The following is a 101145-nucleotide window of genomic DNA, read 5'->3' on the forward strand; positions in this document are numbered from 1 at the left end:
TAGGATATATTCTATATTTAAATCCTTTTAACATAGATAAATTCACCTTCTTTCTATAAGTTAATTATACCATTTAAACGCAGTGGTATCACAACTTAGTATGTGTAATTAACTTATATTTTATACAATGATACTTAACGCCACTAACTCATGACTGAAGTCACGAGAGTGCGTGGCGAAATCTTCAAATAAGGTACTTATGGTATATGGAAATAGCAACGTAAAGAAAAAGTTTATGGATACTGATGTGGAAAAAGATCAAAATAATAGAATTATCTTCAATGAAATATATCCTTTTGAAGAATATAAAATTGGTAAGGCCATTGTCATACCATTACTTGCTGATCATAAACCTGATGAAAAGTGCTTTATTTATATTATAAAACTGAATGGAAGGACATTACTATACAGACACGATTCCGGATATTTTCCAGAGCAAACCTGGGATTTCTTGAAATCGGTCCATATAGATGCTGCCATAATTGATTGTACTGACGGGCCTGGTAGAGGAGGATTTTTATGGAAATAAAAATTATGAAACGTTTTAGCCTTATACTACTAAGTACTTTTATGGCTACACTTGTTGGCTGTACTCCAAAAGTAACTGTAACCCCAACTAATACTGACGCAAGTCAAAATAAGGTAGTATTGAGAGTTTATGCTCAATATTCAATGGACGATGAAAAACAACCATTTGATTATGCCAAAGAACAAATGAAAACCATAATGCCGAATGTAGAATTGGACCTGGAAATAATGGCGCAAGATGACAATCAAAAGATTAAAACTTATGCTGCAACAAAAAATCTACCAGATATATTTGTTGCCACAACTGATATTATTGAATCATTTAAAAAGTCTGATAATATTCTTAAACTAGATAATTATGTAAAAGAACTTGGAATAGAAGAACAATTTTTACCTTCATCAGTACCTCTTTTAAAGGATTCAAATGGTAACACTTGGGCAATACCAGATGCAGGACAATTTGCGGCATTGTTATATTACAACAAGGATGTATTTACTAAAAATGGTGTTAAGGTTCCAACTAATTATGCAGAATTTCTAAGTGCAGTTAAAAAATTCAAGGCGAATAAGGTAGTTCCGCTAGCATTATTTGCTAAGGAAAAATGGCCAGGAGTGCAATTATTTGACATGCTTGCATCAAGGGAAGAAGCAAAAGGAATAACTAAATTAGATTTAGGAGAAGGGAAAGCTTCCGACCCAGCATTTAAAAATGCAGCTACAAAATTATTGGAACTTGTTAATGCGGGACTTTTACCTAAAGGAGCATTTAATTTAAATTCTGATGATGCGGGAGCACAATTTAAACAGGGAAAAGCTGCAATGTATTTAAGTGGTGCATGGTCAATGAGTGATCTTGGCACTGCAATGGGGGACAATGTAGGAATACTTTATTACCCTTTAGCAGACGAAAGTAATGCAAGTTCTGTAAAATGGAATATGAGTGGAGGAGGATATAATTCAGGCCTGGCAGTATAGCCATATTCAAAGAATAAAGATATTGCAGCAAAATATGTATGTCAATTTGCTTTGAAATTTGCTGAGGGGAGAATTATAAAGAGGGTTGATCCTAATCCAATATTAAAGAATACCCCAAAACCAGAAAATGGTTATAATGCAATTCAACAGCAATATGTAACCGATTCAGCTAATTTTAAAACAATGACTTGTTATGGCTGGGGACTTACAAATGCAAAATTTAAAGCTGGCATTGAGGATGAAGTAAATACTCTTCTTGTAGGTGATTACACCGTAGAGGAATTTATGAAAAATCTTGATAAGGTGATAGATGTAGCAAAATAAAAAATATTAAATTAATTTAATATACTTTTACACAGAATTTTTAGGTTATATATCAATAAACAGACTATTTGATTATCAAAGAAATTATAATTTGATTAGATAGTCTGTTCTATAATTATTTGCATAATAATTTATAAAAATTTATATAAAAGGATGATTTGGATGAGAAATGTATCTCAGAAGAGAGCAGCAATTCTGGTATTCACTTTGCCTACATTAATATTGTTTACGGTTATTGTAAGTATTCCAATATGTAATACTTTATATAGGAGCTTCTTTAACTGGGATGGACTAAGTAAACCTATTTTTAACAGTATAGCTAATTACAAACAACTATTTGGTGATAATTTATTTCGGATATCATTAAAAAATGGGGTTATATATTCAACGGTACTTGCAGTGTATCAGATAGGCATTAGTTCTTTACTCGCAGTATTACTATCATTAAAAAAAATCAAGGGCAGAAAAATTTTTAGAACATCACTTTTTATTCCAGTTGTACTTTCTGTAACTGTAGTATGTCAACTATGGATTTCTATATACAATGGACAATATGGACTTCTAAACAAAATATTTGAAGTTCTAGGGACGCAATATAGACAAGATTGGTTAAGTGGCAAGAATTCAGCAATAATAGCAATTGCATTTGCAAATTCTTGGCAGTACATGGGATATTATCTTGTTTTGATATATGCAGCGATGCAGTCCATACCAGAACATTATTATGAAGCAGCAGAAATAGATGGTGCAGGTACACTAACTAAATATTTCAAGATAACTTTACCATTACTTACCGAGAACTATAAGCTCTGTCTAACTTTAACAATAACTGGTGGACTTAAAGCCTTTTCAACTATGTATATAATGAGTGCAGGCGGTCCAGTAACAGCTACTTATACATTGACCTATCTGATGTACAGATCTGCTTTTAGGGTAAATGAATTTGGATATGCCTGCGCATCTGCTTCAGTGCTTGTTATTCAGTGTTTGCTTGCAACCATTATAATTAACAAACTTATGTCAAAAGATGTAATCTACTATTAAGGGGGGACTATTTTGAAAACAACATTTGGAAAGAAAATTATAAGTACATTTATATATGCTTTTTTAGCTATCTATACAGCTATTTCTATATATCCCCTTGTATGGATGGTATTTTATTCATTTAAAAATAACGATGAGATATTTGTAAAAAATCCTTTTGGGTTTCCAACTACACTGAGAGTTGAAAATTATATAAATGCTTGGAATAATTATAATATCCCTTCATATTTTTTAAATAGTATGATAGTAGCATCTGCCACAGTAGTTTTTACTATAACTTTGTCCCTAATGTTCTCGTATGCTACAGCTAGAATGCAGTGGAGGTTTTCAAATGTTGCCAGAATATATGTTATGGGTAGAATGTTCATACCTGTTCAAATTATACTTGTTCCCTTGGTAGTATTGATGCAGAAATTCGGACTTTCAAATTCACTATGGTCTCTAATTATCCCATATACGGCTTTTGAATTAGGGTTTTCTTCTGTGGTATTTTATGGCTTTTTCAGAAATATACCTTTTGAACTTGAAGAAGCTGCGGCTATAGATGGAGCAAATATATATACTACGTTCTTTAGAATAATTTTACCAATTGTAAGGCCTGCTATTTCAACTATGGTGACCTTTATATTCCTATTTTCATGGAATGAGTTTACGATGGCACTTATTTTGATTAGTAAAGAATCCTTAAAAACATTGCCACTTGGTCTTATAACCTTTCAGGGTCAATTTTCTACTGACTGGGGTGGAATGGGAGCGGCCATGGTAATCGCTAGTATTCCAACAATCATTATTTATTTGCTGTTTAATCAAGAAGTTGAAAAAGCATTGACGGTAGGGTCATCAGTAAAATAATGAGCTATAACATTCATAGTAAATTACATACTAGTAAAAGTATTTTTTTCGACTTATTTTAAAACTTATAATAGCACCTTACACCAGTTTAATGTTATTATAATAGAAATGTATAGATTTTCGCAAAGGAGCGAATGTATGGCTAATATATTTCATATTTTAACATATTTATTTATTTTTTTCGTGTTGTGGATTTTAATTGAAGCTCAAGTTTATAGAGTTAGAAGTGTTAACATTGTTAATAGCAAGATACCAATAAGTTTTAAGCATTTTAAAATTGTTTTTATATCAGATATTCACTATGGAAAAATTTTTAGAGCCAAAAGGCTAATAAATGTAGTCAATAGAATTAATAAACTAGAGGCAGATATTATAATAATAGGTGGAGATTATTTAGACATATCGGTGAAAAGTAAGAGGGATGTAAGTGCTTATTTAGACAGTGAATTTGATATCTTAAGAAAAATTAAAGCTAAGGTAGGTATTTATACTATTCTTGGGAATCATGATTATTATAACAGGAAAGATTCACTATTAAATGAAATTAATAGGAGTTCATTTAAGCTACTCCGAAATACAAAACAACTTATTAATATTGGCGAAGATAGTATACAACTAATAGGAATAGATGATTTATTTGAAGGAAATCCAAAAGTTAGTATGCTTACGACAAATAGCAATAAGTTTACTATTGCTATTTGCCACAATCCTGATTTTTTTGGGGATTATAAAAACCTGATTAATTATGACTTAGGGCTATCAGGTCATACTCATGGCGGCCAAATAAACTTTTTTGGATTATATGCACCATATACATCTTCTAAATATGGTCAAAAGTATTTAAAGAAGATAGTTCATGAGAAAAATAGAGATATTGTATTAACACGTGGGATAGGTAATGGAATGTTACCAATAAGATTTTTTGCTATGCCAGAAATTTTAGAAATCAATTTAGAATGAGTATCTGCCATAGACATAAAACAAAACAAATTATTCAATATGGATTTTTTATAGATAGATTCATATGATAAAAAAGACTAACTGAAATATTCTTTAAATTTTCAGTTAGTCTAAAAGGGAGTAAAAATGCAAAATTTTATTTTTTCAGTAAACGTAGTTTTACCACTTATAATAATGATGAGTTTGGGGTGGGTATTAAAATATCTTAAGGTTTGTGATGAAAACTTTTTTAAAACAGCAAATAAATTAACTTTTAAGCTTTTTTTACCTTTGATGTTGTTTAATAATATTTATTCTGGTGATATAAAAAGCAGTTTTAATATAAGACTAATTGTTTTTGTAGTAGCTTCAATTCTAATAACTGTTATTTTAATGACTTTAATTGTTCCGAGGCTTGAAAAGCAAAATTCAAATAGAGGAGTGCTAATTCAGGCACTTTTCAGAAGTAACTATATATTATTTGGTGTGCCGGTTTGTATGAATTTATTTGGACAAGCCGATATCGGAATAACTTCAATGCTTGCTGTTTTTGTGGTACCATTATATAATTTTTTATCCGTTGTAGTTCTGTTCATATATGCAAATAAAGGTAATAGTGAGAATATGGAAATAAAAAAGACAGCTATGGATATAGTTAAAAATCCTTTAATTCTTGCATGTGTTATAGGAATAGCAACGGCTTCTATAGGAATAAAGCTTCCAAATGTTCTTGAAAAAACTATTACAGATATTTCAAAAATAGCAACTCCTTTTGCACTCATTATATTAGGCGGTGATTTTGGAATAAAAGATGCTGTAAAAAATATTAAATATATTGTTTGGGTTTCTGTTTTTAAGTTAATTGTTATACCCGGAATTATAATTTTATCGGCTATTTTAATTGGGTTTAGACAGGTTGAACTTGGAGTTTTGCTTTCCATATTTGCATCACCTATAGCAATAGCAAGTTATATCATGGCACAAAATGTGAAATCAAATGATGAGTTAGCAGGGCAGTTGGTTGCGACTACTACAATTTTGTCCTCTTTCACAATTTTCTTTTTTATTCTTATTCTAAAAAACTTTAGCTTCATTTAGTTATTTTTGCTATCAAAACTCCTTGCAGCTATTTAACATGCTTGTTGTGTTAATATAATAATAACAGTAGCAATACTATAAGATGCCATTTGCCATTCACTTGGCAAGTGGCATCTTATTAATTATGTAAGCTCAATAATTGCTATTTATCCATTGTAAGAGTGAATTAAAAAATGCTTATAGAAGTTAGATTCGGAAAACTCTTTAGGACTAAAAGGTATATAAATATAGTCAATAGAGTTAATAAATTAGAGGTAGTTGTGTATAATTGGATTATTAATAATTACATTAAAATTGATTAAAGGAAAAGTATGTTTTGTGTCGAATTACTTTATTTAATAATAGAATGTAGAGAATGTAGAGATAGAAATGGTTTGTAAGCGAGTTTATACTCTATAAAAGGAGAGTTAAATATGACAAAAAAAATAGCAATTATTTTAAACTGTATTATTGTAGTAGAAACTATTAGTATGTTTTTTTTAATACACTATTGGGAATCTTATTTTTGTTCTTATGGGTAATAGCTAATTTGCTTGATAAAATAGTTTCTTCTGTGAATGTTCAAAGTGACGAAGTTGATAAGGCATTGCAAGTCAGCCAAAAGGCTAATTTACAAGTTGAAAACTGCAATAAAGCATCTAAGTCAATTAATAATCAAACGCTCCAGATAAAAACATCAGTAGACAATGTTGTGAAAATATCTGATGGATTAGGGAAAAAATCCGATGGAATAAATAACATAGTTGACGCAATATTAGAAATTGCTGATCAAACTAATTTACTTGCACTTAATGCCTCAATAGAAGCAGCTAGAGTGGAAATACCTAACATGTCCTAGACTTAAAACAAAAGGTATTATTCAATATGGCTTTTTAATAGATAGATTCATATAATAAAAATTATTTAGAGCCTAATAATATAATCAATCTTAATGGTTCGAAAGCTACTGAAACCATAAACTTATTTGATTTTTATGGTTTCAGTAGCTATTAAAAGAAACACCATTCATTTGGTGTTTCTTTTGACATTACAACCATTTTTTCTTCTTAAAAAATAAGATTTGGAATAGTGAACTAAAAATCATTATAAATAGAACAATGAAATAACTATATTTAGCACGTAGTTCTGGCATATTTACAAAATTCATACCATAAATTCCTGTTATAATTGTGAGTGGCATCATAATTGTAGAGACTATAGTTAGAAACTTCATTACACTGTTCATGGAATTAGACAATTGTGAGGAATAAAGTTCTAAACAAGATGTAATCATTTCATGGTCAGATTCAATTAAATCATATATGCGAAGTATATGGTCATACGTATCAGAAAAATATAATCTGTGGTTTTCTGTTATAATATCATCATGCCTTAAAAGAGTATTTAATACTTCTCGCAAAGGAGAAACAACCCTTCGAAGCTTAATAACACTTTTTTTTACTTTCATAATATTATTAAGTGTATTTTGAACAGGGTTGTTCATGGTTTCTTCTTCTAAACTGTTAATTTTTTCTTCAACTTTGTCTGTTATAGTAAATAATTGGTCTATGGCTCCATCAAGAATATGATACAATACAAAATCACTTCCATTAGAAACAATATCTAACCCATTGTCTATATCATTTATAATTTTTTTTAATGATTTATTTTCACCATAATGTATTGTTATAATATAATTTGAGCTAAGGAATACATATATGTTATTATAAGAAACTGTATTATTTGGATGACTATCTGAGGTGGCAATATTTAAAAAATGATAATCCTTATAGTCACTTATCTTACTCCTCTTACTCCTTCGAATACAGTCATCTATAGAAAGATGATGAAAATTAAATTTATCTTTTAAAAACACAAAATCATTATCAGTTGGATTACTAATATTAAGCCAAAATATTCCATCATCACGGGTTGTTTTATTCACAAAAGCCTTTTCTATGTCTTCAAATTTATGTACTTCACTATTAATATAAGTAATCAATAAAATCGCTCCCCTTGTTAAAATAACCACACTACTACATTGCCATTAATTTAAAATATATTTTGCCTAATTCTATTATACTGTTTTTATTTTGGAAAATCTATTTTATAATATTCAAAAATACTATCAGTATAAATAAATTCCCACATAAGGAGTAGTGGAGAAAACTTTATATAGGGTGTTTTTGCCTATCCCCCCGAAAAGGTATATTAGTGTGAAATAGTAGGATATTTTTCTATCCAATGTTAGACTGTGCGTAAACTTCTGTTTTTGGTCTTCAGTAATTCCAAATAACGTACTTTCGGATACAGCTTAGAAAGGAAATTATGTATTAATACAAAGGTAGGGGCATATGCCCATACCTTTGCTAAGTTCATCAAATATATTTACAATCTGTTTTTAACGGTTGAGACGTGCACTATTTTAACTACTATAATTAAATTAATTCTATTTTAATAATTTTATTTTTAATAAGGATAGACATATTCATTTGTGGGTTTATTAGTAATCTGTATACTTTCGGCTATAATTACAGGAGTTTTTTCACCATTATAATCTAATATTTTTATTTCTCCTTTAACAATTATCCATGTATCCTGTTTTAACTCCTTAGCTTTATCATAATGGCACAATAATCCCACTGGTTGCAAATCCGCCGCGCAACATGACATTAGAAGTCTAGCAGGAACAAACTCATTTTCCTTAAAGCCATCAGTTTTAAATACAAATCCAGTTAATGTAATTTTTTTGCCTTCATATTTTGCCATATTATATGATATTTCTTGAGTCCAACCTATAAAATTATTATCGTTAACTAGGATTGTATCATCCTGCATTTTTAAATCTTCACCTGGTTTATTAGTATTTGTATTGGAGGCAATAGTATTATTATTAATATTATTTTGATCTTCTATTATATTATCTTTTATACTACTGACTTGGTTTGTAGCTGTAGTTTTTTTAGCATTTCCTAGTGACATTGAAGTTGAAGCAACTGATGTTGTTGGTACCATGAAAGCCATAAATAGAGGAATAATAAAAAATAAATAGGGCTTTAGATATACTTTTCTCTTCGGCTTAAATAGGTCACGTACAATAAATATAGAAAGTGCAATCATTGCTACGATTCCAAATTTTATATATGGAATAATCCTAGGATTAACATAAAGTAATACTTTTCCCGTTTTTATTATGTGATAAAAGAAAAATGCAAATCCAAGTAATATTATTAGCTTTAATAATACTTCTATGTTTATTCTTTTAAGTCGTATTGATTGCATAATTTATACCCCCATTAGAATAGTGTTGTGAACACAAGTAATATCTCAAATGAAATTACAAAGATAAGTATTACAAGTTTGATAACAAACCTCTTTTGAAAACTTCCTAAAAGCATAAGCAGGTTCTTTATATCTATCATAGGACCAAGTACTAAAAAACCCATTACTGATCCCATAGAGAATTGATTAGTAAAAGATCGTGCTATAAAGGCATCGGAAGTTGAGCATACTGAAAGTATAAATGCAAACAACATCATTATTAAAAGCGAAATTATACTTCCTCTACCTAAGTTGGAAAAGACATCTTTTGGAATTATAGTCTGCATTAAACTAGATAAAAATGAACCAATAATAAGAAATTTTCCTACCGTAAAAAATTCGGTTGTTGCATGTCTAAACACCGCATCTATATTTCTGCCAAATCCTTTTTTATTATCATAGTTATCACCGCATAAACCACAATCACAGGCAATCTCATTAACATTACTTAAGAGCATAATATCTTTTTCTGGGGAAAAAACAAATACAATTCCAACAAAAAGTGCTACTAATATTCCTATACAAAATCTGTAAATCGCTATAGATGGTTGTCCTGGAAATGCATATAGCGTAGACGCAATTACAATAGGATTTACGATAGGGGCTGCCAGCATGAATGTTACAGCAGCGGGTAATGGAACACCCTTTTTAATAAGTCTCGCAGCTACTGGTACAATGGCACAATCGCATACTGGAAAAAAAGCTCCTGCAAATATTGCAACAATAAATTGTAAAATTCTATTTTTAGGAAAAATCCGTATTATTTTTTCACTTGTTACAAAAACTTGGATTACAGATGATACAAATACACCGAATAATATAAACGGAAAAGCCTGAATAAGAATACTTAGAAATACTGAACTAAAGTGTTCTATCCAAGGAAAAAAAACAGCTGGCATTTCAAAACCTATTACAGAACATACTAAATATGTCACGGCTGAAAGGAAAACTGCCATGAGAATTAAAATCTCATTATTAATTATTTTGGGTTTGTTTTGTATAAGAATTTCTCTACTAATTTTAGCAGACCTATTTATTCTTTTTAAAGTTCGTTTAATACTATTTAATTTTCCTATATCAAAACCAGCTGTATTTTTTAGTATTATAAAATCACTATTTGAAATCTGAGTTATTAATATTTCACCCATATTATTCATAAAAATATCAAAGGTTGTGGCATCAATAAGATGGACTATTTCATTTATAAAACACTTTCTACTTACACTAAAATAATCAAAAATATTTAATAAGTTATCAATTTTTTCTATGCCGTTAGCTTCTATAATAATTTTATTAGGTTGATACTTTTTTATTATTTCATTTAAATATTTTTCATCTAAAGAATTTTGGTTACTAACATTTTCAATAAATAAATTATTGTTTTTAAAGATATCATAATCAATCTCTGATTGCCCTTTTTCACATTGTATAATAACTATTATGTTTTTTCTAAAAACCTCAGTTCTAATCTTGTTATTTATAAATTTAGTTTTACCTGACCCTATAAAACCAGTTACTATATCTACTTTAATTTTCATTATTTATAACCCCATCTATACAACTATATTAAACAAACTACAAAGTGCACTCTTATTTAAGCTTTTGCCTATTATACAAAATCTACCTGTGTAATCAGGGTTAATGTTTTTAACTTCAGATTCACCAGGTACATAATCAAATTGCAACCATAAATTATTATCACTTTGTACAATTCCTTTTCCTCTTAAAATAATTCCATAGATTCTCTCGTTTTCTATATTTGCTAGGATTTTTTCTAATTCAGTTTTTTTGTATACATTAGTAGTTTCTTGGCCCCATACTTCAAAAACCTCATCTGCATTATGATTGTGGTGGTGACGTGTTTCAGATTTATAGACATTAGGATAGGAATTACCCTTAATAGAGAAGTTTTTTGCGCTTTTAATCTGTTTTTCAAGTGACACTGAGTCACTACCTTGTGCAACAGCAATTATAGTATCGGAATTTATGTTTTCTAGAGGCGTTGTAATTATATTGGATTTATTATTTAGTTTGCGTATGGAATTAACAATAGAATCTAGTTTGTTTTTATTAGATTTTTCCGTCCTACTTAAAATAATAGTTTTAGCATTTTTTATTTGATTTTCATAAAATTCACCGAAGTTAGTTATATAAATCTGATATTTTAATACATCTACAATGGTTATAACCATATTAATTGTTATTAAATTCTTTAATTTAAGTGAATCACATACTTTGATTATATCGGATAATTTACCAACTCCAGATGGTTCTATAACTATTCTATCAGGACTATACTTTGCTATAATCTCTTCAATTGCGCTCCCAAATTCGCCTACAAGGCTGCAACATATACATCCTGAGTTGATTTCTTTTACCACAACATTTGATGGCTTAAGTAAACTTCCATCAATACCAATTACACCAAATTCATTTTCTATTATAACTATATTTTCATTATGTAACTTTTCTTCAAGTAGCTTTTTTATTAAAGTGGTTTTTCCAGCACCTAAAAATCCTGAAATTATATCAACTTTTGTTTTCATTTCTTACGCCTCCAATTTATGTTTTTTATGTAGAAATTAATAGCAAAATTACACCAATCAATTTTTAATCAACAGAATATTTTATTTATAAAACTATTTGCGAATCACTTGCATTTACAATTCGTTCCTATTATATTATCTAATAAAATATTATGCAACTTATTTTTATTTAGTTTAACTATATTCTTTTTTAAAGGTTTAGTACTAATACTTTTGAAAATAAATTTTTACTAATTATTAATACCTCCTACTACGATTTTAGTTATATAAAAGTATGTATACGTCAAACGTATTATTAATCTTCCTAGTTTATTAAAGAGTGAATCTTTTGGTGTTTATTCAAAGGCACTTTTTATTAAAAGGGATCTACACTTTTTTATTAATATGACTAATGCTAGTAAAATAACTGAAATTAATGCAGTTATACCTCCAGGAGCACAATTCATATAATAAGATATAAACAGGGACAGTAATATATCAATTACACTAAATAACACTGAATATAAAAAAGTTGCTTTAAACCCTTTTTCCAGTTGCATTGCAGTAGCAACCGGTAAAGCAATCATTGAGCTTAAAACAAGTACCCCAACAATTCTCATCGAAACAGATATTGTAGCTGCAACTAATATAGAAAATATATAGTTTATTAACTTAACATTTACTCCAGCAATCTTTGCTGCTTCTTCATCAAAGACAATAATAACAAGTTTATTATATAAAAATATTAATGTGGTAATTGAAATGATGCTTAATATAAGTACTGCATATAAATCTTCTCTTGTAACAGTAAGCACACTTCCAAATATAAATGAGTTTACATTTGCATGTAATTTGCCAGAGCTCATAATAGTAATTGCAATTCCGACACTTAAGGACAAAACTATAGCAAGAATTAGCTCAGCATATTTCTTAAAGTAATCTCTTAAAAATTCAATGAAAATTCCACATATTGAAGTAAACAAAAACGAACTTATTATGGGGTTGCCATTATATAAAAGACCAATTGCAACTCCTGCGAGAGAAGCGTGGGACAATGTATCTCCAATCATTGAATATCGCCTTAGTACTAAGAACAAACCGATGCAAGGACAAAGTATAGAAATGAGCATAGAAATCACAAAAGCATTTTGCATAAAACTATATTGAAAAATAAGAATCATCTCCTTTATTTGGTTTTAAATATTCTTCTATATATTTATCAGGAGTACACAAATGACCATTTCCACCTGATAAATGATAGATAAGAGAAGAGTTCATCATAGCTGCATTAAGGTTATGTTCAATAGCAATAACAGTTACTTTATTGGTTCTATTTAAGTCCTTTATTAGTTTATAAATGTCCTTTTGGCTATTTACATCAATTCCTGTGGAGGGTTCATCTAAAATTAACAGACTAGGGCTGCCTAGTAATGCTCTTGCTATAAATATTTTTTGAAGTTGACCTCCTGACAATGTTCCTATAAGTGAATCTTTAAAATCAAGCATATTAATTCTCTCTAAATTTTTATAGACTAAATTCTTATCCTTCATTTTTAGTACCTTTCTGTAGCAATTGAGCATTTCATATACGGTAATGGGAAATTGAGAATTTAAGAAATTAGATTTTTGTGGAACGTAGCCAATGTTTTTATTCGAATTTAATATAGTACCATTAGTGGGAGTCAGAAAATGTAATATTAATTTTACAAGAGTGCTTTTACCACAGCCATTATCACCTAATATAGATAGGTAATCACCATCATTAATTGTTAGACTAATATCATTAAGTATGAATGGCTTCGACTTAGTATAAGAAAAAAATAGTTTGTTAATCTGAATCATAATTATCCTCCGATCAATATAAAAAACTTGTGCCACTTTACAAAATATGAAATATTAATTCCATGAAAATATGTAAATTATATTGTTGACAAAATTTATCTTTATACGTATATTATATATGTAAATGCAAATGATTTGCAACAAGTTATTTTAAGGAGTGATAAAAATGTTAAAAAAATTGACAATCTTCATCTTATTTAGTTTTACGTTACTGACCTTTACAGCATGTGGTAGCAAAAACTCAGAAACTAATACTGTACCTTCTCAAGGCAAAACAAAAGTTGTAGTCACATTTAATGCAATGAGAGAAATTGCTTCTGCTGTTGGAAAAGATAAGGTTAATATATTAACTATAATACCTGAGGGTACTGAACCACATGATTTTGAACCAAAGGCAAAGGACCTTGAAAATTTAAATGATGCTAAAATATTTATGTACAATGGTTTGGGAATGGAGGCTTGGGTAGATAAGGTTTTACAATCCATAGACAATAAAACTTTAATTTCGGTAGATTCTTCAAAAGGTTCGAATGCAATAAAAAATATAGATTCTGATGAAATAGAAGAACATGGTCAATATGACCCACATTTATGGCTAAGTTTAAAAGGTGCAAAAAATCAAGCTAAAAATGTAAAAGATGCTTTGATGAAAGCTGATTCTTCTAATAAGGATTATTATGAAAAAAATTACAATGACTTTGCTTTACAACTTGATACACTTTATGATGAGTATAATAAGAAGTTCCTAGCTGTAAGCAATAAGAGCTTTGTCACTGGCCATGCTGCTTTTGCATACCTTTGCAGAGATTATGGTTTAACACAAAACAGTGTAGAAGATGTTTTTGCTGCAGGAGAGCCAAGTGCTAAAAAATTAAAAGAATTGACCAATTTCTGTAACAAAAATAATATTAAGACGATATTTGTTGAGGATATGGTAAGCCCTAAGGTTTCAAATGCTCTAGCTAAAGAAGTGGGTGCTAAAGTTGAAACAATACATACAATAGAGAGCAAGGAAGATAATAAGGATTATGTAGAGTGTATGAGAGAAAATTTGGAAATGATATATAATAGTTTAAAATAAAAGCATCTATATAGTAGATAGTTTACATCTATCTACTATATAGATGCTTTATAATTTCATTATCAAGGTGTTATAAAGTGTGAAATTAACCGCGGTAAACAAATAAAGCATTTTTACTTGCTTGGCAAAAAATTAATGCCGCTATTAGACATTTCCAAAGAAAGCATAAAATACTATGACTCATTGATAGATTACTATTCGGTCTATAAGCTTAAGCAACTTAATGAATGGATAGGTTTCGTTTATTTATTATGTTTTGTCCTGCATCGCTATCAACGTATGCATGATAATCTTATAAGCACTCTTATTTATAACGTAAGACATTACATAGATGAATCTAAATCCAAAGCAAAAGAGCAAGTATATGATTCTTACTCAGAAAACAATCAAAATATAAAAAAAAGTGGGTCAAGTGCTTAAAATATTTACTGATGATAGTATTGATATTGATACTCCTTTCAAGGATGTTCAGGCTACAGCATTTACTATTTTAGAACGACAAAAGATTATAGATATAGCTAATCATATTTCCACAAATGCTAAATTCGATGAAAATGCTTTTCAATGGGATAACATTGGAAAGTTGGCATCTCAATTTAAAAGGCATTTGAGATCTATACTTTTAATGGTGGATTTTATAGCTCCTTTAACTCATGATCCGTTAATGGATGCAGTAAATTTTTTGAAGGTAGCTTTTATTAAAAATAAATCCCTTGGGCAATATCCGTCTGACGATTTACCAAATCAATTTATACCTGATAGTATAAAGCGCTACATGTATAAAGAAGACGTCAATGGCCAAAAAATTCTCTTAGTGGATCACTATGAATTTTTAGTTTATCGCCTCTTGCGAAATGGTTTGAAATCTGCTGATATTTTTTGTCGTGACAGTATCAATTTCCAGAGTTTTGAGGATGATCTTATAGATGATATTCAATGGCAACAGAAAGAAAAGTTAATAACTGATACTGGCTTGACTGTTCTTAACCAGCCTATACATAGTCATTTGGTAGAACTTGAGCATCAACTTGAAACTAGAATTACGGAGGTCAACCAACGTATTTTATTAGGAAATAATGAGCATTTTCAAATTAAAAACCGTGGAAACCATAGCCGTTGGATATCATATAAACCTCTATGATCGCTATGAATTTAATACAAAATCGAAGTCTATTGACATGGATGCAATTATTTTTGAATTGACTAAATTTAAAATAGTACCAAATGAGTGATTTGCTTATTCCACTTTTTTACTAGGGGTAGTAAAAAAATACTTACTTGTAGTCTATCCTCCGATATAAAAGTACACTAACATACCTTTTCTGGGGGGTAGGCAAAAACGCCCATATAGAAAACAAAAAAAAGAAGGTATTAGCCTTCAAAAAATTCGGAAAATAGTTAAGTATTATTTAGGTTTACCGTTTTTCCATTCACCATCATAATATACAGATCCATCGGAATTATATGCAGTACCCATTCCACATGGACCATTATCTTTAAATTTACCTATATATTTACCTCCGCTATTAAAATAAAAAGTACCTATACCATAAGGTTTATGATTTTTAAATTCACCTACATATCTACTGCCGTCAGAATAATATTTTGTAACCACATCATCCATTATAAAGACCCCTTCTTTTCTAGTTATTAAAAACTATTTGTTAACCATCCTAACCAATCATAATCATATGAACTCTCTATACATTATAACATAATTTACTAATATTGTATATTATATTTTAAAAAGTAATAAATTAGAATATAAAATCATAATTTAATTGTGTAATGAAAATATATGGAGGTGTTTGAATGGAATTAAAACTTAGTTATTCAACAAAAAAGAAAAGTGACAAGGTATGTGAATTGAAACAAAAGGTGGCTAAAAAATATGCTTCATTGATCTTACTTTCTGGAATATCTTGTTTACTAGGGGTTTATGCGCTTTTGTACAACACGAGGTACATATCTTATGCAACGGCTGTTTTTGAAAATAGAAATTTACAGAGTGCTATAAAAACATTTGATTTAATTATACTTGTAGGTTTCGCAGCTACATTATTTATTCTTTATATATCATTGGATATATTAAAAAAAGATAAAAAAAATTATGATGAACATAGAAAAGATTTAATTAAAACCATTAATAGTGAATTTTGCACTTGTGTAGATTTTTGTAATTGTAAAGAGGAGTATATTAAGTTCATGGAAGAAAAAGGCATAGATTTGATTTTTTTATAAACAGTAAAGAATAACCGATTTTATTATTCATAATATGGGACTACATACAAGAATACCTTATTAAGTGTATAATGTGTATATATCAGTATAATTTTGGTAAGATAACAATATAGATTGCTGAAAATTACTGAATCAATTAGGAGGTATATACGTATGTTAAAACAAACATTAAAAGAAGATATTATTAAATATATGAAGAATAGGGATAAGATAAGACTTACTGCACTTAGGACTTTGATGGCAGATGTTAAAAACAAAGAAATGGATTTGAAAAAAGAACTTACAGATGATGAGTTAATTGGTATTATTGAAAAAACAATTAAACAATTAAATGAGACCCTTAGTTATGCAAAGCAAGCGAGCAAAGAAGAAATTATATCTGAAACAGAAATTGCTATCGAAATGTTCGCAGTTTATATGCCAAAGCAATTTACTGACGAGGAAGCAAAGGCAATTATCATTGAAGTTATTGCAGAAAACGCATTTAACGGAAATAGTGACATGGGAAAGACAATGAAGGCTGTTATTCCTAAGTTAAAAGGAAAGTATGATAGCAGAAAGATAAATCCACTTGTGAAGGAATTGCTGGCATAAGAGAAAATTGGTGGCAACCACTTGCCATGTGGTTTAGTATTTAGTTTAGAAATATAGAGTTAGGGGATCGATATTGATCTGCTGGCTCTATTTTTTTCGGGTAAATATACTAAAAAACTATAGATATGTTGAAATATGTCGAATTCTACATATAAACTACATAATAATACGTTACAATTACAAGTGATTCATATAAATACTTCTTATGGAGTTACTTATAGTTTTGATAGGGAGGAATTGCCATGGATAAGAAACATGAATATTATGACGTTGTTATAATAGGAGCAGGTGCTTCTGGCTTAACTTCATCAATATATTGTGGAAGAGCTAAGCTAAAAACACTTTTAATAGAAAAATCATTGGTAGGGGGGCTAGCCACATATACCAATGAAATTGCAAACTATCCAGGCTTTGCAGAAGGAATTACAGGAATTGACCTAATGAATTTATTTCATAAACAAGCTAAAAATTTCGGAGTAAATTTTAAACTAACAGATGTGAAAACTGTTCAACTGGAGGATAAGGACAAAGTTGTAGAAACCTTTAGAGTAATTTATCATGCAAAATCTGTAATAATTGCTACTGGTGGAAAACCAAGAGTAACAAATGCAACAAATGAAGAAAAATTTTTATTTGATAAGGGTATATCATTTTGTGCTACTTGCGATGCTGTTTATTACATTGATAAAACAGTTATGGTTATTGGAAGTGGGGATGCAGCCATTGAGGAAGGAATGTTCTTAACTAAATTTGCTAAAAAAGTTATAGTTGCTATAAGATACCATGAAGGGACTATGAAAGCAAGTAAAACAGTACAGGAGCAAGCTATTAAAAACCCTAAAATAGAATTTATATGGGATTCTGTTGTAGATTCTTTTCAAGGAGGAGAAAGATTAAATACAGTAATACTTAAAAATACTAAAACCGAGGACCTCATTGAAATACCAGTAGATGGCTGCTTCTTATTTATTGGGTACATCCCTAACACTAAAATTTTCAAAGGGAAAATAAACCTAACACCACAGGGGTATATTAGCACTACTGAAAATATGGAAACAAATATTGAAGGCGTGTTTGCAGTTGGAGATGTAAGAGATAAGGTACTTAGGCAAGTTGCAACTGCAGTTGGAGATGGAGCAGTTGGAGGTATCGGAGCTGATAAGTATATTACTAAATCTAAAGTATTTGAAAAAAATTAGGAGGTGGAAATATGGGAGAAATTAAAACAACAATAACAAGAAAGATAAGAAAAAAAAGAGTGAATCAAATTCCTTTTGGAGTTATTTTGTTTATTGCAATTGTAGGAATGGGTTTTTTTATTGCTAGTGGTGCTCCAAAATCAGCACTTATGTGGGGATTTGGTGTGGCATTAGGGTTTACACTTCAAAGATCTAGGTTTTGCTTTACTGCATCTTTAAGAGATCCAGTTTTAACAGGTAGTACATCTCTTACAAAAGCAGTGGTTATTGCAATAGCAACAGCTAGTGTTGGATTTGCAACACTGCAATTTGCAGCTGCATCAAAAGGAGCCCAAATACCAGGTAACATTTCACCAGCTGGAATGCACACTGTGGTGGGAGCTACAATGTTTGGTATAGGAATGGTTATTGCAGGAGGCTGCGCTTCTGGAACTCTAATGAGAGTAGGAGAAGGCTTCACAATGCAAATGCTTGCCCTAGTGTTTTTTATCATTGGATCACTATGGGGAGCAAAAGATTTTGGATGGTGGTCAAAATCTTTTGTGCCTGCTAAGGGAGTATTTTTACCAGATGTTTTAGGATGGCCAATGGCACTACTATTTCAATTTGGATTGCTTTTAGCTATATTTGTATTTGCAGATTGGTTTGGAAATAAAAAATCAAATAGATGAAACATAATTTTAGGAGGAATGTAAAATGTCAGAAGTAAATTTAAATTGTTTAGGAGAAGTTTGCCCTATACCTTTAATAAAGGCTCAAAAAAAGCTTGCTATCATGAAAGTTGGAGATGTTTTAATAGTTGAAATAGATCATAGCTGTGCTATGAAAAATATACCGGAATGGGCAAGAAAAGAAGGGCATAATGTTGATATTGAGGAGATAGATGATGGACAATGGGAAGTATACATAGAAAAAAATTAGTAGTTATATTTACATAATACTAGGGAGTAATTTATAATATAGAGAGGAAGGTGAATTCATGGATATAAAGAATAATGTTTATTATAGAATATTTTTAAAAGATCCTTGGCCTTACACTGTTGGGGCGGTTATTCTAGGACTATTGAATATTGCAATGCTATCAGCTGTTGGTAAAGCATGGGGAGTAACCTCTCCATTTGCAACCTGGGCCGGCTGGATTTATCAGTCAATAGGTGGGCACCCAGAAAAATGGTTCTACTTTCAACAAAAGAGTAATGCAGCATCATTAAGTGGAGGCTTTATTAATGATCTACATTCTGTATCTAATATTGGTATTGTTATTGGGGCTTTCTTAGCTACATTGCTTGCATCTGAATTTAAAATTAAAAAACTAAAATCATGGAAGCAAGTAGTTGCTGGAGTTTTAGGTGGACTACTTATGGGATATGGAGCGAGAATAGCCTTTGGATGTAATATTGGAGCACTATTTAGTGGAGTTGCCTCAATGTCCTTGCATGGTTGGATATACTGGGTATTTATATTTGTTGGAGCATGGATTGGAAGCAAATTATTGGTTAAATATTTCATCTAAAAGAATCAATTGAGATATTATAGAGGAAACATGACAGGCCTTACTATTGTAATTACAAAATTCATTGTTATAGCTATTCTATTCTCTATCCAAATCAGTGCTACATAAAGATTACGAAAAGATGTAGAAATGAAAAATGATGAAATTGAAAACTCTAAAGAACATAAAAAAGAAAGCTATTTGCTTTCTTTTTTTCCCGTTTTACACCTTTTTGAAATCTTCTCATCATATAATTTTTTCGCTTCTTCAAAAACTTCATTATCTATTGTATATTTACAAGTTCGCTCTAGTACTTCCAGCAAAATTTCTTCGGGTAAACACGTAAGCAGCATATTCCGCCTCCTGTTAATTTAAGTCTTAGAAATTTATATAAATTAAATTGCTCTTTTTAATGTTGGCTTATGTTCCTTTATTGGATCTGATGGTATTATGTATGGTATTTTCCAGTTTTTTATTCCATTAGTGTATTTTTCTGAGTAGTTATATTGAGGTGATTTGTACATCTTTTTTCGGTTATAAATTACTTGTTCTCCAAACATTAGCTTTACCTCATTTAGAGAATGACAATTTATGTTAATTTGTTCAAAATGAAATTCAGCTACTATTTTCAAGAATCTTTCTACTTCATTTTGAAAAACTTTAGCATAAAAAGCATTTTCATTATTACCGTCGCTAATTATTATTGGGTTTAGCTGACCTTCATTAAGGGTAGCTTTCAATTTATATATGCTTCTTCTGTTCCTCCCTATGAAATAGCCATAATTAATATAACTTGGGTCCTCATCTTCTGGAAAAATTACGTTATAAAGCAATTGTTCTTTTTTCATTTTAATCCTCACCTTTCTAATAAATTATTAGATTAATAAAACTAAAACTGTCAAAGTCACTTATATATAAAATATTCATCGAAAATGTATCCGTTTCAATTATTCTAGCAGACCATTGTAAAGTATATGTTATGATTTCGGTTAGAATTAGTTAATAATAAGTATTTTAAATGTTATAACTGGATTATGAGAAAATAGTTTTGGATTTATTGAATTTTCAGGTATTTATGATATACTAGGAGTGCTATCTTTTTGAGATATAACAGATAGGTATATTTATTATAATGGAGGAATTATTATGAAAATTAATGAACTACCAAAGTATTTTAAAGAAATAGATAATGAACTGTGGTTTGAGGAAGTTGAAGTTGAAAAGAAAAATTTAAAAATTACTTATAAAGTTAATAAATGTTTTTCTTATTCTAAGTCTCCATACCAGGAGGTAGCGCTGATTGATTCTGCGGCATTTGGACCTTGTCTTGTGCTTGATGGGATAATGCAGACTACATCTGCAGACGGTTTTATATATAATGAAATGATTACTCATATTCCAGTACTCACTCATAAAAGTCCAAAAGATGTGTTGGTAATTGGCGGAGGAGACTGTGGAGCGGTAAGAGAATTATCAAAATACAAGGACCTTGAAATAATTGATATGGTGGAACTTGACGAAGTGGTTACAAAAGAATGCATAAAATTTCTTCCCGAAATAAGTGGAGGCTCTGATTTTGATGAAAGAATCAATTTTAAATTCGGCGATGGTGTTGAATATGTAAAAACTACTGATATTAAATATGATATAATTATGGTGGATTCTCCGGACCCAGAGGGTCCTGCTAAGGATTTGTTTGGAGAAGAATTTTATAAAAATGTGAAAAAGACATTAAAAACTGACGGAGTAATGGTATGTCAAAGTGAATCACCAATGATACATCGTAATATAATTGAGAATACAAGAAGAATATTAAAGAATAATTTTAAAATTGTAAAAACCTATATAGCCTTTGTTCCAACATATCCAGGTGGATTATGGAGTTTTACAATGGCTTCAGATGTTTATGATCCTAGCGATATGGACGTAAATAGATTGCCTGCTGAAACTCGTTATTTAACAAAGAAGATTGCTAAATCATGCTTTGATCTTCCTAATTTTATAAGTGATTTAAAATAGTAGCTAATAGGCAGCAATAAAATATAAATATAGAAAATTGATATTTTTTGAAAGTTATGGTATATTGTTAGTGGAACATTGTTGATGCAAAATTAATGCATCTTACAAAATGGTGTTTTGTATTTGGAGGATAATTAATGAAAATCGGAACAGTAAAATGGTTTAACGCAGAAAAAGGATTTGGATTTATTGAAGTTGAAGGTGAAAAAGATATTTTTGTTCACGTATCTGCAATCCAAGATGCAAGAAAAAGTTTTGACGAAGGTCAAAAAGTTCAATTTGAAACAGAAGAAGGACCTAAGGGACTTCAAGCAATTGAAGTTTCAGCAATATAAATAATTAATATTTATACTACAAAAAGCCACCTTATAAGGTGGCTTTTTGTAGTTGGCAGGATTAATTATTTTCTTTATTCTTTATATGCTGTTTTTTCATGTAAAAAACACTTAAATGATTAGTTTAGAAACACGTTATTGAGGTATAATAATAAGATTAAATAAAAAAATAATTAGTTAATTATTGACTAGGGGGTATTAAAATTGGATAAATTAAGTCTTCAACGTAAAGAAATAGAAGAAGTTTATGGTAAAATAAGTCCTTTTGAACTTAAAGATAAATTAATCAATCTTGCTGAGGAATCAAAGAAAAATGGTACACACGCACTTTTGGACGCAGGCAGAGGAAATCCTAACTGGATTGCAGCATCTCCAAGAGAAGCCTTTTTCACCTTTGGTCAATTCGCGGTGGAGGAAAGTCGTAGTGCTTGGAGTCAAGGTGACTTAGCTGGAATGCCAAAGAAAGAAGGAATTACAGAGCATTTTATAAATTTCACAAAAAAACATAAAGACTCCCCAGGAATTGAGCTTCTTATTAAAATGATTAATTATGGCATAACAGAAAAGCAATTTGATTCTGATGAATGGATTTATGAATTAGTAGATGGAATTATTGGTGATAATTATCCAAAACCTGATAGAATGTTAGAACATGTTGAAAGTGTAGTCAATGATTATCTCATTCAGGAGTTGTGTTACAATGGGACATTTCCAGGGAAGTTTAAGACATTTGCGGTTGAAGGTGCAACGGCAGCAATGTGCTATATTTTTGATACATTGATTGCAAACAATATATTGTTAAAGGGAGATAAGATTGCACTTATGGCACCAATTTTTACACCTTATCTTGAAATACCTCATTTACCTCGTTATAATTTTGAAGTTGTTGAAGTCTTGGCTGACGAAACAACTGAGGATGGTAGACATACATGGCAATATTCTTCGAGTGAAATTGAGAAAATAAGTGATTCAAATATAAAGGCATTATTTATAGTTAATCCAAGTAATCCAGGTTCTGTTGCAATGAAATCAGAAACTGTTAAACAATTAAAAAATATTGTTGAGAATAACAATCCAGATTTAATGATTATATCAGATGATGTTTATGGTACATTTGTAGACAATTTTCGTTCATTAATGACAGATCTCCCATATAATACAATTGGAGTATATTCTTATTCAAAATATTTTGGGGTAACAGGGTGGCGTCTTGGAACTGTTTCACTCTATGAAGATAATGTATTTGATAAATTATTAAGGCAGCAAGACGAGGATAAAAAGGAAAGAGCAAGAAGAAGGTACGGTGGAATTTCTACTAATCCTGATAGTATTCCATTTATGGATAGAATAGTGGCAGATAGCCGTCAGGTAGCACTTAATCATACTGCAGGGTTATCTACACCACAACAAGTACAAATGGCATTTTTTTCGCTATTTGCTATTACCGATAAAGAAAATAGATATAAACAGTTAACAAAGGATATTTGTCGTAACCGCAAAAGACTTTTGTTCGAAGGATTGGGATTAGATTTGCAGTTAGAGCCCTTGGATGCTTCTTATTATACTCAATTTGATTTACTGGAGTGGGCAGGCAAAAATTATAATAAGGAATTTGTCATATATTTACGACAAAATTATAAACCAGTAGACATTCTCATACGTCTAGCGGAGAAATCATCCATAGTGTTATTAGGTAGTAGTGGATTCCATGGGCCGGAGTGGGCTATCAGAATATCACTTGCAAATCTTAATGATGAATCTTATTCTAAAATTGGAAAAGTTCTTCATAAAGTATTAGAAGATTATGCAAAAGAATGGAATGATTCTAAAAAGAAATAAATAAAGTTGATGAATAAAAAATTGGTTTAAAAAAATACTATGTGTAGGTACAAAAGGTAAAAATTTAAATTTTAAAAAAAAGCAGAGATTACTTTCTGCTTATTTTTTTGCTATGTTGTATCTTATTAATAAATTTTTTCTATAATTACTTCATAACTACCCTCTGGAGCCAAAACAGTACATGTTTCTCCCAGGGACTTTTTATATATTGCCATGCCCAGTGGAGATTCAATACTTATATTCATTATTTCTGGGTTGGTCTCTACTGTAGATACTAGGCATACTTTCTCAATATCATCTGTATCAAGGAATTTAATATCAGCTTGACCACCAAGACCTAGATGGTCATCATTACTATAGTCATCTACTACTGTAGCGCTACGAAGTAATTCTTGAATCTTAATTATTCTATCATTATTAGTTGCTTCGTCATCTTTAGCCGCATCATATTCTGCATTTTCACTTAAATCGCCATGGCCTTTTGCCTCTTTGATTGCTGCTGTTATTTCTTTTCTTTTTTCCCCTGTGCGTAGTTCCAATTCTTCTTCTAGTTTTACTACTCCGCTAGGTGTTAATATTGTACTTTTCATAATTTGTCACTCCTAACAATTTTTATGTATGTGATGATGCTATCTACATTTAAATAAATTAATATATTAAATTTAGTTTAAGATAGTCAACTCAATAAAGAATTATTATATCATATTTTTAGTGATTTTAGTTTTATAGGTGAACTAAATATATAAAAATTTATGATATACTAGAAAACAGATGATTTAATTTTTTGACATGGAGGAAATTTTTATATGAATCAAACAAAAGAATTAGGAACAGAAAGTATTGGAAAACTACTTTTAAAGTTTTCTATACCTGCTATAACGGGTATGATAGTGAGTGCATTATACAACATTGTAGATCGAATATACATAGGTCACATAAAGGGAGTAGGATCTTTTGCTCTTTCAGGACTTGCTATCACCTTTCCTATATCAGTTATTATAATGGCTTTTGGAATGCTTGTGGGTATAGGCGCTAGTGCAGTAATATCAATAAAACTAGGAGAAAAAGACAAAAATACTGCAGATGATATTTTAGGAAATGCACTAATACTTATAACAATAATATCCTTAGTAATTGGAATACTTGGAGTTTTGTTTTTAAACAAACTTTTAATCTTATTCGGGGCAAGTAAAAGTAGTATACCCTATGCAAAAGCATATATACAAATTATACTTATGGGATCCGTTTTTCAAAATATAGGCTTTGGTATCAACAATATTATTAGAGCTGAAGGTAATCCCAAAATGGCAATGCTTACAATGGTATTTGGTGCAGTTATTAATATTATATTAGATCCAATATTAATATTTGGTTTTAATATGGGAATTGAAGGTGCTGCAATAGCAACTGTAATTTCCCAAGCCTTTAATACGTTATGGGTATTAAAATACTTTACTTTTAAGAATAGTGGAAGTATTCTTAAGCTAAATAAGGCGAATTTAAAGCTAAACAAGCATATTATAAAGCAAATTTTTGCTATTGGGATGGCACCTTTTTCTATGCAAATTGCGTCAAGCCTTGTAATTATTTTATATAATAAAGGGCTTTACTCTTATGGTGGGGATCTTGCAATAGCTGCTATGGGAATACTAAACAGCATATCAATGCTTGTCTTTATGCCTATATTTGGTATAAGTCAAGGAATTCAGCCTATAATAGGATATAATTATGGGGCTAAATTGTACCCTAGAGTTTTAAAAGTTCTAAAGCTTGCTATAACGTTAGGTACGTGCATTGTTACAATTGGATTTATTGCAGTTCAACTATTTGCGAAACCGCTTATTTCTGTGTTTGTAGGTAATAATCCTGCACTAATAAATTTGGGCGCCCGTGGACTTAGAATTGATTTGATTTTTTTACCTATTTTAGGCTTTCAAATTTTAGGAGCAAGCTATTTTCAAGCAATAAATGAGGCGAAAATTTCAATGATTTTAAGTATATTGAGACAAGTAATAGTATTAATTCCACTTATTCTTATTCTTCCATTATTTTTTAAATTGGATGGATTATGGCTTTCACAACCATGTGCAGATATTATTGCATCGGCACTTACTGCATTTTTTCTTTATAAAAGTATAGAAGGACTTAAAGAAAAAAGTATAGGCAATAAAGAAATTGAAGAAAAATTATCAAAGCAGTAAGTTAAAAGGTAATGGTAATGGTCCATGAATTTTCAAAATATGGTATAATGTGCAAAGACGAGGGGGCAATACTATGGATCATGTTTATGAACAACTAGTAACAACATATAAAACAGGAGCTTATAAAACAATAAATGCAGCAACATTTATATTTGCAATAATAGGGCTATTAGCTTTTAGCATAAATTTAATTTTTGCTATAGTGCTATTGTGTTTTGCAATAGGGAGTTTCTTCTTCAAGAAAAAATTATTTGTAGAGTATGAGTATCAATTTATATATGGTGAAATCAAAATAGATAAGATAATAGAATTGAAAAAAAGAAGTACAGTAGTTACTTTTAATATAAAAGAGGTTGGACTTCTAGCATGGGAGGGTAGTGATGCTTTAAAAGATTATTCTAACAAGCCTAGTGCTATAGTGAATGCCTATCCTAATACTTCAAAGGAAAGAATTTTTGTTGCAATGGTAACAGAAGGAAACAATAAAATGCAATTAAAGTTTGTGCCAGATGAAGAGTTTTTGAATCGTTGCTTTAAAATTAATCCAAGAGCAATAAAAAGAGTATAAATAAAGCCTTTGCATTACTTTATAAAGTTGCAAAGGCTTTAAAAAATTATTTTAATATCATTCGTTGGTCTCCACCGTATTCAATGCCGCAACACAAACCATCCTCACAAAATATGTCCTTAGAAGTTGTTTTATCTATAAGAGTAACCTTTACTGAGGCTTTTAAATTTTCATCCACTAGTGGAACCATTTTATCATCTCTAGGTCCCATACAGAGCATGAAATCTTTTTTATCGGTTTTTGTTTCAATTATTAATTTATATTTTTTATTTTCACTAGTGATTATAACATCCACATCATTTTGTATAATGTCTAAGGTGCTTCTATTTATTGTTGTAAATTTATAAAATTTATCCTCTACATATAATCCAATTAAAAAGCCTCTAAAGCTTGTTATCATAAAAGGAATATGGCCTATAGAGCAACTAATGGAGGCTTTTCTATTTTTGAAACTATTGCACTGTACCCAAGTCCAAGAATAAGGAAAAGCAGAGCCCCAATTTTTTTCTACATAACCTTTTCCACCAGTAAAATCTATATCTTCACCATTAATACATAGGCAGCCTTTAAGATCCATGTCCATAACTGAAACTTGACTATAACATTGCATTGAAGGTATAAAATTGTAGTATCCCATGCTTCCAGGATTTATTACAGAGTCTGGCCATTTTAGAAGATTTTCAAAGGAAATACAACCATTTATTTTATCAAGGTTATCATTTATATTTAAAGAAATTTCCTTTAAAGAAAAATTGTTATTTGCAATATTTATATTAAACTCATTGTTACTTTTAGAGTGAAATTCATCTTTGGAAAATTTTTTATAGCTATAACTCACTTTATTACCTTGTAATATTTGAATAAAAGAGTGGGAGTTTTCAACGGATTTACCAAGGTAAATTCCAGGTATTAAAGATAGTACATTAGTCATATTTTTATCTACTAATTTGAAGTACCAGCCTTCGAAAAAATTACTTTTTTTATTATTTCCATGAAAAACATCTGGGTTTATTATATTTTTTAACATTGGTTGCTCCTTAGAAAGTATGATTTTTTCTATTTTAAGCTGATTTTGTATTTTAATAGTAATAACCGTATAAAACAATTCAGTTTATTGTAACACATTTTAACTATTGTTATTCTACATGCTAATAATAATTATCTCTTTGAGGCATTTTAACTTATTTAAGAAGGAGCAAAATAAAAGCTTTATTATGAATATTATCTAATAATAAAATAAATTGTTATTAGCTTGAAGTGTTTTTATATTTACAATCGTTATATTAAGTGTAAGGACAAAGGGGGGGGATGGTTATCCAAAAGGATCAGTTTGCAGACTATATAAAACAATATGAACGTTTAATCATTACTATTTGTCTATCCTTTACAAAAAATTACTTTGATGCAGAAGATTTGGCACAACAAACCTTTTTGTCTGCCTATACTAATTTTAATAAATTTGATGGGGTGAATTTTAAAGCTTGGCTTACTAAAATTGCTGCAAATAAATGTAAAGATTTTCTTAAAAGCCCTGCAAGAGCAATTCATTGCCTATCAAATGAAGATTTTGAAGGAGTAGTAGACACGGGAGACTTACCTGAGGATACACTTTTAAAAAAACATAGTAGGGAAAAGATATATAGTTTATGTGAGAAACTAAAGGAGCCTTATAGGGCGGTGGCCATAAACTATTTTTGTGAAGATATTAAGCTTTCCGATATGGCAAAAGATACAGGTCAAAGTTTGAAAACATTGCAAACTCATCTGTATAGATCCAAAAAACTGTTAAAAGTTTTGTGGAAGGAGGAGTTAATGTGAGTACTACATTATTTAAAGAATATGGTCACTTAACTAAAACATCACTAAAAGCACTTAAAGAGGGTTCACTAAATGACAATGAACTAATTTTATTATCAGAACATATTTGCAATTGTGAAGGTTGTGCGGATGCACTAGCTAATAGTTTCAATGATAATGAGCTTGTAGAGGCGCCACTAGGGTTTGAGCAGGAGGTATTCTACAAAGTGAAAAAGAAAAAAGAAAATAATACTCAGTTTGTGTTTTATTCTCTTCGGGTAGTAATGGCAGCAAGTGTAGCATTAATGATTGTTTTTTCAAATGGATTAAATTTTCTAGCTAATACAGAAACCAAAACATTAAAAGTAAACCCAATGAGTTTGAGTACTATTAACACAATTAATGAAAGTCTTAATGATTTCTCTCAAAAAATAATTAATTTGGAGGTTTTTAATAATGAAAAAGGAAAAAAGTAAGTTTTTAACCTTTTGTTTTTCAATGTTACCTGGTGCAGGTCACATGTATATGGGCTTTATGAAGATGGGTCTATCATTTATGGCAGCATTCTTCTTTTTAATATTTCTTTCTAGTTGGCTGTCTATAGGCCCACTGCTATTTGTTTTACCACTAATCTGGTTTTATTCGTTTTTCGATTGTATAAACAAACGTTATTCAACGGATGAAGAATTTTTGCTCTTAGAGGATGATTATTTATTTTCACTTGATGAATTAGGAAACATAGATTGGGGTATATTAAAAAAACACAGGTTGGTTTCAGGAATAATACTAGTACTCCTTGGTGTCTACTTAATATGGATTAACACTATAAACAGTTTAACGGGATATATTTCTGACGAAGTATATAACGCGATTCATAATATAACAAGAATGGCTCCTCAAATAATCATAGGTGTTGTAATAATTGTTATAGGTACAAAGCTTATTATAGGTAAAAAAAGAGAGTGTGATATGAATGATTAAGGGACGCAGGGTGGGGACATTTACCACAGGAATAGTTTTAGTTATATTTGGCATAATGTTTTTATTACGATTAATAAATCCAAATATTAATTATTTACTTATAGCATCCATGTGGCCACTGGTTTTAATTATACTGGGTATTGAAATTATTGTAGCCTATATAATAAACAAGGAAGAGATAATGAAATATGATTTCAGCGCAATATTCCTTATAATAATGGTATCATTCTTTGCAATGGGAATGGGGTGTATGGAGTATGTAATTACTCATATGTCGCAGTTTAGAACAGTATTTTAAATTGTGAAACCTGTGAACTCTAAAATATTTTCCGAGATAACAAAAATGTCAGATATGTTTTAATAACATATCTGGCATTTTTCAGATATAAGTTCATTGTATGTAAACTTTATATCTATATAAAATAATTATTCTGTAAGTGGGAACCAACCTGGTGTATTTATAATTGCATTCCAAAGTGGTTCTGGTATATCTAAAGATTTTCCACGAGATTTACTTAATGTAGTACGTATTTCCGAAAAATTCTCGTTTTGAACTTTGTATGCCCAATCAGGTTCCATTATTATTTCTCTACCAAGGGCTACAAATGCTGCACCACTATCAAGTACCTTTATAGCATCGCCGGGTGTATGGATAGACCCAACACCAATGAAAGGGACTCTACCATGGATTTGGTCAAGTATCTTGCAAATTATAGGGCTCGTGCTGTTGGTATCTCGCATTGAACTTTGCCAGAAATCCATTATGGAAGCATGCAAGTAACTTAGTCCTTGATTTGCTAATGCATCTATAAATAAAAGTGTATCATCTAAAGTTATCCCTGGATTTTCTGTTTCCTCTGGAGAAAATCTATAGCCAATTATAAATGAAGCTCCAGCCTCTTCTTTTACAACTTTTTTGACTTCGGCTATAACAGCCAATGGGAAATTCATTCGTTTTTCTACGTTTCCTCCCCAAAAATCACTCCTACGATTTGAGTGAGGAGAAACAAATTGTTGTAATAAATATGTGTTAGCACCATGAATTTCCACACCATCAAAACCTGCAGCTATTGCAAGTTTTGCTGTTTTACCAAAGGCTTTAATAATATCTTGAATTTCTAATTCTGTCATTTCTCTAGGTGTCATTGCACCGGGTCTTTCTGGTGCTACAGCACTGGCACTAATAGTTTGTCCACCTGGTATTTCAGCAGGAATAGCCATTCTACCACCATGGAACATTTGTAGAATGGCTATGGCGCCTTCTCCCTTTATAGTCTGAGCTAATTTTTTTAGACTTGGTAAAAAGCTAGTATCATAGGCGGCAAATTGGCCTGGAAAGCCTTTGCCAGATTCACTTACATAGGTTGTTGCAGTAATAACCATACCTACACCCTTTGATCTTGCTTTATAATAACTTAATTCTGACTCAGATACAGTTCCGTCGCTATTACCTGAAAAAGTGGTCATAGGAGCCATAACTATGGGATTTTTTACATTTATTGATGAACCTAAGGTTCTAGACTTAAGTAGTTTTTCTATTTTCAATTTAATCTCTCCCTTTCAAATAAATCTTATTATAATTTCCTTTATTTACATAATACTATATTTGCATACCGTTGTAAACAATAATTATTATTGTTAAATATTTATTAACATACATGATTTATTTATTATTTCATATTTAAAACTTGACAATGTACAAGGTATGGATTTATCTCATTTAAAGGCTGAAAAATTAGAAAGGGCATCTGATAAAGGAGTTTATGGCATTAACATCCAAGATAATAATATACTTACTGATTTTGGAGTGAAAACTGATAATATGATTTTATGTATTCCTTGTAATACAAAGCAAATGGACAAGGCTATTTTAGCTGCTAAATGGATTATTGATAATAAATAAAAAAAAGGCTATTACAAAACTAATTGCAGTAGCCTTTTGTTTGTTTATTTTCTAATACCATAACCTCCATATATAGTTTTAGTATCTACTAGGGAAATTACTGCATTAATATTGGTGTTAGTTATTAATTTTAACACTTTAGATTTTCTTTTTCTTTTAACATGCAATATAAGCATTTTTTTAGCTTCCTTTAAACCTTCAGCATCCATAATAGTAACACCTATATTTTCTGCTCTTAAGGTTCTAGCCAATGTTGGACCATCTTTAACTGATACTATTATATTTAAAGTAATTAGTCCCAGTGCTAGTTTATCTTCTAAAATGCAACCAATATAATTTCCGCAAGAAAATCCTAATGCATATGCAACTATTTTAAATGGCTCTTCACTTATTCCAATAAGTACTGTAGTTATTAAATACAACCATATAAGTACTTCGAAAAAGCCAATAATAGAACCGAAAAACTTTTCACCTCTAGTTATGAGTACTGTCCTAACAGTTGCAAGAGAAACCTCAATTATTTTAGCAAAAAAAATTAGAAAATATATAAACATATGCATCATTCCCCCATGAAAATATTCGTAATTTGCACCTACTCTAGTATAGTATATATTATGATACATTTAAAGCGTTTTAGCATGATATATCTATGAAAGTGAATATATATTTTTATTTTTTTATATTGGTAAAAAGTAAAAAAAGGAATTATCTAAAATATGCCGAAATTATGTATAGAAGTAAGAAATTTGCATAATAAAATTATATGAGGGGGAGATTTGATGATTGAAAATTCGATTAAAGTATTAGTATGTGATGATTCTATGTTAATTAGGAAAAAGCTAAAAGAAGTACTAAAAAGTTGTGGTTGTAATGATATTTTAGAAGCTGTTAATGGGCAAGAGGCAATAGACATATACAAAGAGAGTAATCCGAGCTTGGTATTTATGGATATCATTATGCCTATTAAAAATGGAATACAGGCAGTTAAAGAAATATTAGAATTTGATAAAAATGCAAAAGTAGTAATGGCTTCTTCAGCAGGTACAAAAGAACATATAAAAGAGGCAATAAAAGTAGGCGCCTTTGAATTTGTACAAAAACCTTGGGAAGCTGAACAAATTAATAAGATTCTTCTTAATTTAAAATAGATAAGGAGCGTGAAGCTATGTTTAGTCAATATTTTGGTCAATATTTATTAAGTGAAAAATATCTAACAGTGTTGCAATTGAAGAAAGCACTAGAATATCAACATTCAGTTAGACTAAAACTGGGAGTTTTAGCTATAAATGCGGGATATATGAATGCGCAGCAAGCCAGTGAAGTACATCAAATGCAAGCAAAGGTTGATAAACGATTTGGTGAGATAGCTGTAGATCTAGGATATATAAAAGAGGAGCAAGTAGATGAATTGTTATGTTCTCAAAGCTTTGGTCATCTCTTACTGGCACAAGCCTTAATAGATAAAAACTATATGTCTCTTGAAAGGTTTGAAGGAGCACTTTATGAGTATAAGAAAAAGTATAATATCTCTAAGCAGCAATTTGATGCACTACAAAGAGATGATGTAGACGAAATAATAAATGTTTATGTAAACTTAGAAGAGGATAAATATGGAGATGAAATAAAACAATATATTTCTTTGTTTATGCGAAATATAATTCGATTTATTGATTCAGAAGTTTATACAAATAAAATTATTAAAGTTGAAGAATGCAAAACAAAATGGGTAGTAAGTCAAAGAATAAAAAATTTGATTAATTTACAAACTTATATTAACGCAGAAGAGGAAGTGTTTGTAAAAATTGCTTCTAGATATGCGGAGGAAGAATTAACAAGTGTGGATGAAATGGCTAAAGATTCAGTGGGTGAATTTTTAAATTTAAACAATGGATTGTATCTTGTAGCCATGTCTAATATGGGAATTCAATTAGATATGGAGCCTCAGTCAGTGTCTTTTGAAAAGACAATTTCTTCTACATATATGCTTCAAATAGAATTACCATTTGGTAAAATGGAGCTTATCATATCTCATTTATAGAATAGACCATTAAAATTGTTATTTTCTGCGCAAAATGTTATAATGAATATATGAGCGAAAATATTGAAAAATAAAAGTTGTAATTTATAAATAAGTGTTTAAAAATTTACGAATGGGGTGATGTCTGTGTTAGCTTATAATGGTGAAATTTCTACATGCGAAAAACATCTAATAACAACTAACATAGGACTAGCTAAATCTATTTCCGTGACAACTAATAAGAAGTTAAATTCTAAAAGATAAAAACACCTAGAAGGCAATATATGCTTTCTAGGTGTTTTATTTTTAGAATTTGATAGGTGTGGGATTTATAAATACAACTATTTAGTGTACTAACCTAAACTAAAAAAAATATTTACAAATAAAGGAGAATTCAATTATGAACAAAAGTGAAATTATAATTAAAGGGTTACCTGTAAAAACAACTAAGTTAGGCAATGGTGATATTAATTTACTATTTAAAATAGGAACTTATGATAATATGGAGTCAATTTATAGGGTAATTGTAAAAAAAGATTATTGGAGAGATGCAGTAGTAGGTATGAAGGATGTAAATTACTTTGTGATCAAAGGGGAATTAAAAGCATGTGTAAATAGCAAAGGAACACCTTTTATTTCAGTGGAAGCAGCATCAATTAAATTATTCCATTTGTTAAAAGATGAGAATGGACAAATAGATTTAAATGCTGATATGCCAACAGGAACTGATGAAATAATGGATATTGCAAAGCTAGTAAATGAAAATGAAGATTTGTCGATAAAACGTTCAAAGAACAAAGCTATAAATTATATGAAAAATAATAATAAATTTAGCACACCTATAGTTGTTAAAAAAGGTAGCCTTATAATAGTGTCAGGATATGACCAATATGCTGCAGCACAAGAACTTGGAATAAATAATGTGCCAGTTTCTTATGAAGAAAATTAATAAGGAGCACTATGATTTCAATATAATGGTGTGAGGTATTTATAATCAAACTTTATAGAAATAGTTAACAAAGGAGAAGCACGAGCTCCTCCTTTACTAAATATTTATTCTATATAAGTTAAGAGATATTCAGAGAAAACAAGCAAGTATAATGTTAATTGAGATAATCAATAGAAAACTTAAATATTATGGAATGGAAATATTGAAAATTAACACTCAAAAGGTTAAAGCATCCCAATATAGTCATTTCACAGGCGAATATAATAAAAAAGAATTAAAAGATAGATGGAATAATCTATTCAAATTCAAAGGGATTGTTATTCTGCTTTCCTTATTATGAATGTGGAAAATGATTTAGAATTAATTAATAGGGAGTTATGCAATAAAACTTATGATAATTTTAAGACATTGCATGATTTTGAGATTAATAGATTAAAAGAAATGAAAATAAGTGGAATTAATTTAATATCAAGTATTGGGATTTAAGTAAGTAAATACGGTTTTGAAGTGAGCCGTTATGCTATCGTTAATGGGTACGGAGGTATCTTTGGTAGTAAAATTCTTAGGGGAAATAATTAGTGCTAGCGTGTTGTAGGTATAAGCATTTAGAAATAATGTAAGTCTTTTAGTGAGAGCATTAAAGAAAGTTATTTAGTACTTAAGAACCCCATGCATTTATGCGTGGGAGTTTCAGAACTAGTAAGGTAAATATGTTTGAATATAGTAAGCAAAAAGGCTATAATATATTGAGCACAAAATATTGTTTATTTTATAAATTTTTATAAATGTTTGGAGGTAACAAATGATTTGCAACAGCTGTAAAAATGAATTTACAAATATTGATGGATTAAAATTTTGCCCCTATTGCGGATGGGAAATTCAAGACAACATTGATTTGGAAGCTGAACAGATTCCTGATAAAATTAATAATGAACAAAGGGAAAATATAGTTGATGCTGGCACAGTGGGAAAAAAGAGTGATACTTTAGCCATGCCTGCAATAACAGAAGAAGATATAAACAAGTTTAACAAAGGTAAGTTTTTTAGTTCTCTAAAAAAACCTTTTGTGAACATTAAAGGAAGCAGGGAAAAATTTTTTACTTCTTTTAAAAAACCAGTTATGAATCTGAAAGTACTTATACCTATAATAGCATTGTTAGTTGTTATTGCAGGAGGGGTGTTTGCATACTCATTACTTATTGTTAAGCCTGTAGATGAAGTTAGAATAAAAGCAGACTTGATAGGTAAAGTAATAACTCTTCCTAAAGGGACAAGCATAAAAATAAGTGAAGATTACATGAAAAGTTTTACTATAAGCAGCAGGAATACGGATAAGCATAAGGATGAGATAAAAGTAGCATTAACATTGAATAATGGCGCTATTGAGGCGAAGACCTTAGTTTCAATAGTATATACATCTGAAGGTAATAATCAATGGAAAGTTAGTGATGAAATTGGGCTTGAGGGGGTCACTGCGATAAAACCAGTAGTTGGGATGGATGAAAAGAAGTTTCTTACTGGATTAAAGAAATTGAATATAAATATTTCAGATACACCAGTAACCTTAGGCGGACAAGATGTTAAAAAGCTTGGTATTAGTTCGAGAACACCGGACTTAAAAAATGGGAAAGAAGAAATCATAGTTCAAGCTTCCATAGATAGCGGACTTCTTGCTGCCAATGGTAAAATAAAGTGTAAGCTTGTTTTTGAAAATGAAATTTGGACCCTTGCGAGTATTGTAGAAAATAGCAATGAAGATTTTAAATTAATAATATCACCAACTTTTTCTAATGAAAAAGTTATTGAACCTATAAAAAAACGAGGATTTGAAGAAACACTATCTTATTCAGGTTTTTTCGGAGGCAAAGGATTTACCGTAAAGGATAGCTTTACCAATAGTATTGTGGTATCCGGAAAAGAGTTTGATGCGCAAACGGGAACATTAAATGTTACTGCTAAGAGAGAAAATGCAGCCGGAGAATTAAACTTAGGATTATCGACTTATTATACTTTTTCAATATCTTTAAGTAAGATATCCTTAATAGATGGCTCAAAAACTACCATTGATAGTGGAAAAATAAATAATGTGCCTGATTCAGTGATAAAATCCACTATATCTAACGGCGAAATAGAAGGAAGCAATTTGCTTTTTTGGTGGTCCAATAATCATAAAATAACACCTGAAGAGTTGAATACCTATAAGACTAAGGAGACGTTATCTAAGAAAGGTTTTGAAAATATAAAATATGTTTATGGAAGTATTACTTATCTAGATGTTAAAAAGGATAAGAAGGACAAAACAGACAAAGTAGACAAAACAGTTTCTTTTGTAGCAGTATATTTCCTTGTTTATGACGATGCTAAGGGATATAATTGGAAATTAGATAAATTAGTTGGTGAAGATTCACCAAATTACAAGGACTACAGTAAGATATCGGAAAATCAATAAAACTTAGGGTTTCTTATATAATAAATGCCGGCTAAGGTTAATCTCAGCCGGCATTTATTATATGTTTTAGTAATTAACATTTGCTTAATAAAGAGATAAAAGGAGATTTATATGAAGAATTCACAAACATTAAAAACAGATTTAGACAGGATTGAAGGAAAAAGCTATAGGCTTTACAAAGATTTAGAGGGGCAATATGATTTTGGAACTCATACACTTAGCATAGATCATGTCCAAGGTGATCCGTTTGCATCACCATCAAGAATTAGAGTAATAATAAATCAAAATATTGCAAAATTCCCAAAGAAAATTTTTGATAATAAGAACAAAAATATTGCTGTAGCAGATTACTTAACAAGAGAATTTTATTCTAATATAAATAAGTGTGCTGAAAGAGGCTCTGGATCTGGGAAGAGTGGACTCATAGCTATAAGTAAATGTCCACAGGAAATATTAAAAAGAACTTCAATAATTATAAATGAAGATAAAATAGAAGCAAGGTTTTATGTGGGGTTTCCAGCTAGAGGAAGAAGTGTTTTATCAAAGGAGCTTGAGAAAATTTTATATAAAATCATACCTGGCATCATAGAGAAAACTTTACTATATAAAAATATTAATAGTCACAAATTAATGAGCAGAGTAAAGGTTGTAGAAGACCAGGAGAGTATAAGAAGTGAATTATCTAATAGAGGACTAGTTGCATTTGTAGCTAATGGGTCAATACTTCCTAGAGAAAGTGGTGTATCTTCAAAAGTATTAATAGAGGGCAAGGTATTTGTTTCACCAAAGGAATTAGAAGTGGAGTTTAATACTGAGAGTCACGGCACAATCTGTGGTATGGGAATAAAAAAAGGTATAACACTTATAGTTGGTGGAGGATATCATGGTAAATCTACATTATTAAAAGCGCTAGAGCTTGGAGTTTATAATCATATTGAAGGTGATGGTAGGGAGTTTGTTATAACAGATGAATCTGCTTTGAAAGTAAGAGCAGAAGACAGTAGATGTATAACTAAAACAGATATATCGCTATTTATAAGTAATATGCCGGGTGGAAAGGATACTGTAGAGTTCTCTACAGAAAACGCAAGTGGGAGTACATCACAGGCGGCGAGTATCATTGAGGGAATAGAAAGTGGAGCTAAGGTGTTTTTAATAGATGAAGATACATCCGCCACTAATTTTATGATGAGGGACGATTTAATGCAAAAATTAGTTTGCACAGAAAAAGAGCCAATCACACCCTTTATTGAAATAGCGAAGTCGCTATATGAGCAAAAGAGTATTTCAACAATAATAGTAGTAGGAAGCTGTGGAGATTTTTTTGATATAGCAGATTCTGTAATACAAATGGATAATTATATGGCTGTGGATGTGACAGAAAAAGCTAAAAAGCTAAGCCTTGGTCATATTATAAAAAGAATAATGGATAGAAACGTAAAAATAGATATTGCTTTTAATAGGCGAGTTAAGGCTGGGACTATTGCTCTTGGGGAAAAAGGAATTAAAATTAAAACTATAGGAATAGACACTATAAATATAAACAAAGAGGATATAAATTTGAGAGGTGTGGAGCAAATAGTTGATAATGAACAATTAAATGCTATCGGATCAATTATGAAATGGGCAGAGAGTAATATTATGAATAAGGATCTAGGTTTTGAGACTATGGTGGATAATATAATTTGTGAAATAGACAAAAATGGGTTGATATCTTTGGATAAATCAAAAGGTGGGAGTGGGAGTTTAGCTATGCCAAGAAAGCAAGAAATAATGGCAGCTTACAATAGATACAGAAACTTAAAAATATAATATTCATGTAGCTAAGTGTTTTTTTTGAAGAGGTATTAAATAAAGAATAAATAGTTAAACTAATGTTATGTATAGGATCAGGATGAAATAAGTATTACCCATGATTAGGAAATAAGAAATAATAGCGCCCTATGTTAGGTACAGAAATTTTAAAATACAATTATCTAAGGAGTATAGATAAGAGAGGTGAAATCTAATATGGCATTATTTAACAGCAAAAACAGAGATGATGACGGTAAGAATCTTTATACTAATTCAATAGCCCAGGCTCAGCTTCCAAAAGACGAGCTACCTGATAAAATTTCCGACCCTGGAGTGATTCGTCAACTGATTCATGATGAACTATTTATGGACGGAAATGCTCGTCAAAACCTAGCAACTTTTTGCACTACATACATTGAAAATGAAGTTCGTAGTCTTATAGATTTGTCAATTAATAAAAATATGATAGATAAGGATGAATACCCACAAACTGCTGAAATTGAACATAGATGTGTGAATATATTGGCAAATCTTTGGCATTCACCTGGAAAATTAGATACCATTGGGTGTTCCACAGTTGGATCTAGTGAAGCGGGCATGCTTGGCCGGCCTAGCACTTAAATGGAAGTGGCGAAAACGTCGCGAAGCTGAGGGTAAACCTACCAATAATCCTAACATCGTATGTGGTCCTGTACAAATATGTTGGCATAAATTTGCACGTTATTTTGATGTTGAAATAAGAGAAGTCCCACTAATGCCAGGCGAGCTCGGTATGAAACCGAACCAACTAGTGCAGTACTGCGATGAGAACACAATTGGAGTAGTAGCAACTTTAGGTAGCACATTTACCTGTATCTATGAACCAGTGCAGGAGCTGGCTAAAGCCTTAGATGCAATTGAGAAAGAAACAAGTTATGATATTCCAATTCATGTAGATGGCGCTAGCGGAGCATTCATTGCACTATTTATACAGAAAAATGTTAAATGGGACTTTTGTATTTCTAGGGTCAAATCTATTAATGCCTCCGGTCATAAATTTGGAATGTAACCACTTGGTGTTGGTTGGATTATTTGGAGAACTTTGGATGATTTGCCTGAGAAATTAATCTTTAATGTAGATTATTTAGGAGGACAAATGACAACATTTGCACTGGATTTTTCACGACCAGCGGGTCAAATTATATCTCAGTATTACAAGTTTTTGCAATTAGGTAATGAGGGCTACACTGCAATTAACAATGCTTGTGCCGACACTGCGCAGTATTTGGGGGAAGAGCTTGGAAAAATAGACTTATTTGATATATTATATGATGGGCATGGTGGTATACCAGCAGTTTGTTACTCCCTAAAGGATGAAGCTGGAGCAGGGTTTTCACTTTATGAACTTTCTGATTGGTTAAGAATGCATGGTTGGCAAATTGCATCCTATCCACTCCCAAGCAATCGCCAGAATTTAACCGTACAACGTATATTAATTCGTCATGTTGTTAGTCGTGATATGATATTTTTATTCCTTCGTGATTTAAAAAAGGAATTGGAGTATTTAAAGAAGAACCCATTATTAGTTCATTCTAATGAAGTTAGTTTTCATCAATAAATAAAAACTCCAAGCTCTTAGGTTACTTCTAAGAGCTTGGAGTTTTCTAATTTTTGAAATTTATTTCAATAGCAAGTAAAGTAAATATAAATTTGAGGTGAAATGATATGGATAAATATACAAGAGAAGAATTTATATGGTAATTATTGGTTTTGTACTATAAAATTAATAATCTCCTCTTCCAGTTTTATCAATTTTAACCTTCACATTAACTTCTATTTTTGAATCACATACTATAGAATTCCAATCTACCCCCGTTTGTCTACCATTTTTAGCTGCTGCAACTTGACCTAGATCTAAACAATCAATTTTATATTGGCTTCTCATTTTCGTTATAAAACTATCACATTCTTTTTTAACCTTTTGAGCCATATCTCTGTTAAATTCATCATTTTTTTCAGAACTACTTCGTAAATTTTTATAAAGTGTATTTTCTATTATATCGCCATCTAAATCAATATTTATAGTAAAATTATATTTATCCCCTTTTTTAGTGCAAGAAATTTTTCTCTTAGAAGTAGCATAATAGTTAATATAATCTTTTGCATTCTTTTGTATTGTAAGGATGCCTCTAACATTATTCTCTTTTATTATATTAAATGTTTTAAGCTCATCTGTATTAATTTTTGTAATCATTTTATCTTTTTTAAATAGTGCCATTCCAGTAATTTCAATTCCTTTATCTACTATTTCAATGTAAGGCAGTGTAATGTTACGTCCCTCACTATCAACAGCAAAAAACACATCTATTATTTTATAATTATCCGAAAAAAAGTTATAGTATTTGGAGTTCTTAATTAATCCCGCTATAAAATCTCCAGAGCTTGGATATCCTTTTATATTCATGTTGAGTATGTCTGCTGCCTTATCTTTAGATACTACCATATATGCAGTGTCATTTAAATATGGATTTCGAAATAAAATATCTATCATATTCCTAATACCAAATACTGCGGCCTCTTCACTCTCAACAACTAATTTTTCAGAACCTAATATGCTTTCTTTATCATCAATTAATTGCCTAACCTGCCTAGTTTGGCCAAGATTTGCGGCAGTGGACTTTATTACATCACTTTCTATTTTTTCTTGAGGCCCAAATAAATACACTGAGAATAATGTAGTATAATTTACAATATCGCTCTTTATATCAATGTCTTGGCCTATTGCAGAAATAATATTCAATTGTTCAATTGGTTGCTGCTGTCTTAACCCGGAGGAGAAAAAAATAGCAATTGCACTACATATTAAAATTGGGATTACATATTTTTTTTTGTTATTCTTCATTTTAATTGTCCTTTTTTAACATAAATTATTAGCGTTATTATTGTCACATAAGCTACATTGAATAATACATATTTAGGAGTTATAAAGTTTAGAAAACTTGTTGCTGTTGAAAGATTACTATATTTCAGGGATAAATAAAATATTAACGGATAAATAATATAAACAATTTTTTTTATTTCGGTTTTTTTAAAAAAGTCCTTTAAAATGAAAGCTGTTGCAAAGTAGTTATTAGCTATTGTTTTGCAAATAATAAGAGCCCATATAACAACAAACACAAACTTAAAATTGCTAATAGTAGGTATTCTTACGGTTTTAGCTACCATATTTACAGACCATAACATCTTGGGAATAATATCTATTCCCACATAATAAATCGTAATAAATGTAATCCAAGCATAAATTATTGCTGTTATTAGAACTCCTTTTATTGATGCTTTCATAACTTTTGTCTTGTCAGTTATAAATGGATAGATTAAAAATATAATTTCAATTCCTCCAAAAGCAAAAGCCGAGTATTGGCTTGCCTTTACTATATTTAAAACTCCACTACCTAGTATTGGAAATATATTTAAATAGTTTCCTTGGAACAACGCAGCACATAAAATTATAGATAAAAGAATAGTAAGTATAAACATTAACTGATTGACTCTTGCTAAAATCTTTAATCCTTTTGTTGCCGTATATGCAGCCAACGCTAGTATGACTATTAATATTTTTTGTAAACTTAAAAAACTCACTATTAAAGTCCACTTTATTAGACTAACTTGAAAAGCTATGGATGTAGTAAATAATACAAAATACAATAAAAAAATAATATTTAAAATATTTCCAATAAATTTTCCAAAACATATCTTGCTTAAGACTAAGATGTTTTTTTTGGGATGTATTTTGCATAAAATTGAAGCAATAATAACCATGTATAATGGGTATACGGCTCCAATAAATGCCGATATCCACGCATCCTGTTTTGCGACAACTACTAGATCATTAGGTAATGATAATATTCCAACACCAATCATAGATCCAATAAGCAGAAAAGTAAACTCACCTGGAGATATATCATTACTTCCTACTTTTTTCATTTTTATTTCCTCCAAACTTATTTCTGAAATCAGTTTGTCTTACTGGATTATTATTGGGTATAGACTCAGGCCTCTTATTCATTTTCCATAATGGAGCTCTAATAAACATATCTTTTAAATCATCATATTTGTCTAGTGGAAAATATGGAACTCCAAAGCTATCTAATGAAAGAAGATGTACAAATAGAAAATATAAACCTGCAATTAATCCTAATGCTCCTAAATAGTTAACTAAAAATAATAAGGGAAACCCTAGTAACCTTATTGTAATTGACATATCATAGCTTGGTACGATAAAAGTTCCAATAGTTGCAACTCCTACTATTACTAATGTGGTTGGACTAACTATTCTTGCCTGCAAAGCAGCATCGCCTATTATAAAACCTCCAACTACACTTAATGTTTGAGCAATTTTAGTAGGAAGGCGTAATCCCCCTTCTCTTAAAATTTCTATAACAACTTGCATAGATAATATTTCAAGAAATGGCGATACCCCTATATTTAGTCTTGATTGAACTATAGGAATTATAAATCGAATTGGAATTAGTTCCGAATTATACATAATTAAAGTTAAATAAATAGATGGTAATATGACAACAATAAAAGTTGCAAAGATACGAATGAATCTATTAAAATTACTTACAATTGTTCTTTGATAATAATCTTCTGCTGCTTGAAAAAATTCTATAAACAAAGATGGAACAGTAAGCACAAAGGGTGTACCATCAACAATTATAGCAATTTTACCTTCTAAAAGATTTGATTGCACAACATCTGGTCTTTGAGTTGCATATGCTTGAGGGAAAATAGAGTATGGGTATTTCTCAATATATTGTAAAATCTCCCCACTAGCTCCAATGAAATCTACATCGATTAATGATAATCTATTACGAATATCATCAAGTATGTCTTTATCAACAATGTCATCAACATATAATAACGCTATATCCTTTTGTGAACGTCTTCCAACAATTAGATTCTCTATTTTCAAATTTTTATCTTTTAGTGATCTTTTTACTAGGCTGAGATTTACTTGAAGGTTTTCTACAAACCCATCTCTTGGTCCTTTAATTCCCACTTCGTCCATCGGTTCTGTAATACTTCTATGTTCAGCACCAGCTGTATCTGCAACAATAAAACTATTTGCTTCATATATAATAATAGCTGTTTGCCCACTTTTAATATCCTTTGCTACTATACTAATATCACTTTCAATAGCTATCTTTGACATTGAAATATATTTATCGCAGACATGCTCATTAATCAATTCAATAGTGCTTAAATCTTCATTCACTTGATGCATTAAAGGATTTAAAATATCTCTATTGATGATATTTTGATCTACTAAGCCATCTTTATATAAAAGTGCAGCTTCAATAGGATGTATTATTCCAATATGAAATTTTCTTATTATAATTTGTTGGTTATTACCGCTTAATTCTGTAATAGAATTGATTTTATCCTCAAGCTTCATAAGTAAATCATCCTTCCTCATAGATATAATTTTCTTTACTAATTATGTAGAAAATCGTATTCAGTTAAAATTATATCCAATAAGGTATAAATTAGTCATTTTAGGTGATTCGAATATAAGTAAAACCTATTCAAGATGTTCTATTTAGGTATAATCTTTGAACAGAAAAGAAAAAATCTTCATCTTAAAAGAGAAATGCTTAATAATATAGTTATAAGATTATTTCATCATTACATAATAAATTAGGTTAATATAGTCAGAGTTCGTGTTTTGAATAGGTTTGGATTCAGATGTTGAGGCTACCAAAACTATCACCATAAGTATACTTTTCTTTTGTTGTATATTTAGTTCTTCTAGACATAAAAATACTCCCATTTCTAGTAACAGATTTTTATTATTTAATCTGTCTACTTTATTGGGAGCATATCATTGTACTTGTGTTACATTCACATTGTTCAACTTAATCAAAAATATAAAAGGAACTTAGTTACTTTTATATTTTTATAGAATTGTTTTTTATTATATAATCTAAAACAATATATTTTTTTATTTATTTTGGGAATAGTAGTGAGAAACAATAAGCTTGTCCAATTCTTGGCTAACTAATATTGTTCTTTCGTTTAAAGGTCCTTTTTCATTTATAAGTTTTATTAGTTCATCTCTTAATTCCTCCATAATTTACCTCTTTCTTTGATAATATGTTTTTTTAAACAACAATATACATTATATTACAACCCTTACATTTTTGCAATATAAAATTTAAAAAATTGTAATGTTAGAACTATTTAAAAAACAAAGTGAAAGTAACACAATGTTAATTGAGTTACTTTCACTTTGGGTGTATTGCTCATTCCTTAATTTTTTCAATTTGAATGTAACATATGTATTAACTTATAACGTTCAATGTATTATAAATCAGCAAATTAATAAATTACATAAAAAAGAAGGTGTTTACCTTTTTTTACATTTCAGATTCTTTTATGTGTCTATATAATGTGTTTTTGCTCATATTTAATGATTTTTGAAAATTCAATATTGTTACTTCTTTATTTTACCAATTACTATAATAGTTATTAAACTTTCGTGGTAGAATTCTAGTAGGTTTACCAAATTTAATGCTCTTGTCTTTAGCATTCTTAGTCGTGCGATAACTCTAACTGTATTTTTTTCAGTTCATGGTTCGCTATATAAGATAAGAAGTTGATAGCCATATGTTTATGGTATAGTCTAGTTTATTGACTCCTGTGCTTAATAAAAGAAATCAAGTATTAATATACTTAAATATAATAAATTAAAAGTGTGAAGGCAGATTACTAAAATATTTCGCTGGTATTTAGGAAAGTCACTAATATTTTATATATGATCCATGAAGGTTTTATTTTTTTTATAGAATATAAAGGAAAATTATGAATGTTTGTTGAATTATGTAAAGAAAGCGCATTATACATGGTAATATGCTAGCTTTATATAATGTCTAAACTGTTATTACTATAAGTTGAATGGAGGGGTCAGTATGAAAAAGCTAATTATTATTAATGGGACAATGGGTGTTGGCAAAAGTACTGTGTGCAACGTATTGCTTGATTCACCAGGAATATATATTTACACAGCTTTTGGAATTATTAAAAGATTATGATTTTGAGCTTTATAAAATTTCTTTGGTTTGTTCTGAAACAGCCCTTAAAAGTAGATTGAAGATTGATGTGAAGAGTGGTATTAGGGAACTTGATGTAATTGATAGAAGTTTACAAAGACTAGTTTTATATAACAGTATGGATACAGTTAAAATTGATGTAAGTGATATTGATTCTAAACAGGCCGCTATTGAAATAATCAAGTTAATAGAAACAGGTGAAACAAAATTTTAGCATAGGTCACTAAAGGAATAGAGGTGAAGTATGAAAAATATTTTTATAAATGAAAACTTACAGGGGAAGGAACTCAATGAGTTATTATTATTTGTTGGTAGAAAAATCAATAAAGTGTCTTTATCAAGGTACTATTATGGTAACCTTACACAAGAAGAATTTAATCAAATGCAGTTGGAAGATAAACCATTAATTCTTGCAGGGGATAAACAAAGGCGACTCACCTATAATGAAAACATTGATGGATATAGAGACTTAATAAATGATTACCATAGCACAGAAATGGATGTGGAAGAATATCTAAATCCTATTCTTAAACAAGATATAGAGTTTTGTACTTCCGTAGGATATGAAGCATTTCAATGCAAAAACAACAGATTTTTTATACACTAAGTTTACACGAGTGACACCTGTAACTAAAGGACCCTTGTTTGAAATGTGTTATTTTATAATAGGTGATATATTTAAAAAATTAATGTCAAATATGAGTAAGTTATTTGTATATCCTTATCAAATTGAAGGTACTGAATTTGAAGACTTAATCTTTTACAAAGAAGAAAGAATAATATTAGCAATTTGTGCTCATGAACATTTTGCATATATGGATTTAGAAGATGATGAATACGAAGAATTCGCAAAATTAAATATTCTACATGAACTGAAAGAATAACAAACTTTTAGGATATATAAAGGAAAATTTGTATTCTTAGTCCGAAATCTTAATCTTAACTTATTGTCAGTTCTCCCCATCATTATTCAAATAATGACTGTTAACAAAGCCCATTTTTTTAAACATATCCTGATAATTAGCAGGACTTTGAAGTAATATAAACTCTATATCATCATTTTTCGTGACAGTTTTTAGTGCTTCAATTACTGTAACCCGTCCAATTCCTTTTCTCCTCATTGAAGGCTTAACAACCCAAAAATACAATCCTAAGCAATCATTATCCAATTTACTGAATGCGGTTGTAGAAACTATCTCGCCATTTAAAATGCCGCTATAAAGGGTATAGCCATTTTCAGTATTTGATACAGTTTTATAAACTATATCCCTAAAAATATCCTTTTGATTTTCTTCCATTTCAAGGGATGATACAAAGGTTTCACACCATTTAGTTATCATATTATCATCAATTACTTTTTCAATAGTAAATCCCTCTATTTTTTCATATTCACTATTAAAAATGTAGGGTGGAAGGTACATACAATTAAGCTCTTTGTCATCTGAATATTTAAATCCTTCAAGGGCTTTAAGGTGATTATTTCTGTCTTGGTTGTTTGTATCTATTAGACTTTTGGGTGTTCCCTCGATTATACCAAACCAATCTGCATAACCATATTTTACAAAGCCACATTTTGCAGCAAGACCTGGTGACATATTATTTGCTTCATTTATTTGAAGAAAGGGTATTTTCCCTAGCTCAATAATTTTTAATGCAAGATCTAATGAAGTATCTACAGCATAGTTCTTTTTCCTATACTCCTCCTTTGTGAACATTATCCCCATGGAATTATCATTATGAATAAGTACCCAGGAGGCAATATCTCCATTAGCATATATGGCGGAAGAGGGTCTATTAGATATATCTTTTTTTATTTGATCAAGGCTTCCCGGATGTCTATAAGTGTAAAACTTATCAACCATTTCTGCATCTTTTATACAAATAGACTTTACAGGGTTTTTTATAAGACATAAATCTAAATTTTCTGTTGGAAGGTAGTGTAATGAACATCTACTTTCCCAGACAACTAAATATCTTTCTCTTATCTTCTGTGCAAGTGGTCTGTATACACCTGAAAAACCATAGAAATTGTCTTTAAATAGTGTTTCAAGTACTTCATCTAAAAACTCATCCTCCTCCGTATATATATAATTAAAATATTCAAATCTTACAAGAACTCCACGAGACACTTCTTCATTATCTACATATATTTCAGCTTCATGCTCATTTTCTATAATTCCTATTATATTTGAATTTATAATCTTATTTTTGTTTAAGTACTCCATAATTAACTCTGATGGTTTAGTTTTTACTATCATATAATTTTCTCCTTCCATCTATTAGTTTTAAAATATACTATTATAATAACTGCCTCAATTACAACAGATAAAGCTACCGCAGTCCAGACTCCATTTGTACCCATATTAAATGATCTTGAAAGTAAGTATGCAATAGGTAGCTTTAAAACTACATTTGCAACTAAAGATGAGATCATTGGAGGAAACGTATCTCCTGACCCTTGAAAAACACCACCATAAATTGTTGGGTATACTACGAAAATAAGACCGATATATACTATTCTTAGGTATTCCGCTCCAGTTTTTATTACTAATGGATCATTAATAAAAAACCTCATTATCCCAGCGGGAAAAATTAAATAGGGTATTGAAAATAAAATCATATTAAAAGCTGCAAGTTTTAATCCTTCTTTTATAATCTTATCACAACCATCTATATCACCCCGTCCAAGACCTTGCCCAACCATTATTGAAATGGCAGTTGAAAGGCCAACAAGGAAAATAAAGGTATAGTTAAATAGTTGTCCACCTATTCCAAAGGCTGCAGTACCTTCTCTACCTCCAACTGCATACACGAGGCTGAACATAAATATTCCAGTAATAGGTCTTGCAAGCTGCTGCAAACATGCAAAGCCTCCTATTTTTAATATTCTCATACTGTCTTCTAGTTTTAACTTCATATTTAATATAAATTGAGTTAGACTAGAACCATATATTTTCCTATTAATAACAATGATAATTGCAATGCATGAAAAGATCATGGATATAACGGTTGCAATAGCTGCACCTTTTATTCCAAAGTGAAATGTGAACATAAAAAGCGGATCAAGTATTGCATTTATCACATTAGATATTCCAAAAATTATAAGTGGAGTTATTGTATCTCCTAGTGCTTGTAATATTGTCCTTAATACTGAATTTAAAAATACAAATATTGTTCCAATAAAGATGATAGATAAATATTTTTCTGTGAGAACTGCTACGGTTGGTTCTGGGTTAAAAATAAGTTTGATTATGGCTTCTGAATTTAAGAAACATATTATGCTAAGTATAAGTCCCAAGATAAGTGAGAGAGTAAATGATTGTCCACTAAACTTTCTAACTAAATCCATATCTCCCTCTCCATAACTTCTTGAAACAAGTGCTATAGTTCCAGCGGTTACAAGAGTGGATATAACAAAAATTACACTTGATGCAGAATTAGAAAGTGCAGCTGCTGCTGCTTCATTTGTACCCAGTTTGGCAATAAAATATGTATCAACTGTTCCTAAAAGACTTTGAAGTATCATTCCTATCATAATAGGCCATGAAAGCATAAAGATTCTTTTGATATCGTCACTGAATTTTTTATCGGTTATGTTTAATAAATTTCTACCCATTGACATCCCCCCTGGAATAATTATTTAATACCTAATATTAAGCTAACAGTACAAAAATATTATGCTTTAAATAAAGCATAGTTATTATCTAATTTAATGATATTTATAATTTCATTAATTGTCAATATATCTTATACATTCTATATATAGGAAATAACAAGGACCAGTAAAATTTTATTCCATTATTTAAAATTATTATTGAAATATTGTTCCATATGAGTTATAATATGTACAAGATACTTGTAAAGGTTTTCAATTAACAGAACATTAAAATAATGTATTATTAGTAAACATCAAGTGCAAATGATTACTTAGGAGGGGTAGATATGCCTGTTAACGACAATATATTACTAAAACTTCGTGAGATGAAGGATAATATTACCCCTGTAGAAAAAATGATAGCTGATTATATCCTTGAAAATGCTTCTGAAGTTCCTCGTCTTTCTATTAAAATGTTAGCTACAAAAAGTAAAACAAGTGATGCTTCTGTTATAAGATTTTGCAAAACCATGGGATATGGTGGCTATAGGGATTTAATAGTAAGTATTTCAGGGTCACTGGGGGCAACAGATGAGGCTCAAGCAGAACAGTATACGGATATAATGCCTGGTGATGATTTGCAGGTGATTATTAATAATATTTCAATGAATAATTGCAAATCAATTCAAGATACCTTAAGTGTTATTAATCGTGATGAAATTGCGAGGGCGGTAGAACTTTTAAGAAAAACACAAAAGATTGATTTTTATGGTGTAGGTGCTTCAGGGCTAGTATGTATGGATGCCCAGCAAAAATTTATGCGTATTAACAAAATGTGTCATGCTTATATGGATGGGCATAGTCAATTAACTGCTAGTGTACTTCTTAATAAGAGTGATGTGGCAGTGATTATATCTAATTCTGGAAGTACTACTGAAATTTTGGAAGCATTGGATATTGCAAAGGCTTCTGGTACACCGGTTATAGCAATAACCCGCTACAATAAGAGTGAGCTCGCTAAAAAAGCTGATGTAGTGTTATTTATTTCAACACCAGAAATTACTATGAGAAGTGGTGCTATGGGATCAAGAATCGCAATGCTTAATGTAATAGACATACTTTTTGCGGGTGTTGCAAGTGCAGAATATAGTAACGTGAAGAAATATCTCAGCAAAACTCATAATATTCTCAATGCTAAACATCGAAAATAAACGATTTGCACTAAGGGCCCTTATATTTTAAGTATCAACTTATATAATGGTTTATATTATTACACCAGGCATGAAATAAAATACCGAAATTATATTTTACAAATAAATATAATTTCGTTGGAGGTTTTAAGATGGATAATTATCTATCAGAATTAACAACGGAGGAAGTAAATAAGGATACTCAAAACATCGATGAATGTAATACTGAAGAAATGTTAATTCTTATCAATGAACAAGATTCTATAATACATGAAGCAGTAAAAAAGCAAATTCCAAATATTTCACTAGGGGTTGATATTATCTATAACTCCTTGAAAAGTGGAGGAAGAATGTTCTACATTGGTGCAGGAACATCAGGAAGGCTAGGAGTATTGGATGCCTCCGAGTGTCCTCCAACTTTTGGAACAGACCCTCAACTTGTACAAGCATATATTGCTGGGGGTGATTCCGCTTTAAGAACATCATCGGAAGGATGTGAAGATGACAGCGAGGCAGGAGTAAAACTTGTACAGGATTGTAAAATTACTAGTAAAGATGTTGTAGTTGGAATAACTGCAAGTGGTGGAGCAGCTTTTGTCCTTGCCGCAATTAAAGAATCAAATGAAATAGGTGCAGCTACCATTGGACTTGTGAATAACAATAATTCTAAACTTTCAAAAATATGCGATGTCTGTATAGCTCCAATTGTTGGGGCTGAGGTTATAATAGGATCCACCCGTATGAAATCTGGTACTTCACAAAAATTAGTACTTAATATGCTGACTACATGTACTATGGTTAAACTTGGAAAAGTATATGGAAACCTTATGGTAGATTTAAAAGCAACAAATAAAAAGCTTTATGAACGTGCAAGACATATAGTGTGTCTGGCAACAGGAGTTGATGATATAACAGCATTGCAGTATCTAGAACTGTCAAACCGAAATGCAAAGCTTGCCATAATGATGATTAAAACTGGGTTAAACGTAAATGGTGCTAAGTCTATTTTAGAGAAGCATGACGGAAAGCTTAAAGACTCAATAAAGGCTGCAACAGCCTAGTCTCAATGAAAATGAAATTTATTTTACTTATATATGTATATATATTCTTATAATGTAAGGTAAAAATTAAATTATTCAATTAGGGGGGTATTATTATTATGAAAAGAACCACATGTATTATTGGAATGTTATTAACAATGACAATTATATCTTCAACATTTGTAGGTTGTGGTAAAAAAGCAGCGGAGGGTGATACTAAAGCTAAAGACACAATGGCAAAGGATACGATTACTGCATTACTTCCACCAGTATCGCCTACCTACCAGAAGAACTTTGATCAAATGACTAAAGATTTTAATACAAAGTATCCTAACCTGACTCTAAAAATTGAACCAGCTAGTTGGGAAGATATGACTCAGAAACTAGATGTTCAAGTTAATGCAGGTAGCCCTCCAGATATAGCATTTATAGGTTCAGATGGAGTATCCAAATATGTGGATTCTGGTCTAATTATGGATATCAGCAAAGAGGCTAAACCTGAAATGCTTAGTGATTTTGATGCTGGCCCTCTTGGGTATATGAAAAATGGTACTGGTCTTTATGGCTTTCCCGCTTACATGGAGATTCATTGTTTAGGTGGAAACAAACAATTTTTAGAAGCAGCTGGTATCGACTGGAAATCAGTTCAAAAAAATGGTTGGACTTTTGACCAGTTCAGAGAGGCTATTAAAAAAGGTGTTATAAAGAATGGCAGTGCTACCTCTCGTTATGGCTTTGTATTTGCCGCTTCAGGAGTTGCCTCTAAGGATTATTTAGGAGTACTTGTTAAAGAAGCAGGAATGCCATCTCCATTTACAAAGGATTTGAAATATGCTTACACAAGTAAAAATTACCTAGAAGTTCTTAAGGGTATAAGGACACTTATAGATGATGGTTCAATGCCTAAAGAACTAAGTTCAGTAGACGCAGGTAAGCGTTGGAATATGTTCCTTACAGGACAGACTATGATTACAGGAAAGGGACTTGCAGTATTTGAAAATTCCGCGAATGCAAACAATAAGAAAATTACTGATAAGGATAGCAGTGCTGTAAAAAACAGCATAAAGGTTGATTATATAGTTCTCCCAGTTCCAACTTTCCTTGGTGAAAAGCAACAGGCTGCTGCTGCCGTAGATGGGTATGTAACCTTCCGTGGTAAGACAGACCCAACCCCAGAACATGTTGCAAATGTTGTTAAAGCAGCTTATTTTCTAGCTTCAGGTTCAGTTGCAGCACAGACTAATAATGATTTATTTGTAGCACAGATTACAAAAAGTTCAAGAGAAGCTGCAAAGAGTATGTCTACAATCAGAAATGCAGATAATGCTGCTGCAGTAGAGACACTAATCAAGCAAGCAGTTATTGCGCGACCAGACATCACATCAGAGCTTGGTGCTAAGTCAATTAAACTTGAGGATGAAGTTATAATTCCAAAACTTCAAGCCCTACTTGCGAATGAAATCACTCCTCAGCAAATGTATGATGCAGTTAAGGCTGCTGCCATAGAGACATTTGGTGAAAGTGGTGTTGTTAAAGACTAAGTATAGTTTATAATATATCCCGCTCACTAAAGACTGGGCGGGGTATATTTTTAAAAATAGTACTATAAACACATTAGGTTGTTAATTGTACTAGAATAGGACTTACAGGAGGAGATTTTATGAAGGTTAAAGATAAATCAGTGGTAATTGAAAATAGGAAAAAGAACAAACTAAAAGGAGATTATGTTTGGGGATATGTCTTTATTATAGTAGCACTTATAACATTCAGCATGTTTACCCTATATCCAGTAATTAGTGCGTTTATTATCAGCTTTCAGAAATTTAAGCCTTTAGGCTCAGTCTGGGTTGGAATAGACAATTATGCAGGGCTGTTACATGATAAATTATTTGCTAAAGCAATATTTAATACTCTGATTTATACTGTATTTGCTGTTCCTGTTGCACTAGTCTTTTCTTTTACTATTGCACTTTTAATATTTCCACTTAGGAAATGGATGCAGACTATGTTTAAGGCAATCTACTATTTACCAGCAGTGGCTTCAGGAGTTGCATTATCCGTGGTTTGGTTATGGATTTATGACCCACTTCCAGCGGGTTTATTTAATAAATTAATAAGTTTTTTAGGAATATCTAATCAAAATTGGCTTGGTTCAAGCAAAACGGCCATGTTCTCACTACTTCTTATGTCTTGGCTTTCAAGTCATGGAACTAGCATCATTATCTTTATTGCTGCCTTACTTGGTATACCCGACAGCTATTTTGAAGCTGCAGACTTAGATGGAGCAACGTTTTTGGAGAAAATCAGATATATAATAGTTCCTCTTTTAAAGCCAACAATACTTTTTTTACTGGTTACAGGTATAATTGGATCTTTCCAAGTATTTATGAGTGCCTATATGATGACCGGAGGTGGACCAGATAATGCAACTACAATGGTTGGTCTATTAATATTTAACAATGCATTCAAATACTCTAACTTTGGTGTAGCTGCAGCACAATCATTGGTATTAGCAGTTATAATTGCAATAATTTCTGTATTTCAGTTTAAATTTTTAGGCGATGATATTGAATATTAAGTAAAAAAAGGAGGTCTTTCTAAATGTCTTTATATAGTGGTTACGCAAAAAATAAGAAAAGTGCAAAAATTGGCAGAGTAATTTCAATAGTTATGCTATTTATTTTTGCAGGCATTACACTTTTTCCTATATACTTTATGGTTATTTCATCTTTTGCAGATCCCGTTGAAGCTGGAGCTATGAGTTACTCTCTATTACCACAAAAGTTAACTCTTGATTCCTATAAGTTTTTCTTCAATTTTAGTAAATACTCTTATAGATGGCTTATAAATTCTCTAGTAGTAGCCTCAACAATAACTGTATCTAATGTAATATTTGCGGGTATGGCTGGATATGCCTTTGCTAAAATAAAATTTCCTGGAAGTAAATTTGTATTTTCTATGCTTCTTTGTTCAATGATGGTACCATATCAAGTTACTCAGATACCACTTTATATTCTTGTTGTAAATACTTTTAAAATGTCAAATACATATTCAGCCCTAATTTTACCGGGGTTATGTGGTGTATTTAACATATTTCTAGCAAAACAATTTATGACAACGCTACCAACAGAAATTATTGAAAGCGCAAAGATTGATGGTTGCAATCAATTCCAAATCTTCGTGAAAATTATACTTCCACTTTCAAAAACTGTTTTAGCTGTAATGGCTATACTTACATTTATGGATAACTGGAATTCTTTCTTTTGGCCATTCCTGGTTACAAAAACAATGGACATGCAGACAATTCAAGTTGGACTAAAAAATTTCCGTTTTGCAAACACCACTTATTTTGCACCGATGATGGCTGGAGCAACGATTTCTGCTTTGCCAATGTTTATACTTTTCTTCTGCCTTCAGAAGTATTTCTTAGAGGGTGTAACAGTAGGAGCAGTTAAAGGCTAATAGCTCAACTTTCTATGGTAGAAGATAATAAACTAATTTCAAAAATATATTTTAAAATAGGAGGAAAACTATGCCAGATATGCTAGTTAAATTATACAATTTAAAACCTGATAATAATTTAAAAGAACTTTTTGATAAGGGGGTTACTATAAGAAGGGCTTTACCACCAGAGAAGCATCATGTTATTTCATGGGTTAAGGATAAGTTTTCTGAACATTGGGCTAGTGAATGTGAGGTAGCATTTTCAAACAAGCCTGTTTCCTGTTATATAGCTATTAAAGATAAAAAGATTCTTGGGTTTGGTTGCTATGAAGCAACTTGCAGAGATTTTTTTGGACCTACTGGTGTGGATAATGAGTTTAGGGGACAAGGAATAGGAAAATCCCTTCTTATTAAATGCCTGGAAGCCATGAAAGAAATGGGGTATGGGTATGCAATAATTGGAGGTGCGGGGCCTTTAGAATTTTATGAAAAAGCTGTGCAAGCAGAAGTAATAGAGGGATCCATACCTGGTATATATGAGGGTCTACTTTAACAATGAAAGGAATTGTGTATTATGATTGTTAATTTTGATGATAAATATACAGATGGCATAATAAAACTGTGGAATACTGAAGCTGTAAAAGATGGATACGTGGAACTAAACCATAAAAGTTTTGAAAACATTTTTAAAAGTAGTCCATATTTCAAGGTAGAAAATACTTTTATACTTTATAACAATGGTGTAGTTGGTTTTGCTTGTGGTTGCACTGGGGATGATTTACCCCTTGGTGAGACTTCAGGATACATAACTTGTATTATTTTATCAGCGGAAATTCAGACTATAAGCAATTTCTTAAGGCTAACAAATGCATTAGAAACTTCCTTTAAAAAGCAAGGAAAAAAGCAATCTGAAGTACTTTTCTTTAACCCTATGATGCTTCCATGGTATATTCCGAGTACCCAGAAACATCAACATAATAATGCTCCAGGTGCTCCTGTAGGGAGTTATTTTTACAAGTTCTTGCTAGAGGCCAATTACATAGAACGTACCCGTGAATGTGCAATGTACCTTAATCTTGATAGTTTCAAACTGCCAGAAGATACTTTTCAAAAGGAGAGGGAATTATTAAACCTCAATTATGAGGTCAACTTGTTTGACGGTGATAAACATTTTGGAGTAACTGAAATGTTGAAGGAATTTAACAATCCACTGTGGCAACAAGAAATTGATAAATGCACAAAAAATGGAACACCTGTTGTAGTTGCTGCTATAAGCAGAAAGGTTGTTGGGTTTGCGGGCCCTGTCATAAGACAAGAAACAGGTCGTGGATATTTTACTGGGATAGGGGTTCAGCCAGAGCATGAGGGGCATGGACTAGGCAGCATTTTATTTTTTAAACTCTGCGAAGCCCTTAAAAATATTAATGTTGAATATATGTCGCTGTATACAGGACTTACTAATCCAGCGATTAAAATATATAAAAGTGCAGGATTTGTTCCTGTTAAAGAGTTTGCAGTAATGCGAAAGGAGCTTTCAAATGAAAATGAATTATGAAAAAATAACTATTCTTGCTATCGGAGGACATGTAGGGGATATGGAACTTACAGCCGGTGGAATACTTGCAACCCATGCGTTAAAAGGTGATAACATAGTTACATTGGCACTTACGGCAGGTGAAAAAGGTGCTCCAGAAAATATGAACTTGGAAGATTACCGTAGGCAAAAGGTTACAGAAGCAGAAACCTTTGCCAAAATGCTAGGTGGAAAGGCTATTGTATTTGATTATCCTGACGGTGAACTTCCAGATAATGATAAGGTTAGATTTGAGGTTTGTGATGTTATTCGAGAGGTAAAACCTAATGTGATTATTACACATTTTAAGAATAGTATGCACAAAGATCACATGACTACCAATAAAATAGTCATTGATGCCAGATTCTATGCCAGTAATGAATTTTTTCTACGTAAAAATTCTAAGTTCTTTGCTTCAAAGCTATATTTTGCAGAAAACTGGGAAGATGCCGTTGACTTTAAACCATATGTCTATGTGGATATAACAGAAGGCTTTGAGTTGTGGCAAAAGGCAGTGGCTACGCATTGGTTTGTTACTGGGAGCAAGTCTTTCCCTTATCTTGAATATTATACTCATCTAAGTCGTGTTCGTGGAATTGAAGCTCGAACCGGTCGTGCAGAATGTTTTTCTGTCCCAGAGGAAACCATGAAACTAATTAAAGATCATCTTTAAAGAGGGAGAATTCAATGAAAATAGTGGTGAATAATGGAATTGATAACTTGGAAGAATATTCAGAGATTTTTAGTGGAAAAAGGTTGGGATTAATTACAGGACCCACAGGTGTTAATAAAAAACTAGTATCAACAATTGATATTCTACATAAGAATTATAATTTAGTGGCTCTATTTTCTCCGGAGCATGGAGTCCGTGGAGACATACAAGCAGGGGAAAAAGTGGAGGATTATCTAGATCCAGTTTCAAAAATACCCGTTTATAGTCTATATGGTGATAAAAAGAAGATAACAAGCGAAATGTTGAGTAAAATTGATTTATTGGTATTTGATATACAAGATGTAGGAGCAAGATTTTATACTTACTTGTATACACTTACCTATGCCATGGAAGCTTGTAATGAAAATAGTAAACCCATAGTAGTGCTTGATAGAATAAATCCATTGGGTGGTAAAATAGTTCAGGGTAATATTTTAGAAAAGGGCTTTGAATCATTTGTTGGTAAATACCCTATTCCTACCCGTTATGGATTAACAATAGGTGAGTTTGCACTATATATAAACTCAAAGTTCAAAATAAATGCAGATTTAACTGTGGTGCCTTGCACAGGATGGAATAGAGACTTGTATTATGATGACACTGATTTAGTCTGGGTTCAGCCATCACCCAATATTCCTACAATTGACACTGCGTTTATTTATAGCGGAACCTGCATTTTTGAAGGAACTAATTTATCTGAAGGCAGGGGAACCACAAAGCCTTTTGAAATCATAGGTGCACCTTGGCTTGATAATATAAAATTAATATCAATTATGAATACAAAAAATTATAGTAGCGTTATGTTTAGAAAAGTGTACTTTACACCTACTTTTTCAAAACATGCTAATGTTCTTTGCAGTGGTATACAAATTCACGTAACTCATAGAGATGAATTTAATCCCTTTGTTTTAGCATTAGATATTTTATTAGAGATAAAAAATATGCATAGTAGTGAGTTTGAGTTTATTCCTCCTTTTGCAGTTGGAGCTCAGCCATTTATAAATTTGATAACAGGAACTGATAAGGTTGAGAGTAATATAGGCTGCTTAAATGAATTATTAAAAAAAATGAATGCAAATTTAGAAGAGTATTTAGAAGAAAAAAAATCGTATGAATTATATTGAGGAAATTATATAGAAGAAGATTATATAAAGGAGATAGATATGAGTACAAAATTCAGTGAACTAACCACAGATCAAAAAATTGGTCAATTACTCTTAGTAGGATTTCCTAGTCAAGAATTAAATGATGAGCTTAAAGAGCTAATTAGTGATTGCCATATTGGAAATGTTATTGTATTTCAAAGGAATATTAAAGATTCCTTGCAACTTGCAGAACTAAATAATAGTATTCAAAAATTAATGGAGGAACATAATGGTGTTCCTGCATTTATAGGAATTGATCAAGAAGGTGGTATGGTTGCAAGAATATTTAATAAAGCAACATGTTTTCCAGGAAATATGGCTATTGCGGCAGGAATTCCTTTTGAAGAAGCTTTTGAGCTAGGGGCTGCAATAGGGGAGGAACTCCATGATGTAGGAGTAAATATGAATTTTGCACCTGTACTGGATGTAAATAACAATTCTCAAAATCCAGTTATTGGAGTTAGATCCTATGGAGATATTCCAGAGCAGGTAGCTCAGTATGGAAAATATTTATTTAAAGGACTTCAATCAGAAAAAATATTGAGTTGTGGAAAACACTTTCCGGGTCATGGTAATACAAATGTGGATTCTCATTTAGGAATACCAGTAATATCAAGTTCGTTATCAGAGCTGGAAAAAGTAGAACTTGTACCATTTATTAAAGCTATAAATAGTGGCATAGATGGAATCATGACGTCTCATATTCTATTCTCCGCTCTAGAAAAAGACAATTTGCCTGCAACTCTATCTAAGACTATATTAACTAGATTATTAAAAGAAAAGCTAGGGTTTAAGGGCCTTGTAATCACAGACTGCATGGAGATGAAAGCTATAGCTGACAACTACGATATAGAAGAGGTTGTGATAAAAGCATTGAATGCAGGAGCCGATATTTTGTGTATATCACATACAAAAGAACTTCAAATTCGAGCATTTAATGCCATAAAAAAAGCAGTGGGTGATGGAATTATTTCTAATGAAGTAATAGATTCTAAGGTTGAAAAAATTCTATATTTTAAAGAAAAGTACGACTTATATAATTGGAGAAAATTGAACTGCAAAATAAATGATGAAGAGCTTAAAAGGCATTCAAAATTAGCTGCGGCTATAAGTGAGAAAAGCATAACTTTGATAAAAGATCAAAAGGGATTACTCCCATTAAAAAATCAAGACACAATTTCAATAACACCAATTTCTCAGGCTACATCCATTGCAGATGATGAAATAGAAAAAGCTAATTTAGGTTGTGTTTTAGAAAATGAGGTAGGTGCTGAGTATATTAATTATGATCTAAAGGAAATAGATGAGGATTATATAATATCAAAAGTAATTAACAAAAAAACTATTGTTTTCGGAAGCTATAACATGAACTTAGATAAATCACAAAAGAGATTATTTGATAGATTAATAGCTACAGGGAAAGATATTATTTTAGTTGCATTAAGAAACCCATATGATATTTCAGAGTATATAGACGAGGTATCAACAATCATATGTACTTACGAATACACGAAACTTTCAATTAGCAGTTTGGTTAAGGTATTAAAGGGTGAAATAGGGGCTAGTGGAAGATTACCTGTAAAAGTAGATTAATGGAGGTGGCAATTTGTTTGCAGTTGGATTAATGTCGGGGACTTCACTAGATGGTATAGATGCTGCTTTGGTCCAGATAAATGGTAATTATACAGATACTGTAATTAATTTAATTGGCTATGTAAATATGAAAATGCCTGAAGATATTAAAGATGAAATAAAAGCAGCCTGTAGTATAGAAGATTCCTCTTCAATACTTATATGTAGTCTTAATTTTAAACTTGGTTATTTATTTAGTGATGCAGTTAAAGAGGTATGCAAAAAATCTAATTTTCCAATGGAAAAATTAGATTTCATTGCAAGTCATGGACAAACAATTTTTCATATACCAAAAGCACATCATACATTTGCATGCTCCACTCTTCAAATAGGAGAATCGAGTGTAATAGCTTATGAAACAAATACTACAGTTATATCTAATTTTAGAGTTATGGATATGGCTGCTGGGGGGCAAGGGGCACCATTAGTTCCCTATAGTGAATTTTTATTATATAGAAGTCCTGATAAAAACAGACTACTTCAAAATATAGGTGGTGTGGGTAATGTAACGATAATACCTAAAAATGCTGATATTGATGAGATTTTTGCTTTCGATACTGGACCGGGTAATATGATAATAGATGAGATTTGTGAAAGACTATTTAAGGTGAAATATGATTCTAATGGAGATATAGCTAGAAGTGGAGAAGTTGATGAAAGCATGTTAAATGATTTAATGAGCCATCCGTTCTTAATGAAATATCCACCAAAGACCACAGGACGTGAAGAATTTGGAAAGCAATTTACACAGAGCATTTTAAAAAAATATAAAAATTTGAGTAGTGAAACTATTATAGCTACTGTGACTGTTTTTACTTCTAAATCCATTGCCCATAGTTATAAAAGATATATTTTTCCTAAATTAGATATAGATGAAATAATTATAGGTGGAGGCGGAGCTTATAATTCATACTTAATGGAGCTTATCAAAAGTGAACTCCTTGGAATTAATGTTTTAACTCAAGAAGAATTAGGATATTCTTCTGATGCTAAGGAGGCAATTGCTTTTGCAATACTTGGCAATGAGACATTAAATAATAGCTTTTCTAACATTCCATCAGCCACAGGAGCAAAAGCAAAAGTTATATTAGGTAATATAACACCAATAGGTAAATCATCACTTGGGATGCTGCGTATAATTCAGCAATAAATTTGTAAAAAGTGAGGTGAGGAAATGCAATATATAATAGGTGTGGATGGTGGAGGAACCAAGACAGAATCTATAGCTTATGATTTAGATGGCAGTGAAATTGCAAGAGGTTATGCTGGCCTTGGCAATATACTTATAGATAAAGATGTAGCTCTTAAAAATATAGAACTATCCATATTAGAATGTACAGAAAAATTAAGATTAGATGATTGTGTATACTTATGTTTAGGACTAGCTGGATGCGAGGCTGGAGATAATAAAACAATAATTCAGCACTATTTAAAAGGAAGATTTAATTGCCCTATAAAAGTTATTAATGATGGTGAGATCGCATTAAGTGCGTTGCTTAAAGGGAATGATGGCATAATGACTATCGCTGGTACTGGTTCTATTACAATTGGGGAATACAATGGTAATGAAGTAAGAGTTGGGGGTTGGGGGCATTTAATAGGAGACCAAGGTAGTGGATACTTTATAGTCATGGAAGCAATTAGGGAGATTTTCTTAGAAAATGATTTAGGACTTCCAGATAGTACTCTAACTAAAGAAATTTTTAAGACAACAAATTGTGATAATAGAAAACAGTTATTACAATTTGTTTATAATTCAAATAAGGGTGAGATTGCAGCCTTAGTTCCTGTAATATTAAAAATGTGTGAAAATGGAGATAGTACTTGTATTCAGATATTAAAAGATGCAGGTGTGGATTTAGCTAAAAATACTATTAGGGCAATTAAATTACTAGGGGTCAAAGGCACAATCAAAGTTGCAATAAAAGGAAGCATAATAACCAAGATTAAAATTGTAAAAGATGAATTTAACAATGAATTTGTTAGAAATGCTATTAAAATAAAGCTCTATGATGAAGATATTTCATCAGCAAAAGGAGCATATTATCAAGGAATTAGAAAAATTAAAAAAGAAAAATAGAATGAAATATTGCTTTAATATTTTTTTGATGATAAAATAATAATTGTGAGTAAAATAAAAATCGAATATTAGCTTTAGGTGCCCTGAAACAAGGGTTAAAAGGGAAAGTGGTTAAAACCCACTGCAGCCCACCGCTACTGTATTAGAGGATGAAATCCAAAAAACCATTGGGAAACTGAGAAGGTTGGAGAGTAAGATGATGCTAAAGCCAGTAAACCTGCCTAATGCGTGAAATTTAGTCTTCGGAGGGAGGATGAAAATACGTAACTTAACAATAATATTGGGTCGTCCAATAGTTAGAAAAGTTAATTGCATTATTCCACATCCTTGGGTGTGGTTTTTTATTTGTTGCTTTTGTACAGGAAAATTTATCATTCAAATTAGGAAGCTAGGTGAAAAAATTGATTTATGAAATATAAAATGATTAATATAATGCTTTTGATTTGTATTATTGGACTTGCTATATTTGCGGTTGGAGTGGGTAAAATTAATTTGATTAATATAGATCCAAAGACGGCACATACTATTTTTTATAACATCCGACTACCACGTGTTTTAGTGGCAATATTTGTAGGTAGTGCACTAGCAACAAGTGGTGTTATTTTACAGGGATTATTGCAAAATCCGCTTGCAGATGCTTACACTTTGGGCATTGCCTCTGGTGGTGCGTTTGGAGCTTGCCTTGCAATTTATGTGAATCTTACACTGGGGATAAATATGCCCATACAAATTTTTGCGATATTATTTAGTTTTCTTGTCATTGGTATTGTCCTATGGCTATCCAAGGTCAAAGGAGAATTAGAATCCACAAATGTTATTATAGCCGGAATTATTGTAGGCAGTATTTTTTCAGCAGGACTAAGTCTTCTAAAAAGTTTGGCGGATGAAGATGTAGCCAGTATGGTGTATTGGCTCATGGGGAATTTGTCATCTAAGCCACTTAATAAAGTAGTGGTTTTGGGAGTAGTAATGTTGATCTGTTTTGTAATTGCATATGGTTACATGGGGCAGCTTAACATTATCACACTAGGCAGACGAGAAGCAAATTCAGTTGGTATTTCTTATGATTTTTTATATCGCTTATTGATGATAATAGCTGTGACTTTGACAGCATTTTCAGTTTCACTATGTGGCATTATAGGATTTGTTGGACTTATAGTCCCTCATTTGTGTCGTATTTTTATCGGAGCAGACAACCGAAAAGTACTGCCAATGAGCGCACTTTTGGGGGCATTATTTCTATTGCTTGCAGATACGTTAACGCGAACAGTTCTTCAACATGAAATTCCTGTAGGAGTACTTACCACAATGGTAGGTGGACCATTTTTTATTTATATTTTCATTGCTAAAAAGAGGTGATTTTTTGTTAAAGCTTAAGGACATAAATTTGAGTTATGGTAAACGCATAATCCTAAAAGATATTAATGCCCAATTTATTCCTGGAGTGCTCTATGGAATTGTTGGACCAAATGGTGCTGGAAAATCTACTCTCTTAAATGTAGTTGCAAGAGATCTAAAAATGGATTCAGGGGAGATTTATCTTAGTGGACAGCCTGTTTATAAGTATTCTAACAAGGAAATGGCCAGGAAACTTTCGTATATGCGGCAAAATACTTCTATTAAATTTCCATATACAGTTAGGGAATTGGTAGCCATGGGGCGTTATTGTCATGATAGTGAAACTAATATGGAAATGGAACAAATAGTTTGTGAAAAAATAAAAGAAAATGATTTGGAGGACTTTGCAGATAAGCCACTTACAACTTTAAGTGGCGGAGAGGTTCAGCGTGCAGTGTTTGCTAAGATTCTTGCTCAAGAGAGTGATGTTATTTTAGTAGATGAAGGGCTTTCAAATGCTGATATTTTTTATAAAATAAAATTTTTTGAACAACTCAGGAAGGAAGTAAATAAAGGAAAACTTGTTATTCTTGTGATTCATGATCTTTTTTTTGCAAGAAAATTCTGCGATGAACTGTTAGTTTTAGATAAAAAGGGAGTTTATGCTTTTGGGAAGAGCGAGGAAGTTCTAACTAGAACTACTTTAAAAGAGGTTTTTAAAGTTCAAGGGGACTTTATTAATCACATATTAATTACGGAATAAATATATGGAGGCAATTATGAAAAAAATTTTGGCTTTAATGATAGTAACACTTTTAGTTTTAACAGGGTGTGCAGTAAAAAATAAAACATCTGATGTAGTAGATACTAATAAACCGAAGAAAGAGTCATCCACAAATTCAAAAATTGAATTTGTGGATGATGGTGGCAAGAAAATTGTGTTAAGTAAACCCGCTAAAAAAATAATTTCTCTTTATTCTGTACACACTGAGAATTTATACTCACTAGGACTGGATAGTGAAATTATAGGTGTTGGAACTAGTGATACTTATCCAAAGGCAGTACTTTCAAAAACTCAATATAGTGTGAAGGATGACCCAGAACTTGTGATTGCAGCAAAACCAGATGTTGTTTTGATTCGCAGCACGATAGCGCAGCAACATCCTGACTATATAAAAGCAATTCAAGGCGCAGGCATTACAGTTGTGAGTTTATACTGTAGTGAATTTGATCAGTTCGGAAAGTATATAACAAGACTAGGTATGCTAGTTGGAAAAGAATCGGAAGCGAAAGCATTAATAACGCAATTTAATTCAGGAGTGGCAGAAATTCAAAAAAATGTGGAGAAAATTGATAACAAAAGAGTTGCATATTTTGAAAGTACAGGCGAAAAAATTAAAACTGTAACACCCAATTCCTTTGCTGGAAGGGCATTAACAATTGTTGGTTTGGAAAACATTGCTACAGATGTTAAAGCTTCTAAGTCTTCAACTATAGTTGAGTATGGCGAAGAATCACTCTTATCGAAGTCTAATGCAATTGAATTTTATATTGCACAAAAGGGTGCCATGAATAAATCAGTATCCATTCATGAAATAAAAAAAAGGCCAGGCTATTCTGGAATTAAAGCAATAAAAGATAATAATATAATTATTATTGATGAAAAGTTGATTTCTAGTGCAACTATGAGATACTTAGTAGGGTTAAAAGAACTTCAAACTAAAATTTATGGTGAAATAACTAAATAGTAGATATGTAAAGGAGAGATGAGTATAATGGGAAAATTAAAAAATGGTTATGTGCAAATTTACACAGGAAATGGTAAAGGTAAGACAACTGCAGCTGTAGGACTAGCTGTTAGAGCCGCAGGAAATGAATATAATGTATTTATGGTACAGTTTTTAAAAGGAAGTAAAACCGGTGAAATTGAAAGTGCTAAAAAATTAGCTCCTTTTTTTAATATATTTAGGTTTGAGAAAAAAAGAGGTTTTTTTTGGACGTTAAATGCTGAAGAAAAAATTGAATTAAAAAAAGAAATACAAAAGGCATATGAATTCTGCATGCAGGCACTTAAAGAAGAAAAGTGCGATATCCTTATCATGGATGAAGTAATGGGAGCATTAAATAATGGACTAATAAGTCAGGAACAATTACTAGAATTAATAGATGCTAAACCTAGTAATATAGAATTGATTTTAACAGGAAGAGATGTGCCTAAAGCTATAATAGATAAAGCTAACCTTGTAACCGAGATGAAGGATATAAAGCATTATTTTAATGAGGGCGTGACCTCTAGAGAGGGTATAGAATTTTAGTTGTAATAACTACACTACAAACTACACTTTAAGAAATTATGTATGTTAGTGTTGCAATTGATAAAAATATACTTTATAATAAAAATAACTTAATAATAAATTGTTTATGGTACCTTTTAAAGGTTTAATAGGGAAAGTGGTCTAAATCCACTGCAGCCCCCGCTACTGTACATGGATACGAATCTATACCACTGGCTTATGCTGGGAAGGGTGGAGGAGAGTGACCCGAAAGCCAGGAGACCTGCCTAGATGATATACAGCTTTATCCTACGGAGGGACGGGATGGCAATTATATATGCTCATTTTGCATTGTATTGCCTTCACATGGGATGTGAAGGCATTTTATTTTTTTATAAAATCTTTTACCCAACCTTTTGTAGGTTGGGTATTTTTATTTTTTTGGGTTATGGTAGTTTAGGAAATTATAATTTGGATTGAGAGGAGTAAATAGATGAAGAGTATATTAGTTGTTGGACATGGAAGTAGATCAAAAGAGGCTTTTGAAGTTTTTAATAGTATGCTAGATAATTTCAAGTCGCAAGTAGAGGGTAATGTTGAGGGGTGTTTTATGGAAATATGTGTGCCAAATATACCTGATACAATTGACCTTATGTATAAAAATGGGACTAGGGATTTAGTAGTTGTTCCATATTTCCTTTTTTCTGGAATTCATATTAAGGAAGATATTCCAAAAATTTTGAAAGAGATTAAAGTAAAATATACGGACCTTAAAATATCATTGGCAAAACCAATAGGGTATAATAATATAATTGTTAATATCCTTAAGGAAAATGCGGAGGGAGAATTAACATGTATTTAAAAAAACCAATGGAAATAGAAAATAAAAGCATGGAGATAATAGAGGCAGAACTAGGGGAACATGAATTTACTCCAATGGAGCTTAAGATTGTTGAGAGAACAATCCATACCACAGGAGATTTTGACTACAAGAACATAGTGAACATAAAACCAGAAGCCATAGAAGAAGGCCTTAAGGCAATAAAGAGTGGGTGCAGAATTGTAACAGATACTACTATGGTACTATCTGGAATAAATAAAAGAGCAATTGAAAAGTTAAACTGCACTGTAGAATGTTTTATTGGTGATGCAGAAATATTTAAAAATGCAAAGCTCAATGGAATAACAAGATCCATGGCATCTATGGATTATGCGGCAAGCGAAGAGGTTGATATCTTTGTAATAGGAAATGCCCCTACCGCATTATATAGGATTGGTGAGCTTATAAATAAAAATATGGTGTCGCCAAAGCTTATTATTGGAGTGCCTGTTGGTTTTGTAGGAGCTGCAGAATCTAAGGAATATATTAGGGGATTTGATATACCTTCAATAACAACCATAGGTACAAAGGGAGGAAGTAATGTGGCTGCCTCTATAGTAAATGCACTACTGTATATGGCCCTTGACGGCAATCGAGATGAATGATAACTATATAGTTAAATATGGTAAAAAACTTAGGTGCGGTTATACAACAGGTAGCTGCGCAGCTGGGGCAGCTAAGGCAGCAGCAAAAATGCTGCTGAGTAGAGAAAAATTAGAAAAAATAAGTATAGATACACCAGCTGGGATAATTCTTAATTTGGAGCTTTTAGATATTCATATAGAAGAAGATCATGCTTATTGTTGTATTGTTAAGGATGCAGGGGATGATCCTGATTCTACAGACAAAATAAAAATATATGCAAGAGTGAGCAAAAGAGAAGATTCTAAAATTATCATTGATGGTGGAGAGGGTATAGGCCGAATAACAAGAAGTGGTTTTTGGGGAAAGAGTGGAGCGGCGGCAATAAATCCTGTTCCAAGAAAAATGATTACAGATGAATTGTTAAAGGTATCAAATTGTGGGTTTAATGTTTTAATATATGCACCCGAGGGAAAGGAAATTTCTAAAAAAACCTTTAACTCTAATCTTGGAATAATCGGTGGCATTTCCATAATTGGAACGAAGGGAATAGTAGAACCAATGTCTGATGAGGCGCTTAAGAAAAGTATTTATATAGAAATTGACGATGCATATGACAAAGGACAAAGGGAAATAGTACTGTTCCTCGGAAATTATGGTGAAAAAGTTGTTGAGGATTTAAATCTTAAGGGAGCTAAAATAAAAATATCAAATTTTATAGGCGACATGCTACTTTATTCTAAAAACAAGGGTTTCGATAAAATAATCCTAGTAGGCCATATTGGAAAGTTGTGCAAGCTATCTATAGGAGCCTTTAACACCCATAGTAAAATTTGTGATGTTAGAATTGAAGCCTTTGTTTATTATCTTGCATTAAACAGTGCTACCATTGAGTTAATAAATTGTGTTAATGAATGTAAAACCTCGGAGGAAGCGCTTAAGCTTATAATAGATAACAATTATCCTGTTGTTATAAATGAAATGATAGCTGGTTGTGTGGAGAGAATCAAAAGGTATCTTAAGGATGAAGATGGTGAAAGTAACATTCATGTAATTATGTATTCAATGGAATATGGAATACTTGGGGGAAAATTATGATTAAAATTATTGGAATGGGACCAGGAAATATAAATTATCTTACTATGGAGGCAATAAAGGCAATAAAATCCGCGGATAGGGTTATTGCTTTTGGAAGAATAGCTAGCACTGCAAAAACTATAGTAAATGATGTTATTGAAGTAAATAGAGTACAAGAAATAATTGAAAACTTAGATGATGAGGTGACTACAGTGGTACTCGCCTCAGGAGATCCTTGCTATTTTGGCATTATAGATTTCTTAGTTAAGAAGGGTATTGTGTTAGGCGAAGTAATACCAGGAATTTCTTCTTTCCAGTATATGATGACAAAACTAAAAAAGAGTTGGCAAGATGCATTACTTATTAGTCTTCATGGAAGGAATGAAAATCTCGTTAAAGTTACTAAAAGTAAGCTTTCGGTAATACTTACAGATAGTAAAAATAATCCTAACTTCATATCAAAGCAATTATATAATCTTGGGGTAACTGGGAAAATATATACAGGTTATAACCTGTCTTATGATGAGGAAGTTATATTGTGTAATAAGATAGGCGATGAAATAGAAATAGCAGGAAATATTTCAGTGGTGGTGATTGAAAATGAAATGGCTTAGAGATGAGGATTTTATACGTGGAAAGATCCCTATGACTAAATTTGATGTTAGAGTTATTACTATTGCAATGCTTGATATATCAGCTGATGATGTATTTTTAGATGTTGGTGCTGGAAGTGGCTCAATATCTATTCAGGCAGCGCTTCTTGGGGCAAAGGTATTTGCAGTGGAGAGAGAACCTGAGGGGCTAGAGCTTATATCCAAAAATGCTGAAAAATTTAATGCAACTGTAAATATCATTGGTGGATATGCTCCAGGGGCATTTGATAATATTGAAGCTTTTAATAAATGCTTTATTGGCGGAAGCGGTGGAAAACTTAATGAAATTGTTAGTGCCTTAAGTAAAAAGCAAGCTAACGGTGGAATTATTTGCGGGAATTTTATCATCCCTGACAACATGGTCCAATTTAAAAACTTGTTAAAAGAATTAGGATATGAGGATATTAAGGTTAGGCTTATTCAATCTGCAGTTATGGATAGGATTGGACTTATGAAGGGCCAAAATCCTGTATATATAGTTAAGGGGAGAAAAATATGAGAAAATTTTATGGTATCGGAGTAGGTCCAGGAGACAAGGAACTCATTACACTAAAGGGTTATAATCTAATCCGCAATTGTGATTATGTATTTGTACCAAGTAGCAAGGGTCATAGTCTTGCAGAAACAATAGTTAGTGATTATATTGTGAACAAGAAAGTTATAGAGCTTGAATTTCCAATGGGTGAGGATAATGAAGAAAGATATATAGATGCAGCTATTAAAATAAATGAAATTTTAGGTGATGATAAGGTGGGAGTATTCTTAACCCTTGGTGACCCAATGACCTACAGTACTTATTTGTATTTGATGATTCAGCTTAAAAAAACTGATTTGGATGTGGAAACTATCCCAGGGATAACCTCATTTAATGCTGCAGCATCAAGACTTTCATTGCCACTGACCTTAAGAGATGAAAGCTTTTACCTAGCAGATGGAATGCTAGATGAGGAAATTCTAAAGAGAGTTGATACTGTTTGTGTTCTTAAAATAATAAAGAACAAATTAGATATAATGGACAAACTAACAAAACATGGGTTTGAATATGTTTGTGTTAAAAGATGCACACAAGAAGATGAAAAGTTAATATATGAAAAATCAGAAATATTAGGCGACAATGATTATATGTCGTTAATATATGCAAGGAGGAAAAGCTAGTGATTTATTTTATAGGAGCAGGACCCGGTGATGTTGATTTAATAACAGTAAAGGGAAGAAGACTTTTAGAAGCTGCAGACGTAGTTATATATGCAGGCTCTCTTGTATGGGATGAACATTTAAAGTTTTGCAAAAGTGGTTTTAAAAAATACAATAGTGCTTCAATGACTCTTGAAGAAGTTATCTCAATAATGGTAAGTGAGCAAAACCAAAGTAGTGATAAGACAATTGTAAGACTTCATACTGGAGATCCATCAATTTATGGAGCAATCAGGGAACAAATGGATGAACTTGATAAACATCATATGAAGTATTGTGTTATTCCGGGAGTAAGCTCTTTTACAGCTAGTGCTGCAGCCATTAAAAAGGAATTTACCCTTCCAAATGTAAGCCAAACTGTAATAATTACAAGAATGGAAGGAAGAACACCAGTACCACCTGAGGAGGATTTAGAGAAACTTGCAGCACATAAATGCTCTATGGCTATTTTCCTATCTGTTCAAGATATTGAAAATGTAGTTGCGAAACTTACAAAAGGTTATGGCAGAGATGATGTTCCAGTTGCAGTTGTTTATAAAGCTACTTGGCCAGAGGAAAAAATTATTATGGGAAGACTTAATAATATTGCTGAAAAAGTAAAAGCTGAGGGTATAGGAAATTTTTCGCAAATTCTAGTGGGAGATTTTATTGAGGGAGAGTATGACCGCTCATTATTATACCACCCACAGTTTACTCATGGTTTTCGCAAGGGAGTAAAATGAAGATTGCCTGCCTTGCTTTTACAAGGAGTGGAGAAGCTATCGCAAAGAGAATAAAATGCTGCTCAGATTATGAAGTGCATAAGTTTTCAAAGGAGAATTATAAAATCAATTTAAATAATATTTTTAGTGACTATGATGGTATTGTTTTTATTTCTTCCACAGGAATTGCAATTAGAATATCAGCACCTTTTATAAAAAATAAGAGTGTTGATCCTGCAATAGTTGTGGTGGATGACCTAGGTAGATACTCAATAAGCCTTTTATCAGGACATATTGGTGGTGCAAATTACCTTGCAGAGAATATAGCAGGTTGTCTCAAAAATCAACCGATAATTACAACAGCCTCCGATGGTAGAGGAATAGAAGCGGTTGATATGTTTGCAAAAAGAAATAATCTTTTCATTGAGAGTTTTGGCAATGCTAAACAAATAACTTCTATGATGATAGACGGGGATAATATAAAAATTGAATCTGAAATTGAAGCTAAAATAGGATATAGAAATATAGTAGAAAACAACGAATCAGGAGCAATATTTGTTTCATCAAAACAGAGTATTAATTATGATAAACCTAGTTGTATTTTAAGGCCTAAAAACATTATAGTTGGATTAGGTTGTAGACGAGGTAAAAGCATGGATGAGATAATTAGCGCACTTACGGAAGTGTTTAAAAGTAATGATTTGTCTATAAAGTGTATAAAAGCAATTGCAACGGTTGATGTAAAACAAGATGAAATAGGGATAATAGATGCCTGTAAAAATTTAAACTGTGAAATGGTGATAATTTCAAGGGAAGATATTAAAGTGGTTCAGGACAAATTTAATAAAAGTGCATTTGTTGAAAGCACAATTGGAGTGTCTTCAGTATGTGAGCCTTGTGCATATATCTCTGGTGGAGAATTAATAGTCCGTCGAACTGCAATAAATGGGATAACAATTGCTATTTCCAAAGGAGGAATGTAATGGCTAAGCTTTACGTAGTTGGTATTGGTCCTGGTGGCCTAGATAATCTTACATATAAGGCAGCAAATGCGATAGAAAAATGTGAGGTTGTGGTCGGATACAAATTTTACATAGAACTTGTAAAAAAAATAATAGTAGGTAAGAGAATTATTTCAACAGGTATGAAGGGTGAAATAGAAAGATGTAAATTGGCACTACAAGAGGTTGAAAATGGAATTGATACATGTATTATAAGCACTGGAGATCCAGGACTTTATGGTATGGCTGGGTTAATACTTGAACTAGCTGGCGATATCGAGGTTGAGGTAATTCCTGGAGTTAGTGCTGCTTTTTGCGCTGCTGCAGAGCTAGGAGCCCCTATTATGCATGATTTTTGTACAATAAGTCTTAGTGATTTACTTACACCTTGGGAGGTCATTGAAAAAAGGCTTGAGGCGGCAGCAAGTGCTGATTTCGTAATAGCAATATATAACCCAAAGAGCAGGGGTAGAAAAATCCAGATAAAGAGATCAATTGAAATAATAAGAGCGCATCGGGGTGGAGAAGTCCCTGTGGGACTTGTTAAAAATGCAGGCAGAGAAGGCAATGATAAGAAAATAGTAACTCTTGACACTGTGGATTTTGAGTTTATAGATATGATGACAGTTGTACTTATTGGTAATAGCAAAACTTATATAAAAGATGGGAAAATTATAACTCCTAGGGGGTATAATTTTTGATATGGATTATTGGAGGAACCACAGAAAGCAATATTTTATTATCTAAAATAAAGGGAAAGCTTAAGTATGTTATTTCTGTTGCAACCTATAGTGGCTGTGAGGTAATAGATGATGAAGATGAGAATATTGTGGTTTCTAGGATGAATTATGATGAAATGCTAGAATTTATTAAAATACGAAATATCGGAACTGTAATAGATATGTCTCACCCTTACGCAATTGAGGTAAGTAAAAATGCAAGGCTTGCCTGTAAGAAGCACAACATAAGATATTTAAGATTTGTAAGACCGAAAACGGAATTCGAAAATGTTGTTTATGTTAAGTCAATATCAGAATGTACTAATTATTTAAAAAGCATTAAGGGTTCTGTTTTATTTACAACGGGAATTAAGAATATAAAAGATTTCGAGAAGGTAAAAGATAGTAATAGATTTATATATAGGGTACTTCCTACAATATTTAGTATTCAGGAGTGTGTAGATAACAATATTAAAATGAAGGATATTATAGGAATGTTAGGCCCATTTTCAACTGAACTTAACATTAGTATAATCAAAGAATATGATGCAAACTATGTTGTTATGAAGGACAGTGGAAGTGTGGGTGGAACACCAGAGAAAATAGAAGCTTGTATTAAATCTAACACTACACCTATAGTAATTGGACGGGAATTTGAGGATGGAATAAATGAGATGGTTAAATTACTTACAATGATTTTATGATTTAACTAATAGAACATTTAAATATATGTTTCAAGATGGAGGGTCATGATTTGGGAATAATAATAGCTTCTAGAAAAAGTAAACTAGCACAAATTCAAACGGATCTCGTTATGAGAATGATATATGAGAAAAATGAACTAAAATGCGAGAAGCTATTAATGAGTACAAAGGGAGATAGGATACTTGATGTAAGCCTTGATAAGATAGGTGGCAAGGGTGTTTTTATAAAGGAGATTGAAGTTGCAATGCTAGAGGGACGTGCGGAAGCAGCGGTTCATAGCATGAAGGATGTACCCTACGAAATGCCTGAGGGTTTTGAAATAGTATCAATGCCAATTCGAGAGGATGTTAGAGACGTATATGTATCTATGAATGGTACAACCATTGAGAACTTACCAAGGGGTGCCAGAATTGGTACAAGTAGTAAAAGACGGTCCACGCAGATTATGAATTTAAGACCAGATGCTGTGATGGTACCCATAAGGGGTAATGTTCAAACCAGAGTGGAAAAAATAGAAACAGAAAACTTGGATGGAATTATACTAGCAGCAGCTGGACTAAAAAGGTGCGGAATGGAGTGTATTATAACGGAGTATCTTAATGTGGATGAGTTTGTACCTGCGATAGGTCAAGGTGCCCTTGGCATTGAAGCATTAAAGACAAGTAAGTATATTCATATATTAAAAAGCATAGAGCATCACGAAACCAGGATATGCGTGGATGCAGAGAGAAGCTTTATGAGAAGGCTAAATGGAGGTTGTCATTCTCCAATTGGAGCATATGCTAGGCTTCAAAATGACGACATATACATAGTTGGTGTATTTGAGTTAAATGGAAAATTTATAAAAAAAGACATATTAGGAAGTGTGTATGACTATATAGAACTTGGAAAACTCCTAGGCGAAAAGATAATAAATTCATAATTGAAAGTGGTGTTTGTTTATGTCAAAGGTATATTTGATTGGTGCAGGTCCCGGTGATGAGGAGCTTTTAACCCTAAAAGGCAAGAGAATTCTTGAGAAGTGTACTGCAGTTTTATACGATAGGCTTGCTAATGATAGTCTATTAAAATATTTAAATAAGGAATGTAAAATATATTATTGTGGTAAGGAACCAGGTTGTCATTATAAGAATCAGGAAGAAACAAATGATATGCTTGTAAAACTAGCGAAAGAAGGAAATACCGTTGGAAGAATAAAGGGAGGCGACCCTTATGTATTCGGAAGGGGTGGCGAGGAGGCTTTAAGGCTAGAAAATGAGGGAATTGAATTTGAAGTGATTCCTGGAATTACTTCTGCCATAGCAGTTTTAAACTATGCGGGAATTCCAGTAACACATAGAGCAATATCACAGAGTTTTCATGTGTTTACTGGGCATACTGCAGATAAATTAGACATTAACTGGAAAAGTGTTGCATCATTAAATGGGACCTTAATATTTCTAATGGGACTTAAAAATATCGGAGTTATAACAAATTCACTAATAAATAATAGCAAAGATGCAGAATGCCCATGTGCTGTCATTATGAGGGGTTCGACCTCAAAACAGAAAAAAGTTGTGGGAACACTTAGTAATATTTGCAGTAAGGTAGAGGAAGCAGGATTTAAATCTCCCTGTATAATCGTGGTTGGTGGAGTTGTTGAATTAAGTGAGAAACTCAATTGGTATGAGAGAAAACCTCTGTTTGGAAAGAATATTTGCATTACTCGCTCAAAGCAGCAAAGTGTGGAAATTAGTGAGAAATTACTTGATTTAGGGGCACAGATAACTGCTATAAATTCAATTGAAATAAAAGATACTGCAAAAAATTTAAAAGAGTATATTAAAAAATTTAGTTCATATGATTATCTAGTTCTTACAAGTGTAAATGGTGTTAATTTATTTTTTAAATATTTAAAGGACAATGAGTTAGATATTAGAAAGATAGGTGGGGAATTTTGTGCAATAGGTCCTGCAACAGCCAAGGCAATAAAAAACATGGGAATAAATCCACTGATTATTGCAGAGCAATTTGTTTCAGAATCTCTTCTAACAGAGCTGAAAAACCATGTGAAACCAGGTGATAAGATACTAATCCCAGGTTCGAAAAATGCTAGAGAATATTTAGGTGAGGAACTTAGAAAACTTGATTGCTGCGTGGATGAGGTTCCAATTTATGAAATAGGACAGGGCACACTTCAAAATGAGGGTGTATTTGACAATGTTGATATTGTTATCTTTACAAGTCCCTCAACGGTTAAAAATATGATCTCAATGTTAGGAATAAATAGGATTAAAGAAAAAGAATGTATAGCTATTGGTCTAATAACCGGCGAAGAACTTAGTAAAAATAATATTAAATATAGTGTATGCGATGAATATTCCAGTAATGGGATAATCAAAAATTTGTTGCAATTAAAAGGAGAAAAACATGATTAACAGAAGAAGAAGATTAAGAGCAAATACTGCAATAAGGGATTTAGTAAGAGAGACAATATTAACACCTAAGGACTTTGTATTTCCTATATTTGCAGTGGAAGGTGAAAATATAAAGGAAGAAATCTCATCAATGCCAGGAAATTATCATTATTCTGTGGATAGACTTTATGAAATAATAGATGAAATCGAGAAGGCCGGCATTAGAGGTGTTATTTTATTCGGACTTCCTGATGAAAAGGATGAAATAGGAACATCAGCATGGATAGATGATGGAATAGTTCAAAGGGCTGTAAGAAAAATAAAAGAGCTAAATAAGGATATTTTAGTAATTACCGATATATGCATGTGTCAATTTACAAGTCATGGTCATTGTGGAATAATCAAGGACGATGTAATTGATAATGATGAAACACTTGATTATTTGGGCAAAATTGCTATATCTCATGCAAAAGCTGGAGCGGATATGGTGGCACCTTCTGATATGATGGATGGAAGGGTTTTGGCCATTAGAAACGTATTAGATGAAAATAATTTTAAAAATGTATCAATAATGTCCTATAGTGCTAAGTATTCATCAGCATTTTATGGTCCCTTTAGAGAAGCAGCTCACTCAGCACCAAAATCTGGAGATAGAAAAACTTATCAAATGGATCCAGCAAACGTAAGGGAAGCAATGTGTGAGATTGAGGATGATATAAAAGAGGGTGCTGATATTGTTATGATCAAACCAGCAATTTCATATCTAGATGTAATAAGATCGGCAAGGGATAGATTTGATGTTCCAATAGCAGCATATAGTGTAAGTGGCGAATTTGCAATGGTTAAGGCCGCAGCTGAAAAGGGTCTTATTAATGAGAAAAGTGTTGCCATGGAAATGTTAACATCAATAAAAAGGGCAGGTGCGCATATTATAATCACTTATTATGCAATAGATGCTTGCAGGTGGCTTAAGGAAGATTAATAATAAATTTGTGGTATTTAAAAAAATTAGTTAATATGCTCACTAGTCCATATAAAATGCTGACTAGTGAGCATTAAAAATATTATAGAGAAGATGTTTCTAGGAGGATGAGGCTATGAATAAGTACTACCCAATTATGATTAATATCAAAAATGAAAAATGTCTAGTGGTTGGAGGCGGAAATGTTGCTTATAGGAAAATAAATGGGCTTATTGAATATGGCGGTAAAATAACAATAATTTCCAGGGAAATTATTGAAAAAATAAATCCATTAATTGAAACTATGGGCGAAGATATTATATATATTGAGGATGATTATAAAAGTGAATATATTAAAAATGCTTTTTTTGTTATTGCAGCAACCAATAATAGTGATGTTAATCTTCAAATAGCTAGAGATTGCGCGCAAAAAAATATTCTAGTTAATGTTGTAGATGATCTAGAAAGTAGTAAATTTATAGTTCCTGCAAAAGTTAAAAGAGGAGATTTAACAATAACTATATCTACTAATGGTAAATGCCCCTTTTATAGTAAGTTATTAAGAGAAAAATTAGAAAATCAATTTGATGATAGCTATAGTACATTTGTAAATATATTAGGTGATTTTAGAAAAGACCTACTTTTGAATATTAAATCAAGTTCTAAAAGAAAAGATATAATGGCTTCTATAGATGTGGAATACTATTTTAATAGGCTTAAGGAAATAGGAGAACAGGAAACTCGAAAAGAAATGGAGAGGTTCTGCTTTGTTACTACTGATAAAGACTAGTATTAGTAGTAAAGCACCTTTCTAATGCAATAGTTAGAAAAGTGCTTTTTAGCGTTTTTAAATTCCTAAAGTTTGAATTTTTGAACATACTCTTTATTTCACTTCTAGTATGTCATCAATAAACCTTCCGTTTTCATAGAATAATTCACCATCAGCATAAATCTTTCCACCATTTCTCATATCGCAAAGCATATCCCAATGAAGGGTTGATCTGTTTAAGCCACCTGCTTCAGGCATTGAGTCTCCAATAGCCATATGGATGGTACCACCGATTTTTTCATCAAAAAGCATATTTCTTGTGAAATTCTTAATACCATAGTTGGTACCTATAGCTACCTCACCAAATCTGCAGGCCCCATCATCAGTTTCAAGAAGTGCTTTAAGGAGGTCTTCTCCTTTTGTGGCTGTCGCCTTAACTACTTTTCCACACTTAACCTCCAGAACTATTCCTTCAATCTCTTTGCCCATATATATTCCTGGGAAACTAAAAGTAATTACTCCATTTACTCCATCTTCAACAGGTGAGGTAAATATCTCTCCATCTGGGAAATTTACTTTTCCATCACAATTTATCCATTTTCTCCCTTCTACGTTTACTTTTATATCTGTTCCTTTAGAAATAAAATGTAGGCCATTTTTAGTATCAAGGTATTTAACCCATCTTTCTTGCTCTGCGCTTATCCTTTTCCATTCAGATGCAGGATCCTGGGCATTGAGTAGGCCGGCACCATAAACAAACTCTTCATAATCACTAAAGCTCATGGAAGCTTCCTGAGCATCTGCATAGGTAGGATATTGTGTTCCACACCATCTTAAGGAACCATTGCCCATTTTTTCAGAATATATCTTTCTCCAACTTGCTGCTCCTATCGAAGATATTTTAAGTTTATCTGCATCGATTCTTGAATTGGTCTTTGTGTTTCTATTCCCCCAAGCAGAAAGCCATACATCTGCCTTTCCAAGCATAGTTTTGAAAAGTATATTTTCCTGAAGAAGCTGCTCTTCACTACTGTACTTAAGCTTTATTTCAGATACTTCTTGTGAAGAAAGTGAAGTTTCTACATGAGCGCCTGCCTTCACGGCCTCCTTTACCACCTCTACCATCCAAGGGGTTGCAACCTCATCACAGGATACAAATACAGAATCACCTGGTTTAACCTGGGTAGAATAATTTACTAGTAGTTTTGCAAGTTTGTTAAGTCTTTGATCAGCCATTTATAATTGCTCCTTTCACTTAGAACACGGGAAAACTTAAGAGAGTTTAATCTATTTTTAAGTTAACCGTTAAAAAATGATTATATGAATATGTTACCAAATATTTAAGAAATACTCTAGTTAAATTTTATTGTGAAAATAAAAATCAAAAACTATGTACATTTTATGACTTTTACTGTAAAATACTCTTATATACAAAGTATTTGCAATATTGAAAAAATAATAAATCTTCCTGTAAACCTATATATGTTTAGTAATATGGTCTAAATATTTCTCTGGGGCTACCATAAATAGCCTGACTATGGGTGGTTATATATAAGTTATAAAGTTATAGGATTACTTTTTAAAAGTAATTCTATATTTTAATAGTTTTTTATATAAACTTTCCATTTTGAAATTTCAATTTGGAGGGTTTATATTTTTTGTCCAATTTGGTATATTAAAGACGTTATGTCTTAATATAAAATTTGTAATAATAGGGGGAGTGTTTTATGAAAAAAGTCATTGGTTTAATGCTAACACTAATACTAGTTTTGGGAGGAATTTTAACAGGTTGTTCAAAAAAAGATGAAGGAAATACAGTTACCCCTGATACTAGTAAAAAAGTAAAGGTAGGGTTTATTTATGTAGGGCCTATTGGTGATGGGGGTTATACTTTTGCTCATGATCAAGGAAGACTATTTCTTGAAAAGGAACTTGCAGGTAAGATAGAGAAGACAGTTTTTAAGGAGAGTGTAAAAGAAGATGCAGCAGAGGTTGATAAGACTTGTGAGGAAATGATTAACAATGGTGTTACAGTAATTATTGGGACAAGTTTTGGATTCATGGAGGGAATGGACAAGTCTGCAAAGAAACATCCAGAAATAAAATACATGCATTGTTCAGGTTATATGCAGGAAACTAATATGTCAAATTATTTTGGTAGAGACTATCAGGTTAGATATCTTTCTGGTATAGTTGCAGGAATGAAAACTAAATCTAATAAAATTGGGTATGTTGCTGCTATGAACATTCCTGAATGTGTTAGAGGTATAAATGCATTTGCACTTGGAGTACAATCCGTTAATAAGTCAGCAGTTGTAAAGATTATATGGACTAATACTTGGTATGACCCTGCAAAGGAAAAAGAAGCGGCAAAGGCACTTTTAGATGGAGGTGTAGACGTTATTGCACAGCACCAGGATACAACTGGGCCACAAATAGCTGCAGAAGAAAAGGGAGTTTGGTCTATAGGTTATAACTCAGATATGAGTAAGGCTGCACCTAATGCTTACATGACAGCTCCAATTTGGAATTGGGGACCATATTATGTAGATCAAGTTAACAAGATTATTGCTGGAACTTGGAAATCAGAAAGTTATTGGGGAGCCATGGATGCAGATAATGCTAAAAGCATAATATACTTAGCTGATTTAACTAAAAATGCACCAGCGGGTGCACAAGCCGCAGTAGATAGTGCTAAGGCTGATATAATTTCAGGAAAAAACAAAGTATTTGTAGGACCTATATATGATAATACTGGTGTTTTGAAAATTAAAGAAGGCGAAGTTATGACAGATAAAGATATGCTTCTCTTTGATTGGTTTGTTAAAGGGGTCGAAGGTAAAGTAAAATAGAAAAGGGTGATATTATGAGTACTGTTCCACATATATCAATGAAGGGAATAACCAAGGTTTTTGGCAGGGTAGTTGCCAATCATAATATTAATTTAGAAATAAATAGCGGTGAAATCCATGCATTGCTAGGAGAAAATGGAGCAGGAAAAAGTACACTAATGAACATTCTGTCAGGAATTTATATTCCTGACAGAGGTTCTATTTTTGTTAGTGGAAAAGAAGTAAAATTTTCATCGCCAAAGGATGCTATTAACGCAAAAATTGGAATGATTCATCAGCACTTTAAACTGGTAGAAGTCATGACAAGTCTCGAAAACATAATGATCGGCCAAAAGACTGGTTTTTGGATAAATAAGAATAAAGTAATAAAGGATATAACAGAGCTATCTGATAAATATGGTCTTGAAGTTGATGTAAATAAAAGAGTATATGATATGACAGTTGGAGAAAAACAGATATTAGAAATACTTAAGGTAATGTATAGAGGCGCAAAAATACTTGTGCTAGATGAACCCACTACGGTATTTACTCCTCAGGAAACTAAAAAGCTATTTAAAATAATCAATAAGATGAAGGAGCAGGGTTGTGCCATAATATTCATAAGCCATAAAATGGACGAGGTTATGGAGATATCGGATAAGATAACTGTTTTAAGAAAGGGCGAAACCATTATTACCTTAAATAAAAAAGATACAGATCCTAAAAAATTGGCGGAGCTAATGGTGGGACATCCTGTAGATTTGTCTATTAAAAGAGTAAAATCCGAAAGCACAGAAAATATCTTAGAGGTTAAAGATCTTAGAGTATTTGATGAAGAGGGAATAGAGAGATTAAAAAAAATAAGCTTTACTATAGGAGCTGGAGAAATACTTGGCATAGCAGGTATCGTAAACAGTGGTCAGAAGGAATTGTGTGAATCCCTTATAGGAATGCAATCAGTAAAAGAGGGGGAAATAAATTTTAAAGGAGAAAATATTGTAGGAAAGAACACGAGAGAAATAATCAAAAAAGGTATTAGTATGAGTTTCATTCCAGAAGATAGGCTTGGTATGGGCCTCGTTGGGTCTATGGACATGGTAGATAACTTAATGCTTAAGGAATATCAATGTCAAAATGGACTTTTTATTGATAAAAAACCTGCCATAAGTAGATCAATAGAAATAATTGAAACTCTTGAAATAAAAACGCCAGGAATTTATTATCCTATTAAAAATTTATCTGGAGGAAATATTCAAAAAATATTACTAGGAAGGGAACTTGCTGCAAAACCAAAGCTTCTTATAATGGCTTATCCAGTAAGGGGACTTGATATTAATACTTGTTATACCATATATGATCTGATAAATCAGCAAAAGGCTAAGGGTGTAGGAGTACTTTTTATTGGAGAAGATTTGGATGTTTTAATTCAACTTTGCGATAGAGTAATGGTGATTTGTAGTGGCGAAATTACTGGGATTTTAAAGGGTGAAGAAGCTACAAAAGAAGAAATAGGATTACTTATGACAGGTCATAAAAATAAGCAGCGAGAAGCATAGGAGGGGTAGTAGATGCTAAGGTTTATAAAAAGAGATGAAATAAGCAAAGGAAAAAGTACAACCATTAGAATTTCTTCAGTAATACTTGCACTTTTTATATTTAGCATAGTTTTTATACTGATGAAAAAGAACCCTTTAGATATTTATGCATCAATGCTAAATGGGGCTTTTGGCTCCTCTTATTCTATTAGAGAAACTATTAAACTGGCCATTCCTCTTTGCATAGCTGCGTTAGGCATTGCGGTAGCTTTTAAGATGCATTTTTGGAATATCGGTGCTGAGGGGCAAATTCTTATGGGGGCCTTTGCAGCATCACTATTTGCACTTAAATTTCCGGATATGTCAAGACCTATACTTTTAATAATAATGATGGTAGCAGGTATATTTGGTGGAAGCCTGTGGGCACTAATCCCTGCTGTTTTTAAAGCAAAGTGGGGTACAAATGAAACAATAGTTACTCTGATGATGAATTACATTGCTATTAAATGGATAGTATTCCTTCAGCATGGGCCATTAAAGGACCCTAATGCAAAGGGATTTGCAAAAATAGCAAGCTTTACTGATAATGCTATACTTCCAGAAATCTTTAAAGTGCACGTTGGATGGATATTTGCACTGATTTTAGTTATATTTATATATGTTTTTATGAATTATACTAAAAGGGGTTATGAAATTTCGGTATTGGGAGAGAGTGAAAAAACAGCACTTTATTCTGGGGTTGATATAAAGAAAACTATAATTATATCTATACTTTTAAGTGGTGGTTTATGTGGGCTTGTTGGTATGATTCAAGCCTCAGGTATAAGCAATACACTTGGTGAAAGTGTGTCTGGAGGAGTAGGATATACAGCTATAATTGTAGCTTGGCTTGGGTACCTAAGTGCACCAGTTATTCTGGTTATTTCCGTATTATTTGCGGCTCTTCAGCAGGGAGGATCCTTTATTCAAACCTCTTATGGAATACCAGGTGCTACGGCACTTTTATTACAATCTATGATATTGTTTTTCGTACTTGGTAGTGAGTTTTTTATTAGGTTTAAAATCTCTAGTAAAGTAGGTGATGCAAAGTGAATGGAATGACAACATTTTTAGCTGCAGCAATAGTTGCAGGAACACCCCTTCTTTTTGCAACTCTTGGTGAAATATTAATAGAGAGAGCTGGTAACCTTAATCTTGGAGTAGAAGGCATGATGCTTATGGGAGCTGTAATAGGTTTCTTGGTTGGGCTAAACACAGAAAGTGTTTTTGCGGCACTCCTAGGAGCAATGGTTGCTGGAGCTTTTGGTGGCTTAATATTTGCTTTTTTAACAATATCATTAAGAGCAAATCAAGTTGTTACTGGCCTGGCCCTGGCTACTTTTGGTAGTGGGTTTTCAACCTTAATAGGAAAACAATTAGTAGGTCAAACTGCCCCGGTAGCAGTGAAAAGTTTTTTTAAACCCTACTCAATTCCCATAATAAGTGATATTCCTGTTATTGGCCCAATATTTTTTAAACATGACGCCTTTGTGTATCTTGGGTATATATTAGCAGTAGTTATTGGTGTATATCTATACAATACTAGCAAAGGGTTAAACCTAAGAGCAATAGGGGAAAATCCAGGCTCAGCAGATGCAGCAAGTATAAATATTACATTATATAAGTATGTTCATATTCTAATTGGAGGAGCATTGTGTGGACTTGGAGGGGCTTACCTTTCACTTGTCTATATACCTAACTGGCAAGAAAATGTTGTAGCAGGTAGGGGATGGATTGCCATAGCGCTTGTTATATTTTCTGCATGGAATCCCTATAAAGCAATATTTGGAGCATTTTTATTTGGGGGACTTGATATAATAGGTTTTAGGCTTCAGGGAGCTGGAATTCAAATTATTTCTCAATATCTAGTAGATATGCTTCCATATTTAGTTACCATAGCGATTCTTGTAATTGTATCTATGAAAAAATCTAAAAGGAATGCTCCGCCTAAAAACTTGGGGACACCATATTATAGGGAAGATAGATGATGTAAAGATAATTTAAATATAAAATTGTATATTCCCATGTAAGGATAGACATTTAAGTCTGTCCTTTTAATTTTTTTGTGAATAAGTATTGACATAAGAAATTCATGGGATTACAATATACTTCGTAAGCGAAACATACGTAAGCGAAATAAACGCGTGCGAAATAAACGTGTGCGAAATAAACGTGTGCGAAATGGTATGAGTTACTAGAGAAGAATTTATTAAAGGTGGTGATGGAGTGAAAACATTAAACGAGAGCATAGAAGTTGCAAGACTTTTTCAAGAGGTTATGCAGTTATTTAAACATAGTATGAATAAATTGCTTGAAGAAACGGGAATGTCAGCACCTCAAGGCATGGTACTAGGGCTTCTAAGTAAAAAAAAGAAGATAAAGATAACAGAACTTAGTCATCAACTTTGTTTGTCTAATAGTACTGTATCAGGAATCGTAGATAGACTTGAAAAACAGAAAATGGTGGTAAGAGAAAGAAGCCTAGATGACAAGAGGGTAGTTTATGTAAGCATAGCGCCGAATTTTAAAGATATGCATGAAAACTTTCATAAGCAGTTTGAAAAGAATATTCAAAATACAATGAGTAGAGGAAGCGAAGATGAACTTAATAAAATTCATGAAGGATTAGATACACTTAAGAAGCTTTTAAGTGATCAACCAAAATAAATAATAACAATAACAATAATAATAATAATAATAATACAATAAAATATTAACAAGGAATGGGGATGATATTTTTGATTAAATTATTTAAATTTTTAAAACCTTACACATTACAGATAATAGTAATAGTTTTATTAGTTTTTACTCAAGTACTAGCAAATCTATATTTACCAACATTGATGGCTGATATAGTAGACAAAGGTATATCACAAAAGGATACCTTTCAATCTATTTCATTTTTAGGTTTTAATGGAACATATAAAGGTATAAATTATATTATTAGAATAGGCGGAATCATGCTATTAGTATCAGCAGGTGGAGTTTTATGCTCAGTTGTAGCTTCATTTTTATCTTCAAGAACTGCTGTTGGGCTTGGTAGAATTATTCGTAATAAATTATTTACTAAAGTTGAAGGGTTCACGCTACATGAGTTTGATAAGGTTGGGACTGCCACCCTTATAACAAGGACTACAAATGACGTTGTTCAAGTTCAAACAGCAACCGTAATGATTTTTTCTATTTTGTTGTCTGCTCCTTTAACTGCCATAGGAGGTATTGTTATGGCTTTAAGAGAGGATGTGCAACTAACTTGGATTTTTGCAGTTGTAGTACCGCTTCTTGGAATTATTATTGGAATAACTCTTAAATATGCTATGCCATTATTTAAATTGATGCAAGTGAAATTAGATAAATTAAATCTTGTATTACGTGAAGGACTTACAGGTATTAGAGTAGTACGTGCATTTAATCGAATTGACACTGAAAAGGTTAGATTTGATGATGCTAACACTGACCTTATGGAAAACGCTATAAAAGTTAATAAAATCATGGCATTTCTAATGCCAATAATGATGTTAATGATGAATGTGACAACAGTTTCTATTATTTGGTTTGGTGCTAAAAGAATAGATGCTGGTAGTATCCAAGTTGGTTCACTTATTGCATTTATGCAATATGGAATGCAAATTTTAATGGGATTCTTAATGCTTGCTATGGTATTTATAATGATACCAAGAGCACAAGCCTCTGCAATAAGAATAAATGAGGTATTAGATATGGAATCTGAAATCACTGACCCAAAGAATGCAATATTAGCAAATAAACAAAGTGGATATGTTGAATTTAAGAATGTAACATTTAGTTACGAAGGGGCAGATCAGCCAGCTATTTGTGACATAACATTTAGTGCAAGACCTGGTGAAACAACCGCTATTATTGGTGGTACAGGTGCAGGTAAATCAACTCTTATAAACTTAATACCACGTTTTTATGATGTAACTTCTGGCTCGGTATTGGTTGATGGAGTAGATATACGTGAAATGAGTCAAAATGACCTTCGGTCAAAGATAGGTTTTGTTCCCCAAAACACTGTGCTTTTTACTGGAAGTATTGCTAATAATATTAAATATGGTAAAGATAATGCTACTATGGAAGAAATTAAGCATGCAGCAACTGTAGCACAAGCAACGAATTTTATAAACGGAATGAAAGAAGGATATGAACATATTATTGCTCAGGGAGGAACGAATGTTTCTGGTGGACAAAAGCAGCGTCTTTCTATAGCACGTGCTCTAGTTAGAAAACCTGAAATATATATTTTTGATGATAGTTTTTCAGCACTTGATTTTAAAACTGATGCGAGACTAAGGGCAGCACTAAAAAAAGAAACAGTAAAGTCTACAGTAATAATTATTGCTCAAAGGGTTGCAACAGTTATGGATGCAGATAGAATTATAGTTTTAGATGAAGGCGTAATTGCAGGCATTGGAACTCACAAAGAACTTTTAAATAGTTGTAAAATATATCATGAGATTGTATCTTCACAGCTTTCAGAGGAGGAATTATAATGAGTGAAAATAACAAGAACAAACCTCAAGGCGGAATGCGTGGTGGTCCAATGGGATCCTTTAGCGGTCCAATAGTAAAAGCCAAAGACTTTAAAGGAACATTAAAAAGACTTTTAAGTTATTTAAAACCACAAAGAACCAATTTTATTTTAGTATTTATATTTGCGATAATCAGCACTATTTTTACAATAGTAGGACCTAAAATTTCAGCAAGGGCTATAGATAAATTGGTTGAAGGTATTAAAAGTAAATTTGGTTTAATTCAGCTGCATGCTGCGCAAGATAAAATAGCAGCCGCAATAAATGCTAATCCCGCTGCAGCTAATAGTCCAAAAGTAATTGATGGACTGGATCAAATTAAAACTGGAATTGCTAAGATAATGGATATAAACGGTGGAAACATAGATTTCACTTATATTCGAAATATTATTCTTTTGTTACTTGGATTGTATTTAGTAAGTACAGTTTTTGGATTCCTTCAACAGTATATAATGGCTGGAGTTGCACAGAAAACTGTTTATAATCTTCGATTAGAAGTTGAGGACAAATTATCGAGGCTACCACTCAAGTTCTTTGATTCAAAAACACATGGTGAGATATTAAGTCGTGTTACAAATGATGTTGACAATATATCGACAACACTTCAACAAAGTCTTACTCAACTTGTTACAGCTATTGTTACCATCGTTGGTATTGTTATTATGATGCTTACAATAAGTCCACTAATGACACTTGTTGTTATTTTAACTTTGCCACTATATATTATTGTGACAGCTTTTGTTGCAAAGCGATCTCAAAAATATTTTGCTGCACAGCAAAAGGAAATTGGAGCTCTTAATGGTCATGTTGAAGAGATGTATACAGGACATAAAATTGTTAAATCCTTTGGTCATGAGAAAGATTCAATTAAAGAGTTTGAAAATATTAATGATAGATTATACAATGCAGGCTGGAAAGCTCAGTTTATATCAGGAATAATAATGCCTATGATGAGATTTGTTAGTAATATAGGTTATGTGGTAGTTTGCGTTGTTGGTGGATTTTTAGCAACAAAAGGTAGAATTAGTATAGGTAACATTCAAGCTTTTATTCAATATTCTAGTCAGTTTACTCAACCAATAGTTCAAACTGCAAATATTGCCAATATAATTCAATCAACAGTAGCTTCGGCTGAACGTATTTTTGAATTATTAGATGAAGTAGAAGAGATTACGGAAACTAGTAATATTAAGGTGATTGAATTACCTAAGGGAGAAGTTAAATTTGAAAATGTTGATTTCAGCTATAAAGCAGATGAACCTCTTATTGTGAATATGAATCTTGATGTAAAACGTGGTCATACAATTGCAATTGTTGGACCAACGGGTGCCGGTAAAACTACACTTGTTAACTTGTTAATGAGGTTTTATGAGATAGATGCTGGTAAAATCACAGTTGATGGAGTGGATATAAGAGACATAAAACGTGGGGAACTACGTAGTATGTTTGGAATGGTACTTCAAGATACTTGGCTCTTTAATGGCACTATAATGGATAATATTGCTTATGGAAAAGAGGTCGCCACCGAGGATGAGATCATGAAGGCGGCACGAGCAGCTCATGCGCATCACTTTATTAAGACTCTCCCTGATGGATACAATACGATACTAAATGAAGAAGCTTCAAATATATCACAGGGTCAAAAGCAACTTCTTACTATAGCAAGGGCAATACTTGCAAACCCAACAATTATGATACTTGATGAAGCTACAAGTAACGTTGACTCAAGAACAGAAGTTTATATACAAAATGCTATGACAGCACTTATGCAAAACAGAACAAGTTTTGTAATTGCACATAGACTTTCTACAATTAAAGAGGCAGAGCTAATATTAGTAATGAACAAGGGAAGTATCATTGAGATGGGTAATCATAATGAACTTCTTGCTAAGAATGGCTTCTATGCAGATCTTTATAATAGTCAGTTTAGTGGAGCAAACTTAGATAATGATGTAGTATAAAATAAGTTTTAAAATAAGGCTATGTTACCATTATTTCAATGGTGACATAGCCTTAAATTAATTATGATTGTAATAAAAAATTAAAGTTTTCATTTATATATTTTAATATAACAGTTGCTATTAATGATTGACCACCCATATTTGGATGTATACCGTCTTTACATAAAAACTGGCTGTAATCGCTATGTTTTGTAAATTCTGATCTTACATCTATAAGCATAGTACCAGTTTCATTAGCTACTTCTGTAATAATTTTATTATAGGAGCTATGCCAGTTGAAAAGAGCATCTTTTGTACCAAGCCAATGTAAAATATTTTGTTCTGCAAAAGAATCTTCTTTAGTAATCCATTTGAAATATTTTAGTGGATCTAGTGGTGGTAGTGTCATAAGCACAGGCAATATGTGATTATTTTTCAAGGTATCAATCATCCCACACAGTGTTTCACGATAAGTAGAAATATCAGTGTTGGGTTTGTATTCCCTATCAGGATTTTTAGCAATGTCAGCCCAGTTATAGTCACAGTCATTACCACCAAATTCTATTAAAACTATATCAGGTGACTTTTTTATTACATCGTTATACATCTTACTAACACCTCTCATAATGGTGCTTCCGAATTTACCTGCATTATATACTTGCCCTTTTATTTTATTTCCAATTATGGTTGTAAAGTTTTCTTTTAGAGGTGCATATTTAGATCTTTCCTCGTCGTAAATGATTCCCTTTGTAATAGAATCGCCAAATGCTATAAGAGTGTAGCTATCTTTTATTATCATAATATACCTCCATAAAATTAATTATTAATCTCACAAATTTTTTTATATAATCCATTTAATCTATACTAACAATATAGCACACAAATACAAACAATTCAATACGTAGTTATTAAAACTACGTATTAAATAAATATATTTTTGTTAATTGAAATCTCACATAATTATTCATATCTCAAAGATATATAATTCCCATAAAAATTTTATTGATACCATCTATTTGCCTCTAATATCTTATATTAAATATAGAGGTTTTTTTATTTGAAAAATATTCTTATAAATCATAGTAGTTATGGTATATTATGATAGAGTCTAAAAAATATTAGCCTCAGAAAAAAGAGATGATTTCAGAATGGAGGGATTTAATGAAAGCTTTATTTATTGGTGGAACAGGAACTATTAGTAGTGCAATATCTAAACTTGTAGTTGAAAAGGGGTGGGAACTTTATTTATTAAATCGAGGAAATAATGTTAGCAAGGTTCCAGAAGGAGCAAGGGTTTTAACTGCTGATATTAATGATGAACATTTGGTTTCTGAACTTATTAAAGATATGAAATTTGATGTAGTAGCTGATTTTATTGCGTTTAAACCTTCACAGATTCAAAGGGACATTAGACTTTTTAGTGGCAAAACAAGGCAGTTTATTTGTATTAGCTCAGCTTCAGCCTACCAGAAGCCTTTGTCATATTATAAAATTACTGAAAGTACACCACTTTCTAATCCATATTGGCAGTATTCTCGTGAAAAAATAGCTTGTGAAGAAAGATTAATGGAGGAGTATCGAACTAACAATTTTCCTGTAACTATAATTCGACCAAGTCATACCTATGGTGATAGTAGTCTACCACTAGCTATACATGGTAAAAATGGTCCATGGCAGGTTATTGACAGAATAATCAAAGGAAAACCAGTTATTATTCAAGGTGATGGTACTTCCCTTTGGACAGTAACTCATAATTCTGATTTTGCAAAGGCATTTTTCGGGATAATGGGGAATCATGCAGCAATAGGAGAAGCTATTCATATAACTTCAGATGAGTCTATAACTTGGAATAACATATATGATTGTATTGGAGAAGCACTCCATATTGAAGTTAAGAAGGTACATATCGCTACGGATTTTTTAGTGAAATGTCAAGCTGACTTTGAAGGTGGGTTAATAGGAGATAAGGCTAATAGTGTAGTTTTTGATAATAGTAAAATTAAAAGACTAGTTCCGGGTTTTGTTGCTACTGTTAGATTTGATCAAGGGGTAAAACACTCTATTAAATATATATTATCTCATACTGAATTACAAATAGCTGATGAGGAGTTTGATATTTTTTGTGATAGAATAATAGAGGCAGAGCAGAAAGCTTTAAAATATTTTAAAAATATATAAGACTTTTATCGTAAAATGGAATTTTAGTTTAGCTGAAAATCTATCTTATTATAGAAAAATAGAGTTAGTAGATATATTTATCTGCTGGCTCTTATTTTTTTTGTAAAATAACCTCAACATCATTGCATTATTAATTAATAATATAGGAATATAATTGGAGATAAATGCATAAAACTTATATTAATAGAATTGAGAAAATAAACAAACTAATTATTAAGGCGCTATTAAATAAAAGTAGGGGGGTAAAAAATGAAAAAGAAGATATCAATTTTAATTACAGTTCTAATGGTTGTGACAATGGGGCTCAGTGGCTGCGGGAAAAAGACAGAAAACAAGGTTGCAACTGAAAGTGATGTAATTAAAATTGGAGTTTTTGAACCTATGACTGGAGCCAATGCAGCTGGTGGAGCACTAGAAATTGAAGGTATAAAGCTTGCAAATAAACTTTACCCTGAGGTATTGGAAAAAAAGGTTGAACTTGTAATTGTAGACAATAAGTCTGATAAAGTGGAAGCAGCGAATGCAGCCTCAAGATTGGTTGAAAAGGAAAAGGTTACAGCAATAATTGGTAGTTGGGGAAGTTCACTTTCTATGGCAGCAGGAGATATCGTTAAGAAAGCTCAGATTCCAACAATGGGAACATCCTGTACAAATCCACTTGTAACATTAGGTAATGAATATTACTTTAGAGTATGTTTTATAGACCCTTTCCAAGGAACTGTTATGGCGAATTATGCTTTCAACACATTAAAAGCTAAAAAGGTTGCCATTGTTCAAGAAGTATCAAATGACTATGCAATAGGACTCGCAAAATATTTTACAGACTCTTTTAAGAAATTAACTGGTGATGAGAATTCTATTGTTGCGGTAACAAATTACAATACTGGAGATCAAGATTTTACAGCTCAACTTACAAACTTAAAAGCTAAAAATCCAGATGTTATTTTCGCACCTGGTAATTTCACAGAATCAGCACTCGTAATAAGACAAGCGAGACAATTAGGAATAACCACACCTTTTATCGGAGGAGATACTTGGGAAACACCAGAATTCATAACAACAGGAAAAGAAGCAGTAGAAGGAGCCACCTTCTCAACATTCTTTGCTACTGAAAAGCCAATTACAAAAGAATCACAAGTATTCCTAGATGCATACAGAAAAGAATATAACGGAAAAGAACCAGCAGCAGTAGCCGCTCTTGGTTATGATGCATATATCATACTTTTAGATGGGATTAAGAGAGTTGGATCTGCGGATTCAGTTAAACTAAGAGATGAACTTGCGAAAACTAAAGACTTCCAAGGTGCAGCTGGAGTTATAAATTTTGATGAAAATAGAAATGCTGTAAAGAGTGCTGTAATTAAAGAAGTTAAAGATGGGAAATTCACATTTAAGGAAGTTATAGAGCCTATTAAATAGTAGCACATAAAATAATACGCTTCCATCGAAACGGTGTGAAGCGTATTGTTTTAAATAAGAGTATGAGGAGGAGGACAAATGAGTTTAGATACATTTTTGCAACATCTAACTAACGGGATTTCTCTTGGCAGTTTGTATGCTTTGATTGCAATTGGATATACAATGGTTTATGGAATATTAAGACTTATCAACTTTGCTCATGGTGATATTTTTATGATGGCAACATATTTTGCTTTTTATGGAGTAACTACCTTCATGTTACCTTGGTATTTTTCTTTTCTAATAGCAATAATTTTGACCGGTGCACTCGGAATGTTAATTGAAAGAACTGCATACAGACCTCTTAGAGGCGCACCTAAAATTTCAATTATGATTTCTGCAATTGGTGCTTCTTTTCTACTAGAAAATGTAGCAATTGTGTTGTTTGGAGGAAGACCAAAACCTTTTCCAACACCGGATATTTTTGATAAAATGGTGAAATTCGGAAACATATCTATACAAAGATTGACTTTTGTTATTCCTGTAGTTACATTTGTTTTGTTATATTTATTATTATATTTGATTAATCATACAAAGAGTGGAATGGCTATGAGAGCTGTTTCAAAAGATTATGAAACAGCAGGACTTATGGGGATAGATGTAAATAAAACAATCTCATTTACCTTTGGAATTGGATCTATGCTTGCATCGGTGGGAGCATTATTGTGGGCACTTAAGTTTCCATCTCTTCTTCCACTTATGGGCGTTATGCCGGGATTAAAGTGCTTTATAGCGGCTGTTATTGGAGGAATAGGAAACATTAAAGGTGCTGTTATTGGAGGCTTTATTCTAGGTATCGGTGAAATTATGCTTGTTGCAGTTTTTCAGAACTTATCAGGATATAGAGATGCATTTGCGTTTGTAATGCTTATTATTATACTACTACTTAAGCCAACAGGTATTATGGGCGAAAAAATATCGGAGAAGGTGTAGAATATGAAAAAGAGAAATTTGATTTTAACATTAATTTCTTTGCTGATTTTATTTATAGCATTAATCTTTATAAATAAAAATTTGGACGCGTATAATATGAGAATATTAAATTTATGTGCTATTTATGTAATACTTGCACTAAGTATGAATTTGGTAAATGGTTTTACAGGACTCTTTTCACTAGGACATGCTGGCTTTATGGCAGTGGGAGCATATACTACAGCACTACTCACAATGTCAGCAGATATGAAGGCTCAAAATTTTTTCTTAGCACCCATAATTAAACCACTAGCAAATTTAACACTTCCATTCTTTCCAGCATTGATTATTGCAGGACTTGTTTCCGCTTTCGTGGGATATTTGATTGCAACACCAGTGCTTAGATTAAAAGGAGATTATTTGGCCATCGCAACTTTAGGTTTTTCAGAAATTATAAGAGTTATATTTACAAATACGCAAACATTAACAAACGGAGCCTTAGGACTCAAAGGAATTCCAGACACCACAAATATATGGTGGACTTATGGAGTTGCTGTTATTACGGTTATAATCATTACTTCTCTCATAAATAGCTCCTATGGAAGAGCACTAAAAGCAATAAGAGAAGATGAGATAGCAGCAGAAAGTATGGGAATAAATCTGTTTAAACATAAGGTATTGGCATTTACAATTGGTGCATTTTTTGCAGGCATAGGTGGGGGACTTTTAGGAAATTTGTTAGGTACCATAGACCCACTTATGTTTAGGTTTATATTAACATTTAATATACTTCTTATTATCGTACTTGGAGGTATGGGTAGTATTACAGGATCAATTATTGCTGCTTTCATTGTAACAATTGCAGGAGAGGCATTGAGGTTTCTTGATGAGACTATGAATTTAGGATTTATAACAATTCAAGGAATACCTGGCCTTAGAATGGTAGTATTTTCAGCACTCTTAATGTTGGTAGTAATCTTTTTCAGGCATGGTCTCATGGGGACAAAAGAATTTAGCTTTGATAAGATAATCAATAAATTTAGTAGAAAGCCATCTGAAAAAGGAGGCGATAGGTAATGTCAGAAGTGAATACCGTATTAAAGATAGAAGATGTAAAGATGCAGTTTGGAGGAGTTACTGCAGTAAAGGATTTTAATCTTACCTTAAATAAAGGAGAAATTGTGGCATTAATAGGACCCAATGGTGCTGGAAAAACTACAGTTTTTAATATGGTTACTGGTGTGTACAAGCCAACTGAAGGGAAAATTAATTTTAATAATAGAGATATCACAGGAATGAGGCCAGATTTAATTACTAAAACAGGAATTGCAAGGACTTTTCAAAATATAAGATTATTTAAAGATCTATCGGTGCTTGACAATGTTCTAATTGCTAATCATTTAAATATTAAATCAAATTTTATGGAAGCAGTCCTTAGGCTTTCAAGGTACAAGCGAGAAGAAAACAAAATGATGGAAAAATCCCTTAATTTGCTTAAGAAAGTAGGCTTATTAGATCAGAAAGATTATAAGGCACACTCTCTTCCTTATGGAAAGCAACGAAGATTAGAAATTGCTAGGGCAATGGCTACCAGCCCAGAAGTTTTGCTTCTAGATGAACCAGCCGCAGGAATGAATCCAAAAGAAACGGAAGATCTAACACGTTTTATTAAACAGATTAGAGATGAGTTTAACTTAACCATATTTATGATAGAGCATCACATGCAGGTTGTAATGGGAATATCAGATAGGATATATGTTCTTGACTATGGTGTGACTATAGCAGAAGGAACTCCTTATGATATCCAAAATAATGAAAAGGTTATAGAAGCATATTTGGGGGTGAGTGAAGATGATGCTTAAAATTGATGATTTAGTAGTTTCTTATGGTGGAATCGAAGCTTTAAGAGGAGTAAGTATTGAAGTTGAAGAAGGTAAAATTGTCACTTTAGTTGGTGCTAATGGCGCTGGAAAAAGCACCATGCTTCGTTCTATAGTAGGACTAGTTAAACCTAAAAGTGGAAAAATTCAATATTTAGACAGTGATTTGATGCTTATTAAACCTCAAAATATAGTAAAACATGGAATTACTTTGGTTCCAGAGGGAAGAAGGATTTTTGGAGATCTTACGGTAATTGAAAACCTAAAATTAGGTGCATTTTCAAGAAAAGATGAAAAAGAAATTAAAGAAGATATGGAATGGGTATATACACTCTTCCCAAGACTTAAGGAAAGAATTTGGCAACAAGGAGGGACACTATCAGGCGGAGAACAGCAAATGCTTGCAATTGGAAGAGCATTAATGTCAAGGCCAAAGTTACTAATGATGGATGAACCTTCTTTAGGGCTGGCACCATTAATTATTAAGGATGTCTTTAATATTATTAAAGAGATTAATAAGCAAGGTGTGACCATTCTGCTAATTGAACAAAATGCCAATGCTGCTCTAAAAATTGCACATATAGGGTATGTAATTGAAACGGGGCGAATTACTATTAAGGGAAGTGGAAAAGACTTATTGTGTAATGATGCTATAAAGAAGGCTTATTTAGGGGAAAGTGTTAAGGTATAAGGATCATTGTATTTAAAAGCTTCCTATAATTTTAATATGAAAAAGAGCATACTCTATTCTAGGACAATGATAGAGTTCGCTCTTTTTTTATACCACCATCTTTCTTGTATAGGGCAATACCAGAAGAATTAGGTCCTAAAAATTTAACACCTGGGAATTCATTATTATCCACCATACGTCTAAAAAGCCTACCAATCTTCTTTCGTTGTGATAAAGATACATTACCCCAAAACTCTGTTAAAAGGTCCGAAAATTGAAAATTACCATTTATGTTGATAATATTTTCTCTAATTAAATTCAATATATCTTCCTCAGTAAGGTTATTTTGTAATATTATATTTTTTTCATCCTCGCTGATATCTTTAATTTCATTTCTGATAATTTCAGTTAAAAATTGACTTATGCCCATATAACCCTTGGTTTTTGTAAGATGTTCTAGTAATTTCAGTTCGCTTTCTGCCAGCCGTATACGTACATTTAACTCTTGCATTTTGAACCACCTCTTTTAATTATTATAGTTTATTCTAAAAGCCTATGCAACCATGAAATATAAGGAGAATACTGAAGGTATCCCTGCTTAATACGTAATAGTTGTGTTTATAACCATTGATAAATTATTTCAATGGTTATATAATGTTATTGTAGGTTGCATAACCTTTAATAACATTATTGTTTTTTATGTCAAATAGAAAACGTCTTCATATGTATTAAAAGAAAATTAAACACTTATGAAAGATAAGTAAAGAAATCATTGGATATATTTATCTGTGGTTACTTATTAAAGCTTATAACTCAGATTTTGTAAGGAGGAGTAAAAATGAAAAAAATAGGATTACTTCCTAGACTTATTATAGCTATTATCTTAGGTATCATTTTAGGAAGTATACTTCCTGGAACAGGGATAAGGCTTTTCGCAACATTTAATGGATTATTCGGTCAATTTTTAGGCTTTGCTATACCACTTATAATTATAGGATTTGTGGCACCTGGTATAGGTGATCTCGGTGCTGGAGCGGGTAAGATTCTAGCTATAACAGCTGGAATAGCATATGCATCTAGTGTACTTGCCGGAATATTAGCATATTTTGCTAATGCTACTATTCTTCCAATATTTTTAAAGCCTGGAGCATTAGGGGCAGGTTTTGGTAAAGGGGAATTAGCTAAAGCATTTATTAATGTTAAAATACCGCCTTTAATGGATGTAATGACAGCATTAGTTCTTGCATTTACATTAGGTATAGGTATTGCTGTAATAAAATCTACTGCCATAAAGAGTGTTATGAAGGAATTCCAAGATATTATTACTAAACTGATTACTGGGATAGTTATCCCATTACTTCCTATATATATTATGGGTACTTTTGCTAATATGACTTATGCTGGTCAAGTAGCTTCTATATTAAAAGTATTCTCAAAAGTATTTGTTTTAGTACTTATAATTCACTTTACAGTAATTGTCCTTCAGTATTTAATTGCTGGAACAATAGCTGGTGCTAATCCATTCAAATTAATTAAAACAATGATTCCTGCATATTTAACAGCTATAGGAACTCAATCCTCCGCAGCGACAATTCCAGTTACACTTGCTCAAACTAAAAAAAATGGAGTAAATGATGGAGTTGCTGACTTTGTGGTTCCACTTTGTGCAACTATACATCTTTCAGGTAGTACAATAACTCTTGTAAGTTGTTCCCTTGCAATAATGATGTTAAATGGTATGAATTACGGTTTCGGAACTTTCTTTGGATTTATTTTAGCCTTAGGGATTACAATGGTAGCTGCACCTGGTGTTCCTGGTGGAGCTGTAATGGCAGCACTTGGACTACTTCAAGGCATGCTTGGATTTAATGAACAATTAACATCTCTAATGATAGCACTATACTTAGCTCAAGATAGTTTCGGTACTGCATGTAACATAACTGGTGATGGAGCAATCGCAGTATTAATAAATAAAATTTCTGGACATAAACTTTTTGAAAAACAACATGAAACTGCAAAAGATGAAAAAATTGTTGCTTAAAATATTATAAATGCTTAAAATATTATAAAAAGCTTAAATATATCATCTAAATTTTAAATATAATATTTTAAATTGTGTATATTAAGATTCGAAAAAGAGAAAACTATCCCGCTAAAAAGGCAGGATGGTTTTCTCTTTTATTAAAAAATAAATCAGCTAAACTTCAAAGTTTATTCAAAGAAAATTAGTTAATAATCTAGCAGGACTTTTACAGGAAAATAAAGAATATAATACTAATATTACTCGGGAATATAAACCAGCGAAAATATCATGGGATGTAATTATACTCCGTGGAATATTATATAAAAGGAGTGAAAATTTATGAAAACACTTATTGTTTATGGTACTAAACATGGTGCTACAGAAAAATGTAGTAAAGTTTTAAAAGATAAGCTTAATGGAGAAGTCGTCATTGTAAATATAAAAAAAGACGTAATACCGGATATGAATTCATTTAATAACATTGTTATTGGTGGGTCAATCTATGCAGGCAGAATTCAAAAGGAGATAAGAGAATTTTGTTTTAAAAATTTAAATACTCTAAAAAATAAAAAAATAGGAGTCTTTGTATGCTGCATGAGTGAAGGGGAAAAAGCAATATCACAACTCAATGATAGTTTACCAAGTGAATTAATGTGTATGGCTACGGCTAAAGAACACTTGGGAGGGGGCTTCACATTTAGTAAAATGAATTTTTTGGAGAAATTTATAATAAAGATGGTATCTAAAAAACAGAAGAATCCTGTTAAGGTTAATATAAATAAAGATGTCTTAAATATACACGAAGAAAGTATTAATAAATTTGCTGAATTAATGAATAAAAAATAGTAGGTGCATATTTAGTTGTAATTATATAAAGTAATAGAGTAAAAAGTACTGTTCTGTTAGAAGAATAGTACTTTTTATGTTGTTCAATGTTTAAAAGTTGTATAATGACATAGTAAGCTACATAGAGGAAAATAATTAGAGTAAATTTTGGAAGTTTAAATAGTAACATAACGAAAGGAGCATGAAGCTAATGTATAGTTTTAAAAATGATTATAGTGAGGGAGCTCATCCTAACATATTGAAAGCATTAATGGAATCAAATATGGAGCAGACAGAGGGGTATGGGGAAGATCAGTATTCTTTAGCTGCTATTTCATTGTTGAAGGATAGATTAAATTGTAATGATGTTGATATTCATTTGTTTTGTGGTGGAACCCAGACAAATCTTACCGTCATTTCAGCCTTTTTAAGACCACATGAAGCTGTCATTTCTGCAAATACAGGCCATGTATTAGTTCATGAAACTGGAGCTATTGAGGCCACGGGTCATAAAATTATTTCCATTAAAGTGGAAGATGGAAAACTTAAGCCTATTCATATAAAAATGGCATTAGAAGAACATACTGATGAGCATATGGTAAAGCCTAAGATGGTTTATATTTCAAATCCAACAGAAATAGGCTCTGTCTATAAAAAACAAGAATTAGAAGAGTTAAGTGAATGTTGCAGGAATAATAACCTTATTTTATATGTGGATGGTGCCAGACTTGGATCTGCACTATGCTCAAAAGGTAATGATATTGAGCTTTCAGACTTAACAAAGTTAACTGATGCTTTTTATATAGGTGGAACTAAAAATGGTGCATTATTGGGAGAAGCTCTTATTATTTGTAAAGATTCTCTTAAGAAAGATTTCAGATATCTCATTAAGCAAAAGGGTGGATTACTTGCAAAGGGAAGGTTAATTGGTATACAGTTTTTGGAGCTTTTTAAAGATGACCTTTTTTGGGATTTAGCAAAGCATGCTAATGATATGGCGCAGCTATTAACCAAAGGTATTAGTGACTGTGGATATGAATTCTTGATCCAGTCACCAACAAATCAAATTTTCCCAATATTGACCAATAAAACAATTGAAAAGCTACAAGAAAAATATGCTTTTTATATATGGCAAAAAATTGATGAGAATAATTCTTCTATTCGGTTGGTAACCTCCTGGGCTACAAAGGAAGAGGCGGTTAAATCATTCATTAATGATCTTAGATTGTTTAGTATTTAATTTTCGGATGGCATTACCATATTTATGGTCTGAAATTTTATGGTATAATGTAAGCTATTAAACATATGAGGAGTGGTTTCAATGGCAATACTTACATCTATTAAAGATGTTTTGAACGCGAAGCAATATAAACTTGATTTTGAAAGAATAATGGAGGAAAATAAAAGATTAAAACATATAAAGCTAACTCCATCTCAAATGGCACTGAGTCAAATTTTAGCTAAAACTAAAGATCTTGAAGTGGAGCTAGAAGGATATGATAATCTAATTGAAACAAAAAGAAGAGCCATAGAAGAGCTCAACATAGAATATAAGCAGCAAGCTGAGTACCAAACAAAAGAATTTGAAGAGAAATCAAATGAATATGATAATCTAATAGAGCTAAAAGGTAAAGCACTTGATGACAAATCAAAAGAATTTGAGGAATTAATTGAGATTAAAAGTAGTGAATACGATAATTTAATCGGACTAAAAGTTAAAAATCTTGAAGATAAATCTGTAGAGTACGATGAATTAATCCAAAGCAAAACTGAAGAGTATGATAATTTAGTAGAAATAAGGGCAAAAAATCTTGAAGATAAAAAAATAGAATATGATGATTTTATTGAACTCAAGACTAAAGAATATGAGGATCAAACTAAACTGAATGCTGATGAATTTCAGGATAAATCCAATGAGTATGAAATTATAATCCAAACAAAAACAAAATCCATTGAAAATCTTGATTTAGAATATAATAAATTGAAAGATTGCGTAGAAAACTTAAAGTCTCAAATAGTAAACTTAGATGATGAGGTTTCAATGCAAGATTTCGGTATTTATAAGCCGCAATATAATTTAATGAATTCAGTAAAAGGTGCTACAATGCTTCAGGATATAAGAGAGAAGCAAATGGACATGATTAAATCTAAAGAAGCTATAGAATTTAAGCAATGGATTGTTAATGGTAGTATAAAAGAAGGCAATGAACTAGTGGAGGATATGACAGAGGATATGATTAAACTAGTTCTTAGGATATTTAACGATGAGTGTGATTCTATAATTGAAAAGGTTAAATTTAGTAATATAGAAGTAATAGAAAATAGAATTAAATCGTTTTTTGAAGATTTAAATAAGCTTGGTAATCTAACTCAAGTTAAAATAATTCCTAAATATTTCAACACTAAATTAGAAGAACTTTATCTTGCTTATGAATACAAATTGAAGGAACAGGAAGAAAAAGAAGAACAAAGCGAATGACAGAATAGTAAAATACGCAGATTAATTTAATACCTAAAGAAAGACAACCTTGTAACTAAAATTACAAGGTTGTTTTTTAGTGCGCCCGGCATGGGCATTTACTCGTCGGTGAAAGTCCGATACGGGGGCTGATAGTGCCAACCGTTAGCTTAAGACAAGGGTGTCCTCCGTGAGGGGGAATCTGAAGG

105 protein-coding genes, 1 pseudogene and 3 riboswitches are annotated in these 101145 nt (G+C 31.7%); of the genes and pseudogenes, 84 read left to right on the top strand and 22 right to left on the bottom strand.

Annotation, left to right across the window (positions count from 1 at the left end; translation table 11 throughout):
• Positions 1–172 precede the first annotated feature (172 nt).
• The 8 genes from KPL51_RS11515 (at position 173) to KPL51_RS24020 (ending at position 6598) form a co-directional block, all read left to right on the top strand.
• Positions 173–529, top strand: a complete 357-nt coding sequence (locus KPL51_RS11515) for an MBL fold metallo-hydrolase (protein ID WP_216161259.1) — start codon at positions 173–175, stop codon at positions 527–529.
• Positions 520–1503 carry an ABC transporter substrate-binding protein gene (locus KPL51_RS11520; protein ID WP_216161262.1) on the top strand — a complete coding sequence of 328 codons (984 nt, stop codon included), beginning with the start codon at positions 520–522 and terminating at the stop codon, positions 1501–1503. The genes KPL51_RS11515 and KPL51_RS11520 overlap by 10 nt, the downstream gene beginning before the upstream one ends.
• Before the next feature lie 51 nt (positions 1504–1554).
• Positions 1555–1827 (top strand): hypothetical protein, encoded by a 273-nt coding sequence (locus tag KPL51_RS11525; RefSeq protein ID WP_216161265.1) that lies wholly within the window; start codon positions 1555–1557, stop codon positions 1825–1827.
• Positions 1828–1989: 162 nt separating this feature from the next.
• The gene (locus KPL51_RS11530; protein ID WP_216161268.1) at positions 1990–2871 is read left to right on the top strand and encodes a carbohydrate ABC transporter permease; all 882 of its coding nucleotides are present in this window, start codon (positions 1990–1992) and stop codon (positions 2869–2871) included.
• Positions 2872–2883: 12 nt separating this feature from the next.
• Positions 2884–3723 carry a carbohydrate ABC transporter permease gene (locus KPL51_RS11535; protein ID WP_224854164.1) on the top strand — a complete coding sequence of 280 codons (840 nt, stop codon included), beginning with the start codon at positions 2884–2886 and terminating at the stop codon, positions 3721–3723.
• Between the two features lie 138 nt (positions 3724–3861).
• Positions 3862–4683, top strand: a complete 822-nt coding sequence (locus KPL51_RS11540; protein WP_216161271.1) for a metallophosphoesterase — start codon at positions 3862–3864, stop codon at positions 4681–4683.
• Between the two features lie 126 nt (positions 4684–4809).
• Positions 4810–5760 (top strand): AEC family transporter, encoded by a 951-nt coding sequence (locus KPL51_RS11545; RefSeq protein WP_216161274.1) that lies wholly within the window; start codon positions 4810–4812, stop codon positions 5758–5760.
• A 505-nt stretch (positions 5761–6265) separates the two neighbouring features.
• A complete protein-coding gene (locus KPL51_RS24020; RefSeq protein ID WP_280526767.1) occupies positions 6266–6598 on the top strand; it encodes a methyl-accepting chemotaxis protein in 333 nt (110 codons plus the stop codon).
• Positions 6599–6787: 189 nt separating this feature from the next.
• On the opposite strand, the gene corA is transcribed toward KPL51_RS24020, so the two are convergent.
• The 6 genes from corA to KPL51_RS11580 all read right to left on the bottom strand — a co-directional run bounded on the left by corA (position 6788) and on the right by KPL51_RS11580 (position 13427).
• Positions 6788–7741 (bottom strand): magnesium/cobalt transporter CorA, encoded by a 954-nt coding sequence (corA, locus tag KPL51_RS11555; protein WP_216161280.1) that lies wholly within the window; start codon positions 7739–7741, stop codon positions 6788–6790.
• Between the two features lie 467 nt (positions 7742–8208).
• Positions 8209–9021 carry a TIGR03943 family putative permease subunit gene (locus tag KPL51_RS11560; protein WP_216161284.1) on the bottom strand — a complete coding sequence of 271 codons (813 nt, stop codon included), beginning with the start codon at positions 9019–9021 and terminating at the stop codon, positions 8209–8211.
• 14 nt (positions 9022–9035) lie between these two features.
• On the bottom strand, positions 9036–10598 hold the full coding sequence (locus KPL51_RS11565) for a permease (RefSeq protein WP_216161288.1): 1563 nt from the start codon (positions 10596–10598) through the stop codon (positions 9036–9038).
• A 15-nt stretch (positions 10599–10613) separates the two neighbouring features.
• Entirely contained in the window at positions 10614–11606 is a 993-nt protein-coding gene (locus KPL51_RS11570; protein WP_216161291.1) for a CobW family GTP-binding protein, read from the bottom strand.
• A 335-nt stretch (positions 11607–11941) separates the two neighbouring features.
• Complete coding sequence (locus KPL51_RS11575; protein ID WP_216161578.1) at positions 11942–12757, bottom strand: metal ABC transporter permease; 816 nt, start codon at positions 12755–12757, stop codon at positions 11942–11944.
• On the bottom strand, positions 12744–13427 hold the full coding sequence (locus KPL51_RS11580) for a metal ABC transporter ATP-binding protein (RefSeq protein WP_216161294.1): 684 nt from the start codon (positions 13425–13427) through the stop codon (positions 12744–12746). The genes KPL51_RS11575 and KPL51_RS11580 overlap by 14 nt, the downstream gene beginning before the upstream one ends.
• Positions 13428–13593: 166 nt before the next feature.
• On the opposite strand from KPL51_RS11580, the gene KPL51_RS11585 reads away from it, so the two are divergent.
• Both KPL51_RS11585 and KPL51_RS11590 read left to right on the top strand, forming a co-directional pair.
• A complete protein-coding gene (locus KPL51_RS11585; RefSeq protein ID WP_216161297.1) occupies positions 13594–14508 on the top strand; it encodes a metal ABC transporter substrate-binding protein in 915 nt (304 codons plus the stop codon).
• Between the two features lie 412 nt (positions 14509–14920).
• Positions 14921–15649, top strand: coding sequence for a hypothetical protein (locus KPL51_RS11590; RefSeq protein ID WP_216161300.1), 729 nt, complete (start codon positions 14921–14923; stop codon positions 15647–15649).
• Positions 15650–15913: 264 nt separating this feature from the next.
• Here the strand turns inward: KPL51_RS11590 and KPL51_RS11595 are convergent, their stop codons facing one another.
• The gene (locus tag KPL51_RS11595) at positions 15914–16132 is read right to left on the bottom strand and encodes an MORN repeat-containing protein (RefSeq protein ID WP_216161303.1); all 219 of its coding nucleotides are present in this window, start codon (positions 16130–16132) and stop codon (positions 15914–15916) included.
• 188 nt (positions 16133–16320) lie between these two features.
• On the opposite strand from KPL51_RS11595, the gene KPL51_RS11600 reads away from it, so the two are divergent.
• The 6 genes from KPL51_RS11600 (at position 16321) to KPL51_RS11625 (ending at position 20055) form a co-directional block, all read left to right on the top strand.
• Positions 16321–16749: a hypothetical protein gene (locus KPL51_RS11600; RefSeq protein ID WP_216161306.1), complete on the top strand. Its 429-nt coding sequence runs from the start codon at positions 16321–16323 to the stop codon at positions 16747–16749.
• Between the two features lie 153 nt (positions 16750–16902).
• Complete coding sequence (locus tag KPL51_RS11605; protein ID WP_216161311.1) at positions 16903–17343, top strand: GatB/YqeY domain-containing protein; 441 nt, start codon at positions 16903–16905, stop codon at positions 17341–17343.
• A 242-nt stretch (positions 17344–17585) separates the two neighbouring features.
• The gene (locus KPL51_RS11610) at positions 17586–18542 is read left to right on the top strand and encodes an NAD(P)/FAD-dependent oxidoreductase (protein ID WP_216161314.1); all 957 of its coding nucleotides are present in this window, start codon (positions 17586–17588) and stop codon (positions 18540–18542) included.
• Positions 18543–18553: 11 nt separating this feature from the next.
• Entirely contained in the window at positions 18554–19213 is a 660-nt protein-coding gene (locus tag KPL51_RS11615) for a YeeE/YedE thiosulfate transporter family protein (protein WP_216161317.1), read from the top strand.
• Between the two features lie 25 nt (positions 19214–19238).
• The gene (locus KPL51_RS11620) at positions 19239–19463 is read left to right on the top strand and encodes a sulfurtransferase TusA family protein (RefSeq protein WP_216161320.1); all 225 of its coding nucleotides are present in this window, start codon (positions 19239–19241) and stop codon (positions 19461–19463) included.
• A 58-nt stretch (positions 19464–19521) separates the two neighbouring features.
• A complete protein-coding gene (locus KPL51_RS11625) occupies positions 19522–20055 on the top strand; it encodes a YeeE/YedE family protein (protein WP_216161323.1) in 534 nt (177 codons plus the stop codon).
• A 176-nt stretch (positions 20056–20231) separates the two neighbouring features.
• Here KPL51_RS11625 and KPL51_RS11630 read toward each other — a convergent pair whose 3' ends face one another.
• Together KPL51_RS11630 and KPL51_RS11635 are read right to left on the bottom strand one after the other, a co-directional pair.
• Positions 20232–20387 carry a hypothetical protein gene (locus KPL51_RS11630; protein WP_216161327.1) on the bottom strand — a complete coding sequence of 52 codons (156 nt, stop codon included), beginning with the start codon at positions 20385–20387 and terminating at the stop codon, positions 20232–20234.
• A gap of 42 nt (positions 20388–20429) precedes the next feature.
• Entirely contained in the window at positions 20430–20882 is a 453-nt protein-coding gene (locus tag KPL51_RS11635) for a hypothetical protein (RefSeq protein WP_216161332.1), read from the bottom strand.
• A gap of 298 nt (positions 20883–21180) precedes the next feature.
• Here KPL51_RS11635 and speE point away from each other — a divergent pair, with 298 nt between their 5' ends.
• The 3 genes from speE to aspD all read left to right on the top strand — a co-directional run bounded on the left by speE (position 21181) and on the right by aspD (position 24227).
• Positions 21181–22053 carry a polyamine aminopropyltransferase gene (gene speE, locus KPL51_RS11640; protein ID WP_216161334.1) on the top strand — a complete coding sequence of 291 codons (873 nt, stop codon included), beginning with the start codon at positions 21181–21183 and terminating at the stop codon, positions 22051–22053.
• 137 nt (positions 22054–22190) lie between these two features.
• Positions 22191–22388 (top strand): cold-shock protein, encoded by a 198-nt coding sequence (locus KPL51_RS11645; RefSeq protein WP_216161337.1) that lies wholly within the window; start codon positions 22191–22193, stop codon positions 22386–22388.
• Between the two features lie 204 nt (positions 22389–22592).
• A complete protein-coding gene (gene aspD, locus KPL51_RS11650) occupies positions 22593–24227 on the top strand; it encodes an aspartate 4-decarboxylase (protein WP_216161340.1) in 1635 nt (544 codons plus the stop codon).
• Between the two features lie 125 nt (positions 24228–24352).
• On the opposite strand, the gene greA is transcribed toward aspD, so the two are convergent.
• Positions 24353–24817 carry a transcription elongation factor GreA gene (gene greA, locus KPL51_RS11655; protein WP_216161343.1) on the bottom strand — a complete coding sequence of 155 codons (465 nt, stop codon included), beginning with the start codon at positions 24815–24817 and terminating at the stop codon, positions 24353–24355.
• 216 nt (positions 24818–25033) lie between these two features.
• Between greA and KPL51_RS11660 the strand changes: the two genes are divergently transcribed.
• Entirely contained in the window at positions 25034–26428 is a 1395-nt protein-coding gene (locus KPL51_RS11660; protein ID WP_216161346.1) for an MATE family efflux transporter, read from the top strand.
• Positions 26429–26501: 73 nt separating this feature from the next.
• On the top strand, positions 26502–26996 hold the full coding sequence (locus KPL51_RS11665) for a DUF6106 family protein (RefSeq protein ID WP_216161349.1): 495 nt from the start codon (positions 26502–26504) through the stop codon (positions 26994–26996).
• Between the two features lie 46 nt (positions 26997–27042).
• On the opposite strand, the gene KPL51_RS11670 is transcribed toward KPL51_RS11665, so the two are convergent.
• Positions 27043–28023, bottom strand: a complete 981-nt coding sequence (locus tag KPL51_RS11670; protein ID WP_216161352.1) for a tocopherol cyclase family protein — start codon at positions 28021–28023, stop codon at positions 27043–27045.
• A gap of 281 nt (positions 28024–28304) precedes the next feature.
• Here KPL51_RS11670 and KPL51_RS11675 point away from each other — a divergent pair, with 281 nt between their 5' ends.
• From KPL51_RS11675 to KPL51_RS11690, 4 genes are read left to right on the top strand one after another with little or no spacing between them, the layout of a single operon-like run.
• On the top strand, positions 28305–28814 hold the full coding sequence (locus KPL51_RS11675) for an RNA polymerase sigma factor (RefSeq protein ID WP_216161354.1): 510 nt from the start codon (positions 28305–28307) through the stop codon (positions 28812–28814).
• Positions 28811–29269, top strand: a complete 459-nt coding sequence (locus KPL51_RS11680) for a hypothetical protein (RefSeq protein ID WP_216161357.1) — start codon at positions 28811–28813, stop codon at positions 29267–29269. Before KPL51_RS11675 ends, KPL51_RS11680 begins: the two co-directional genes overlap by 4 nt.
• The gene (locus KPL51_RS11685; RefSeq protein ID WP_216161360.1) at positions 29250–29774 is read left to right on the top strand and encodes a hypothetical protein; all 525 of its coding nucleotides are present in this window, start codon (positions 29250–29252) and stop codon (positions 29772–29774) included. Before KPL51_RS11680 ends, KPL51_RS11685 begins: the two co-directional genes overlap by 20 nt.
• A complete protein-coding gene (locus KPL51_RS11690) occupies positions 29767–30072 on the top strand; it encodes a LiaF transmembrane domain-containing protein (protein ID WP_216161364.1) in 306 nt (101 codons plus the stop codon). Before KPL51_RS11685 ends, KPL51_RS11690 begins: the two co-directional genes overlap by 8 nt.
• A gap of 128 nt (positions 30073–30200) precedes the next feature.
• On the opposite strand, the gene KPL51_RS11695 is transcribed toward KPL51_RS11690, so the two are convergent.
• Positions 30201–31319: an NADH-dependent flavin oxidoreductase gene (locus tag KPL51_RS11695; RefSeq protein ID WP_216161366.1), complete on the bottom strand. Its 1119-nt coding sequence runs from the start codon at positions 31317–31319 to the stop codon at positions 30201–30203.
• A gap of 160 nt (positions 31320–31479) precedes the next feature.
• Here KPL51_RS11695 and KPL51_RS11700 point away from each other — a divergent pair, with 160 nt between their 5' ends.
• Positions 31480–31677 carry a hypothetical protein gene (locus KPL51_RS11700; protein WP_216161370.1) on the top strand — a complete coding sequence of 66 codons (198 nt, stop codon included), beginning with the start codon at positions 31480–31482 and terminating at the stop codon, positions 31675–31677.
• A 44-nt stretch (positions 31678–31721) separates the two neighbouring features.
• Here the strand turns inward: KPL51_RS11700 and KPL51_RS11705 are convergent, their stop codons facing one another.
• Complete coding sequence (locus KPL51_RS11705) at positions 31722–32231, bottom strand: DUF2179 domain-containing protein (RefSeq protein WP_216161373.1); 510 nt, start codon at positions 32229–32231, stop codon at positions 31722–31724.
• 225 nt (positions 32232–32456) lie between these two features.
• Here KPL51_RS11705 and KPL51_RS11710 point away from each other — a divergent pair, with 225 nt between their 5' ends.
• The 7 genes and pseudogenes from KPL51_RS11710 to gad all read left to right on the top strand — a co-directional run bounded on the left by KPL51_RS11710 (position 32457) and on the right by gad (position 40483).
• Complete coding sequence (locus KPL51_RS11710) at positions 32457–32825, top strand: response regulator (protein WP_216161376.1); 369 nt, start codon at positions 32457–32459, stop codon at positions 32823–32825.
• Between the two features lie 17 nt (positions 32826–32842).
• Positions 32843–33715 (top strand): chemotaxis protein CheX, encoded by an 873-nt coding sequence (locus KPL51_RS11715; RefSeq protein ID WP_216161378.1) that lies wholly within the window; start codon positions 32843–32845, stop codon positions 33713–33715.
• Positions 33716–34094: 379 nt separating this feature from the next.
• Positions 34095–34643 carry a ParB N-terminal domain-containing protein gene (locus tag KPL51_RS11720; RefSeq protein ID WP_216161381.1) on the top strand — a complete coding sequence of 183 codons (549 nt, stop codon included), beginning with the start codon at positions 34095–34097 and terminating at the stop codon, positions 34641–34643.
• A gap of 802 nt (positions 34644–35445) precedes the next feature.
• Positions 35446–37092: a hypothetical protein gene (locus tag KPL51_RS11725; RefSeq protein ID WP_216161384.1), complete on the top strand. Its 1647-nt coding sequence runs from the start codon at positions 35446–35448 to the stop codon at positions 37090–37092.
• A 111-nt stretch (positions 37093–37203) separates the two neighbouring features.
• Positions 37204–38904: an ABC-ATPase domain-containing protein gene (locus tag KPL51_RS11730; protein WP_216161387.1), complete on the top strand. Its 1701-nt coding sequence runs from the start codon at positions 37204–37206 to the stop codon at positions 38902–38904.
• A 198-nt stretch (positions 38905–39102) separates the two neighbouring features.
• Positions 39103–39507 (top strand): pyridoxal-dependent decarboxylase, encoded by a 405-nt coding sequence (locus tag KPL51_RS24025; RefSeq protein ID WP_263628351.1) that lies wholly within the window; start codon positions 39103–39105, stop codon positions 39505–39507.
• A pseudogene (gene gad, locus KPL51_RS11735) lies at positions 39473–40483 on the top strand (glutamate decarboxylase). The gene KPL51_RS24025 and the pseudogene gad overlap by 35 nt, the downstream one beginning before the upstream one ends.
• A gap of 165 nt (positions 40484–40648) precedes the next feature.
• On the opposite strand, the gene KPL51_RS11740 reads toward gad, so the two are convergent.
• The 4 genes from KPL51_RS11740 to KPL51_RS11755 form a co-directional block, all read right to left on the bottom strand.
• Complete coding sequence (locus KPL51_RS11740; protein WP_216161390.1) at positions 40649–41767, bottom strand: Ger(x)C family spore germination protein; 1119 nt, start codon at positions 41765–41767, stop codon at positions 40649–40651.
• A complete protein-coding gene (locus tag KPL51_RS11745; RefSeq protein ID WP_216161393.1) occupies positions 41764–42849 on the bottom strand; it encodes a GerAB/ArcD/ProY family transporter in 1086 nt (361 codons plus the stop codon). Before KPL51_RS11745 ends, KPL51_RS11740 begins: the two co-directional genes overlap by 4 nt.
• Positions 42830–44323, bottom strand: a complete 1494-nt coding sequence (locus KPL51_RS11750) for a spore germination protein (protein WP_216161396.1) — start codon at positions 44321–44323, stop codon at positions 42830–42832. The genes KPL51_RS11745 and KPL51_RS11750 overlap by 20 nt, the downstream gene beginning before the upstream one ends.
• 546 nt (positions 44324–44869) lie before the next feature.
• On the bottom strand, positions 44870–44998 hold the full coding sequence (locus KPL51_RS11755; RefSeq protein WP_216161400.1) for an aspartyl-phosphate phosphatase Spo0E family protein: 129 nt from the start codon (positions 44996–44998) through the stop codon (positions 44870–44872).
• Positions 44999–45836: 838 nt separating this feature from the next.
• On the opposite strand from KPL51_RS11755, the gene KPL51_RS24290 reads away from it, so the two are divergent.
• The 4 genes from KPL51_RS24290 (at position 45837) to KPL51_RS11770 (ending at position 46861) form a co-directional block, all read left to right on the top strand.
• Positions 45837–45959 (top strand): hypothetical protein, encoded by a 123-nt coding sequence (locus KPL51_RS24290; RefSeq protein WP_312888598.1) that lies wholly within the window; start codon positions 45837–45839, stop codon positions 45957–45959.
• Positions 45960–46026: 67 nt separating this feature from the next.
• On the top strand, positions 46027–46191 hold the full coding sequence (locus KPL51_RS24295) for a hypothetical protein (RefSeq protein WP_312888600.1): 165 nt from the start codon (positions 46027–46029) through the stop codon (positions 46189–46191).
• 30 nt (positions 46192–46221) lie between these two features.
• Complete coding sequence (locus tag KPL51_RS11765; RefSeq protein WP_216161403.1) at positions 46222–46584, top strand: hypothetical protein; 363 nt, start codon at positions 46222–46224, stop codon at positions 46582–46584.
• A 43-nt stretch (positions 46585–46627) separates the two neighbouring features.
• Positions 46628–46861, top strand: a complete 234-nt coding sequence (locus KPL51_RS11770; protein ID WP_216161406.1) for a hypothetical protein — start codon at positions 46628–46630, stop codon at positions 46859–46861.
• Between the two features lie 66 nt (positions 46862–46927).
• On the opposite strand, the gene KPL51_RS11775 is transcribed toward KPL51_RS11770, so the two are convergent.
• Both KPL51_RS11775 and KPL51_RS11780 read right to left on the bottom strand, forming a co-directional pair.
• Positions 46928–48235, bottom strand: a complete 1308-nt coding sequence (locus KPL51_RS11775) for a GNAT family N-acetyltransferase (protein ID WP_216161409.1) — start codon at positions 48233–48235, stop codon at positions 46928–46930.
• Positions 48232–49593: an MATE family efflux transporter gene (locus KPL51_RS11780; RefSeq protein WP_216161412.1), complete on the bottom strand. Its 1362-nt coding sequence runs from the start codon at positions 49591–49593 to the stop codon at positions 48232–48234. Before KPL51_RS11780 ends, KPL51_RS11775 begins: the two co-directional genes overlap by 4 nt.
• Positions 49594–49919: 326 nt before the next feature.
• Here KPL51_RS11780 and KPL51_RS11785 point away from each other — a divergent pair, with 326 nt between their 5' ends.
• From KPL51_RS11785 to KPL51_RS11930, 30 genes are all read left to right on the top strand, one after another.
• Positions 49920–50783: a MurR/RpiR family transcriptional regulator gene (locus tag KPL51_RS11785; RefSeq protein ID WP_216161415.1), complete on the top strand. Its 864-nt coding sequence runs from the start codon at positions 49920–49922 to the stop codon at positions 50781–50783.
• Between the two features lie 131 nt (positions 50784–50914).
• On the top strand, positions 50915–51823 hold the full coding sequence (murQ, locus tag KPL51_RS11790; protein ID WP_216161418.1) for an N-acetylmuramic acid 6-phosphate etherase: 909 nt from the start codon (positions 50915–50917) through the stop codon (positions 51821–51823).
• A 98-nt stretch (positions 51824–51921) separates the two neighbouring features.
• On the top strand, positions 51922–53343 hold the full coding sequence (locus KPL51_RS11795; protein ID WP_216161421.1) for an ABC transporter substrate-binding protein: 1422 nt from the start codon (positions 51922–51924) through the stop codon (positions 53341–53343).
• Positions 53344–53462: 119 nt separating this feature from the next.
• Entirely contained in the window at positions 53463–54380 is a 918-nt protein-coding gene (locus KPL51_RS11800) for a carbohydrate ABC transporter permease (protein WP_216161426.1), read from the top strand.
• 23 nt (positions 54381–54403) lie between these two features.
• A complete protein-coding gene (locus tag KPL51_RS11805) occupies positions 54404–55264 on the top strand; it encodes a carbohydrate ABC transporter permease (protein ID WP_216161429.1) in 861 nt (286 codons plus the stop codon).
• 70 nt (positions 55265–55334) lie between these two features.
• Positions 55335–55799: a GNAT family N-acetyltransferase gene (locus KPL51_RS11810; protein ID WP_216161432.1), complete on the top strand. Its 465-nt coding sequence runs from the start codon at positions 55335–55337 to the stop codon at positions 55797–55799.
• A gap of 21 nt (positions 55800–55820) precedes the next feature.
• Positions 55821–56801, top strand: coding sequence for a GNAT family N-acetyltransferase (locus KPL51_RS11815; RefSeq protein ID WP_216161437.1), 981 nt, complete (start codon positions 55821–55823; stop codon positions 56799–56801).
• The gene (locus KPL51_RS11820) at positions 56785–57492 is read left to right on the top strand and encodes a PIG-L deacetylase family protein (RefSeq protein WP_224854156.1); all 708 of its coding nucleotides are present in this window, start codon (positions 56785–56787) and stop codon (positions 57490–57492) included. The genes KPL51_RS11815 and KPL51_RS11820 overlap by 17 nt, the downstream gene beginning before the upstream one ends.
• A 14-nt stretch (positions 57493–57506) precedes the next feature.
• Positions 57507–58655 (top strand): exo-beta-N-acetylmuramidase NamZ family protein, encoded by a 1149-nt coding sequence (locus tag KPL51_RS11825; protein ID WP_216161440.1) that lies wholly within the window; start codon positions 57507–57509, stop codon positions 58653–58655.
• Positions 58656–58694: 39 nt separating this feature from the next.
• Entirely contained in the window at positions 58695–60269 is a 1575-nt protein-coding gene (gene nagZ, locus KPL51_RS11830; protein ID WP_216161443.1) for a beta-N-acetylhexosaminidase, read from the top strand.
• A 13-nt stretch (positions 60270–60282) separates the two neighbouring features.
• Positions 60283–61458: an anhydro-N-acetylmuramic acid kinase AnmK gene (anmK, locus tag KPL51_RS11835; protein WP_216161446.1), complete on the top strand. Its 1176-nt coding sequence runs from the start codon at positions 60283–60285 to the stop codon at positions 61456–61458.
• A 24-nt stretch (positions 61459–61482) separates the two neighbouring features.
• On the top strand, positions 61483–62388 hold the full coding sequence (locus KPL51_RS11840) for a BadF/BadG/BcrA/BcrD ATPase family protein (RefSeq protein WP_216161449.1): 906 nt from the start codon (positions 61483–61485) through the stop codon (positions 62386–62388).
• 59 nt (positions 62389–62447) lie between these two features.
• Positions 62448–62627, top strand: a riboswitch (cobalamin riboswitch).
• A 169-nt stretch (positions 62628–62796) separates the two neighbouring features.
• Entirely contained in the window at positions 62797–63747 is a 951-nt protein-coding gene (locus KPL51_RS11845; protein WP_216161453.1) for a FecCD family ABC transporter permease, read from the top strand.
• 4 nt (positions 63748–63751) lie between these two features.
• On the top strand, positions 63752–64489 hold the full coding sequence (locus tag KPL51_RS11850; RefSeq protein WP_216161456.1) for an ABC transporter ATP-binding protein: 738 nt from the start codon (positions 63752–63754) through the stop codon (positions 64487–64489).
• A gap of 16 nt (positions 64490–64505) precedes the next feature.
• Positions 64506–65474: an ABC transporter substrate-binding protein gene (locus KPL51_RS11855; RefSeq protein WP_216161460.1), complete on the top strand. Its 969-nt coding sequence runs from the start codon at positions 64506–64508 to the stop codon at positions 65472–65474.
• Positions 65475–65501: 27 nt separating this feature from the next.
• The gene (locus tag KPL51_RS11860; protein WP_216161463.1) at positions 65502–66041 is read left to right on the top strand and encodes a cob(I)yrinic acid a,c-diamide adenosyltransferase; all 540 of its coding nucleotides are present in this window, start codon (positions 65502–65504) and stop codon (positions 66039–66041) included.
• Positions 66042–66131: 90 nt separating this feature from the next.
• Positions 66132–66304: riboswitch (cobalamin riboswitch) on the top strand.
• Positions 66305–66492: 188 nt separating this feature from the next.
• The gene (locus tag KPL51_RS11865; RefSeq protein WP_216161467.1) at positions 66493–66861 is read left to right on the top strand and encodes a sirohydrochlorin chelatase; all 369 of its coding nucleotides are present in this window, start codon (positions 66493–66495) and stop codon (positions 66859–66861) included.
• Positions 66852–67484, top strand: a complete 633-nt coding sequence (locus KPL51_RS11870) for a precorrin-8X methylmutase (protein ID WP_216161471.1) — start codon at positions 66852–66854, stop codon at positions 67482–67484. Before KPL51_RS11865 ends, KPL51_RS11870 begins: the two co-directional genes overlap by 10 nt.
• Positions 67477–68559, top strand: a complete 1083-nt coding sequence (gene cbiD, locus KPL51_RS11875; protein WP_216161474.1) for a cobalt-precorrin-5B (C(1))-methyltransferase CbiD — start codon at positions 67477–67479, stop codon at positions 68557–68559. Before KPL51_RS11870 ends, cbiD begins: the two co-directional genes overlap by 8 nt.
• A complete protein-coding gene (gene cbiE, locus KPL51_RS11880; protein WP_224854153.1) occupies positions 68556–69152 on the top strand; it encodes a precorrin-6y C5,15-methyltransferase (decarboxylating) subunit CbiE in 597 nt (198 codons plus the stop codon). The genes cbiD and cbiE overlap by 4 nt, the downstream gene beginning before the upstream one ends.
• Positions 69139–69690 (top strand): precorrin-6Y C5,15-methyltransferase (decarboxylating) subunit CbiT, encoded by a 552-nt coding sequence (gene cbiT / locus KPL51_RS11885; RefSeq protein ID WP_216161478.1) that lies wholly within the window; start codon positions 69139–69141, stop codon positions 69688–69690. Before cbiE ends, cbiT begins: the two co-directional genes overlap by 14 nt.
• Positions 69687–70346, top strand: coding sequence for a precorrin-2 C(20)-methyltransferase (gene cobI / locus KPL51_RS11890; protein WP_216161482.1), 660 nt, complete (start codon positions 69687–69689; stop codon positions 70344–70346). Before cbiT ends, cobI begins: the two co-directional genes overlap by 4 nt.
• The gene (gene cobM / locus KPL51_RS11895; protein WP_216161485.1) at positions 70346–71107 is read left to right on the top strand and encodes a precorrin-4 C(11)-methyltransferase; all 762 of its coding nucleotides are present in this window, start codon (positions 70346–70348) and stop codon (positions 71105–71107) included. The genes cobI and cobM overlap by 1 nt, the downstream gene beginning before the upstream one ends.
• Positions 71104–72069, top strand: a complete 966-nt coding sequence (gene cbiG / locus KPL51_RS11900; RefSeq protein ID WP_216161489.1) for a cobalt-precorrin 5A hydrolase — start codon at positions 71104–71106, stop codon at positions 72067–72069. Before cobM ends, cbiG begins: the two co-directional genes overlap by 4 nt.
• Positions 72069–72788, top strand: a complete 720-nt coding sequence (gene cobJ / locus KPL51_RS11905; RefSeq protein ID WP_216161491.1) for a precorrin-3B C(17)-methyltransferase — start codon at positions 72069–72071, stop codon at positions 72786–72788. Before cbiG ends, cobJ begins: the two co-directional genes overlap by 1 nt.
• Entirely contained in the window at positions 72785–73510 is a 726-nt protein-coding gene (gene cobK / locus KPL51_RS11910) for a precorrin-6A reductase (RefSeq protein WP_216161494.1), read from the top strand. The genes cobJ and cobK overlap by 4 nt, the downstream gene beginning before the upstream one ends.
• Before the next feature lie 50 nt (positions 73511–73560).
• Positions 73561–74433, top strand: a complete 873-nt coding sequence (gene hemC / locus KPL51_RS11915; RefSeq protein ID WP_216161498.1) for a hydroxymethylbilane synthase — start codon at positions 73561–73563, stop codon at positions 74431–74433.
• A 19-nt stretch (positions 74434–74452) separates the two neighbouring features.
• Positions 74453–75928, top strand: a complete 1476-nt coding sequence (gene cobA, locus KPL51_RS11920; RefSeq protein ID WP_216161502.1) for a uroporphyrinogen-III C-methyltransferase — start codon at positions 74453–74455, stop codon at positions 75926–75928.
• On the top strand, positions 75921–76889 hold the full coding sequence (gene hemB, locus KPL51_RS11925) for a porphobilinogen synthase (protein WP_216161505.1): 969 nt from the start codon (positions 75921–75923) through the stop codon (positions 76887–76889). Before cobA ends, hemB begins: the two co-directional genes overlap by 8 nt.
• A 115-nt stretch (positions 76890–77004) precedes the next feature.
• Positions 77005–77658: a precorrin-2 dehydrogenase/sirohydrochlorin ferrochelatase family protein gene (locus KPL51_RS11930; protein ID WP_216161508.1), complete on the top strand. Its 654-nt coding sequence runs from the start codon at positions 77005–77007 to the stop codon at positions 77656–77658.
• Between the two features lie 93 nt (positions 77659–77751).
• Here the strand turns inward: KPL51_RS11930 and KPL51_RS11935 are convergent, their stop codons facing one another.
• A complete protein-coding gene (locus KPL51_RS11935; protein ID WP_216161512.1) occupies positions 77752–78873 on the bottom strand; it encodes an aminopeptidase in 1122 nt (373 codons plus the stop codon).
• A 220-nt stretch (positions 78874–79093) separates the two neighbouring features.
• Positions 79094–79195, top strand: a riboswitch (purine riboswitch).
• Positions 79196–79364: 169 nt separating this feature from the next.
• Between KPL51_RS11935 and KPL51_RS11940 the strand changes: the two genes are divergently transcribed.
• From KPL51_RS11940 to KPL51_RS11970, 7 genes are all read left to right on the top strand, one after another.
• Positions 79365–80489, top strand: a complete 1125-nt coding sequence (locus KPL51_RS11940; protein ID WP_216161516.1) for a BMP family ABC transporter substrate-binding protein — start codon at positions 79365–79367, stop codon at positions 80487–80489.
• Between the two features lie 14 nt (positions 80490–80503).
• Complete coding sequence (locus KPL51_RS11945; protein ID WP_216161519.1) at positions 80504–82024, top strand: ABC transporter ATP-binding protein; 1521 nt, start codon at positions 80504–80506, stop codon at positions 82022–82024.
• Between the two features lie 12 nt (positions 82025–82036).
• Positions 82037–83095 carry an ABC transporter permease gene (locus KPL51_RS11950; RefSeq protein ID WP_216161522.1) on the top strand — a complete coding sequence of 353 codons (1059 nt, stop codon included), beginning with the start codon at positions 82037–82039 and terminating at the stop codon, positions 83093–83095.
• Positions 83096–83100: 5 nt separating this feature from the next.
• The gene (locus KPL51_RS11955; protein ID WP_244998074.1) at positions 83101–84030 is read left to right on the top strand and encodes an ABC transporter permease; all 930 of its coding nucleotides are present in this window, start codon (positions 83101–83103) and stop codon (positions 84028–84030) included.
• Positions 84031–84268: 238 nt separating this feature from the next.
• Positions 84269–84709, top strand: coding sequence for a MarR family winged helix-turn-helix transcriptional regulator (locus KPL51_RS11960; RefSeq protein WP_216161529.1), 441 nt, complete (start codon positions 84269–84271; stop codon positions 84707–84709).
• 71 nt (positions 84710–84780) lie between these two features.
• Positions 84781–86553, top strand: coding sequence for an ABC transporter ATP-binding protein (locus tag KPL51_RS11965; protein ID WP_216161532.1), 1773 nt, complete (start codon positions 84781–84783; stop codon positions 86551–86553).
• Complete coding sequence (locus tag KPL51_RS11970) at positions 86553–88553, top strand: ABC transporter ATP-binding protein (protein ID WP_216161536.1); 2001 nt, start codon at positions 86553–86555, stop codon at positions 88551–88553. Before KPL51_RS11965 ends, KPL51_RS11970 begins: the two co-directional genes overlap by 1 nt.
• A gap of 61 nt (positions 88554–88614) precedes the next feature.
• On the opposite strand, the gene KPL51_RS11975 is transcribed toward KPL51_RS11970, so the two are convergent.
• The gene (locus tag KPL51_RS11975) at positions 88615–89331 is read right to left on the bottom strand and encodes an SGNH/GDSL hydrolase family protein (protein WP_216161539.1); all 717 of its coding nucleotides are present in this window, start codon (positions 89329–89331) and stop codon (positions 88615–88617) included.
• A gap of 362 nt (positions 89332–89693) precedes the next feature.
• On the opposite strand from KPL51_RS11975, the gene KPL51_RS11980 reads away from it, so the two are divergent.
• From KPL51_RS11980 to KPL51_RS12005, 6 genes are all read left to right on the top strand, one after another.
• Entirely contained in the window at positions 89694–90710 is a 1017-nt protein-coding gene (locus KPL51_RS11980) for an SDR family oxidoreductase (protein ID WP_216161542.1), read from the top strand.
• A 249-nt stretch (positions 90711–90959) separates the two neighbouring features.
• On the top strand, positions 90960–92129 hold the full coding sequence (locus KPL51_RS11985) for an ABC transporter substrate-binding protein (RefSeq protein ID WP_216161545.1): 1170 nt from the start codon (positions 90960–90962) through the stop codon (positions 92127–92129).
• 78 nt (positions 92130–92207) lie between these two features.
• Positions 92208–93101 (top strand): branched-chain amino acid ABC transporter permease, encoded by an 894-nt coding sequence (locus KPL51_RS11990; RefSeq protein WP_216161548.1) that lies wholly within the window; start codon positions 92208–92210, stop codon positions 93099–93101.
• A 3-nt stretch (positions 93102–93104) separates the two neighbouring features.
• Positions 93105–94157 (top strand): branched-chain amino acid ABC transporter permease, encoded by a 1053-nt coding sequence (locus tag KPL51_RS11995; RefSeq protein WP_216161551.1) that lies wholly within the window; start codon positions 93105–93107, stop codon positions 94155–94157.
• Positions 94157–94942: an ABC transporter ATP-binding protein gene (locus tag KPL51_RS12000; RefSeq protein WP_216161554.1), complete on the top strand. Its 786-nt coding sequence runs from the start codon at positions 94157–94159 to the stop codon at positions 94940–94942. Before KPL51_RS11995 ends, KPL51_RS12000 begins: the two co-directional genes overlap by 1 nt.
• Complete coding sequence (locus KPL51_RS12005; RefSeq protein WP_216161587.1) at positions 94935–95651, top strand: ABC transporter ATP-binding protein; 717 nt, start codon at positions 94935–94937, stop codon at positions 95649–95651. Before KPL51_RS12000 ends, KPL51_RS12005 begins: the two co-directional genes overlap by 8 nt.
• A gap of 58 nt (positions 95652–95709) precedes the next feature.
• Here KPL51_RS12005 and KPL51_RS12010 read toward each other — a convergent pair whose 3' ends face one another.
• Complete coding sequence (locus KPL51_RS12010; RefSeq protein ID WP_216161557.1) at positions 95710–96141, bottom strand: DUF1413 domain-containing protein; 432 nt, start codon at positions 96139–96141, stop codon at positions 95710–95712.
• 327 nt (positions 96142–96468) lie between these two features.
• Here KPL51_RS12010 and KPL51_RS12015 point away from each other — a divergent pair, with 327 nt between their 5' ends.
• The 4 genes from KPL51_RS12015 to KPL51_RS12030 all read left to right on the top strand — a co-directional run bounded on the left by KPL51_RS12015 (position 96469) and on the right by KPL51_RS12030 (position 100957).
• On the top strand, positions 96469–97671 hold the full coding sequence (locus KPL51_RS12015; RefSeq protein ID WP_216161561.1) for a dicarboxylate/amino acid:cation symporter: 1203 nt from the start codon (positions 96469–96471) through the stop codon (positions 97669–97671).
• A 321-nt stretch (positions 97672–97992) separates the two neighbouring features.
• Complete coding sequence (locus KPL51_RS12020) at positions 97993–98499, top strand: flavodoxin domain-containing protein (protein WP_216161564.1); 507 nt, start codon at positions 97993–97995, stop codon at positions 98497–98499.
• 190 nt (positions 98500–98689) lie between these two features.
• Positions 98690–99718, top strand: a complete 1029-nt coding sequence (locus tag KPL51_RS12025) for a threonine aldolase family protein (RefSeq protein WP_216161568.1) — start codon at positions 98690–98692, stop codon at positions 99716–99718.
• Positions 99719–99799: 81 nt separating this feature from the next.
• Positions 99800–100957: an SNIPE associated domain-containing protein gene (locus tag KPL51_RS12030; RefSeq protein ID WP_216161571.1), complete on the top strand. Its 1158-nt coding sequence runs from the start codon at positions 99800–99802 to the stop codon at positions 100955–100957.
• Positions 100958–101145 lie beyond the last annotated feature (188 nt).

It is taken from the genome of Clostridium bowmanii (assembly GCF_018861315.1).
Taxonomy (GTDB): Bacteria; Bacillota; Clostridia; order Clostridiales; family Clostridiaceae; genus Clostridium_AD; species Clostridium_AD bowmanii.

Bases quoted from the DNA above. Each gene is read 5' to 3' on its own strand.
- KPL51_RS11750 (WP_216161396.1), bottom strand. From the start codon at position 44,323: ATGAAGCTTGAGGATAAAATCAATTCTATTACAGAATTAAGCGGTAAT.
- KPL51_RS11995 (WP_216161551.1), top strand. From the start codon at position 93,105: ATGAAAAAGAGAAATTTGATTTTAACATTAATTTCTTTGCTGATTTTA.
- KPL51_RS11945 (WP_216161519.1), top strand. From the start codon at position 80,504: ATGAGTACTGTTCCACATATATCAATGAAGGGAATAACCAAGGTTTTT.
- KPL51_RS11585 (WP_216161297.1), top strand. From the start codon at position 13,594: ATGTTAAAAAAATTGACAATCTTCATCTTATTTAGTTTTACGTTACTG.
- KPL51_RS11935 (WP_216161512.1), bottom strand. From the start codon at position 78,873: ATGGCTGATCAAAGACTTAACAAACTTGCAAAACTACTAGTAAATTAT.
- KPL51_RS11970 (WP_216161536.1), top strand. From the start codon at position 86,553: ATGAGTGAAAATAACAAGAACAAACCTCAAGGCGGAATGCGTGGTGGT.
- KPL51_RS11805 (WP_216161429.1), top strand. From the start codon at position 54,404: ATGTCTTTATATAGTGGTTACGCAAAAAATAAGAAAAGTGCAAAAATT.
- KPL51_RS11705 (WP_216161373.1), bottom strand. From the start codon at position 32,231: ATGTTTATATATTTTCTAATTTTTTTTGCTAAAATAATTGAGGTTTCT.
- KPL51_RS24025 (WP_263628351.1), top strand. From the start codon at position 39,103: ATGGCATTATTTAACAGCAAAAACAGAGATGATGACGGTAAGAATCTT.
- cobJ (WP_216161491.1), top strand. From the start codon at position 72,069: ATGGCTAAGCTTTACGTAGTTGGTATTGGTCCTGGTGGCCTAGATAAT.
- nagZ (WP_216161443.1), top strand. From the start codon at position 58,695: ATGAGTACAAAATTCAGTGAACTAACCACAGATCAAAAAATTGGTCAA.
- KPL51_RS11985 (WP_216161545.1), top strand. From the start codon at position 90,960: ATGAAAAAGAAGATATCAATTTTAATTACAGTTCTAATGGTTGTGACA.
- KPL51_RS11860 (WP_216161463.1), top strand. From the start codon at position 65,502: ATGGGAAAATTAAAAAATGGTTATGTGCAAATTTACACAGGAAATGGT.
- cbiG (WP_216161489.1), top strand. From the start codon at position 71,104: ATGAAGATTGCCTGCCTTGCTTTTACAAGGAGTGGAGAAGCTATCGCA.
- cbiE (WP_224854153.1), top strand. From the start codon at position 68,556: ATGATTAAAATTATTGGAATGGGACCAGGAAATATAAATTATCTTACT.
- cbiT (WP_216161478.1), top strand. From the start codon at position 69,139: ATGAAATGGCTTAGAGATGAGGATTTTATACGTGGAAAGATCCCTATG.
- KPL51_RS12005 (WP_216161587.1), top strand. From the start codon at position 94,935: ATGCTTAAAATTGATGATTTAGTAGTTTCTTATGGTGGAATCGAAGCT.
- KPL51_RS11980 (WP_216161542.1), top strand. From the start codon at position 89,694: ATGAAAGCTTTATTTATTGGTGGAACAGGAACTATTAGTAGTGCAATA.
- KPL51_RS11610 (WP_216161314.1), top strand. From the start codon at position 17,586: ATGGATAAGAAACATGAATATTATGACGTTGTTATAATAGGAGCAGGT.
- KPL51_RS11840 (WP_216161449.1), top strand. From the start codon at position 61,483: ATGCAATATATAATAGGTGTGGATGGTGGAGGAACCAAGACAGAATCT.
- KPL51_RS11820 (WP_224854156.1), top strand. From the start codon at position 56,785: ATGAAAATGAATTATGAAAAAATAACTATTCTTGCTATCGGAGGACAT.
- KPL51_RS11775 (WP_216161409.1), bottom strand. From the start codon at position 48,235: ATGATAGTAAAAACTAAACCATCAGAGTTAATTATGGAGTACTTAAAC.
- KPL51_RS11615 (WP_216161317.1), top strand. From the start codon at position 18,554: ATGGGAGAAATTAAAACAACAATAACAAGAAAGATAAGAAAAAAAAGA.
- KPL51_RS12020 (WP_216161564.1), top strand. From the start codon at position 97,993: ATGAAAACACTTATTGTTTATGGTACTAAACATGGTGCTACAGAAAAA.
- KPL51_RS11800 (WP_216161426.1), top strand. From the start codon at position 53,463: ATGAAGGTTAAAGATAAATCAGTGGTAATTGAAAATAGGAAAAAGAAC.
- KPL51_RS11565 (WP_216161288.1), bottom strand. From the start codon at position 10,598: ATGAAAATTAAAGTAGATATAGTAACTGGTTTTATAGGGTCAGGTAAA.
- KPL51_RS11810 (WP_216161432.1), top strand. From the start codon at position 55,335: ATGCCAGATATGCTAGTTAAATTATACAATTTAAAACCTGATAATAAT.
- hemB (WP_216161505.1), top strand. From the start codon at position 75,921: ATGATTAACAGAAGAAGAAGATTAAGAGCAAATACTGCAATAAGGGAT.
- KPL51_RS11940 (WP_216161516.1), top strand. From the start codon at position 79,365: ATGAAAAAAGTCATTGGTTTAATGCTAACACTAATACTAGTTTTGGGA.
- KPL51_RS11720 (WP_216161381.1), top strand. From the start codon at position 34,095: ATGAACAAAAGTGAAATTATAATTAAAGGGTTACCTGTAAAAACAACT.
- KPL51_RS11950 (WP_216161522.1), top strand. From the start codon at position 82,037: ATGCTAAGGTTTATAAAAAGAGATGAAATAAGCAAAGGAAAAAGTACA.
- KPL51_RS11625 (WP_216161323.1), top strand. From the start codon at position 19,522: ATGGATATAAAGAATAATGTTTATTATAGAATATTTTTAAAAGATCCT.
- KPL51_RS24290 (WP_312888598.1), top strand. From the start codon at position 45,837: ATGAAAAAGCTAATTATTATTAATGGGACAATGGGTGTTGGCAAAAGT.
- KPL51_RS11780 (WP_216161412.1), bottom strand. From the start codon at position 49,593: ATGGGTAGAAATTTATTAAACATAACCGATAAAAAATTCAGTGACGAT.
- KPL51_RS11855 (WP_216161460.1), top strand. From the start codon at position 64,506: ATGAAAAAAATTTTGGCTTTAATGATAGTAACACTTTTAGTTTTAACA.
- KPL51_RS11745 (WP_216161393.1), bottom strand. From the start codon at position 42,849: ATGAAAAAAGTAGGAAGTAATGATATATCTCCAGGTGAGTTTACTTTT.
- murQ (WP_216161418.1), top strand. From the start codon at position 50,915: ATGGATAATTATCTATCAGAATTAACAACGGAGGAAGTAAATAAGGAT.
- greA (WP_216161343.1), bottom strand. From the start codon at position 24,817: ATGAAAAGTACAATATTAACACCTAGCGGAGTAGTAAAACTAGAAGAA.
- KPL51_RS12010 (WP_216161557.1), bottom strand. From the start codon at position 96,141: ATGCAAGAGTTAAATGTACGTATACGGCTGGCAGAAAGCGAACTGAAA.
- KPL51_RS11825 (WP_216161440.1), top strand. From the start codon at position 57,507: ATGAAAATAGTGGTGAATAATGGAATTGATAACTTGGAAGAATATTCA.
- KPL51_RS11865 (WP_216161467.1), top strand. From the start codon at position 66,493: ATGAAGAGTATATTAGTTGTTGGACATGGAAGTAGATCAAAAGAGGCT.
- KPL51_RS11685 (WP_216161360.1), top strand. From the start codon at position 29,250: ATGAAAAAGGAAAAAAGTAAGTTTTTAACCTTTTGTTTTTCAATGTTA.
- KPL51_RS11700 (WP_216161370.1), top strand. From the start codon at position 31,480: ATGGATTTATCTCATTTAAAGGCTGAAAAATTAGAAAGGGCATCTGAT.
- KPL51_RS11815 (WP_216161437.1), top strand. From the start codon at position 55,821: ATGATTGTTAATTTTGATGATAAATATACAGATGGCATAATAAAACTG.
- KPL51_RS11660 (WP_216161346.1), top strand. From the start codon at position 25,034: ATGAATCAAACAAAAGAATTAGGAACAGAAAGTATTGGAAAACTACTT.
- KPL51_RS11645 (WP_216161337.1), top strand. From the start codon at position 22,191: ATGAAAATCGGAACAGTAAAATGGTTTAACGCAGAAAAAGGATTTGGA.
- KPL51_RS11710 (WP_216161376.1), top strand. From the start codon at position 32,457: ATGATTGAAAATTCGATTAAAGTATTAGTATGTGATGATTCTATGTTA.
- KPL51_RS11520 (WP_216161262.1), top strand. From the start codon at position 520: ATGGAAATAAAAATTATGAAACGTTTTAGCCTTATACTACTAAGTACT.
- KPL51_RS11675 (WP_216161354.1), top strand. From the start codon at position 28,305: ATGGTTATCCAAAAGGATCAGTTTGCAGACTATATAAAACAATATGAA.
- KPL51_RS11770 (WP_216161406.1), top strand. From the start codon at position 46,628: ATGTGTTATTTTATAATAGGTGATATATTTAAAAAATTAATGTCAAAT.
- KPL51_RS11665 (WP_216161349.1), top strand. From the start codon at position 26,502: ATGGATCATGTTTATGAACAACTAGTAACAACATATAAAACAGGAGCT.
- KPL51_RS11570 (WP_216161291.1), bottom strand. From the start codon at position 11,606: ATGAAAACAAAAGTTGATATAATTTCAGGATTTTTAGGTGCTGGAAAA.
- KPL51_RS11630 (WP_216161327.1), bottom strand. From the start codon at position 20,387: ATGCTGCTTACGTGTTTACCCGAAGAAATTTTGCTGGAAGTACTAGAG.
- cbiD (WP_216161474.1), top strand. From the start codon at position 67,477: ATGAATGATAACTATATAGTTAAATATGGTAAAAAACTTAGGTGCGGT.
- cobI (WP_216161482.1), top strand. From the start codon at position 69,687: ATGAGAAAATTTTATGGTATCGGAGTAGGTCCAGGAGACAAGGAACTC.
- KPL51_RS11755 (WP_216161400.1), bottom strand. From the start codon at position 44,998: ATGGAGGAATTAAGAGATGAACTAATAAAACTTATAAATGAAAAAGGA.
- KPL51_RS11930 (WP_216161508.1), top strand. From the start codon at position 77,005: ATGAATAAGTACTACCCAATTATGATTAATATCAAAAATGAAAAATGT.
- KPL51_RS11845 (WP_216161453.1), top strand. From the start codon at position 62,797: ATGAAATATAAAATGATTAATATAATGCTTTTGATTTGTATTATTGGA.
- KPL51_RS12030 (WP_216161571.1), top strand. From the start codon at position 99,800: ATGGCAATACTTACATCTATTAAAGATGTTTTGAACGCGAAGCAATAT.
- KPL51_RS11715 (WP_216161378.1), top strand. From the start codon at position 32,843: ATGTTTAGTCAATATTTTGGTCAATATTTATTAAGTGAAAAATATCTA.
- KPL51_RS11530 (WP_216161268.1), top strand. From the start codon at position 1,990: ATGAGAAATGTATCTCAGAAGAGAGCAGCAATTCTGGTATTCACTTTG.
- KPL51_RS12025 (WP_216161568.1), top strand. From the start codon at position 98,690: ATGTATAGTTTTAAAAATGATTATAGTGAGGGAGCTCATCCTAACATA.
- KPL51_RS11955 (WP_244998074.1), top strand. From the start codon at position 83,101: ATGACAACATTTTTAGCTGCAGCAATAGTTGCAGGAACACCCCTTCTT.
- KPL51_RS11540 (WP_216161271.1), top strand. From the start codon at position 3,862: ATGGCTAATATATTTCATATTTTAACATATTTATTTATTTTTTTCGTG.
- KPL51_RS11870 (WP_216161471.1), top strand. From the start codon at position 66,852: ATGTATTTAAAAAAACCAATGGAAATAGAAAATAAAAGCATGGAGATA.
- KPL51_RS11730 (WP_216161387.1), top strand. From the start codon at position 37,204: ATGAAGAATTCACAAACATTAAAAACAGATTTAGACAGGATTGAAGGA.
- KPL51_RS11635 (WP_216161332.1), bottom strand. From the start codon at position 20,882: ATGAAAAAAGAACAATTGCTTTATAACGTAATTTTTCCAGAAGATGAG.
- cobA (WP_216161502.1), top strand. From the start codon at position 74,453: ATGTCAAAGGTATATTTGATTGGTGCAGGTCCCGGTGATGAGGAGCTT.
- KPL51_RS11690 (WP_216161364.1), top strand. From the start codon at position 29,767: ATGATTAAGGGACGCAGGGTGGGGACATTTACCACAGGAATAGTTTTA.
- KPL51_RS11795 (WP_216161421.1), top strand. From the start codon at position 51,922: ATGAAAAGAACCACATGTATTATTGGAATGTTATTAACAATGACAATT.
- KPL51_RS11725 (WP_216161384.1), top strand. From the start codon at position 35,446: ATGATTTGCAACAGCTGTAAAAATGAATTTACAAATATTGATGGATTA.
- KPL51_RS11600 (WP_216161306.1), top strand. From the start codon at position 16,321: ATGGAATTAAAACTTAGTTATTCAACAAAAAAGAAAAGTGACAAGGTA.
- KPL51_RS11990 (WP_216161548.1), top strand. From the start codon at position 92,208: ATGAGTTTAGATACATTTTTGCAACATCTAACTAACGGGATTTCTCTT.
- KPL51_RS11560 (WP_216161284.1), bottom strand. From the start codon at position 9,021: ATGCAATCAATACGACTTAAAAGAATAAACATAGAAGTATTATTAAAG.
- KPL51_RS11765 (WP_216161403.1), top strand. From the start codon at position 46,222: ATGAAAAATATTTTTATAAATGAAAACTTACAGGGGAAGGAACTCAAT.
- speE (WP_216161334.1), top strand. From the start codon at position 21,181: ATGAAAATTAATGAACTACCAAAGTATTTTAAAGAAATAGATAATGAA.
- KPL51_RS12000 (WP_216161554.1), top strand. From the start codon at position 94,157: ATGTCAGAAGTGAATACCGTATTAAAGATAGAAGATGTAAAGATGCAG.
- KPL51_RS12015 (WP_216161561.1), top strand. From the start codon at position 96,469: ATGAAAAAAATAGGATTACTTCCTAGACTTATTATAGCTATTATCTTA.
- KPL51_RS11670 (WP_216161352.1), bottom strand. From the start codon at position 28,023: ATGTTAAAAAATATAATAAACCCAGATGTTTTTCATGGAAATAATAAA.
- KPL51_RS11975 (WP_216161539.1), bottom strand. From the start codon at position 89,331: ATGATAATAAAAGATAGCTACACTCTTATAGCATTTGGCGATTCTATT.
- KPL51_RS11785 (WP_216161415.1), top strand. From the start codon at position 49,920: ATGCCTGTTAACGACAATATATTACTAAAACTTCGTGAGATGAAGGAT.
- KPL51_RS11580 (WP_216161294.1), bottom strand. From the start codon at position 13,427: ATGATTCAGATTAACAAACTATTTTTTTCTTATACTAAGTCGAAGCCA.
- KPL51_RS11605 (WP_216161311.1), top strand. From the start codon at position 16,903: ATGTTAAAACAAACATTAAAAGAAGATATTATTAAATATATGAAGAAT.
- KPL51_RS11620 (WP_216161320.1), top strand. From the start codon at position 19,239: ATGTCAGAAGTAAATTTAAATTGTTTAGGAGAAGTTTGCCCTATACCT.
- KPL51_RS11545 (WP_216161274.1), top strand. From the start codon at position 4,810: ATGCAAAATTTTATTTTTTCAGTAAACGTAGTTTTACCACTTATAATA.
- KPL51_RS11740 (WP_216161390.1), bottom strand. From the start codon at position 41,767: ATGAAGAATAACAAAAAAAAATATGTAATCCCAATTTTAATATGTAGT.
- KPL51_RS11595 (WP_216161303.1), bottom strand. From the start codon at position 16,132: ATGGATGATGTGGTTACAAAATATTATTCTGACGGCAGTAGATATGTA.